Raw genomic sequence first — 115,343 nt, forward strand, 5'->3', positions numbered from 1 at the left:
GAAGAAAAGAGAAGCTGGATAAGCAGGTGAAATTTGAAGGTCTTCGTTTGGAGATTTATGCTGTTTGTTTTTATCAATTGCAATAAAATTATGTATTACTATTTTCTAAACCAAAATCCTTTAATCTGTTTGTAAATTGAAAAATAAGGGTAAAAACAGTATATATCAAAAATTGTGATTTACAATTTCTCCTCTTTGTAATAAGAGGTTCACTCTATGCAAAGGAGCGAATAGAAATGACAAACAGTAGAATCAAATTAAAGAAAAAGGAATTAGTTGCAAAAGATACAATGGCTTTTTTCTGGGAAATGCCAGAAGGGTTTGAATTTAAAGCTGGCCAGCTGACTCATATCAAATTGATTGATCCGAGTGAGACAGATGAGGAAGGAACGAAAAGAGCATTGTCATTCGTTTATGCGCCAAGTGAAAATGAATTAGTTACGACGACACGTCTGAGAGATTCTGCTTTTAAACGAGAATTGAAGGATCTTCCAGAAGGCAGTGAAGTCGAATTTGACGGAGCAAACGGAAGCTTCACTCTGCATAAAACGGAGTCAACCCCAGCTGTATTTATTATTGGCGGGATTGGTATTACGCCAATTCGAAGCATGATTGCAGAGGCAACAAATCAGAAAACGGATCACGAGCTTACACTTCTGTATTCGAATAAAACACCGGATGATGCGCCATTTTTATCCGATTTTGAGGATATGGAAAAAAGAAATCATCATTTTACCTTTGTCCCTGTGATGACAAGATCGGATGCTGAGGAATGGAACGGAGAAAGAGGACATATCGATGCAGATTTGCTTAAACGGTATGTTCCTGATATTAATAAGCCAATCTATTATTTATCAGGTCCCGGCCATATGGTAGAGGCCATGCAAAAAATGCTTGTGGAAGCCGGAGTGAATGAGGATAATATTCGGTCTGAAGAGTTTGCAGGTTATTAAAAAGTAATATTCTGCAATCCCACGAATTGAAAAAAATGTATCGATTCTTTGTAGAAATTTCTTTGCAATAAAAAAGAAATAGAAGGACCCCTGAAAAAGATTATAAATCTTATTTCAGGGGTATTTCATGTTATTTTGCAAGTAACGATCGTATGAAGAAAGGTTTGACTCATTAACTATTTGACTAATTGATTAGAAAAACCTATTGTCAGCTAACACAAAGTCTGTATATGATAATAACAACTTTTCTCTATAAAAATAAATAAAGGAGCAGATGATGATTACAGACGAAATTCTTTCTACTCTATTTGTTGTTGGCGGCTTTATTGGTCTTCTTCTTATTATCTATGTTTTTAGCAAAATTCCCGGTTCAGGTCTTATCTTTCGCTTTATTCGCAGACTTTTCCTGATCCTGTGGAGTATTGTTGTTTTAGGTCTTACTTTCTTTATGTTCTTCATGGTCGGCTATATGGTAATTGTGTTTTTTACGTTTAATGGAAGTGAAGAGGGAATCATATTTCAAGGAGAGCCGATAAACTTTTTGATTGGTGATAATGCGAAAGATGCGGCGTTTTTTACAATGCTTTACGCTGGATTCTGTCTTGTATCCGTATATCTTATTTCGTTTATTTTGGCGATGGCGCAGAAGGTTACACGTGTCAGCAGAAGATTCCATGCTGAAATCATTTTAGTTGTTATGATTGGCTTGGTATTTACTGTATTTCCTGTTGTGGTTGAAGCGGTTTTACCAGACTTTGAAGTGGGACGTCATGGAAGGTATGCACTTGGTGTCTTGCCGCTGATGATGTATATTCAGGCACAAATTAAAAGATCCAGAGAGCGTCGGGGGAGTGGGCGCTATCTTTCCCGGAAGGAACGATTCTACCGGAATTTGGATGAGAAACAGGTCAATAGAGCCAGGAAATAAAAAGTTATTTTTATACAACTTCTAAAAATATGTTGGGAAAAAAAGCCACATTTATAAAGGTTATTGCAATGATAATCATTTATAAATGTGGCTTTTACTCGTTCCTGATCCGTCTCATTTTCTATTTTTTACTAACAATGAAAGTGACAAAGTAATGGTTTTAATTTTACTGCTAGATGGATTTTATAATTCCTCTTGTTATTTCTGTTTTTCTCCTTTTTCTTTCGTATTTACTTTATCGCTGCTCAATCAAAAATATGGCCACCTTTTATTATATTTCCAATAAACATAAAAGAGCCCCTCCTACCTGTGAACATAACAGCATATTCAGAATAAAATCTGTCACCATTTCTACAAACCATTCAAAGAAAAGTATGGTATAATATTTATAATAATTATAATTTGATATTAGTTATAAATAAATTAAAATGATAATCAGTATCAGGGTTTGTTTATTATGTCAAAGGGGGAAGTATCACATGGTGGAAACACAGACAAATTGGTATGATTCTTTCTTATCTTTTCTCAAAATACATGGAGAAATCATTGCCGCAGCAATAAGCGGAATACTTATTTTATTGGCATGGATATTATCGGGATATATTAGCCATGCTTTATGGATTACATTATTGATTGCGGCTTTTTTAATCGGCGGTTTTGCGAAAGCGAAGGAAGGGATTACTGAGACATATCAGACTAAAAAACTGAATGTAGAGCTGCTGATGATTATTGCTGCTGTCGGAGCAGCCTCTATCGGCTACTGGGCGGAAGGCGCTATTTTAATTTTTATCTTTTCCTTATCCGGCGCTTTGGAAAGCTACACGGAAAATAAAAATAAGAATGAACTGCAAAGCTTGATGAAACTGCAGCCGGAAACAGCCACTTTGCTAAACGGGGAAGTGGTAAATATTCATCAGCTAAAGCCGGGAAATCATATAGCTGTTAAATCAGGAGAGAGAATTCCGGCTGACGGTGTAATTCTCAAAGGGGATACGACAGTAGACGAGAGTGCGTTATCCGGCGAATCGATTCCTGTTATGAAAACAATAAGCGATAAGGTTTATGCTGGAACCGTGAATCTTGGCAGCAGTCTGCAAATTGAAATAAATACCCTGCCGACAGAGACCATGTTTCAAAAAATTATCGGTTTAGTTCAAAATGCACATGAAGAACGTTCCCCCTCCCAGCAATTTATCGAGAAATTTGAAGGAGTATATGTCAATGTTGTATTGATTACAGTTGCTGTGATGATGTTTCTGCCGCATTTTTTATTTGCGTGGTCCTGGACAGATACCATCTACCGCGCCATGATTCTGCTGGTTGTCGCTTCACCCTGCGCATTAGTTGCGTCCATTATGCCAGCGATTTTATCCGCCATTTCTAACGGAGCACGCCAGGGAATTCTGTTTAAGGGCGGCGTGTATGTAGAAGCTTTAGCAAAACTAGATACGATTGCTTTTGATAAAACAGGAACGCTGACCAAAGGGGAACCGGAAGTGATTGATTATTACATTGCTCCTGACCAGGATATAGAATATGTGGCAAATATTATTTATGCTGCAGAAAGCGAGTCGATTCATCCACTGGCTCTTGCTATGCAGAAATGGGCTGCACCAAAACGGAGAGAACAACCTGATGTAGCTGCAACGGTAGACCATCACAATGGCAGGGGACTGTCTGCACAAGCTGGAGATATGACCTGGATGATCGGAAACGCAGAGATGGTAGGAAAACAGGATGCTGAACAAATTCTTGAGGCTATGAATACACAGGAAAAAGCAACAACAAATATCTTTGTGAAAAAGGGTAAGACAGTTATTGCAGTCTTTTTATTGAAGGATACGCTGCGGCTGGATGCGGTGGAAGCAATTCGGAACCTTCAAAGCTTTGGACTGCAAACGGTTATGTTAACGGGAGATAATCAGGGTACAGCTGAAAATATTGCCAAGGAAGCGGGAATCGATGAATTTCATGCGAATTGTTTACCTGAAGATAAGGTGAATTACCTGAAAGAACTGCGGGATCAAGGTCGGCAGACAGCAATGATTGGAGACGGGGTAAATGATGCGCCGGCTTTAGCAACTGCAAACATCGGTGTTGCGATGGGCGCAGGAAGTGATATTGCTTTAGATACAGCTAATGTTGTATTGATGAAAAATAATTTAGGAAAAATGGTTCATGCCATTCGTGTTTCTAAAAAAATGAATACGATCGTGAAGCAAAATATTATCTTCTCCCTGGCGGTTATCGGTATTCTGATTGCCAGCAATTTTCTGCAGGTCATTAATATGCCGCTTGGCGTGATCGGTCATGAAGGCAGTACGATTCTTGTTATTCTTAATGGGCTTCGGGTGTTAAAAGTGTATGAAGGGGAATAGTCAACTAAAGGAGAGAGATGAAGTTGATAAAAAATAAAGAACGTATTATCCGCAAGCAAAATGAATTGCACGATGTAGCTGAGGAATCAACGAATGGCGTATTTGCCTGTACTCCTGAAGAAATGGAAAAAGTGCGTAAAAAAAATCATTCCCTGGCAGATGATTTTATCACGGAGAAGCGTCCATAAAACTCCCGCCTCAAAATAAAGCGTAAAAATAAATTTATTTAGGCGGGAGATAACGGACGCTAACTCCCTGAATCACTCAACTAACACTCAGTGGGAGAAGAACAAAAACTCCCACTAAGTGAAGTTTCGTTTTATAAATAAAAGAAAAAATATAATAAATAATCACAAGAGCCGTTTCCTTATTGAGAGGAATCGATCTTTTATTGCACCTAAGAATAAGCATATAAACCGTTCTGTTTCAGGATGAAATAATGACTTTTCAGCCCAAATAAACAATCATTTATTTGTTCAGCTATTTCAACCGTATAGAACATACCACTAGCGAAGGCGAACCGTTTTGACTCCTGTGGGATCAGCACCATCTGAAGATCCACTTTTGCCAAGCGCTCTTCTTGGCAAAAGTTAGTGAAGAGCGTGCCCCTAGGCAGGCTAAGGTCGCAACGTCCTGGGGTTGGGGCTGCGATTACTCGCCCCATCAAAACCGTTGTACGTCGAAAGCAAAATGGTCCGCCGCAGTGGTGCTTTACACTACACCTTCCAGTCTTTGTCAAGGAAGTTATCGAAGGAGCAATCAACACCTATTCCTATGGTAAGGAAGTTACTATTTAAAGTGCGTAAGTTGTGTATTCAAGCTTAAGAAATTCCAATTTTTATTCTTTTTCACCATTAAATATATCAATCAGCACCTTCTCAAAGCCAATTTCAGCCATTTCGTTAAACATTTTATTCAGTTCTTCCTCAGGCATATCTTCATTATTCTCACTCCAAAGCAGCCAGGTATGAATCATTCCGGAAATTAAAAATTCAATAATATATACCAGTTTATTTTGATTTTTTTCATCTAAATCCTTGACTTGGTTCAGTATTTTTTCCCGGGCCATTTTTTTGTATTCGTATAGAAAATCCGGGTCGCCATTCGGACCGAGCAGTACCATGATTTTTTCATTCATCTCTTGATCCTGGGATTTTTCTATCTCGTAACGGGCTTGTTCTCTTTCTGCTTTCAGATTTTGCAAATCATTATCTTGAAAGCTCTGCAGAATAGAAGAGAGCAGCTCTTCAGAAGGAACAAGCCCCTGCTTAATTTCATCCAGAATATCGTAGACGTCATTGTAATAATTATAGAAGGTGCCCCTGTTATATCCTGCTGTATCTGTAATTTCTTTAATGGATATCTTATTAATCGGTTTTTCTTTATAAATAGACCAGAATGCTTCTTTCAAATTTGTTTTTGTCTGTTCTTTGACCCCCATGAAAAGAACCTCCTTTTTTTCAACAGATATACTTTAATTGTTCATTGTCTGTTGGACATATTCTCCTTATAATAAATGATACAACACGTTGTTCAATTTTAAAATACCCAATAAAAAAGGTCTATGCCAAAATTTATATAGAAGGAGTTTTGTAAGTGAAGAATTTATCGAATTTCTCGATTAAGAGACCAAAATTCACGATCGTTGTGATGTTGGTCCTTTTAATTCTGGGTGGGGTTTCATTAACCAGGCTGCCGATTCAAATGATGCCTGATATTAACCCGCCTGTTGCTGTTGTGGCAACAAGTTATCCAGGTGCGGGACCAGAAGAAGTGCTGGATAATGTGACGGAGCCTCTTGAGGAGGATCTTTCTACGGTTACAGGGTTACAGAATATTTCTTCCCAATCTCAGGAAGCATCCTCGATGGTCTTTTTAGAATTTGATTATGATATGACCATCGATGAAGTAGAAAATGAAATAACCCGGACGATTGATTCTGCCGATTTACCAGAGCAGGCGGAAGATCCGAGTTTTATCGAATTTGATATTTCCATGATGCCAAGTATTCAAATGGCAGCTACTTCGACCAATGGAGATACGGTGGAATTTGAAAATCAAGTCAATGATTTAGCAAATGAACTGGAATCCATTCAAGGTGTTGCTTCTATTAACATTAATGGGTTGATGGAGAGAGAAGTAGCTGTGGAATTAGATACAGATGCTCTGAGCGACTACAATCTATCACAGTCAGATATTGCCGGAATGATAGAGGCGAATAATATCTCTATGCCTATCAATACGATTGAGGATACAGAGCAGGGATACAATATTTCTACACGGACAACGAATGAATTGGAAGGCTTGGATGAACTGCGTGATCTGGTGTTGCTTGATATGGGTGATGAAGAAGTGACGCTGGATGATGTCGCAGATGTGTCTATCTCGGAAGATAACGGCGGGGTGATTACCCGTTATAATGAGGAAGATGCTGTTCAGCTTGAGATGATGTTGGCAGATGGTGCGAATGCTTCTTCTGTAAATGCGGAGTTTAATGAAGAACTGGATGCTTTACTGGAAGATGATGATTATGAACAGCTCTCTGTCAGCACGCTTTATGACGAAGGGGAGTATATAGATCTGGCGATTAACAGTATCTATGTTTCCCTTATCAGCGGTGCCGTATTGGCGATGTTTGTGCTGTTTGCATTTTTAAGAAACTTGAAAGCGCCGTTGATTATCGGTCTGTCTATTCCGTTTTCAGTTATTACTACTTTTGCGTTATTGTTTTTCACAAATATCAGCATCAACATGATGACATTAGGCGGTTTAGCACTTGGAATCGGAATGCTCTTGGATAACTCGATCGTTGTGATTGAAAATATCTACAGGCATCTATCCATGGGTAAGGATCCTAAACGGGCAGCGCGGGAAGGAACGAGGGAAGTGTTTACAGCAATACTTGCTTCTACCTTAACGACAGCTTCTGTTTTCCTACCGGTTGTGTTTGTTACCGGCTTAGTGGGACAATTATTTACCCCATTAGCGATAACCGTGGTGTTCAGCCTGCTGGCATCCCTGTTCGTAGCAGTGACTGTTGTGCCAATGCTGGCAAGCCGTATTTTGACAGAGCCGAAAAATATGGATGAAACAAAACGGAAGCAAAAAGGCTATATGAAACGACTAAGAAGAGCCTCGGCATGGACGCTCAGACATAGAGCTTCTGTCCTGGTTACAGCGGTTGTCTTATTTGCTGCTGGAGCTGTCGGCTTAGCTGTGCAGGGAATGGAATTCATGCCGGAACAAGATGAAGGCTTTCTGACAGTAGAGGTTGAAAAAGAACAAGGAACCCTGCTGGAAGACACACAAGAGACTGTGGAAAATATTGAAGCTGAACTGGATAATCATGATGAAGTGGATGCTTATCTAAGTACAACCGGTTCATCCGGTATGATGTCCTTTACAGATGAAAGTAATACGGCAACGATAAGCGTCCAATTAACGGATGCCGGTGACCGGAATATAACGACTTCCGAGTTTATTAATGAAGTGGAAGATGACATTCAGGATACAGATGCATCTGCAGAGATTAACGTTGTTCCGATGTCACAGGCAAGTGCAGGAGAGCCAAATACGGTTGTACTGAATCTTTCAGACGATGATGAAGAACGTCTTGGCGAAGCAGAAACTGATGTGATCGATGCATTGGAAGAGGAGGAGGACATCAATAGTGTAACCTCCAGCAATGAAGGAACTGTGGAAGAATTACAGGTAGTTGTTGACCGTGCAGAAGCACGGGATAATGGATTGCAGCCGGCACAGGTTGGAGAAGCTTTATATGAAGCAACAAATGGTGTCGAAGCTTCTACAATTGAAGAAACGGGCGGCTTTACTACCATTAATGTGAAATATCCTGCTGATGTTTTGGAAAGTGAAGCAGCGTTTGAAAATATCTCTATTCCAAATGATGAAGGCGAGTATGTGGATTTAGGAGATGTTGCTTCCCTGGAAGAAGGGGAATCACCTACGCTTATTAATAGAGATGAGATGGAAGATACAAGAGAATTAACCATTTCCTTCAGCGACAATCTTTCACTGAATGAAGCCAGTCAGCTGATTGAAAATGAGATTGATGATCTTGACCTGCATGAAAACACAGAACATTCTATGGGCGGAGATATGGAAATGCTTAATGATGCAATCCCGCAATTAATGTTAGCCATTGCGCTTGGAATTGTATTTATCTACCTTGTCATGGTTGCTCAATTTGAATCATTTAAAGCACCGTTTGCAGTTATCATGACGATTCCATTAGCATTTATTGGTGTTGCTCTGTCTCTGTTAATCACAAATAATCCGCTGAGTGTGATAGCCATGGTAGGTCTCATTCTCCTTATCGGAATTGTTGTAAACAATGCGATCTTGATTGTGGATTATATCCAACAGCAGAAAGAAAAAGGAATGTCCGCTTACGAGGCAATTGAAGTCAGTGTGCAGGACAGATTCAGACCAATCCTTATTACAGCTATTACCACGATTCTCGGTATGCTTCCACTGACCCTGGAACTGGGAGAAGGCATGGAAGGCATTGCGCCAATGGGAATTGTCGTTATCGGCGGTTTGACTGCAAGCACATTCTTAACCTTGTTTGTCATTCCGATTATCTATAGCTTTATTGATCCGGAAACAAGAAAGATGAATAAGAAATATATGACGCCGGATGGAGAAATTATTACACAGCGTCAGGTTGATGAGAGAAAGAAACAGGAAGCAGCTGCATCCTATGAGCAAGATGAACAGAAAGCGCATGACTCTCCTGAAGAAGATCCAGACCAAAAATGATAACCAATATCATGTGGTAAAGAGATGTAGAAAGAGTAATCCAAACTTATTCTTCAAAATAAGTTTGGATTTTCTTTTTATACGATAAAGAAGCAATAGATGTCCCTTTATCACGGAGAAGCGTCCGTAAAACTCCCGCCTCAAAATAAAGCGTGAAAATAAATTTATTTAGGCGGGAGATCAGGTGAGCTAACTCCCTGAATCACTCAACTAACACGCAGTGGGAGAAGAACAAAAACTCCCACTGCGTGAAGTTTCGTTTTATTTATTTTGTTGACGATGAATTTCCTAATCCCCTTGACATGATGACTGAATCCATTCTTATTGTAGGTGGAACAGGTAAAGTAGGTAGACGTGTGGATGATAAACTAATAGAACTTGGCAAACAAACAACGATTGCTTCCAGAAAAATACATCCTTATTTTGATTGGAGTGATTCAACAACATGGAGAGAAACGTTAAAAGGGCATAAACAAGCATTTGTCACGTATTTTCCGGATCTGTTTGTAGAACAATCAGCGCAAGATATTCAACTTTTTTGTGATATGGCGAAAGAGGTTGGGTTAAAACATATTGTTCTATTATCAGGTCGTAGGGAGAGCGGTGCCGAACGAGCAGAAAATATTTTAAGACAATCCGGATTAACATGGAATATTTTAAGATGCAGCTGGTTTAATCAAAATTTTAGCGAGAATTTCCTTTACGACGGTGTTACAGCAGGTGAGATCGTACTTCCAATTTCTGATGTGAAAGAACCATTTATTGATGTGAACGATATAGCAGAGGTTGCTGTAAAAGTTTTAGCAGATCCAAAATATGAAAATGAACTATTCGAACTAACTGGTCCAGAGCTTCTTTCATTTCATGATCTAGCAGAAAAATTTTCGGAAAAATTAAATAAAGAGGTCCGTTTTACGTCTGTAAGTTTAGATGACTATCGTGCAATTTTACAAAAGGAAGGTGTTTCTTCCATTTTTGTAACTATGTTGATGACGTTATTTAAAGAAGTATTTGATGGTAGAAATGAAATGACCACAAATGAATTAGAAAAAATGCTGGATGATCAACCAACTACTTTTGATGCATTTATTACACAGTCTATTACACAAGGTGTCTGGCAATGATGGATTGGCTATTCATTATGTATACAGTTAGTATAGCCATTCAAGCTGGTTTGTTCTTTATCTTTTCAAATACGATCATGAATGTATTAAAAGGATATAAAATGCATGAAGGAAGAGAAGTGATGTACGTATTAACAAAGAGATACAAAACCCATTATTCTTAGCAAAATTTTTTAGCCCATTGATCATCATTATTGTGAGTATTATTTTTCATCCATCTATTTTTGATAGATGGGTAATCATCAGTTTTATAACTTACTTTATTGGATCATTACTTGTGACAATATTTTTTAATGTTCCAATGAATCGTCGTTTAGATGTAAATAAAAACATGGAAAACTGGAATAATTATGTAAGGCAATGGACATTATGGAATCATGTAAGAACGATTTCATCCGTTTTAGCGCTAATAGCCATTATGATCAGAGAAACCCCGTTGATATAAAAGTCAATGGGGTTTCTCTGATAAGTGTGCTCAACTTAGAAAGAAATATCATAATTATTGCAGATTAAAAAACATTATTTCCTATCTTATCCTTTTTATGAATATCCTCGGTTCCTGCTTCAAGTGCTGTTTTATAATAATGACATTTATGATTAATAAGATCCATTGTTTGCTGAAGTTCTTCCATTTGCTTCTCTACAACAGCTTTTTACTCTGTAAATAAATCATATCTTTGCGGAAGGGTGGTATCCACTTCCGCACACCACTCAATAAATATCTTGATATCTTTAATAGCCATTCCGCTGGATTTTAAGCACTGAATGATATTTAGTAATTCGATATCGGATTCTTTAAAAACTCTGGTTCCATTATCCGAACGTTCGATAAATGGAATAAGCCCTTCTCTATCATAATAACGCAAAGTTGGTATAGAAAGATTTAATTTTTTTTGCACCTTCTCCAATCGAATAGGTCATTTCTTTCGCTCCTTTTTATTTTATAAAATAAACCTAAAGTTAACTTAAAGCGTGAAGTCTATCATAGTACTTGGAGGGTGTCAAAATGAATTATCTACAAAAGGTCATAAAATTAGGGGGGAAATAATGGTTGCAGAAAGTTTCGTTTTATTATTTTAAATTTCTTATGAAAAGAGACATATTCAATGAATGGAAAAAGAATAACGTATTCAAAGTGGTTAGGAATTTCCCGGGAAATAGTTTGAATGGCTTATAAAATCCGTTAAGCGATGTGTTTTTAAATCATTGGTAATAAAAATGAATTGCTTTATGGATAATATATACTTTTATGGGATTTAAAGTAATTTAAATTAAGGTTTTATAAAATGATGATATGAGATAGAGGATAATCTATAGCTTATTATATTTTGTATTTAATTAATATCAATATTTTTTAGTGAAGAAGGCTAAAAATATAGAAAATAATGCTTCCGACAATAGGAAGAAAAAAGTACCAAATAAATATAACCAATGCATCTTTATTGCAATTAACTCTACAAATTTAGTCTTTGTTTGCTTTTATGTTCATTGTTCGAAAGTTATGGAAAACTTAATTTTCTCCAGCACTTATTGTCGAATTGTTTTGCCCTTTTTGTCTCACTTTGTAAAATTTTAGATAGATTCTACTTCCGATTATTCAAAACAAAGGTTTCAAAAACGCAAACGTGGGAGGAATATCAATGAACAGTCTTAGGCATTTGTCAGATGAACTCTTAAAAGAGTCTTTGAGAAATGCAATTAAACTAAAGTTGGAGCAGAATTTTTGTGCAACATTAAGAAATGAGGTCAGGAAACGGGCAGAAAGGAGTGAAAAAGGCACTACGAAAGCGATGGAGATGGCAAATACTTTTGAATGGTAATAGCAACAGGACATTTGTAGCAACATCGGCCTGTAGTCAATAATTGCTAAAATCGGGGGTAGGATCTTGACAGCCTTAAGGTCAGGCTGAAAAAGGCAGCGTTTGTACTTTATTGTACACAACGCTGCCTCCTTTAACTATAATAAATTTTCAGTGGATTCTTATCTATGTTCTTTTTTCCATGCCTTTTGATCCTGAAGAACGGAGGAGGCATATGTTTCGGCATCTTCATCTACATTGATCAGCATATATTCATCAGAAACCTGTAATAAAGCTAACTCTGTAGCGTAATCCATTAAATATCCAAACTCATCATGATCAAAATCATTTAAATCGGATATTGTAAATTGTAATTGTAAATGATTATTTGTCTGTTCTACAATTTCTATATCTCCGAATTCATCATCCCATTCGTATTCGAGTTCTTCTACCAGCCAATCAAATTCCTCACTGTATTCACTATAGATATTTATTTCAAAACCGATTAAATCGGCAATAAATAGATTCGATTTGTTTTCATTTTCTAAATAAGCAGATAGGTTATCTGTATCGGTGTTAATATTATCAGCGTCACCATATTTATTATAAAGTGCTTCATTTTTTTCATATGTATCATTGATGTTTGATTTCTCATTATCAATTTGATAAACAAGGGATAAATCCGACACTTCGTTTTCTGCCTTTTCTGAATCGCTCATACCAGAAATTTCTTGCAGGTCTTCAAAATATAGTTCCTCGTAGGGATTTTGTATTTGGATATTAATTTTTCCTTTCTTTGATATATCTACATTAAAGTTTGCTTGATCAGAATCTAAATTCCAATCTCCGGCTATTGATTTTACTGCACTTTTACTACTTCCGCAGCCAGCAATAAAAATGGTGCTTAAGAGTAGAATGATAGCTATTCTTTTTTTCACGATATAATCTCCTTGTTCTAATGAATTTGTCTCTATAATTCTCTTTGATATAAAAAATAAGGTAAGAGCCGAAAAGACTAGAATTATATTACCATGAAAATGTATGGAAATTCAATATATTTTTTGTAATAAAATGAAATAAAAGACCTAATAATTTAGAAGGTTATTTATTAATTAGACCGAAATGCTTGTTTGAGTTTATAACTATATACCTAAAGAACGATGTGATTTTTGAGAATTAAATTAAATATAAAAAGGTATAAAAAATACAGGTATCATTGCTGCTTTAATATTCCGTGTAATCATAAAATAAACAATAAACTTTGTGTTACTTTGAAATAAAGTATATGAAGAAGTGTTTTATCATGAATGATATCGGGAAAAAATAAGTAAATAGCCCGTTCACCTTCAATGTAATCAATGATGCAGCAATAACCTAAAACGATGGAAAGTATAAGTAATTGGAAGATTGACAGTGTTTTGTACTTCGGACAGAAGCGGGTATACAGAGTATGACTCAAAAAGAAAGATTAAAAATCAGGAAGGAGAGAGCAGCATGGAAAAAATGATATTTATTCAGACAGGTACGGGGATAGATTTACACGGACAAAATGTTAATCAGGCGGCAGAGCGTGCTGTGAAGGATGCAATTCATTATAATTCGATGCCGGGGATTGAATATGCCTTGCCTGATCAGGATGTAAAAAATATGAAAGTGAATGTGAAATTAGGTATCCCTAGAGATATGGAGAAACTGGATGAGGAAAAGATTAAAGAAGCCGTACCGTATGGAGAGGTGACGGTGGAAAAGTTAGAAGGCGGATTGGCTGCAACAAACGGTGTCTTTCTAAGAGACCAAGAGGATAAAAATGACTTAATGTATATTGTGAATGCCGTAGTTGAAGTGGGATATTAGTAAGAAAGAGGGAAGGCCATACGAGAGATGGTCCTTCCCTTTTCTTTTAAAAAATGTCAATCCTTCCTCGGCGCAATTCCTTTAATAAGCATTTCCGTCCATTCCTCGGTATAAGGGGCAATTTTCTCATAAATATGGGGCTTGGAGATGCCTTCTACAACGGTCTGGAAATAAAGTATCAGAAATTCATCCGAGTATTTCAAGTCTACTTTCCCCTCTTTCCGGCCACGGTGAAATAAATCCAGCATCATACCGTAATTCACTTCATCAAATTTCTGCATTATCAAAGATAAGCCATCCGCATCCTTCTTTGTGAAAAAATCCATCATTCGCATGTAAAAGGGATGACTAATTTTATCCAACAGACCGATTTTATTTTGACTTAATGCAATCAGTGTTTCTTCAAAAGGTTTATTTTCAGCCATAATATTTTTTGCATCCGTAATCAGCCGGTTAATAAAATCCTGGAAAACTTCGTGAATCAGGTTATCCTTGCTGCCAAAATATTTAAAAAGGGTAGCTTTGCCGACATTTGCATGTTTCGCAATTTCCTCCATGGTTATATTGCCGGCATCTGTATCTCCATTCATCAGTTCAAAAGCTGCTTCTAAAATTTTCTTTTTCTTTTCTTCTGTTCTTTTTTCAAAACCATTCACATATATGACCTGCTTTCTGTTGAACATTCATGAAAAATTTTTGTAAATGAACGTTTCTCTTCCTATTTATTATATCTGTCTAATTATGAACTGGCAAATAAAAAATAGTATATATTATATTGACTTCAAGGATCAAAAGGAATAATATTGAACCATAATATAGATTTATAGTTTTAAACTTTTATTTAATCTATATTTTTGAACTGTAAAGTGACTAGTGGTTTTATCTTGTCTGCTGCATGGTTTAAAGGGCAGAACTGGATAAACCGTGTATGAAAATAAGAAGAGAAGGGGTGTCAGCCTTATGACAAACATTGTGAAATTACAAGGCTTGCAAAAGAAGTTTGGTAAATTTCAAGCGTTAAGTGATGTGAATTTCACGGTAGAGGCAGGGGAAGTGGTCGGTTTTATCGGTCCAAACGGTGCAGGTAAATCAACTACGATTCGCGCTTTATTGGGGATTATTAAGCGAGATGCCGGGCAGGCAGAAATATTTGGAAAGGACGTTTGGAAAGAGAGTCTGGAAATCCATAAACGTATTTCCTATGTGCCAGGAGATGTTGCACTCTGGGGAAGTTTGACTGGTGGAGAAATCATTGACTTGTTTATGAAGCTGCATGGTGGCGGAGATAAGCAAAAACGGGATTATTTAATCAAACGTTTCGAATTGGATCCGAAGAAAAAGGCTAAAGGATACTCCAAAGGAAACAGGCAAAAAGTTGGTTTGATCGCTGCTCTATCTGTGGATTCAGATTTGTATATTTTTGATGAGCCGACTTCCGGGCTGGATCCATTAATGGAAGCCGTTTTTCAGGAAGAGGTAGAAAAAATCAAAGAGGCAGGAAAATCCATTTTGCTGTCTTCGCATATTTTGAGTGAGGTAGAGCGATTAGCGGACAGGGTCGTCATTATTCGCCAAGGGGAGATTGTAGAGTCCGGGACATTGGATGAATTACGCCATTTAACCCGTTCTGCAGTAACTTTATCCACAGAAGCGGATGTTTCGCAAATGGAATTTGTTGAAGGTGTTCATGATTTTACGCAGAAAGACAACCAAGCAACCTTTTCTGCTGACAATAAATACATCAATACGATTCTAGCGGAAGCAACGAAATTGGGCGTGAAGAAATTTGAAGCTGTTCCGCCAACACTGGAAGATTTATTCATGCGGCATTATGAAGGATAAGTGCGGATATAGGAGGTGAAAGAACCATGAAGGAAAAATTTGCGCGTTGGGATACCTTGTTTTGGCAGTATGTGAAACGAGATTGGAAAAAGATGATTTTTTGGATTTTGGGAGTGGGTTTATTTTCTGGGGGCTTTGTACCTGCTTTTGAAGAAATTGCAAAAGGGCAAGGGCTGGCAGGCATGTTTGAAACGCTGCAAAACCCGGCGATGATTTCTATGGTTGGTCCGACACCCATTGAAACTGCAGCGGAATATACATTAGGAGCGATGTATGCGCATGAGATGTTATTATTCTGCGGATTGTTTGCGATGATTATGTCTGTCCTGCATGTTGTTGGACACACCAGAAAGGAAGAAGATCTTGGACTGACAGAGCTTGTACGCTCTTTTCAAATTGGACGGCAGGCAAATTCACTTGCTGCAATGGCAGAAGTGATTGTTATTAATATGTTGTTGGCGCTTTTTATTAGTGGATTGTTAATAAGCTTTGGTGCTGATTCAATTACGATTCAGGGATCCTTTTTATTTGGAGCATCTGTTTGCATAGCTGGTATGATTGGAGCGTCTATTGGACTAGTGATGGCGCAAATCATGCCTGCTTCATCCAGTGCGACAGGTTCAAGCTTAGGTTTGGTTGGATTGCTCTATATTATTCGTGCTGGAACCGATGTATCGAATGTGGATTTATCCATGTTCAATCCGCTCGGCTGGACGTACTTAACTTATCCATTTACAGAGAACAACTGGCTGCCGATTATTTTTGCTTTGATTTTCAGTGCTGTGATGGTAATCATTGCCTTTGCATTGGAAGGCGGGCGTGATATGGGGGCTGGTTACCTGCCTGAAAGAGAAGGAAGAGCGCATGCAAGACGGTCTCTATTATCTGTACAGGGGCTGTTTGCCAAACTGAATAAAGGAGTCACTATAGGCTGGCTGATTGGCTTTGCAGTGATGGGAGCAGCGTACGGTTCCATTTATGGAGATATGCAGTCATTCCTTGAAAGTAACGAGATGATGGCGCAAATGTTTGCACAGTCAGGCGTTTCCATTGAGGAATCCTTCACAGGAACCATCATGATGGTCATGATGGTTTTGGTTTCTATTTTGCCGATTGTCATTGTGAATAAGCTTTTTGCAGAAGAGAGCCGCTTGCATTTAAGTCAGCTACATGCCACAAAAGTCACTCGCGGTCAACTTTACTGGACGACGATCGGGTTAGCAGTTTTAGCAGGTTTGATTGGAACGTTGCTGGCAGCTGGCGGTCTCGGAGGTACGGCTATATCTGTCATGGGCGACAATGCCGCGCTGGATATCAGTGATTTTCTGGCTGCGGGTTATAACTTCTTTCCATCCGTATTATTCTTTACAGGACTTGCAGCTTTAGCGCTTGGCTGGGCACCGAAGTTAGGAAAAGTAGTCTATGCGTATCTGGGCTATTCTTTTATTCTGAATTACTTTGATGGTATTTTGGATTTACCGGAGGGCTTTTTAAAGACAGCTGTACAAAGCTGGATTCCGCAAATGCCGATGGACAGCTTCGATGCACCTGTTTTTATGATTATAACAGGGATCAGTATTGCTTTGATGATTATTGGTTACCTCGGCTATAATAGGCGGGATATGATAGAAGGGGCTTAATAGCAAATTAAAAAAACATTCCATTTTGAAAAGTCAATTTATACCATATGTATATGGGATAGATTGGCTTTTTGCTGTTTTGTAAAGTTTCTGTAAATTTTTTAGATGATGGATTGAACTGGTTAAGCCTTGATGGTAAATTAATAACGAAATCCGATATCAAGCTTCGATATCAATGCTTCAGGGGATGAATCAAATTGGAAGAAAAAATACTAAGAAAGTTATTTTTGGGATTTATTCAAATTCATATTCTGCATCATGCAATGGAACACCCAATTTTTGGTGTATGGATGCTGGATGAATTAAAGGAGCATGGATACAAGATAAGTCCAGGTACCTTATATCCGATTCTTCACTCGATGGAAAAAGACGGGCTATTGAGTATGGAAGAATGTAATGCAGGTGGAAAAATAAGAAAATACTATACCGCTACCGATAAAGGGCGGATTGTGCTGGAGGAAGCTCGGGAGAAAGCATATGAACTGTTTAAAGAAATTAAAGACTGATAGGGAAGGGTGTACTGGGTGAATCATACAACATCAAAAGAGAAATTCAAACTACTATTAGAAATCCTGCTTATTTCTACGCGGTTAGGTCTGACATCTTTTGGCGGGCCGATTGCGCATCTCGGATATTTTCACGAAGAATATGTTCGAAAAAGAAAATGGATGGATGAAAGAAATTATAGTGATTTAGTCGCTCTGTGCCAGTTTTTACCGGGACCGGCAAGTAGTCAAGTTGGTATCGGTATTGGTGTTATGCGCGGAGGAATACTTGGGGGAATTGTTTCTTTTATCGGCTTTACGCTTCCTTCTGTGATCGCACTAATTATTTTTGCGTTGGTTTTGCAAGGAACATCTTTTGAGGAAGCAGGATGGATTCAAGGATTAAAAATCGTTGCCGTAGTTGTTGTTGCTCATGCAATTTTGGGAATGGCCCAAAAGTTAACACCAGACCGTGGACGTAAAGCTATTGCACTATTTGCTTTAGTATTTACTTTATTATGGCAAACAGCCTTTACACAGGTTGGCGTTATTTTATTAGCAGGTCTAATCGGCTATGCAGTATATAAGAATCATGCGGAGACAGAGGAATCGCAATTTGTTTTTCCGATTTCCCGAAAGCTGGGGAGTTTTTGTCTATCGCTCTTTTTCGGACTACTTATTTTGCTTCCGATTTTAAAAGAAGTGACAGCGCTGAATTGGATCGATATGTTTGATCGTTTTTACCGTTCTGGTTCACTTGTTTTCGGTGGTGGACATGTGGTATTGCCGTTGCTGGAGCATGAATTTGTGTTGACAGGCTGGATGGATGAAACTTCCTTTTTAGCTGGTTATGGAGCTGCGCAGGCTGTCCCGGGACCATTATTTACTTTTGCGGCATATATCGGTGCTGTTATTAGTGGATGGTCAGGTGGATTGTTGGCAATCGTAGCTATATTTTTGCCGGCATTTCTGCTTATTCTTGGTACATTGCCATTTTGGAATCAAATCCGTCAAAATCAAAATATGAAGGGAGCGCTGATGGGAGTAAATGCTGCTGTCGTAGGGATTTTAATTTCTGCTTTTTATCATCCTATTTGGACAAGCGCTATCCTGGGTCCGGTTGATTTTGCGTTTGCGGCTGTATTATTCAGTATGCTGGTGTATTGGAAGCTGCCGCCTTGGTTAATTGTTGTGGCTGGAGCTGCTGGAGGCACACTTATATCACATCTATAATGTCGGCGGGGATATTTTTTAATCCGTACTATATAAATTTGAAAAAGAAAAAACACATCAAGCATGTTAGCTCGATGTGTTTTGATGTTTGCCCTGGCCCCACCAGCCTGCTTTCTTGTAAATCACAATAACAACAGCCGTGCCAAGCAAGAGGACGATTGGAATCAGCCAAGTGAGCCCAAGTGCGAAAAGAATCGGAGCAAAGGTAACAATAATAATATCAACAGGTGCTACACCTACATAACCCAGCGCATAGTCTTCTGGTGTCCGGCTTTTCAGTTCCGGGTCAACAATTCGTAAAAGTGCTAGCCCCATAGCAACAGTACCGGTGCTCCAGCCCCAGCCAAAAATAGATTTCTCTAACCAAAAATCTCTGAATATATTTGGACCGACGAAACGAAATAGAATATATGCCCACAGAATACCAAAGGCAAATAATAGCACGAGCGGCAATGCATAATCCATCACTACCGTAATATTGATCGAAGCAATACCAAAAGCAACCAGGAAATCAGTAGCGGTTCCGCCGATACGCTCCATAACCCGCCCGTCAATATATTTATCAGCCTTTAATTGCCGGCTGATTCCTTGAAAGGCTAAACCTAGTATAAAGGCGACACTGAATAACGGTATGGACACAGCTGGTATCAACTCTGTTAGTATATTTGTCAGCCAATAAGAAATACCGATTAAAAAAGCGATAATTGCTAAGTGCAGAACAAGTGGGTCAATCGAATTGGATGATACCGTTTCTTGCCCCATAGCGGACCGTTTGGATGCCGGCATTAATCCGGATTTTAATTCAGAGGGGAGGTCCTTGAAGCTTGAAATAAATGTGGTATGCCCGTTTTCCGTACTGCGTTTTATAAGAAATAGTCCTCCTAAAACAGCAACCAGAATCCCCACAGTGGCAGAGGTCATGCCAAGGTCCATTGCTTCTTCCCAGCCGGCATGTGCTAATCCTTCTCCAATAGCTGCTGCTGTGCCATGCCCGCCTAAAAATCCCGCCCCTAAAATAAGTCCAAATCCATTTGGCAAGTCCCTGAATATTGGGTTTAAAATAAGTAAAGCGAATAAGACACCTGCTCCCCACATGGATAATGTTAAAATAATAGAGTAAGAGAACATGTCACGGACACGATGGAATACTTCCGATAACCGCACCTTTGCAGCTCCGATCGGAATCGCTCCAAAAATAACTGCAATTAGCAATGTAGGATAACTGCTGAACTGTTCCGAAAAGGGCAGAATACCAACCCCGCTTGGACCAAATGCAAGTCCAAGAAATCCGGCAATCATGCTGGCTGGCAGGAACAAGGATTGAATCCATCTCACTTTTGCCCGCAAGATGGTTCCTGCCAAAAGTAATCCTGAAATAATACTGATATCTATCATTAATGACCAAATTGTAAAGTTTTCCATTTCTTATAAAATTCCTCCTTCATTGATGTATGTTGAATAAATGGGTAGCGTTTTGTGTTACATGTTTGTAAAAGATGATTAAGTTTATTGGGGGAGTAAAATAATGTACAGATTTATTATTGTACCACATCATTACATTTTTCCATAGATAGTAAAGAAGAAACAATATGGATTAAAAGGGAATAAATGGTTTGCATAATATGTAAATGTATCTTTATCACGGAGAACCGCCCGTAAAACTCCCGCCTCAAAATAAAGAGCGAAAATAAATTAATTTAGGCGGGAGATAACGGGCGCTACCTCCCTGAATCACTAAGGCTAATTCAGTGGGAGAAGGGCGAAAACCCCCACTGAATGAAGTTTCGTTTTATAAATTATTATAACCTTCCAGGAAGTTATTCAGAATGTCGTATGTATCAGATTGCTTATTTTTTATCTGGAAAAATGGTGCTGCAATATTTGGCTGGAAAGTTGTTTGACAAGGTTATTATGAAGTTCATGACATAGAAAACATCTTGACATACTCCTCCAACTTTAATGGAAAAGCCTAAATTCGTTTTAGATCAGTGCTATGGGAAAAGTTATTTGTAAAACGTTAATATGAAAAAGGATAAAAAGTCATGTTACACTAAGGATAACTTTCTTTTAAAACTTAAACGTTGGAATGTTTTGAATGCAATAGGATGAAAATTTAGGGAGCGAGATGATTCGTACAGGTAAAGAGATTTCCATCACGGGATAACGCGTTGCTTTATAGAAAGGAATTGCAACCCCGATGATATGAAGGAGGTATTTGACAATTGCCGAAACAAATGAAGCGTTTTGAAAACAAAGTAGCACTGGTAACAGGTGGCCGTTCAGGGATTGGCCGGGCTATCGCTTGCCGGCTGTGTGATGAAGGAGCAACTGTTATCACGGCACAACGTGGTAAGGATGAAGAATTTAATTGGGTGGAGGCTGATTTTTCTAATCCACATACACCGGAGCAAGTTATTGAAGAGGTCATCTCCCGGAATGGAAGACTTGATGTGCTTATTAACAATGCAGGAGTGATGCAAGAGGCTGCAATTGAAGAATTAAGCCTGGAGGATTGGGAACGTAATCTTCATGTGAACTTAACTGCTCCTTTCCTTCTGGTTCGTGCAGCATTGCCTTATCTGCGTAAAACACAGGGCAGTATCGTTAATACTGGTTCGGTAGAGGGATTGGCTGCTAATCCTGGACATGCGGCGTATAGTGCTTCCAAGGCAGGAATCCATGGATTGACTCGTGCGATAGCAGTCGACCACGGTCATGAGGGGATTCGCTGTAATGCTGTAGCCCCAGGATGGATTGATACGGAACTAAACCTGAATTTTATTGAAAAAACAGCTGATGCGGAGGCATTTCGAAACGATATTGGACGCATTCATCCGGTGGCTCGTACAGGTTCTCCTGAAGAAGTAGCAGCACTTGTGGCTTTTCTTGCAGCCGAGGAGGCAGGGTTTATCACCGGGCAAATCTATACAGTAGATGGAGGTAGAACGGCCAAATTGAGTCTTCCTTAAACAAAGGGAGTCTCTTTTAAGCTATCTGCACAGTCAGACAATGATATAAAACGAAACTTCATTCAGTGGGAGTCTTACGGGCGGTTCTCCGTGATAAACAGTTAATCAATATTGCTATTTTAAGATGAAAAAGACATTGCAGCAATTGCGGCAATGTCTAATCTGTTTTATTGGGTGTACAATTCATATATCTGGTCCAGTTTGTCTTCTAATTGTTCTAAACGGACGAAGCGGTCTGCCCGGATATATTCTTTGCCTTCTATAATCAACAGCATGATGGGTACAGTAAAAACCGAGAATTTTTCTGCCACTTCTTCTACGTTTGCAGCATCAATATGTCCGAGATGGATAAGAGGATAGTTATCCAACAATTCTCTTAACTTTGGTAATAAGGCATGACATACACTGCAATCTGGTCTGGATACAAAAAGGAAGCTTAACGCATGGTCATTCAAAAAATCTTCGGTCATTTTTATTGTGGTTAGTTCATGTACCTTTTTCATAATGCTCCTCCCTTATAAAGGTATTAACGCTGTATATTCTTGAATATGAATCAATCAGGTTGATCAAACAATAATGTATTCATTGTACAATAAATTACTATCTATGTTCCATTACTGAGCCTGTAATGCTTTTTCATAATGGAAAATAAAAAGGATAGGAAACCAGTTTGAATCTGCATAACCTATCCTTTATCGTACACATGATAATATAATCGCTAATCAGATGCCTTTCATTTTAGAACATCAGATTCCATTAAAAAAATATATAATTTTTTATATTTATCACGGAGAACCGCCCGTAAAACTCCCGCCACAAAATAAAGAGCGAAAATAAATTAATTTAGGCGGGAGATAACGGGCGCTACCTCCCTGAATCACTAAGGCTAATTCAGTGGGAGAATGAAGGAAGCAGACTAAGTTCGCGACGTCCTGGGACTGGGACTGGGACTGCGATTACTCGCCCCACCGAAGAGCTTTTGCGATTACTCGCCCCATCGTAAAGAGTTGTGCGTCGAAAAACTCTCACTGAATGAAGTTTCGTTTTATATAATTCCCATCGCTATTTAAAATAATTCAGACACAGTTTTAAATATAATGTTTCTGGATAGGATAATAAATTTATCAGATTGCTTTTGTATTAATTCTTTCATTGGCTGCGTATATCCTATACAATCAAGAACGACCGTGTTTACATTTGCATTTTCAAATGCTACGATCGCTTTAATCATTGCTTGCTCTTGAAAGTGATATGGTGAACAAGTAGCTGTAATAGCTTGAAAACCAGCTGTTGCCCATTTTGCTTTAATGGAATTGATTTGCTCTGGCAGTGGGACAATAACACCGATATTTTCTTTCACTTTAAATATACCTTGAGATACATAATTAAGTAAATGATCCGGGTAGATTATAGGAATGTTGGAAGAAAAAGTTGGAAAAACACCAGTACACGCCAGTATAATTAAATCTACTTTATGGTGAAGGTCGTCAATGATACTTTGAATCATTGGTATAATTTTTTCTTTTGCCATTTCCACAGGTGTGCCATTATTTTTCCTGGAAATTAATGTCGTTTGTCCGTTTTTTGGGGAGATTTCTGCTAGTTCTATATTGGATAAGTTATCCAAAACGCCTCGTTCTACAAAAGTAATATTAGATGAAAAAAAACGTTTTATTTCTGGAATTAAATCAGTCCTAGGTGATTCTCCGATTGTGATGACTCCAATTTTATGCATTATTTTTCCTCCTTATGAAAAGAAAAGAGAAGTAAGATGCTTTCTCACTTCCCTTGGTCTTTCATTATTCCTCGATAGAAATGTTTATTCCATTTGGACTAACAACTTGAATAGAATTATCTGGAGATAAGTTGAAACCCTTTACTTTTGAACTGATTCCTGTTGTGATTTCAAGGTTATCAAATTCAATCGTTGCATAATCTTCCATGATTTCTGTCACTGCTTCTTGGTAGATAGCAGCACGTTCATCCTGATCAGCTGTTTCTTGAACAGCACGATCTAATAATTCATCGACTGCTTCACTTTCATACGCTTTCCCATTCCCATTTGAACCATGTTGACTTGAGTGGAAACGAGGATTTAAGAAAAAGTACGGATCTGGATACCAAGACCAACCGCCAATACTTAATGGCGCATTATTTTGAGAAATTGTATCTGTTAATGTTCCCCATTCTGATACTTGAATGTTAACATCAATATTTAAATTTTCTTTCATTTGGTTTTGGAAAATCGTAGCATAATTTGAGCGAGTTTCGAGTACATACAGATCAATTGTAAATCCACCTGCATAATCTGTTTCATCTAATATTTCTTTTGCTTCTTCTGGATCATATTCCGCTTGAATATCTTCAAAAGAAGCATCATATCCCCAAGAGCTCTCTGGTAAAGGTCCGTTAGCAGGTGTTCCTCCACCCCACTGATGAACGCCTTGAACAATTTCTTCAATATTTGTTGCTTTTGTAATTGCTTCTCTTACTTGAGGGTCTGCAGTAGGACCCTGCTGGAAGTTCATATCAAGATAGGTGATGGAAAGACCTGGAGTGGATAATAATTCCAAGTTTTCATCTTGTTCAATGACCTCTCTGTTTTGTCCAGTTATATCTGTAGCAATATCAATATCCCCTGTGCGTAGAGCGTTTGTCATCATAGATTGATCAGATATAAATTGATAGACAACACCATCTAAATTTGGTTCCTCACCCCAATAATCCTCATTTTTAACAAGTTCGACGTGCTGGTCTGTTTGCCATTCTTCAAGACTAAAAGGCCCTGTTCCTACTAAGTTTGCACCAAATTGGTCTCCCCAACCTTCCACTTCTTCTTCAGGAATAATAATATTCCCCATATCTGTAAGCATAGCAAGAAGGGCACCATTTGGCTCTTCTAAGTGAACAACTACTTCAAATTCATCTGTAACTTCAACGCTTTCGACACCTTCTAAACGATTTTGAGCAGAATCTTCTGCAGAACGTTCTAAACTAAATTTTACGTCCTCAGCGGTCATTTGTCTTCCGTCCTGATATTCGCCAGGTTGAAAATAGACATCATCTCTTAAAGTAAACGTATAGGACATCATATCGTCTGCTACTTCCCAATTTGTAGCCAGCGATGGTACAAAATCTTCTAATTCCTGGTCATAAACAATAAGTGTATCTGCAATGGAACGCATAATTTGTGATTCATAAGCGCCTGTGTAGAGTGTGGGATCTAATGTTGCAGCATTAGAGGACAAACCGATATTTAAAACGCCCCCGCTGGATGAAGCAGTTTCTCCTGAATCTCCGCCTGTATCATTACCAGAAGAACATGCTGCTAATAATAAAAATGCTATAAGCATCATGCTCGATAAAACTGTTTTCATAGAACATTTCTTCATGAAATATTTCCCCCTTCATATTTGTTTCACATAACGCAACATTAATTCAAATAATGAATATAAATAATAAAGTACCACAGAATAATTTGAATTGTCTATACTTTTTTGAAAAAAATTTGTTTAGAACAGTTCATTTTTAATGTATTTAAGCATTCCTTACGAATAAAAGGATAACTAAGATAGTCACTAAAAGCTTTGTTAATAACCAGGTTTTTTAATAAAGAGAATGAATAGAAAAATTTTAAAAATAAAAAAAATATACAAAATAGTATTTACAACTAATTTAATGGATGGTAACATCATTTTAATTCACATAGTAAAACGTTATTTCATATATTGAATCAAAAGGAGGGTTTTATTTGGGAAGATTTCTTTATAAAAGAATACTTCAACTCATACCAACATTATTTGTTGTTGCTGTCATTGTCTTTTTCATTACACGTATGCTACCAGGAAACCCAGCGGCAGTCATGCTTGGTCCACAAGCAAGTGCGCAGGATATAGCAGAGTATTCCGAACGTCTAGGGTTGAATGATCCGATGATTGTACAATTTTTTGATTATTTAGTCGGCTTAATTACATTTGATTTTGGAAATTCCTTATCTTATGGCCAACCGATTGTTGATTTAATCATTGAAAGGTTCCCAAATACAATTATTCTGGCAATATCTGCTTTAATTTTAGCTGTTCTTATTGGAGTTCCAGCAGGAATCATCGCTGCAAAAAAACAGAATACGGTGATTGATTATTTAGTAACTACATTTTCACTGGTTGGGGTATCAATGCCTATTTTTTGGCTGGGTGTTATGCTGGTTCTTTATTTTAGCGTTAACTTAGGTTGGTTGCCAGCGACTGGAATGGGTTCACTGAATAATGGTTTATGGAGCTTTATTAGTCACTTAATTTTGCCAAGTATTGCTTTGGCAACGATTCCAGCTGCTGAATTTGCTCGGATTATCCGTTCAAGCATGCTGGAAACCATCTCACAAGATTATATTAAAACAGCTCGTTCCAAAGGTATTAGAGAGTTTATCGTTGTAATGAAACACGCATTCAAAAATGCTTTAACCCCTTTGTTGACGGTGATGGGCTTGCAATTTTCCAATCTTTTGGGTGGAGCTGTATTGACAGAAACGATTTTTAGTTGGCCAGGCATGGGGATGTTAATTGTTGATGCGATTGAAAAGAGAGACTTTATAGTTGTTCAGAGTGCAGTAATATTTGTCGCAGTCATTTACGTTGTGATCAATTTGATTGTAGACATTCTCTATAAAGTCGTTAACCCTAAAGTAAATATTGGGTCGCAAAGCGGGGGTGAGAAGTAAATGCAAACGATGGAGGAGATAGAAAAAGAAAGGGATCTTCAATATCAAAAATCGAAAAAGGAGCAGTCTTTTGTAAGAAAGCTGTTTCGGAATCGATTTGCTGCTTTAGGATTTTTAGTCATTTTACTATTAATCGTGACAGCTATTTTGGCTCCTGTATTTGCGACGCATGATCCTTATCAAATGGATGTAACGAAATCGTTAATAGGGCCAGGAGAAGCAGGACATATTTTGGGAACGGATAGCTATGGCAGAGATATTTACAGCAGGATTATCTATGGATCAAGAATATCATTAGTCGTTGGTATTTCCGCTGTTTTATTCGGAGCTGTATTCGGTTCATCATTAGGTCTCATTTCTGGTTATTTTGGTGGAAGAACAGACACAATTATCATGCGAATAATGGACGGAATGATGGCATTTCCTTTTATTTTGCTAGCAATTGTGTTGATGACTGTTTTAGGACAAGGTTTATTTAATGTGATTATTGCTATTGGTGTTTCGAACATTCCTGGATTTGCAAGGGTGGTTAGAGGCCAAGTCTTAAATGTAAAAGAAGCGGAATATATCGAAGTTACCAGATCTCTAGGGGCCAGACATGGTCGAATATTATTTCGACATATTGTACCCAATAGTGTTGCTCCACTAATTGTGTACGCAACGATGGGTGTGGCAGGAGCTATTATTTCTGAAGCTTCTCTTAGCTTTTTAGGATTGGGTGTACAGCCGCCTACTGCTTCATGGGGAAGTATGTTGCAAGAAGGAAAAGACTTTCTTGTACTTAGTCCAGAGCTGGCAACTTTCTCTGGTTTAGCCATTTTGATTACGGTATTAGGTATTAATTTATTTGGGGATGGGTTAAGAGATGCACTTGATCCTAAAATGAGATTGTAAGAAGGAGGATGTCTTGATGTCAGAGCAACTGTTAAGCATAAAAGATCTAGAAGTGCAGTTTAAATCAGGTTCGATTGTCACAACAGCTGTCAATGGAGTTAGTTTTGACTTAAATGAAAATGAAAGCATAGGAATTGTTGGCGAATCTGGATCAGGAAAAAGTGTGACAGCTACTTCTATTTTACGACTGATTCCTAATCCTCCTGGAAAAATAACAGGTGGAGAGATTTATTTTAAAGGAAAAGATTTACTGAAGTATTCTAATAGTCAAATGAGAGATATACGAGGAAATGATATATCAATGATATTTCAAGATCCTTCTACAAGTTTAAATCCAGTTTTTACAGTGGGTAATCAAATTATTGAATCGATTAAAACACATCAAAAAATCTCAAAAAGAGAAGCAAAGAAAAAAGCGATTGAAATGTTGGAATTAGTTGGTATTCCAGCTCCGGAAAAACGAATTAATATGTATCCACATGAATTTTCTGGAGGAATGCGGCAAAGGGTTATGATTGCTATTGCGTTATCTTGTGATCCTACATTATTGATTGCCGATGAACCAACAACCGCATTAGATGTAACGGTACAAGCACAAATTTTAAAATTAATGAAAGACTTACAGCAAAAACTTCATATGTCTGTAATTATGATTACACATGATCTAGGAGTTGTTTGGGAAACCTGCGATAAAATGATTGTGATGTATGCTGGAAGAGTAGTAGAGTCTGGTACGGTCGAAGAAGTATACCAAGATCCGTTACATCCCTATACTTGGGGATTGCTAGATTCTCAAATCACAGAATCTACAGATAGTTATGCACCTCTTTCAGCAGTCCCTGGCAGTCCACCAGATCTTAGCTATGAGGTTAAAGGCTGTCCATTTGCAGATCGTTGTCCATATGCGCAAGCGGTTTGCCGAGAAAAAACTCCTGAATTATTAGAACCTACAAATGGTCATGCTGTAGCATGTCATTTTCAAACAGCCAACCACAAGCTTGAGAGACAGGAGGATGTATATATAGATGGAAACACTATTAGAAGTTAAAGACTTAAAAAAACATTTTCCAGTATCCAATAAAGTACCGTTTAAGAAGTCGAAGCAAAGTGTGAAAGCAGTTGATGGAGTTAACTTTAATGTGTACCAAGGAGAGACATTAGGTGTAGTAGGAGAGTCAGGCTGCGGGAAATCAACGGTGGCAAGGTTAATTAATCAATTAATCAAACCAACGGATGGCGTTGTAAATTTTAACAATGAAAACCTTATAAATATGAATGCTGCTGTTTTAAGAGAAACACGTAAAAAAATTCAAATGGTATTTCAGGATCCTTATGCGTCATTAGACCCACGTGTGAAGATTGGGGAATTAATTGCAGAACCAATGGTTATCCATGGAATTGGAGATGCAAAAAGTAGACAAAAGCGGGTAGCAGAGCTGCTAGAAACAGTAGGTCTTAATAAACGCTATGCAGATCGTTACCCCCATGAATTTTCTGGAGGACAGCGCCAGCGTATTAACATCGCAAGGGCATTAACTCTAAATCCAGAACTGGTTATTTGTGATGAACCGGTTTCGGCTTTGGACGTATCCGTACAGGCACAAGTGATTAACTTGTTGAAAGCTTTACAAAAAGAATTTCAATTAACATATATCTTTATTTCTCATGATCTCAACGTTGTAAGGTATATGTGTGACCGAATTGCCGTAATGTATTTAGGTAAGATCGTGGAAGTGGGAACATTTGAGGAGATCTATTCCCAACCACAGCATCCATATACAAAAGCTTTGTTCTCAGCTATTCCCAAAGAGAGTCCATTTGAAACGAAAGAACAAATTATTTTAAAGGGATCTGTACCTAGCCCATTAAATCCACCATCAGGATGCAGTTTTCATGAAAGATGTCCCGTTGCAATGGAGATTTGTAAACAGAAGGAACCCAATATAATAACACAAGAAAATAAACATCAAGCATCATGCCACTTAGTAAATTAAATAGGAGGAACAAATATGTCTTTAAAATACGTGATGGAAATATATGAGTTAATGGATGATATCCAAGTAACAGGAGAAAAAGTAAAGCAATACCTTGAAAAAATTAGTTCGAATGGCGACATTGAAGTGCATACAATTGAGGGAGAAAAAGGAAAAACGGATTTTATCAGCGTCAAGATACCTGGAAAATCAGGAGCTTTCTCAGGCGGGGAAGCTCCAACACTTGGTATCATTGGACGTCTAGGTGGAATAGGTGCTCGACCAGAAATGATTGGTTTTGTTTCCGATGGAGATGGGGCATTAGCAAGTATGTCCATAGCTGCAAAATTACTGGATATGAGTAATAAGGGAGATCAGCTGGATGGAGATGTTATTTTGACGACCCATATTTGTCCAGACGCTCCTACACAACCTCATGATCCTGTTCCGTTTATGGGATCCCCGGTAGGAATTCAGACAATGAATCAGTATGAGGTTACCGAAGAAATGGATGGAATCCTTTCTATAGATACAACGAAAGGGAATCAAATTATTAATCATCGAGGATTTGCGATTACGCCAACCATCAAAGAAGGGTATATTTTAAAGGTAAGTGATGACTTACTACATATTTATACGCAATCAGTTGGTAAACTACCTGTTACAATGCCTGTTACTACACAAGATATTACGCCTTATGGAAATAATGTGTATCATATTAATAGTATTCTGCAACCAGCTGTATCTACGGATAAGCCTGTTGTAGGTGTAGCAATTACTACGGAAACAGCAGTGGCTGGATGTGGTACAGGAGCAAGTCGTGTAGTGGAAATTGAAGAGGTTGTACGCTACTGTATTGAAGTAGCTAAATTCTACGGACAATCGAAATGTAATTTCTATGATGAAAAAGAGTTTCAACATTTAGAAACATTATATGGAAAAATGACACAGCTTCAGACATTGGGAGAAGAAAAGGAGGTAACTAGCAAATGACTGACAAACAAGCGTTAAAAGATCGGCTAATTAAAGAAATAGATGACCGTCAGGATGAGCTTATTGAGTTATGTAGTCAATTAATTAAAATTCCAAGTGAAAACCCTCCAGGTGATTCTACAGAAATTACTACATTTATTGATGAATATCTAAAAGATGCTGGAGCAGAAACAGCGTGGTATGAATCTGCTGATAAAATGTTTAATTTAGTATCAACCATTGGGGAAAAAAAAGAGGGTAAGCATTTAATTTATTGTGGCCATTCAGACGTTGTTCCTGCCGGTGATCTGGATAAATGGGACTTTGACCCAAATTCAGGTGCAGTGGAGGATGGTTGGCTGCTAGGACGTGGAGCTAGTGATATGAAAGCAGGGTTAGGCGGCCTTATTTATACCTTTGCACTTCTCAAAAAAATGAATATTGATCTACCTGGACAATTGACGTTAGCGGTAGTTCCTGATGAAGAAACTGGTGGAGAATATGGTGTGCCTTGGCTTTTAGAAAACAAAATTATCCATGGAGATGGTAGTTTAATTGCAGAGCCTTCATCCAGATATAATCCCACGATTGGTCAGAAAGGATCTTATTGGTTTAAGTTAAAAGTATTCGGCGAGCCAGGCCATGGCAGTCTCTCTCCTTTAGCTGGTAACAATGCGATTACTAATATGGTAGATGCTATTCATGAAGTTCGGAAATTATGGGATGTAGATATTAAGATTCCTGAAGAAGTGCAGTCATTAATCGATAAATCCAAAAGGTATATGAGAGAGGTTGAAAAAGATAGAGAACCCTTTCAAGAAGTATTGAATCGTGTTACAGTAAATATTGGAAAGATACAAGGTGGAACAAAAGCAAATATTATACCGGAAAGCTGTGAAGTAGAGGTAGATTGTAGGCTTCCATTCGGAATAGAGCAAGAGGAAGTAACTGCATTTTTAAAGGAAAAATTAGATGCTTTAGGAATGGAGTACGAAATCACTCGTTTTGGTTTTAAAAGTAATGCCAACCATACTTCTGCAGAAGATCCAGTATGTAGAGCAATAATAGATAATATTTCGTATGTAACTGACCATGAAGCATATGGCGTCATGCAATGGGCAAGTAGTGATGCAAGAGTATTTAGAAGTCACCAAATTCCTGTTTTGCAATATGGACCTGCTTATCTTCCTAGTATTCACGGATACAATGAAAAAGTAAAAGTAGAAGATATTATCCGCTGTTGTAAAGTGTATGCAGCGGCGGTTATCGATTACTTACATGAGTAAATAACTGATCGCAGGTTAACTGGTTGCTGCTTCATACGAGTAGCTCTGCAGTGAGAGAGCGACTCCCGATGAATGAAGATTTGTTTTAAGATGGTGCATGTATTGTTTTTAAGATATATGCACCATTTATTTCGGAAAGGAGGTTTTATTATTCATGTTAAAGACGCTTACGGTATCTCTAGAGGTTCTCAGGATGTTTACAAAGGAAAAACCAACTTGGGGAGGAAGGGAGTTAGCCACCAAATTAAATGAAAATCACACAAAAATATACCGGATATTAGAAACATTTGAGAAACACAAATTTCTTTATAAGGATCCAGAAACCAAAAAGTATTCGCTCGGTATAGCTGTGTGGGAGATGGGAAACAATTTAACGGAAAACTTACATATTGATAGTCTTATTCATCCTATATTAGAAAATCTTAGTGAAGTCACAAAGGAATCTGTTTTTTTGACGATTTTAGATGGAGATGAAGGGTTGACTCTCGATGCGATAGAAGCAAGAACAACGGTAAGATTTTCAGTGTCTATTGGCAGTCGCACGCCTTTATATGCAGGAGCTTCTTATCGTGCAATTTTAGCAAATATGCCTGAAGAGTTTATCGAACAGTACTTGCAAAGAGATCTTAAAAAGTATACGGATAAAACTATGACAGATCAAGAAACATTGAAAAAAGAATTATACCGTATCCAACAGAATGGATTTGCTGTTAGTGAAGGAGAATATACAGAGGACGTAGTAGCGGTCGCGATACCTGTATTCAGCAGTCAAAAAATAGTTGGTTCCTTAACAGTTTCGGGACCAAAATACAGAATCAATGACGAAGATATTAATCATTTTGTACAGGAGCTTCGCAAGGCAAAAAAAGAATTACAAAATGTTTTTGAAAAGTATGGATTTCATTTTGGCGTATCATGAAAAATAGTTATATATACGATGATTTATAAAAAAATAAATTGCTATTGTTCAATTATTTATTTTAGTTATTCATAGGTCAGATGAATGACGGACACAAGTATGTAAGTATCGTGTCCGTCATATTTGCTTTGTAGAAAACTTTTACAGTATATGAAGATAGAGTGAACACTGTAAAGAACGTCTTCCATATAATATGAATGTCGATTATTCGATTCTTGGCTAAAAATCTTCTTAATGGACAGAATAAAAAGAAATCAAGCAGGAGGGATTTGGATGCAGGAAAATAAAGATGATGAATTTACAGTTGCAGGAACAAATATTGAAGCTGTTAAAGAGGCAAACAAAAACTCCGGTATGTCCTATAATGAAGTCAAGGAGTTTTTAGCTAAAAGTACAGAAGAGCATGGAACTTCAAGATCCGGTGATACCGATATTCAAAATGGAAGTACACAGGATCAGCCTTCTCAGAAAAAAGGCAAATGAAAGGATACAGCATCTACTTTTGAGTAGGTGCTTTTCTTTATTATATAAAACGAAACTTCATTCAGTGGGAGTTTTCGCCCCAATGTTGTCAGGTTAATCGACCGCTACGGAAAAACACTACGCTTTCCGTGGGCTTGAGCTCAGCCTGATATGAACAAAACTGTCAAGTCCCCGCTCAAAATTGGGTAGAAAACTGGTTTTTTTCCATCTTTAATAAAGAAAATGACTATCCATTTTCTTCCATACACTTTATTGACACCTTGCTTATCAAGAAAATAATTGCTATTTCTTTTGCACACAAAGGTGTTCAGTAAAGTGCACAGCACGAAAGCAAAAAATGTTTTCTCATCGATTAGCATTCTGACATACGTGGATTATCACATTAAATTATTCCGGTACGAGGGGCTGTCCGCTCACTCCTCTCGTGGATTCACTTCCGTAGAAGCTGCCACATTGCTGAGTCGTGAATCACCCTCATCGGATTCATCTTTTTTGCTTCCGCGCTCTACATTCTACCATGTGGTTTCCTTGAATGATTATCTACATCTCGGCATCTTTTTTTGTAAAACGAAATGGTACCTTCCATCATTTAATTGGGTAGTCCAGGTGATTTTATACGGAGTGGCGGGCATGATAACATATATGTGTGAGCCAACATCATTAGATATTGGCTTCTTGGCTCATGAATCGTGCCCGCAGAGGCTCCGTGTCAAATCACCTGCAAATATCTCCCTCTTTACTTCCACATTTATAATTATCATTATTCTTTACGAAACCAGCTCCATTTCCTCCATTTCTATATGCCTCGCTATATCCCATATAAATCCTACCAATTCTCTCGCAACGGCGGCAGTAACTTTTGGATGCGGTTTTCCTTTGTGCATCAGTCTATGGTATTTTTGATGTAGCCTTTTTTGTGCTTTCCATGCAATTGCTTGAATCTCCTTGGGCTGCCCTTCATTTCTTTGTTTCAAAGAACCTTTTAATGCTGGCTGATAGCGATAACTCCAAGCAGCCTCTATTAACAACCTGCGAACCAAGGTATTTCCTGTTCTCGTAATCTCTCCTTTGGACTGTTTTGGTCCACTAGAAGATTCACTTGGTACCAGTCCTAAATAGGACATCAATTGTTGCGGATTATGAAATCGGGAAAAGCACATGATTTCGGAAGCCACACTGACTGCCGTTATTGTATCTACACCACGCAAACATTTTAATGCTTTAATCAGAGAGTTGCGCATACTGTTTTCCTCGATTTCTTTCATTAGCTCTTCATATCGTTTAACGCGTTCTCTGCATACATGCAATGCATGTAATTCTTCCTGGAAAACGGTTTGTGTTAACGATTGGGAGAATTTCACTCCTTCCAGCCATTCCATATATTTTGACTTCCATTTTGTCCCTACTTTTTCTTTCGGATGAAGATCGTATCTTAGTAATAGGGCAGATATACGTGCTTTGACTCGTTTTTCTTCTTTTTTAGCGTCATCTCTTGCCCGCACTAAGTCCCTATAGGATTCATCTTCGTCCGTTGGAATATAAATAGAAGTCAGTTCTCCAGCTCGGTGAAGCTGTGCTAAACGAATCGCATCACGCTTATCCGTTTTTATCTTATCTCGAGCATTAGTCGGAATATGAGTAGGTGCGATAACATCACATTGAACTCCTAATAGAAGTAACCATCGGTAGAGTGTATATCCAGTAGCACCAGCTTCATAACAAGCTTGTAGATTGGATGGATCTCCTAATTTTTTTATAATCTTTCTTAAACTCTCCATCGTATTTGGAAACATTCCTAAATAACGAGGTTTCTCTCTTCCGCTATCTGCCACAGCTACAGCAATTTTTTCCTTGGATACGTCTAAACCTACATATTTTGTGTTATAATCCATGGTAATGGCTCCTTTCGTATTATAGCTCTGTTTTAGTATTTCTCTAACTCAATTATACTAAAATAATCTACGTCGCTACGATACGGGGCCAGTTTTGTTCATAATAACTCCTCGAAAAAAGAAGTTCGTTTTTTTCTGCGGGGTCTTCCCACTGGGACTGCGATTACTCGCCCCACCGAAGACATTTGCGCTTTCCCACAGGAGTCTACGCGTTTTTCCTCCGCTAGATAGTTTTTTTGCCATCTATCTGTAACCAATATAATATTTAAAAAATTTATTAACCTGACAACATTGGTTTTCGCCCTTCTCCCACTGAATTAGCCTTAGTGATTCAGGGAGGTAGCGCCCGTTATCTCCCGCCTAAATAAATTTATTTTCGCTCTTTATTTTGAGGCGGGAGTTTTACGGGCGGTTCTCCGTGATAAATGTTAGAATACTTTCAGTAGGTTTTGTACTTAGTTTCCATTAATATTTAAAGTTTTCAAAATGAGAAAATCCACTTCTTGAGATATATGAGTCGTTGGATGAAATAGAATAGATACAGAAATAATAGCAATTTCTTTATATTCATCTTTCTCATAGTTTTTAATCATTTTGTTTCGTTCATGTTTTATATTTTCACAAAAGGGAAAAGTTTTATTAACTTAAATTCAAAATACGCATCCCTCAAGATTAATATAGTATCAACCAACCTTAAATATGAGATGGATGTATGAAAAATGACAAAATAATAGGGTTTTTTATCACGGGAAATTATTTGTCAATTTTTCTTCCAGGGTTAATGAAAAGGTGGTAAATAATTCCCGTTATGTATTTAGAATTTATTATTTTTTGCGAAAGATGTTATGATTATTTTACGCTAACTTGAACAAGGAGGAAACATCATGACAAAAACAATTGATAAAAATGCCTCATTACGAAATGATGTTAATATGCTTGGAAATATATTAGGAGAAGTATTGATATCACATGGAGGGAAAGAGCTATTTGATCAAGTTGAGTCAATTCGAGAAAAAACGAAAAGTATCCGAAGTGCGTTCGATAAAGATACATACGATACCTTAAAAAGGGAAATAAGCAACTTAAAGCCACCTTTACGTCAGCAAGTAATCCGTGCTTTTTCTATCTACTTTCATTTAATTAATATTGCAGAACAAAACCACCGTATTAGACGTAAACGTCAGTATTTATTAGATGAGAAAGCTAGTCAATCCTTTTCTATTGAAAAAGCGGTCACTAAAGTGAAAGAAGGCAACCTTACAAATGATACGATTCAAGGAGTTCTTAATAATTTGTCCATTGAATTGATTATGACAGCACACCCAACAGAGGCAACGAAGCGGACAGTGTTAGAAATACAGAAACGAATATCGGCACATCTGCGTAATTTGGACAACCCAATGACCACACAAAGAGAAAGAACAGATATAGAGGAAAGTTTGTTTAATGAGGTAACTGCTTTATGGCACACCAATGAACTACGTCAAAGAAAGCCTGGAGTATTGGATGAAGTAAAAAATGGACTCTATTATTTTGATCAGACGTTATTTGAAACATTGCCTGATATCTTTCAAGAGTTGGAAACACAATTACAGGAACAAATACCTGGAGAGAACTGGCAGGTGCCAAACTTCATCCGTTTCGGTTCTTGGATTGGAGGAGATCGGGATGGTAACCCAAACGTAACACCAGAGATTACTTGGAAGACATTGGAAATGCAACGGGATTTGATTTTGAAGAAATACGATGCTTCCATTGTTGAATTAATGAAACGATTCAGTCAATCGAGTGAACGTATATCTATTAATCAACAATTTATTGATAGAATGGAAGAAGAGGAGAACAGGTATTTAAATAACAAAGAAAAATGGCCCATTAAATCGGAAGTATATCGACGCAAATTTGCAGTCATTTTAAAACGTTTGCGTGAAACAGGAAAAGCTTCTCAAGGTTACGACGATGCAGAAGAACTAGTTAATGACCTTAAAGAAATTAGGGAAAGTGCAGAAGCGCATTTGCCTAAAACGAAAAAGTTAAAAGCTATTCGAAAGGTGATCCGACAGGTTGAGTTGTTTGGTTTTCACTTAGCTACACTGGATATAAGAAATCATAGTGGAGAACATGAAACGGCTATTCATGAGATTTTATCAGCTGCACATGTTGCAGACGATTATGCTGCGCTTTCGGAGGAAGATAGGCTGAAAGTATTGTGTGACGTTTTAAATGATCCTAGACCTCTGTTGCTTTTCGATGGTGGTTATTCGAAAGAGACACAAAATATTTTAAAAGTCTTTCGAACAATCAAAAAAGCTCATGAGGAGTTTGGCAAACGGGCGATCGAAGTCTATTTAATTAGTATGACACAATCATCAAGTGATCTTTTAGAGGTCTTAGTACTTGCTAAAGAAACAGGAATTTATCGTCTGTATCCAGATGGAACCGTAGAAAGTGACCTCGATGTTGCACCATTACTGGAAACAATCGATGATTTAATAGCAGGACCAAAAATTATGAAAACATTATTTGAAATGGGAGTATACCATAAGCAATTGAAAGCACGCGGAGAACAGCAGGAAATTATGCTGGGTTATTCGGATGGAAGTAAGGATGGCGGAACATTAAGTGCCAACTGGAAGCTGTTTAAAGCTCAGGAAGAAATCCATAATATGGCGAGGGAGTACGATATACGTTTGAAGTTTTTCCATGGTCGTGGCGGATCACTGGGCCGCGGTGGCGGTTCGTTAAATACCAGCATTCGCTCTCAGCCAACAGAGACGTTGGGAGATGGTGTGAAAATTACAGAACAGGGGGAAGTGCTTTCCTCGAGATACCTGCTTGAAGATATTGCCTATCGAAATTTAGAGCAGGCGGCTTCAGCTTTAGTCACTGGTTGTGCCATGGCTGCTAACACATCGGAACAAATGGAATTACGTAAAAAAGAATGGGAAACGGCAATGGAATCTATTTCCCAAAAATCCTTAAAAAAATATCAGTCATTGGTGTTTGGCGATCCGGACTTTCTATCGTTTTTTAACCAGGCAACGCCATTAACGGAATTAGGTGCTTTAAATATTGGGTCACGTCCTATGAGTAGAAAGAACAGTCAGCAATTTGAAGACTTACGAGCGATTCCTTGGGTATTTGCATGGACACAATCGAGGTATATGTTACCTGCCTGGTATGCTGCGGGAACAGGTCTGCAATCTTTCATTGAGGAGGATGATCGACATTTAGAAATCTTACAAACGATGTATAAAGAATGGCCATTCTTCCAATCAACAATCAACAATTTGCAAATGGCACTAATGAAAGCTGATATGAAAACAGCCGAGGAATATTTGGAATTAGTGGAAGACCCTGATGTGGCAAACCGAATATATGGAGATATTATGGATGAATATAAGCGGACTCAAGAGACACTGCTACAAATCTCTGGTAATGAAGAGCTGCTTAGTCATTCTCCGAATATTCAAGAGTCTGTTCATCTCCGCAATCCATATGTGGACCCACTCAATTTTCTACAAGTGGATTTAATCCATCAATTAAGAGAAACAGAAAATCCTCCTGAAGATTTGGTAACCGAGGTATTACTGACCATCAATGGAGTAGCAGCTGGGCTAGTGAATACAGGCTGATTAAAGAAGGAAGTAACCTCTGAACAATAAAATGAGTTATTTTAAAAGGGCCCTAGAGAGTAGATGCGTGAAAACTACTTTATAGGGCCTTTTTTCTTGTATGTTTAAGCAATCTTTTTACATGCTTCTGCGCACTTAAAGCAAGCGTCAGCACATTTCTGACAATGTTCATGTTCATGCTTTTTACATTCATTTCCGCATGCTTCACAAATGGCAGCACAAACGGAAGCTAATTCTGCTGCAAAAGGAGTATCTCTGCATAGAGCTTGTGCCAAGTAAGAACAAATTTCTGCACATTCCCGATCTAAACGGATACATTCCGTCATCATTTGTACATGTTCCTCTTTCAGACATGCATCGTAGCAATGATTACATGCTACGATGCAATCTTGCAATGCGTCAATAAGTTGCTGATGTTGTTTATGTGACATTTCAAAACCTCCGTAATGTATAATTTTATCTTTTCCGTTATAACATTCCCCATGAAGGTAAATATTAATCTTTTCCTACTTTTGTTTTCAAAAATATAATTAACCTGAAATACATAATGGTTTTAGATAATGGCTAAAAAACTCCAATAGTTTATCATAGAGAACCGCCTGTAAAACTCCCAATGAATAAAGTTTGGTTTTATGCCAGTTGGAAATAGAATTAGAAGATGTTTATTAAAACACCAGTTATATATAAGACAAATTGTTCATATAAATAATTATACCATTACAATTTTACGTAATAGCAATGTATGAGAGAAGCTAACGGAATAGTTAAACATTGTTTTATTTTCAATAGTAGATAATGACCTTAATTTACAGAATTTTGGGAATTTATTGTTTGGATAGTAGCTATTTTTCTAACATCATCTTGAAAGGAGGAATTCAAAAAATATATAGAGCATTTGTGATTGTAAAATAAGGGGGGAGTCACATGACAGAGAATAAGGAGAACCAACAGAAGAATGTAAGTGAAAATCAAGAAGAAATAGATCTATCCAAACGTCATTTTATTAAGACCGCTGGAATGACAACTGGTGGAATTGTTGGTGGTGTTCTTCTAGGGAGTTTTATAAGTAAACCTTTTAAAACGGAAAAATATGAGCCAACTTCCAAAGATGAGCATAGTCACCATGGTTCAGGCAGCAATAATACTTTTACAGAAGCCATGCAATTTTTTACGAGAAGTGAAGACTTAATGACGCTGGCTGCAGCAACAGAAATTATTTTTCCAGAGGATGAGAATGGTCCAGGTGCAATTGGTTTAGGTGTACCTTATTATATTGATAAACAATTAGCCTCTCCATGGGGGAAAAATACAGATGATTATAGGAAACGGCCATTTCGTGCTGGTGAATCTCCTTTAAACCGCGGAGATATCATGCTTTCTGGTTTACGTAAATTAAATGAAGTGAGCCAAGATGCCCACGATGATATTTTTGATAGTTTAGAGGAAAGTGCCCAGATTGAAATTTTACAAAGTTTTGAGGCGGGAGAAGTAGAAATGAATCTGGTTTCTTCAGCCAGCTTTTTTGCTTTATTAAGACAACTGACGCTGGAAGGTTGTTATGCAGACCCATTATATGGCGGCAATAAAGATATGGAAGGCTGGAGAATGAAGGAGTTTCCTGGAGCATATATGTCCTACACGGATGTCGTAGAAGCAGAAGAGTTTGTCAAAAAAGAACCGATGAGTTTAAGCGACCATATGTAGGAACAGAAAAAGGGGGATATTATGGCGAAAAAATTAGATAAAGTAGATGTAGTAACAGTAGGTGTAGGATGGATGGGAGGAATTGTTGCGGCAGAGCTTACAAAAGCCGGTTATCAAGTTGTAGGTTTGGATAAAGGAAAAGAAAAAGATATTAAAGACTATCTTCATACTCATGATGAAGTACGGTACCCGGTAAGAGGAGAAGGGTATGAAAAGTTGACGAATGAATCCTATACAGTGAGAAATACGCTTGATGAAGATGCGCGCCCAATTAGAGATAAATCGACCGCAGTAATTGGTGAAGGGATTGGTGGTGGAGGAAGTCACTGGGGGGCACAAACACATCGATATTACCCATATGATTTTGAGATTTTGTCCAAAACAATTGAAAAATATGGGGACGATAAAATTCCGGAAAAGATGACTTTACAAGACTGGGGGATTACGTACGACGAATTGGAGCCATATTATGATAAGTTTGAAAAAATGGCAGGTATTTCAGGAGAGGCCGATCCAAATTATCCGGAACGTTCGGATGATTATCCGACGCCACCATTAAAAAAGAATCGTCAGATGCGTATTTTTGAAGAGGCTACCACAAAAATGGGATATAAACCGTTTATGATTCCTACAGGTACACTTTCAGAACAATATACAAATCCGGATGGAGAAACATTGAATGCTTGCCAATATTGCGGATTTTGTGGAAGTAATTATTGTGAGTACGGGGCGAAAGCGGATCCAGTTATGACGGTCATCCCAACAGCTCAAAAAACGGGAAAGTTTGACTTAAGGACACATGCGAGAGTAGTTCGAATATTGCACGAAAACGGAAAAGCCACGGGTGTTTTATACGAAGATACCAGAACGGGACAAGAGTTCGAACAACCTGCAGATTTAGTAGTATTAACAAGCTATGTATTTAATAATGTCAGACTGTTATTGTTATCTGAAATTGGTACACCATATAATCCAAAAAATGGAACAGGTGTAATCGGAAAAAATTTCACAGATCATCATGGGGTAACATCAACACACGCCTTGTTTGACCATGAAAAGTTTAATAATTATGTATCTACTGGCGCGTATGGTATGGCAATAACGGACTATACAGGGGATTTAATGGATCATCAAGATTTAGACTTTCTGCATGGCGGTCAAATTGAAGTGCGTATTACAGGAAATGCACCGGTAGAAAATAATCTGGTGCCAGAGGGCACGCCGCAATGGGGAAAAGAATTTAAAGAGAAATCGCTATTTTATGCAAACCGTTTTCTTATGATATTTAGCCAAAAGGCGACCCTTCCTTATCAAGGCTATTACCTTGATTTAGATCCGACCTATACGGACGCGAACGGAGATCCATTAATACGAATCACTTGGGATTATTCAGATAATGATCGAGCCATTCATACATTTATTCAGGAAAAACATATTGAGATTTTAGAAGAGATGGGAGCAACGCATATTTTATCCTATCCGATGCCAGAACATTTTGATGGAGTACTTGCTTTTCAGCATAATAGCGGCGGAGCAATTATGGGGGATGATTCGGAAATCTCGGCTGTAAATAATTATTCACAAATGTGGGATATGGATAATTTATTTGTTTGCGGTGCCAGTACTTTTCCGCATTTTAGCTGTACAAATCCAACCACGACAGCTGCTGCTTTAACCTATCGTGCAACAGAAGGAATGATTGATTTTCTGAAAAATGGGGGACAGCTGGTAGAAGCGAAAAATCAAAAGAAAAAGGTTTAATATAAAAAATCCATTAAGAGCTGGAGGAGATTTTTAATGGGATTAGCAAATATAGGAATTCCTGGATTAATTCTTATTGTTATTCTGGCATTGATCATTTTTGGACCGAAAAAACTACCGGAGATTGGTAAAGCAGCTGGGGAAACATTAAGAGAATTTAAGAGCACAGCGAATGATATTATGGACGATAAAACGGGAGAAGCAGACCCAAAAGATAAAAGTTAATCGCAAACCGAAACTCCAAAGACATTTAAGCTTTGGAGTTTCATTTTTGACAAACACTACATTTTTTAGAAGAAAATCTTGAAAATTAAAATCAGCTTAGTTTACTTTCACACCTTGCAGCCGTTTGCGGGCAGAATTATGTTGTGCTGCAATCGGAATGTGCTTTTTAGCATTTCCCATCCCGAATAATGGCATATTCCGATAGACAGATTCATAACTACCGGCTTTTATTTGGTAGGTTTCATGGTAGAAACCAACAGCATCGTTTTCTCCTACTTTTTTATTGAAATTCTGCCATGCCGTTAGATGTTTTTTTCCTTTTGCATAAGCGAGTAAATCTTCTGTGGAACGCCAATATTGAACCATAATAGTGGTACGCAAACCAAAATAGCTTTCCATGGAAAGAAATCCTAATTCCTCCTGATTTTCATACAATTCTTTAATCATATGAGGCATCGCCATAAAAACAGGTCCCCATTTTTGAACTGCAAATCTTTTATTGATTCGCATTCCAATAATAAAAACAACAACGTCCTGATCATTTTCTGTAGTGTATCTGCCAGTATAAATTTTTTTACCCATGAATGATTTCCCCCTTTAAAAGTTAGAGTTCTTTTATTGTTTCATCGCACCACGCAATAGCGGCCCCGGTTACACGTTTTCCATAATCCAAGGTGAAAAGCCAATATTTTGCATCATTATGATTATTGTTATAACAGGTAATGCCTTCTTCAATTCCTTCATACGTTTGATACAGGTCCTCTAACTTTTGCTTATAATCCTCTAAAAGGAAGAGACTTTGTTCCTCTGTTTGATGCCTGCCAAAAAACAGCTTCAGCAAAACTTCATTTCGTTCAATTGGTAATTGCTTTAACGGTTGTTCTAACCAATCTTTTAAAACTTCTTTTCCTTTCTCTGTCAGAAAGTATTCTTTGCGGTCTGGTTTTCCTTCCCGGGAAGCTGCCTGTATTGTAGCTAACTCTTCCTGCTCCAGTTTCTTTAATGTCGGGTAGATTTGGCCGTAGCTGATTTTCCAAAAGTGGTTAAGGCTATTATCAATAAATTGTTTAATCTCATAGCCTGAGCGGCAATTTGTAGTTAAAATGCCAAGAATGGCATAAGTCGTATCGTTGTATTTTTTCATCTATCTCACCTTATATCTTTTTGATATATATCGTTTAGATATATGATATATGAATGTATTTAGAAAGTAAAGAAGAGAGAGGAAATTAATTTATGAATTTCATATATTCCAGCTAATAGAGAGAAAAGCAAACCAGCAATAGAAAAAGTACCTAAACAGGATTTTCCATTGCTGGTTAATGAATAAATATTATTTTATTAAATGTTTATCACGGAGAACCTCCCGTAAAAACTCCCGCCACAAAATAAAGAGCGAAAATAAATTTATTTAGGCGGGAGATCAGGTGAGCTAACTCCCTGAATCACTTAGGCTAATTCAGTGGGAGAATGAAGGAAGCAGACTAAGTTCGCGACGTCCTGTCGCAACGTCTGTACTAGCACATCCTGTGCGTCGAAAAACTCCCACTGAATGAAGTTTCGTTTTATAACAAAACAGGTTACTTGATTTTAATAACAATTTTGCCTTTTGCTCTGCCTGATTCTGAATATTCCATTGCTTTTTGTGTATCTTCAAAAGGAATGATTTGATCGATTAATGGTTTGATTTTCTCTGCCTCGATAAGTTCTCTAATCTTATTTAATTGTTCGCCGCTAGGCTTCATAAATAAAAAGTTATATTGCACTTGATATTGCTTTTCCAATTTTGTTAATTTCCTTGAAATCAATCTGAAAGCGATCGTTTTCCAAAAAGGATAATTATTTTCTTTTCCGAAGCGGGCGTTAGGAACATCAGAAATCGATACAATTTTTCCACCGGGTTTCAAAATTTTAAAGGACTGGACTAAAGCATCGCCGCCTAAAGTGTCATATACATAATCATAATCCGCTAATTTCTCTTCAAAATTTTCTTCTCGATAATTTATGACTTTATCCGCACCTAATCTTTCTACTAAATCCTTCCCGGCATTGCTGGCTGTTGTTGCGACATAAGCTCCTATTTCTTTTGCAAGCTGGATTGCAAAGGTACCGATGCCTCCAGAGCCTGCTTGGATCAAGATTTTATCCTCTGGCTGAAGATTTAATATATCATGAAAGGCTTGAAAAGTGGTTAAGCCGACTAAAGGTACAGCCGCTGCTTCTTCAAATGTTAAATTTGCTGGTTTTAATGCAATATCATCTTCATGAACAGCAATATATTCCGCAAAGGTTCCGATTCTTGATTTTCTTGGTCTTCCGTAGACTGGATCACCAGCTTTGAATTTGGTTATATTTTTCCCAGCTTTGATAACCGTTCCGGAAAAATCATTTCCAAGAATCAATGGCATTTTATAGTTAATGAGCGGTCTTAATTTTCCATCTCTAATTTTAAAATCTACCGGATTAATACTGGCAGCGTGAATTTCTACTAATACATCATCATTAGATATGTCAGGGATAGAGACATTTTTCATTTCTATATTTTTTTGCCCATATTTATGAATAAGCACTGCTTTCATTTTTTTTTCCATATGAAAAATCTCCTTTTAAATTGTTTGGTTTAAATATTTAAACCTTTGAACTAATAATGTATAATAGATGAATTTTAAACAAAAGTCAACGAATCCATTTAAATGTAACAGCATATCAGATTCTAATTATGTGTAATGAGTCCGTGCTATTGACGTGTTTAAAATTAAATGGTTTAATAATTTGAACGATTGAACTATTCAAATGAAACGAGGATTTATATGAAAACCAATGAAATAGAAAATTTAAAAATTGAATTTGAAGAAGTAAAGGATTTTCTTATAGCTTTAGGGGATGAAAAACGGCAAATTATCATGATTGCTTTATTGAATGACCATGCTTGCAATGGGTGTAATGGGCTGCGAGTGATTGATTTAACGGAAGCAACAAATCTGTCACGACCAGCTGTTTCGCATCATTTAAAGATACTGAAACAAATTGGTCTCGTTGCTATCCGCCGGGAGGGGACAAAAAATTATTACTATCTCAGCAATGCAGTGCCAGAAATGAAAAAGCTGAGGGATTTGCTGGATAATGTTATGTCGACCATGGCAGAAGGGGAAGAGGAAGTGTAAAAATAATTTTTTGTGCTGACCAATTAGCCTGAATATGGGGAAGATATGAAGACAACAAGCTTATGGGAAATGCTGAGCAGCAGTAAAAGCTGGATATAAGGAGGACTATGTGAATTTAAAAGAGGGTCTGTTCTATTGACCCTCGCAGTCTTAAAGCGTACCGGTGAGTCTATGTTTTTATGAGTATGAAGAGGATGGTTTCCCAAATATGCAAGTACTGGCTAATTCTTTGAAGCTCGATGATATTCAAACAGATGATTAGATAGTTATTGGTTTGATTCGTTTATTAATATAACTCTCGTTAGATGCATACAGAAAAAGGAAAGCTGTTAGAATGCTGATGCTTATTTATTTTTTCTACTTCCATCATTATTTTTATTACATAATTTGCTCCCACATTTAAGCTGCTCCCATCCATTAAATAGAGATACTCTTCAAAACTGTCACCGCAAATACGATATCCTGTTTCGTTCAGATAACTTTTTATTTGTTCATATGTTTGATACGTATGCATATAACTTCCTTTATGGTAACCTATAACATATTTTCCGGCTTTTTTCTCAAATGTTTCTGTTAAATGAAGCTGGTTCTCACGCAAATAGAAATTGGAATAATTTAAGTAATCTCCCTCCTTTATTTGTTCTTGGCGAATAAGAGCACCCCAATTATCTACATTGATTTCACCTTGCTTCACATAATTCATAAACGATATAATCATTTTTGTGATCTCTTTATGAGATTGATTTAAAATATTTTCACTTAATACAATTTGTTTCGCTTCCATATCCTCAATAGTAAATCGATCAAGATCTAACTGTGATGCTTCTTCAATTTGTATTTTCTGATTTTTAATGAGGTGCTGGATGCGTTGCATTTTTCGGATTTTTTTATCCACCAGTTTTTCTTTTTCTGCTAATAAATCAGTAATTTTCTTCGTGTTTTTGGATTGTAAAAAATCTTTGATTTCTGCTAGCGACATTCCAATTTCTTTTAACATATCAATGATGCTATAAACCTCAGCTTGTTGAATCGTGTAATAGCGGTATCCATTTTCATTTTTGTATTCTGGTTCTAACAGACCGATCTCATCATAATGAAAAAGTGTCTGCTTTTTCACATCACATAAATCTGCAAATTCACCGGTTGTCATCAGTTTTTTGGAAGAGTTCATTTTATCACCAACTTTTTGCTTGAGTATACGGTAACCATATACTTTATATTGTACTATAGAAAATAAAAGATGTAATGTAAGAAAAAGAGAGGGAAAATGTTATGTTGAATTATTTAGGTTTAGCAGCTACTGCATGGTTTATTGGTTTCTTTCCAATGTTTGAAATATATATTGCGATTCCGGCTACAATGGTGATGGGATTGGACGCTGTTTCTTCAATTATCTGGTCCAGTTTCGGTAATTTCTTTCCTGTTCCTTTGATTGCCTTTTTCTATCAGCTTCTTGCAAAATCGAAACGTATAAAGAAGTGGCTGGATAAATTAGCAAACAGTAAGTATAAGTATCGTATTGAAAAGCAAGGACCATTAGTTGTTGTATTGCTCACACCAATGATTGGTTCCTGGGCTGTTGCCGTTATTGCCAATGGAATCGGAATGAGTAAGATAAGGCTATTCGTATCCGCCGGTGCAAGTATTCTGATATATGGGATTGTTATTGCGGTTTTAACACATTATGGTGTAGCGTTTGTAAGTTGAGTGATTCAGGAGTTAGCTCACCTGATCTCCCGCCTGAATAAATTAATTCAGGCGGGAGTTTTATCTTATTGACACAATCCTGCATATAAGCCAAAACAAATTATGCACTTTTGATACGAGTGCTTATAACACGATCTAACATTGTGTACTTCCTGACTTTCCGGTTTTTTTCTGGAAGTCCATTTTGCATTAGAGTTGTATTTATGTCTGCTTGTTTTTCTGCCAACTTATTTTTGGAATTTAACATAAAAAAAGGCCTCCATTCCGGAATGCCTTTAAAGTATATATGAAATTTTAAAACAGTACTTTTCTTTCTAATTTATCAACACGCCGTTCAAGATCTACCCATTTATTTAATTGGTATTCCTGCTCTTCTTTCATTTTACGATCATTATCCTTCGCAGTTGTCATATCCTCACGCAATGAGATAACCTCTTGATGCGTCAAATCTGTTTTTTCTTTTACTGCTGTTAAATCTATTTCAAATTTGTCAAAACGCTTATCCATCTGTTCGAAGCGTTTATCAACTTGTTCAAAACGCTTATCCATCTGTTCGAAGCGTTTATCAACTTGTTCAAAACGCTCATCCATCTGTTCGAAGCGCTCATCAACCTTTACAAACTGTGTATGAACTTCTTTTTCGAATCTGATTTGTCTAGTGTTTAATTCGCCGAGCAATTTCAATACTTCTTCTTCAAATTTCATTTCATCACTCTCCATTTTTATTTGTTCATTTAAATTGGATATACGATGTTCTTTTGAAAAATGCTATCTGTCAAGCTTGTTTTATTGCTATTATTTTAACACAGACAGCAAATACTCGTCACATGTCGAAAAATGGATTTTGAAGGATAAAATGTATGGATATTTCTTTCAATACACTGTGAAAAATAGAGAATTGCATGCACATGATCTCATCAATTTTAAAAAATATATAAAATTCGCTGATTGGAAATATATTAAGAAAAAATCTTAGCTAAAGCAAGAAACAGAGACCACAGTAAAATACCAGCAAGCGCAAAAATAAGAAAGATTTTTATCGCATCTCCAATAGATCCAACTGCAAACCAGCCACTGAATAGAAGAATAGGGTAGACTGTTACTAGCATGACGCCGAAATGTACAATCGATTGTTTTGTAAAACTCCAAGGCTTTATATTGTAAATCACACTTGCAGCAGCTACAAAGAATACAATGAACCCAGCGATCAAAGTGCTTTTAGCATCGGAATTTTTCCCTTGTACATACAGAATCGCAGCAATGCCTCCCATAATAAACAAGGAAATCCCACCTCTTATTAAAGCCTGTGTAAAAAGCATAGATGTAACCGCCCCTTTATTTTAAACCGTATTTTTAGAAATGTATCAGACCAGATTAAAATTTTAATGTAAATCATGTCAGTTATCGTAAATCTTCTCTTATTTTATATGTCACAGCCAGGAAAGAAAATACCACCAGGAAAATGATTGCTACACTGAATACATGAATAACATCTGCTGTATGATTAAAATCTTTGCTGCTGACAATTGTATTTACTAATAAATAAGAAGAAAAATTCGTATCGCTAACCAGTGCTTCTAGAGCGCTGAGAACCATGCCGATGATATTCAAACCTAAAATCATTCCGGTTACAATACTTGGAATTGCATTTTTGATAAGCATGGTGATATATAATAAAAGAACAGAAAAAGCCCAGTGGAGTACGAACTGTCCCAGCAGTAGTTTTGCAAAGTATCCTAAATCACCAATCGCGGCATTCTGAAAGAAAAGTGATCTTCCAATCAAATCTGCCATAATCATGGTGAAAAACATAAGCATTGTAAATATGCCAAGTATCACTATTTTAGAAATAACAGAATTTCTTCGTGCATTTTTTAAAGCGAAATAATTTTTATGAAAACCGGCATTATATTCACTTATATAAAAATATACAGTGAATACGGCTATATAGATTAAAATCCATGACGGCGTCTGAGAGAGGATCATTTGGATAAATTGACTTTCATTCATATTGCTGACAAGCAGTTCACCTTGTGTACCAGGTTGCTCATATTGTTTATGCATAAAGATACCGAATATTTGAAAAGCCATGAAGACCAGCAGTAACACATACATGGTTTTATTTGTGAAGAAGCGATTTACATCCATCTTAAGAAGATTCATCATGGGTTTCACCGCCATTTCCTGTTCGTGCTAAAAAATATTGTTCCAAGGTTTGTTTATGTTTTGAAATAGAATGGACATAGATATTATTTTCTGCTAGTTTCTTCGTGATTTGCTGACTTTGCACAGATGTATCATAGATATAGATCGTGTGATCGTTGATTACTTTGTATTGATCGATTTCTAAATGATTTTCCAGGACAAGAACTGCCATTTTCGGATCATCTACTTCTATTTCAATCCGGTCTTCGCATTGAAGAAGCAGTTCTTCTTTCGATATATGTTCAATAATCTTTCCCTGATGGAGGATGGCATATTTGGTGGCAACTTTGGAGAGTTCCTCAAGAATATGGCTGGAAATGATGATAGTAATCCCCGTTTTATTTAAATCCAAAATTAACTTTCTCATTTCAGAAATACCCTGTGGGTCTAATCCATTGATAGGCTCATCTAGTATCAAAACATCAGGACTCCCAACGAGTGCTATTGCAATTCCGAGTCTTTGTTTCATTCCCATGGAATAGTTTTTCACTTTGGTTTTATTTGTTTTATCCAACCCTACCAGTTCTAATAATTCGTGGATTTGTTGCTGACGATTTTTAATCCCGTAGGAAATGGCAATCAATTCAAGATTTTTGTAGGCGGAATAATGAGGGTAGACTCCTGTATTTTCAATTAATAGGCCCATTCGTTCAAAATAGGCATGGTTTCCTTGTACTGCATTATTAAATAGATGAATGTCACCTGAGGAAGGATAAATCAATCCTCCAATCATCTTCAACAAAGTGGATTTCCCAGATCCATTTGGACCGATCAACCCAAAGATTTCTCCTTTTCTGATTTTAAAATCAACGTTGTTTACCGCCGTTTTCCATTTGAATTGTTTGGTCAACTGTTTTACTTCAATAATTTCACATGACATCGTGCGCGCCTCCCTTATTCATAAAGGTACAAAAGAAAAGCTAAAATAACGTCAAGAAAAGGTTAAGAAAGTTCAAAGAACACTTATTTGCTTAATTTGAAGCCAATGCCCCACACCGTATCAATGTATTTTTCATGATCCAATTGTTTTATTTTATTACGGATGTTACTGATATGGACTGTAATGGTTTTGTCCTCTCCCATGTATAGATCGTCCCACGCCAGCTCGTATATGTCCTGTCTTGAGAATACACGTGTCGGGTTTTTTAATAAGAGCTCAATGATTTTATATTCCTGCCTTGTCAAATTTAATTCAGAATGATGAAGCTTTACACTCATGGTATTACTGTCTAAACTTAAATTTTTATGCTTATACACTTTTGGAAAACTGCTTGTAGACTTTCTTTTGATATGGACATAAATTCTGGCAAGCAGTTCTTCCACTTCAAAAGGCTTCGTGACATAATCATCGGCGCCTAAATCAAATAAATGTAATTTATGATCCAGCTTTTCTTTGGCAGATAATACAATGACAGGGGTATCACAGCTTAAGTTTGTTCTCAATTCATGCATAAATTCCTCCCCCGATAAACCTGGGAGCATTAGATCCAATATAATCAGATCATAGACTTGCTGGCTCACGTTCATTTTTCCTTCACTTCCGGAAAAACTTTGTGTGCAGAGGAAATTTTCTTTTTGAAGAACGTCGGCTATAATATGGTTGATATGTACATCGTCCTCAATAATAAGAATATGACGTTGTTCCATTTCCTGATTCATAGATTTCCTCCTTTTGATTTTTTGGGAAATAAAATGCTAATCCAAAATTGATTTTCTTTTAGTTCAGCATGGACCTCACCATTCATTTTTTCTACTAGCGATTTAACAATAGATAATCCCAGTCCAGAAGTAGATTTGCTTCGGGAAACATCTTCTTTATAAAAACGGGTGAAAATTTGATTGAAATTGACGAGTTCACTTTCTTTCAGCGAATTAATGAAGTGCAGTTGAGCTTCCAGTGGATTATCTTCATAGCGAATCGTTAATGTACCTTCCCCATGCAGAAAGTAATTTTTAATAATGTTTTCATAAATTCTTTCCAATGCATTTTCATTCCCCAGTATATAAACAGGGGATTCTGGTAGGTTTAAATCTGGTTCTATACCGCTTTGAGCAAAATCATCCATAAAAAAGAAAAGACGTCTGTTTAAAAGATTAATGATATCTACCTGATTAAGCTGTAAATGATAATCTGGATTTTCCAATTTGGTATACAAGAATAGTTCATCCACAAGGGTAATAATTTGTTTGATTCTAGTCTGCGCCATCGTGACATAATGTGTTTTTTCTTCTTTCTTTTCGGAACGCTTGGCCAGCTGCAGGTAACCGTCAAGTGAAGTGAGCGGAGTGCGGATATCATGGGACAAATTGACAATTGTCTCATTGATTTCTTCGCTTTTCTTAACGAATTTCTGGTTTTGCTTTCTTTGATTACGAAGAAGGCTATTGCAAACATCAATTAATTGATATATTTCTTTCGGCTTAATCTGTGTGTGAATAAATTTAAAAGAATCATGTTTTGAAATAAAAGCCAATTGCGTTCCAATATCTTTTATCTGACTCTTATAGTATATCAGGTAAATGGTTTGAATTATCAAAGCTAGGGAAATCAATAGGATGGCAATGAGCATTGCTTCACTTCCTTTCTATGAACACCAATTTATGAGAGCTTTATCTTTCATTAGTAAATATACAATAAGCCTAGCTTTATTATAAAATAATTGGTAAAATAAAAACAATTCAAAGAAAGGAAGTGTTCTATTGTTTACAGCGCCTATGGTACTAGAAGAAAAAGCGGACTACATGAAGCATGACCGGCTGACAAAGAAACTGATCAAAGCGTTTTTTGAGGAATTCGTCGAAGAATTTCCCCCCGATCTGCACTCCTACATTGATTTCTCCAACGTCACATTCCTTGAACAGGAAGTCTACCTGGACTACCTAAAAGGCTCTAAAAAGGAAATTGATGTTCTCGCCGAAGTAAAGCTGCATCATCAAGATAAAATCCTGCATATTCACATCGAACCTCAATCCACCCATGAAGCGGAATTTCCTGAAAGAATGTTTCTCTACTTCAGCTTGTCTAGCTCCAAGCGCCAAAAACTAGGAGCCAACACGAGTCGCACTTATGCCCAGCGGGTGAAAGTCAACATCGGTTCGTTGCCTCACTGTGTTTCCTTTATCTCAGTTGCGCCGCTCCAATCTCTACGTTTTTAAACGGGCGCTTTCCGCTTTTCACATCTTTACGCCAAATACCGCAAACCGATTCAACCCATTGCCGTTTTAAGTTTTAATTAGGAAGCAAGAAGAACCAGCCCAATTCAAAATCGATACACCTACCCAAGAAGTACTTCAATTTAATTATCTAAAATTACAATTAAGAAAGAAAAACTGGAGAGAATATATTGAATCAGACAATCCGGCCGCGGCAGCATTACTTAGTCAGATGGGGTATAAAGAGCATGAGCGGGTTCAGGTAAAACTGGAGTTTCTGCGTATGATTACCCGGTTGAAAATAAATCCGGCGCAAATGATGGAGAAAATGGAGAATCTGCCAGAAGAGGAAAAAGACATGGTGATGCAGTTGCCGAATTCGTATTTTGAGAGAGGGAAAGAGGAAGGCATTGAAAAAGGTAAAGAAAAACGAAATCAAGAAATAGCTTTAGAATTGATAGCAAGGGGAATGCCAATTGACCAAATAACAGAAATCACAAAATTAAAAAAAGAAGTGATTAAAAAACTTGCAGACGAATAAGAAAAAAGAATAGGTTCCTGTAGTAGTAAAAAAGTGAGCAGCTTGGAATAACTGCTCACTTTTCATGCGAAATTAAAAAAACTATGGGTGGATAAAAAATACGTTTGCCATCTTCTTTAAAAAATCCAATTCAATATTTATCCATTTGAAATCAGCTTCGATACATTTCCGCTGTAAATAACAGATAAATGATGCAGTGCTCTTGTACAGCCAACATATAATAATTTCGTGGTTTGCTCTGTCACCGGATAATGTTTTTCATCCACATCGACCATTAAAACAGCATCAAATTCCAGCCCTTTGGATACATACACGGGTAATAAGGAAATGCCGCCTTCGTAGGATTTATCTTCGGTTGTGATCCTATTTAATTCTGGAATCTCTTCTTTTAACCTCGGATAAATCTCGTGACAATCAGCTTCCGACCTTAAAATAATTGCAATGGTATTCATCTCTTTGTCTTTCATCTCATGGACCCAGCTTTTGATTTTCTCTGATTTTTCTTCTCTTTCTACTTGTTGGATCTGTACATCCTCACCGCTGCGGAATACCGGCTCTGCATAGGCGGGACGGTTGGCAAGATGCTGAAGAATGGTGTTGGAAAATGCAATAATTTCATAAGTGGATCGGTAGCTTTTTGTCATTTGAAAGAATTTCGAACGGGATGTACCAAAAAGATCGATAAAATTTTCCCATTCATCAATGCCTTCATTGCTGTGAATGCCTTGTGCTAAATCTCCTAGTATCGTAAATGATACCGTTTTGGTGCGCGCATGTAATACAGCTACTTGATAAGGTGAGAAGTCTTGGGCTTCATCAATCACCACATGATCAAAACGTTCATCTTTATCTATCCCATACCAATAATCATGAATATCAAGCAGGGGAGCCAGGTCATCTAACGTTATTTTATCCTTTGGCGGTAAAAGATCTGTTCTTTTCATTCTTTTTAAGATTTGTGCGTACAGTTCATAAGGTTTTCTTTTTTTCCACTTTCTTAAATAGCTTCTTAATTCCTTTTTACCATCTTTACGGGCTTGCTCCTGTTCTTTTTTCTCCTCATACATCTTTGCTTCTATTTCAATCCAGCGTGTTAATTTTGCTTTGAGTCGATCATATTTCTTGGTCACCGGATTGTCTTTAAAATCTGTTTCTATCCAGTTTTTGATTTTTTCCAGTGGAACACCTTGTTTATTTTCCCAAGGGATAAAATCTTCTTCAGGCAGCCAATCTTTTTCTAAATGCGATAATTGCTCCCGGACTTGCTGCTGGAAGTCTAAAGAACCTTTCCAATTATTCTGCTCAACTGTATCCGATTCAAAAAATGCTTTCCTTCTTTCACTGAGAGATTCCAGCTTACATTTCGGATCATCGATAATGGAGGTCATAACCCAATTTGGAAAGGTTGTCTGGACAATATCTCCGACGCCCAATTCTGGCAGTACTTGTGAAATATAATCAAGAAAGATGGTATTCGGTGCAAAAATAATCATGCGATGTGCGGTTAATTGTTTCCGATATTCGTATAACAGATAGGCTAAGCGGTGCAGTGCTACGGTTGTTTTGCCGCACCCGGCAACACCTTGGATAATAACAGCTTTGTTTAAGGGATAGCGGATAATCTCATTTTGTTCTCCTTGGATGGTCGCTACAATGTCACGAAGTCTATTATCTTTTTGATCTTCCAGCTTATATAATAGAAATTCATCTCCTCCTGAAGCTTCCTGTTCTCCACGGATATAACGGTCTACTACTCTTTGCAACTCCTGGTCATAGGTGACGATATTTCTTTTTAAATAAATTTCTCCTTCTACGATGCCATCTGGAGATTGATAATATACATCATCCTCACTCCCACTGAAACCATAGAACAGGCTGGCAATCGGAGCACGCCAATCTGTAATTAGAACGTCGCCTGTATGCTCATCAAAAACTCCGGCTTTTCCGATATAAGTGGCTTTCACTTCCTGATTTTCTTCTTCTTTAAAATCAAGACGGGCGAAATAGGGTTCTTGTTTAGCAATTGCCAGTGATTCTCTTACGCGCTCTCTGCTGCCTTCCAATACATTTTCCGTAAAATCATCGCCGATATATTCCGGTATCCCAGCTAATCGTTCGTATTGCTTGTCGATAATAGCTAATGTTTCATGTAATACCTTTTTTTCTTCCTCAAATCCCACTGCAAATCCCTCCTAACTGAATGTCTTGTTTATTTTAGCAATGAAATGAAGAAAAAAATAGACTTATATATTCCGTTGATGTATACTATTAAATACGGTAGTGCCAAAAAATAATATTACATATAATGGAAAATACTTGAGAAATGTAATGATTTTTCAGGTGTTTTTTTGTGGGATAAAGTAAAAGTGGATTCAGATGGAATAATTTTGAAAGTAACAGTCAACTGCTTCAAGTATTTAAATTAAAATACAGATTCATAGGATGTTAATGAAGTAGTCTTCTAGCTTGATAAAGCGTATGGGTTCTTATATAGTAAATGCATCATTACGAAATTTCATCCTGTAGTAAGAGGAGGAAACCATTATGTTGTATGATTGTGCAGTTATTGGGGGAGGGCCTGCCGGATTAAATGCAGCGCTTATTTTAGGCAGGGGAAGAAAGGAAGTTATTCTATTTGATGATGATACACCTCGTAATGCGGTTACAAGGGAATCTCATAATTTTATTACGAGAGATGGGATTCATCCAGCTGAATTTAAAAAGGCGGCCTATGAAGATTTAAATAAATACCCAACGATTTCTGTTCAAAGAAATCAAGTGGTTGATATTGTGCAGACTGCCTCTTATTTTCAGATTCAAACAGAAATCGGGCAAGTTTTTGAAGCGCAAAGAATTGTATTAGCAACAGGATTAAAAGATATTCTTCCTGAGATAGAAGGCATTCATCAATTTTATGGAAAAAGTCTTTTTGGATGTCCGTATTGTGATGGATGGGAGTTAAAAGATCTTCCATTGGTCTATATTGCCGCATATCCGCATGCTTTTAACAGTGTGAAAATGGTTTCTAATTGGAGTAAGGATATTGTAGTATGCACAAATGGGCAGGCGAGCATTTCTCCTCAGGCAAAAACTATCTTATCACAAAAGAATATTCCGGTTGTAGAAGACGAGATTTTGCGGCTGCAAGGGGAAGATGGACAATTAAAAAGCATTCAATTTAAGAATGGGAAGGAACTCAGTCGTGAAGCCGGATTTATTTCACATAAATTACAGCAGGCTTCTCCCTTTGCCGGGCGTCTGGAGTTAGAATCAAATGGCATGGGAGGAATTAGAATAGATCCTTACGGCCGTACAAGCAGGAAGGGTGTGTACGCTGCAGGAGACTGTGCCGGCGGAATGCCTCAGCAAATTGTTGCTGCCGCTGAAGGAAGCAAAGCTGCCGTAAGTGTACTCAGTGATTATGTAGCAGAGAACTTTTAAATAATTCATTGTTTACATACACCCTTTTATTATCAAAAGAGGGTGTATTTTTGAGGAAGGAAATGATAAAATAACTTTCTTATCCTTAGAGAATATTGAAGGAGTTTATTAGATGGAAGGGAATAAATTATTATCATCATTATGTTATTTCAGTATCTTTTTTGCGCCATTTTTATTTCCGATTTTGGTATGGATTCTTGGAGATGAGGAAACAAAAGAACACGCGAAGAAAGCCTTGTGGACCCATCTTATTCCAATTATCGCAACGATTATTGCAGGAATCATCATCTTTTCAATTGGGATTGGACAAGTTTGGTCGGGGGAAGTAAGCGGTGGATTATTTACCACAACAATAATTGCAATAGTGATTTGCTTTATCATTGATATTTATTATTTTATTTGGAATATCGTTAAAGGGATTAAGGTGCTGAGCTCTTAATATCCAATTTTGAAATTATAATAATAGAAATAAGAAAGACCTATAAAAGATGAGAAAGATATCTAAATATAGGTTCTTTTTTCTGTCAAATTACTATAATAGAGATTGTGATTTCAAATAGAATATCGTTGAAAAACTTTCTTTTAGTTAAAAAAATAAAATAAAGATGGATCTTCTTTCTTGGTGAATCGTAATCATTACGATATTTTTGATAAAAATTACGCAAAATAGAGTACGCGTAAGAATGGAAGAGAGCTGCATAAAGAAGCAGGTTTTGTATCTTATAAAATGGAACAGGCCGCTCCTTTTGCTGAACAATTAGGTTTAGAACAGAATGAGATGGGTAGAATAAAAACAGATTTACAAGGCCGGACAAGTGTGAAAGAGATTTATGCTGGAAGAGATAATGCAGCTGGACCGCAGCAGCTGGTTATTGCTGCGAGTGAAGGGAGTAAAGCTGCAATAGGGGTGATTAGTGATTTTGTGGAAGATACATTTTAGGTTATCTATTGATAAAGTGGAACCTCATTCGGTGGGAATTTTTTAACTCTCACTGAATGAGGTTTCCCTTTATTCTTAGCTATTTTAATTTAAATGTTATTTTCTTTTAAAGTTATTTCTATCGCCTAGTTTTCAGCTTTTTTACCTCTTTTTGCAAAACATACTCAACCGTTTCTTTATCAGAATTTGCAGGCAAAGTAAAATCCAAGCTGTAACGTTCATCTCCTTTACCAGTGATAATTACCCAGTCATTTTCTTCTGCCGTTTCAATAGCATGCTTTATAGCTAATGTGCGATCTGAGATAACCAGTCCTTCGTTTAATTTTTTCAGCTCCTGCAGCATAGCAGCAGAAGGGACCCCATTTAAATCATCAAATGTAAGAATGGTTTCATCCGCCAATTTCTTAGAAATGGTTATCATTTTATTCCTTTTACTTGAATCTCTGTCTCCTCTAAAACCAAAAACATGAAAGACTTTTTCTGCTCCTTGGGTTTTAGCTGTGGTTAAACAATTTGAAAAAGCTTCTGCAGTATGCGCATAATCTACAACGACAGTCGTCCCGTTTGAACGCCTGAATATTTCAAACCTGCCGGGGACACCAGAGAATGTGCGTAATGATTTCAAAATTTGCTGGGTAGGGACGCCTATTCGTGAAGCTGTCAGGAATGCTATTGCTGCATTATACGTATTATGCTGCCCCAAGATGGCTAATTGAAGGGAAAGGCTCCATCCTTTATAGGAAATTTCTGAAAATCCAGGAGTTATTTTATTTATTGTCAGCTCATCGTTTTCCCTATTTCCTAAAGTAATTAATGAAAAAGGACGGGATTGGAGCATGCTGCTAAGCTTTTCTCCCCACACATTATAATTATTGATAATCGCATATCCATCATTTTTTAGTACTTCAAACATTTTTGCTTTGGTTAAGAAATAACCTTCCATGTCACCATGATAATCAAGATGGTCATGATCTAAATTGGTAAACAGGCCAAAATCAAATGTAATCCCATGTATTCTGTCTTGTGCTATTCCATGCGAAGATACTTCCATAATAATAAATTCATCATTACTTATGGCAAGATGCTTTTGCAAGTTCAGCGCATCAGGTGTCGTATTTAGGGAAGGGTACGTATCCCCATTAATTATCGTGTTTACGGAACCAAACATGGAACACGTATGACCGTAATCCTCTAAAATATGTTTTATCATATACGCTGTTGTGGTTTTCCCATTTGTACCGGTGATACCAATTATTTTCTTATCTTTTGCCGGATTCCCGTAAAATTCAGAAGCTAGTTCAGCTAAAGCTAAACGACTGTTGGAAACTCTGATATATGGTACGGGTAACCCTCGGATGTCTTCTTCCCCTACAATACATACTGCTCCAGCTTCGATTGCTTGGTTAATAAAATCATGACCATTCAAACTGTATCCCTTTATGGCAATGAACAAATCATTTTTATCTACGTATTGGGAATTTGTTGTTATTTTATGGATCATAATATCAGGTATGCTTATCTGTTTACTGATATTTTTCAATAGTTTCTTTAAATTCATGTGTTTTCACCTCTTAAACATAGCAAATGATATAGGAGAATGTTATATCACTTTAGGTTTTACTATCTGAAGATAATTTATCACGGAGAACCGCCCGTAAAACTCCCGCCACAAAATAAAGAGCGAAAATAAATTTATTTAAGCGGGAGATAACGGGCGCTACCTCCCTGAATCACTCAGGCTAATTCAGTGGGAGAATGAAGGAAGCAGACTAAGTTCGCGACGTCCTGGGACTGGGGCTGCGATTACTCGTCCCATCGTAAAGAGTTGTGCGTCGAAAAACTCCCACTGAATGAAGTTTCGTTTTATTATCAAGATGCATTAAAAATCTAATTTAATGAGTAGTTATTGCCGTTAAAAAGAAATAAATCAGCAATGTGAGAAACCCGATAGAAGGGAGGATGTAAAAATTCCAAAGCATATGTTTTAACATATGGAGATCTTTTGGTCAGACAAGCATTACCGTGAAGATGCTTTAATATCTTGTTATTATCATATGTAGGAAGAGAAGAACAAGATATAAACGTTCTTGGATATATTCCTTCTCTTCCAGATTCAATGGAAATATACACTTTAACTAGCTATATGGGCTTTAGTATAACCATTGATCATTTAAAAAATTCTCTGTAAAAAATGGCTGGTTATCATCATTAAAATCGACTCCAACTCCTAATTCGGCAAAGCTGTCCTGCAATATATTCTCCCGGTGCCCTTCAGAATTCATTAATCCCTGATGGGCGAAAATACTGCTGAATTGCCCATAAGCCAGGTTCTCGCCGGCTGTAGTAAAGGAAATATCATCCTCCTCCATGCGATCAAATGGAGATTGGCCTTGTAAATTGGTGTGGTCGAAATATTGATTTTCTGCCATATCGGTGCTGTGTTCTCTGGCTGTTTCTCTTACTTCTTCGTTCCATTCCAAAACTGGAAGATCGTGATTGACCCGATCCGCATTAGTCAAGTCAAATAATTGATATTCGAATCCGTCCCGTAATGTTTCACTGCCGGAAGTATAAACAGCATCTTTCTCATTTTCCAGGTTCTCATCAATGAGCTGGATAGCTGTAACCTCATCATTCTCATGGATGTCGTAAAAAATGGTTGCATAGCTTCCATCTATTTGGTAAATATCATATTCCCCTTCACTGTTGATTTGGTAATTAAACCAGCCGTTGCGGATGCCCTCTTCCGGCTCTCCTAATGTTTCGTTTACGGCAGCTTTTGTATCTCCTAAGTCTAAATCAAACGATGAAGAAAGCAAATCCTGATTGGTGTATAGCCCGCGGACCATATCCTGGTCATCATAAGCTACCATCATAAAATTCTGATAGTTTTCATGATAAGTGGACCAATGGACACCATATTCATTTTCACTTTCTCGCTCCGGCTCTCCATACATGTCTTCCACATCCGCTCTTGTATCTCCTAATTCTACGTTGCCAATCGAAAAGGATTGATCTTCCGGGGTTGTTAATTCTAGAGGTGTCGCCTCTTCCTGTTCCGTTACTTGTGCAGAATCCGAATCGACAATAGAAGAATAAAAAGAAGCAGCTTGATCTCTTACGGTGTCAAAATCAAAGTTACTATCCTCTATCGTTTGGGTCGTAAAGTCTCTTGTGGAATGAAAGGTTTCCGTAACTTGATCTGGAATCACTTCCCGAACGGAGTCTTCCCAATAGGGCCTTGTCCAAATAGCGGCTAATATAATTAACAGGAGAAAAAATAATCGTTTCAAAATATTTATCCCAACCTTTTCTTTCAATGAAGTCTTTGTTGAATCAAAAAGGAGTTCTGTTTACATCATCATTCTAGTTGTTATTTTGTCATAGCTGATTCCTCCAATTTTTAATATCTTGTCATTTTACAGCCTAAAGTTAACTTTAAGGCAACTTAGAAGTTCATAAAATATAAAGAAGTTTAAAATATACTGGCTGGCTAATGAAAAACCGGACCTGTTTGAAGTCCTTCATCAGAATTCAAATAGGTCCGGTTTTCGGTTGGGAATGGTTATATAATAATACTGCTGATATGGCGCCAATTGGCTCTTTGGCTTTGGCTAACCCTGATGTTGTAGGACTTTTAAAAAATGGATCTTCACTCAATGAATCTGGTCACGCTACTCTTTACAGCGGTAACGGAAATGGAGACATTGATTATCCATTTTTTAGATAAAAAAACTAACCTTTCTTAGAAATAGGAAATAACACGCATTATGATGTGCAGTTCTCTTCAGAAAAACCTGATCTCCCTGCGTTGGGAAATCAGGTTTTTTAAGTTTGTAACCAGTTAACTTTAATATATTTCATTCGTTTTAATGCTTTTATAGTTGGCATTAGATCAGATGTCATAATCTGCCTTATTCCCCACGTGGTAAAATTCGAACTGTTGCACTTACAGGACCTTTCCCTAGCATTGGCGAAAGATACATACTGTCACCATACTTCTCTTGGTAAGCTTCATCAATTTTTTCAGTTAATGCAGCATCCGTATCTGAAGGTTGAAAAGTAACATTGTATTCCTCACCAGTCAATTTAATCTTACCAGCTTTTTGCTGTACTGCGGATTGATACCACCTCGAATGTTGACCATTATAAGCTCTGACATATAAATCATTATCTACAACAACAGACCAAATCCAAGTTGGAGTTCCGGGAGTTTTGCCGTCACTATAAAACGGTGATATATACATATCATCAGCTTTGGAAAAAGTGGAAATTTGTTCCTGACTCCAGTTGGTTTCCATAACTTTCACCTCCATTTAATTCATTTTTATCGTACCACCTGAAGTTTACTTTAAGTCAAGAAAAACGAATGAAAGGATATGATACTTTATAATTTGAATAGAAGCTAAATTGTTTCTGATTTACGTTTTGTGTTATTAAAAACATACTTTTAGTTGTCAAGGGGATAGTTTAAATGTGCTGTTTGATAAAGGTCATAGATGATCATGGATTCAGTAATATAATAAAACCATGAAAGTAATAAGTATAGATAAACATTTTTGAGATGCTTGTATTGTTAAAGAATGGAGTGATTTTTCAAGCGGGGAGAAAGTAATGCATTTGTACAATACATTACATGAAACGAGTTGAAGATTCCAATTTGAATGTGGGATCTTCAACTCTAATAAACAGGATGAAAGTGTTTCCATATAAAACGCTGTTGACGGGTTACAATTCTTCTATTTTTTCGGAAAGAACAGGGGTGCGCTGCATCATCGTCTGTGCCAAGGTTGAATCAGAAACCGCTTGTTGTAAAGAAACAATCGGAACAAAGGCAACAAGATTTAGAAGCAGAAAGACGGCCAGATATACTTTTACAAAACCAAATGCTCCACCAAGCCAGCGATTTACGAGACTTATCAAAGGTAAATTTGCAAAAAAATTCAGTATCGAACCAAGAATGTTCCATAAGATTTTTGTACCAATAAATAATAACAGGAAAGCAATAGTTTGATGATATATCGTTGCTAAATAACTATCTGCAGCACCGGGATAAGGAATCCAGCTTATATGTGGGGTAATATCATTAAAAAATAGAGAAGCAGCGACCAGTGAAACAATAAAACCAGTTATATTTACAAACTGAAAAACGAATCCTTGTCTTAAACCGATAAAGAAACCGCCAACTAAGATAAGTAAAATAATCAATGTCAGTATCATTTTATACTCTTCCTCTCAAAATGTTTAGATATCTCTTAGGGGTTAAATAAAGAGTCAGCTGCGAGAGAGCTCGTACTTGTTACGTATGGAATTAACCTTTATATATTTTTCCATATTACTTTGTTTGCAATCCAGCTTTTAATGCTTATTTAAAAATTCTCCAATCGTAACGTTAACCATATAATATCATTTGGAGCTAACTTCAAGTCAACGATAAAAGCTAGTTGAAATATTCTATAAAGTTTTAATTTATACCATTTTTGTTAATAAACGCTAACTGGAGATTGATTTAATAGCCAAATTAAGAGTTAAACCAAATGAAATGAATATTAAACATGCTCTTCTATAACTTATTTAATAGAAAAACGATATAGTTGACTTAAAGCTCACTTTAAGGAGTATAGTTTATCAATGAAAGGGAGAAAAAGACCAATATTTCTCTTTAAGTTCATTTCCAGGTATGTTTTGCAAGCTGCGGCAGCTTTTAAAAGTGAATTATTAACAAGGAAAAAGGGTATAGATAGTTCAGAGATAACTTTGATTTCATGGTGATTAGGGTTTTTTATTTAAATTGTGCAGAAAGAAAGGAAATGATACCACATGGAATATGTAAAACTTGGAAATACCGGTTTGGATGTCTCACGGCTTTGCTTAGGCGGGATGAGTTTTGGTGATGCAGAAAAATGGATCCATCCATGGGTCCTTGATGAGGAGCAAAGTCGTCCTATTATCAAAAGAGCTCTTGAGCTTGGAATAAATTTTTTTGATACGGCAAATGTTTACTCCAATGGAATAAGTGAAGAAATTATGGGACGAGCTCTAAAAGACTATGCCAATAGAGATGAAATTGCCATCGCAACAAAGCTCTATTTTCCTACGCATGAAGGGCCGAATGCGGTCGGACTTTCCAGAAAAGCGATTATGAGTGAAATTGATAAAAGTCTGGAGCGTCTTGGGACCGACTACGTAGACCTTTATATCATTCACCGGTGGGATTATAACACGCCGATTGAAGAAACAATGGAAGCGTTGCATGATGTTGTAAAGGCAGGAAAAGCAAGATATATCGGAGCCTCTGCCATGTATGCCTGGCAGTTTCTAAAAGCAAATCATGCAGCAGAGAAAAATGGCTGGACAAAATTTGTTTCTATGCAAAATCATTTAAATCTTTTGTATCGCGAAGAAGAAAGAGAAATGCTTCCCCTTTGCAAAGAAGAAAAAATTGGAGTTACGCCATATAGTCCGCTTGCTTCAGGCAGATTAACACGTGATTGGACTGAAACAACAAAACGCTCTGAAACAGACAAGTCTCAAAAGTCGAAATATGGTGCGACAGAGGATACAGATCGGCTGGTAGTAGAGCGTGTTGCAGAAATTGCAGAAAAGCGTGGTGTTCCGCGTGTTCAAATCGCACTTGCCTGGTTACTTCAGAAAGAAACGGTAACAGCACCGGTTATTGGTGCTACAAAATTGTCTCATATTGAAGATCCGGTAGCTGCTCTCTCCATTCATTTAACACCTGAAGAAGTCGCATATTTGGAAGAGCCTTATGTACCTCATCCGGTAGTTGGTCCGCTTTAAGTGTGTATCATTTGTTCTATAAAATGATTGGTTAGATGTATATGATAAATAATACTTTATTTTGAAAGGAACGGTTAAATGCTTAGAGACAAGCAGCAGGAAGAGATAATTAAGGCTTCTCCGTTTGAAAAAATGATGAAAGGATGATGATAAGAATGAAATACACCGTAATTACAGGGGCGAGTTCAGGAATCGGGTACGCAACGGCCTCAGCTTTTGCAGAACGCGGAAAAAACCTTATCCTTGCTGCCCGCAGAGAAGACAGGTTAGATTCAAGTTCTTCCGGCTGAAGAACCATTATACTCTAAGTAAGTAGAAAAACCTTCCTTATTAAAAGGAGGGTTTTATTTAGATATAAACGGCTGTTCAAGATTACTTTGATTAATTTTTTAACAATAATAGAGACAAATTGTTTGACCTAAAGTTAACTTTATAAGCTAACATTATTCCCAATAAAAGAAGGAGGGATAGAGGGTTTTATTGAAAAAATAGAACTTATGCTACCTGCTAATAAGAACATAAAGAGAGGAGAAATGTGAATGAAGAAATTAATATCAGGGTATCTAATCGGGTTGCTTTTCCTGATCGGGTGCTCCACAAATGACGAACAGCCCCCTTCCGGTAATAATGATAATGCATCTAATAATGAGGGAGAGTCCCAAGAAGAGATGACGATGCCGGTGGAAGGTTTAGAGGTTATTGCAGAGAATTTGGATGTCCCATGGTCCATAGAGATGACAGAGGATACCTTTTATATATCAGAGAGAACAGGAAGCATCGTTAGATTGGAAGATGGGGAAGCAGAACGACAAGAGGTAGAACTGGACCATGAAGTATCCACAGCTTCCGAGGCAGGATTGCTTGGTTTTGTACTGGCTCCTGATTTTGCTGAAACAAATCAAGCGTATGCTTACTATACGTATGAAAGTAATGAAGGACAGTATAATCGTGTCGTAACACTTCAGTTAGAAGACAATACATGGAGTGAAGAAAGCGTACTTCTTGATGAAATTCCAAGTGGTACCTATCACCATGGAGGAAGACTTAAAATAGGTTCGGACGGGTTACTTTATGCAACAGCAGGAGATGCGTCGGAACGTGAAATACCGCAAGATTTGGATTCGTTAGGCGGTAAAATTTTAAGAATGAATTTAGATGGTTCCGTACCAGAGGATAACCCATATTCAGATTCTTATGTTTATAGCTATGGACACCGCAACGCTCAAGGAATTACGTGGTCATCTGACGGTACAATGTATGCCAGTGAGCATGGAGATAATGCCAACGATGAGATTAATTTGATTGAAGCTGGTGAAAACTATGGCTGGCCAATTATTGAAGGAGAAGAAGAACAAGAAGGAATGATTGCTCCTTTATTCACTTCAGGGAATGAAGAAACATGGGCGCCATCTGGAATGGCATATGACGATGATAAATTATATGTTGCTGCATTAAGAGGTTCTGCTGTTTTAGAATTTGACCTTGAATCAGGAGAAAGCCGTGAAGTCATTACCGATCTTGGCAGAATTCGAGATGTGCGGGTTGAGGATAACTATCTCTATTTTGTAAGTAATAATGGAGATGGCAGAGGTGCTCCGGAAGATAGCGATGACAGGCTTTATCGAATTGCACTTTCAGATTTAGAATAACGGTAATTCCAAACGATCAAAATAAAGTAGATTTTTTACCAATATACAAAAATTTCGGAGGGAAGAACAGATGAAAAAAGTGAAAATTGCCGGAAGAGAAGTTTTTCCTATCGGTTTAGGTACGTTGAATATGGGAGATAAATCAAATAAAAAGGATCAGGAAATAAAAGCCATACAAACCGGCCTTGATAATGGGGTTCAAGTCATTGATACAGCGGAAATGTATGGGAGTGGAAATTCCGAACGCTTGGTAGCTAAGGCTATTAAACCTTATCTCTATAATCGGGAAGACTTGTTTCTTATTTCTAAAGTTCTTCCTTCCAAAGCTTCTAAGAAGCAATTACCAATTAGTCTTGATCAAAGTTTAAAAAGATTAAATGTGAATTATTTGGATCTATACTTGCTTCATTGGCAAGTTAACATCCCGCTCCAAGAAACAGTGGAAGCACTGGAAAAAGCTAAAAATCAAGGCAAGATCAAAGCGTGGGGTGTTTCTAATTTAGATACAGATGATATTGAAAAAATACAGACATTTCCGGAGAGCGGAAATTGTGCAGCAAATCAAGTACGTTATAATTTGGCAGATCGGGGAATCGAATATGACCTGGTCCCGTTAATGGACAAACAAGAAATGCCGGTCATTGCTTATGCACCGGTCGATCGGCATGATAGCTCCGGCACTCGATTGACAGAGCAAAACGTTTTAAAAGAAATTGCAGAAAAGCATCAAGCAGATATTTTTCAAATTTTATTAGCCTGGAGCATCCGAAATGGAAAAACCATTGCTATTCCACAATCCAGTAATCCTGCACATGTATTAAATAATGTAAAGGCGGCTGAAATTCAATTAACACAGCAAGATCTTGAGCAAATAGACAACACCTTCCCGAAACCTGCCTCGAAGCAGCCGCTCGCTCTATGGTGAGCCTGATGCCATTAAGATTGAATTTTAACCAAAGTATCTACTTGTTTGCGAAACAATGAAAAGGAGATTTTGTATGAACAAACCTTATATTATATGCACGATGCATGTTTGTTTAGATGGGAAAATCCATCTATATCTAAGTAAGATTTCTGAAAAAAAGTTAAAACTGGTTTGTCAAGTTAATATATGCTAACGTGAGTTTTGTAAAATAAATGTGGAGTAACCAATAGAGTGCGCTCTTTAGTCTTGCTAATTAAACTGTTTACAAAGAATTTGAAGGAAAGATATCATTTGATAATATACCTGATATAAAATAAGGAGGAGAAAAGTGAAGGACAAAAAGGAGAATAAGAAAAAACGTGCTCTGCTTCCTATTCGTATGAATATCCTCTTCTTTGCCATCTTCCTTTTATTTTCTGCACTCGTACTTCAGTTAGGTGTTGTTCAGATTTTAAATGGAGAATCTTATCAAGAAGAAATTCAAAGGACGAATTTAGATACGACAAGTGTACCAGTTCCCCGTGGAAAAATTTATGATACTAATGGAGAACTTATTGTAGATAATGAAGCGATGTATTCTATCACGTATACACCTGCAAATGATGTTCAAGCAGAAGATCGTCTAGAGGTAGCTGAAACATTAGCGCAATATATTGATATGAGTGATGATCAATATATTGATCGTATAACAGAAAGAGATAGAAGAGAATATTATTTATTGCTTCACCAGGAAGAAATAGAAGAGCGGTTAGAGGCAGTGAACACAGAAGAAATGGAAAATTCCGAAGTATATGATGCCACGCTGGAATTAATTACGGATGAGGAAATTGCCAATTTTACAGACGAAGAATTAGAAATTATTGCGATAAAAAAAGAGTTGGATAGTGCATACGCTCTTACTCCACAGGTTGTAAAAAATGAAGAGGTGACAGCAGAGGAATATGCTGCTGTAGCTGAAAATTTAGATGAATTGCCAGGTGTCAATGCCACCACAGATTGGGACCGTGTTTATCCAAACGGAGATACATTAACTAGTATTCTGGGCAATGTCTCCAGCCAGGAAGAAGGTATTCCTGCAGAAGATATGAGTGCTTACTTAACAAGAGGATACAGCAGGAATGATCGTGTTGGCAGGAGTGGACTGGAAGAGCAATATGAAGACTTTCTGCGCGGACGTAAAGAACAAATTCAATATACGACACGTCAAAATGGATCAATTATTGGTTCAGAGACGATTGTTGATGGAGAACGGGGGAAAGATTTAGTATTAACGACAGATTTAGAGTTTCAGCAAGAGGTTGATGACATTTTATTAGATGAATTTCAATCGATGAAAGCAAGCAGTTCTTATGAGAATCGGTTTGCAACAAGTGCTTATGCAGTAGTAATGAATCCAAAAACTGGGGAACTCTTAGCCATTTCCGGAGTAGAATATGATACCGAGAATGATGAATATAATGATGCCGGTTTTTCGGCTCTAAATAATGCGCATGAGCCGGGATCCAGTATTAAAGGGGCGACGATCCTGACAGGCTATGATTCAGGTGCTATATCCCCGGGAGATACGTTCAGGGACGCGCCGATGAAACTGGCAGAAGCGGAAGCGAAAAGTTCGGTTCAAGATATGGGAACAGTGAATGATTTAACGGCGCTGGAAAGGTCCTCCAATGTTTATATGTTCTATGTTGCCTTGCGTTTGGGTGGTGACTACCGTCATCCGATGCCGCGAAATGCGAATATAGATTTAAATATGGGAGAAACGCTGCAAACTCTGCAAAATTATTTCAATCAATTTGGACTCGGCTCTACAACAGGAGTTGATTATCCGAATGAAAGTACCGGATTAAGAGGACAGACACCGGAGGATCCGGGTACGCTCCTTGACTTTGCTATCGGGCAGTATGATACATACACAGCCTTACAGCTGGCTCAATATGTATCAACCATCGCCAATGACGGCTATCGTGTTCAACCTCATTTCTTAAAGGAAGCCCGTGATCCAGTTGCTTCTATGGATGAACTTGGACCATTGTATTATACAACCAGCCCGACGGTGATGAATCGGATAGAAATGACTGATGATGAAATTAGTCGTGTTCAGGACGGATTTCGTCTTTCCTATCAAGGATCACAAGGAACTGGTAATGATTATTTTGATGATAAATCATATAACCCAGCCGGAAAAACAGGGACGGCGGAATCTGCTGAATTTGTTGATGGCGAACGTTTTGACCTTAATAATTTAACATTAGTTGGTTATGCGCCGTTTGATGATCCAGAGGTGGCCTTTGCTGTTGTTGTCCCGCATGTTGGAATTGGAGAAGGGAATGAAGTTAACTTAAAAGTTGGAGAGCAAATTTTAGATTCCTATTTTGAAGTAAAAGAAGATCATGATGAAGAAGCAGAGGACTCTGATGAGGATAGTGAAGACGAAGAATAAAAAACTTTGACTATAGCTTATATTATATGGATGAAGATAAAAAGACTATATTAGAAATCATAGTAAACCGTGATGTGGTTAATTCACATCACGGTTTATAAATGATTAGGATTATCTTTCCAACCCTTTTCTTGAAGTAATTGTACTAAAGCTAATACAAAATCGCCTCCTGCAGAGTACAGCATAATTACAATATTTTTTGCATCTGTATTGTGTAAAATCTCTTCCTAGGTTGGAAAAATTTTATCGAATGATTTTCGATACTGGTGCTTTCGGATGAATTGGTACGAATATTAAGTAATTTGTGGGAGGAATTTGGAGATAAGAATTATTAAATACTTTTTAACAGTTGCTTTAGAAACAAATATCACGAAAGCTGCCAAAAATTAAAAATTACACAGTCGACATTAACGAGATAACCGTAACAAGCCGCCTGAAGTATTCTTTTCTATAAAAAACAGATTCATAAAATAATCATGGTATTGTTTTTACAGTGCCAGGCATCTCTCAATTTTTTATCGAATAAGGGGTATATTTCTCATTTGCTTGGTTAAATTACATAGAAGAATTATTGAATTAAATAAAATGATAAAAGGGCTGATGAAATTGAGAAATGTTTTTTTTACGATGGGTCTTACGCTTATTTTATACTTCTCAATAGGGTTGCCTAAAGCGGGAGCAGAAATTATCGAGGGAGATACAGCGACGGATGGAATAGAACACAATTGGGAAATATCCAGCACTAATTATGAAATAATCCACATTGACACACATGAATATACTTATTGGAAAAATTTTCTCAGAGAAACACGCACCTGTGATATTTTCCATAAAATAAAAACTGTCGTGTATTATTGTGATATTCATGGCCATACAAAGTCAGAGTCACATTTAGAGGAGGTAATTCACAGTGAGAAACATACATGAATACTCCCACCTACTTAATTTCTATCGGAATTTGAAGTGGGGGTTTCTGGGGTGTCGACTTTCAAGAACATTATATCACACAAACGAAAGTTCGCGAATATAAAAGGCGATTCACCTCCCACCTACTCATTGGGTTTTACCCTGCACATTCCTTGAGGTTTGGAGTCCTCTCGCCTAATCAAGATAGATTACTTCATCTCCTTTTGATTGTAATAACGCTTTCGTTGCTTCTTCGTTAGATACAGGTCTTATTACTGCTATATCTTCAATAATTTCTTTCTCCTTTTCAATATGAGATGCTAGTATTTTTAGCTTTACAAATTGATTTGGATAAAGTTTTCGAACCTCAGACTATTTCATCGCATTATTCACTCCATTCTAAATTATCGCTATTGTATCTTTTGTCTGCAATATATTTATTTTTCACGCGGTGGGAGCAATGATATTTTATTATTGCTGATATACTTCGGGATTGCGACGATGTTTATTTCATATATAACGTAAAATGAATGCATTTTTTGGAAATGGTATAAGGAAAATTAAAACCCCAAAGAAAGGGTGTTGGTAATTCAACAGCCTTTCTTTGGGGTTTTAATTTTAGGAGGGGAAAGTTTGAAAATCAAAGTAGGTAAAACAAAAAACGTAATCATTACTGTTTACATGATTCATGAAATGGTTTATAATAAATTTCATTCGTAATAATTACGATTTAAATTGTTAAGAAATATAAAATAAATAATAACATGGAAGGGAGTAAGATCCAAAAATGGCTAAAAAGTCAAAAGTTGCAAAAGAGAAAAAACGCCAGCAAATGGTTGCACAATATGCAGAATTAAGAAGAGAGTTAAAAGCAAAAGGAGATTATGAAGCACTTCGTAAACTGCCGCGGGATTCTTCCCCAACTCGCTTAAAAAGTCGATGTGAGGTTACAGGCAGACCACGCGGATATATGCGTAAATTCAACATGTCCCGTATTGCTTTTAGAGAATATGCGCATAAAGGACAAGTGCCTGGTGTGAAAAAGGCAAGCTGGTAATTATATCGGTTCGGGGAATCATATTCTATTTGTCTCCTTCGTTATTTGGACGAGCAAGACATGGAGGAAATGAAAAGCTTCTGTCAGTGATTGGCGGAAAGCTATTTTTCTTTCATGTACATGGGACACGATAAGATAAGGAGGAAAGCCATTGGTACAAGACAAAACCATTCCGGTAACTATCTTAACAGGTTTTCTCGGTGCCGGGAAAACAACAATGCTAAATAAATTACTACACGATATGCCAAGTGAGAAAGTGGCTGTGATCATTAATGAGTTTGGTGATACATCGATTGACAGCCAGCTGGTGATACGAACAAAGGAAGAAATTGTTGAAATCAACAGCGGCTGTATTTGCTGTAATGTACGCGGTGATTTGATCAACCTATTAACTGATTTAATGAAGCAGGAAGAAAAAGTGGATCGTGTTGTCATTGAAACAACAGGCATGGCGAATCCGGCTCCAGTAATTCAAACGTTTTTGATGGACGAGCAAATGGCTGATACTTTTGAAATCGACAGCGTAATTACGATGGTCGATGCCAAACATATCGAACAGCATTTGCAGGAAGAAGAGCCGGAGCAGCAGATTGCATTTGCTGATATTTTGCTCGTGAACAAGACCGATTTGATTACAGAAGATGAAAGAAAGCAGCTGGCAGAACAGTTAACGCATATGAATTCAAATGCCCAGCAGTTTTATACGACATATGGAAACGTAGACACGAAAGAATTAATCGGAAAAAAATCGTTTGATTTAGATTATGCCTTAAACATTGATCCTAAGCTGTTAACAGAAACGCATTACCATCATCATAATCATCATGTAACTTCCTTTGTATTTCAAGACGATCGACCGCTTGACTTGGACAAAGTGAATAAATGGTTCGCTTATTTAGTTCGTATTAAAGGGGAGACCCTCTACCGTTACAAGGGAGTTCTTTCTATTAAACAAATGGATCAAAAAGTGGTTTTTCAAGGAGTGCATATGCTCTTTGCAGGTACAGAAGGCGATGTATGGACAAAGGATGAAAAGCGCAAAAGCGAGGTTGTATTGATTGGGAAGCATCTTGACCATCAAGAATTGGAAGAAGGCTTTCAATATTGCCTTGCTTAATTTTTGATAATTAAACCGTAACTATTACGATTAGGAGGGAAAACATATGAAAAAGATTCCTGTTACTGTATTAAGCGGCTATTTAGGTTCTGGAAAAACAACATTATTAAATCATGTCTTACATAATCGGGAAGGGTTAAAGGTGGCGGTTATCGTCAATGACATGAGTGAGGTCAATATTGATAGTGAGCTGGTCCAATCCCAAGGCGGATTTTCACGGACAGAGGAAAAGCTGGTTGAAATGTCTAACGGTTGCATCTGCTGCACGCTGCGGGAGGATTTATTAGTTGAGGTGGAAAAACTCGTAAAACAAGGGGAGTTCGATCACATATTGATTGAGTCTTCCGGGATTAGTGAACCGATTCCAGTAGCCCATACTTTCTCATATATTGATGAAACGATGGATATTGATTTAACAAAGTATTGCCGTTTAGATACCATGGTAACCGTTGTTGATGCGAACCGCTTCTGGCATGATTTCGGTTCCGGTGATTCGCTCCTTGACCGGAAACAGGCAGTGAGTAATGTGGATGAGCGAAATATTGCTGATTTATTAATTGATCAGATTGAATTCTGTAATGTGCTTATTCTCAATAAAACGGATTTAGTCAAAGCAGAAGATTTAGATAAGCTGGAGAAGGTTATTCGTACCTTACAGCCGGAAGCAAAAATCATCCGCACCCAGCATTGTAATGTCGATTTACAGGAAATTGTCAATACGAATTTATTTGATTTTGAGAAGGCCAGTGAGTCAGCTGGCTGGTTACAGGAATTAAATGCAGGCGTGGAAAATCATACGCCGGAAACCGAAGAATACGGGATTAGTTCATTTGTATACCGGTCCAGATTGCCCTTTCATACGGAACGGCTGGTGAGCTGGTATCAGGATTTGCCGAGAGAAATCGTCCGCATGAAAGGCGTCGTCTGGTGTGCAACACATCATGATTTAGCCTTATTACTATCGCAGGCAGGTCCTTCTGTCGAGGTGGAGCCGTTAGCCTATTGGGTTGATTCGCTGCCAAAAGCCCAGCAAAGGGAGATAGTAGAGAATAACCCGGAAGTCAGAGAGCTGTGGGATCCACAATTTGGAGACCGGCATACGAAGCTGGTATTCATCGGCATGGACCTGGATAAGGAGCAGATAACGGAGGATTTAGAACGCTGTCTGCTGAGCGAATCGGAAATGTCTGAGGACTGGTCCGCGTTTAGAAATCCATTTCCATGGCGGTTATCCGAGCGTGTAAGATGATTTTATCTGGACAAACGATAAAAGAATATGTAGAAGATAAGCAATTGTCTGTGACCCCATTTCAGAAATTAAGCGTGCAGCCTGCTTCCATTGATTTACGGTTAGGGAAAGAATTTTTAGTTGTCGATGATATGTCGACACCTTATTTATCGATTGATCAACCAGCAGATTATCAAGAAATAAAGATTGGAGATAAAGGAAAAATCACTATTCCGCCACAAAGTTTTGTATTGGGAACGACCTTGGAACAAATCGGACTTCCTGATTATTTAACAGCTTTTGTGGAAGGAAGGAGCTCCATTGGAAGGCTTGGTGTTTTCATTCAAAATGCGGGCTGGATCGACCCGGGCTTTTCCGGACAAATTACACTGGAATTGTTTAATGCAAACCGAGTGCCTGTCCAACTGCAAGCAGATATGCGTATTTGCCAGCTGGTGATTGCAAAGGTGGATCGGAAAACGGAAGGATACAGTGGCAAGTATTTGTATCAGCAAAGTACAACACCGAGCCGTGTTTATTTGGATCAGGAAAGAATGTGAACTTTTTTACTCACGGAGATGAGTCTTCTTCGTGTAAATAAATATAGACTTTTCAATGGCTGTGATACTGTTATTTCCACTGTATTTGGGAAGGGACGGCGTTACAGCCAGTTCATCTGTAAGAGAGGCGTGAAATAAAATGAGCAAGAAAATACCAGTAACGGTTTTAAGCGGATTTTTAGGTGCAGGAAAAACGACCCTGCTGAATCATCTGCTTCAAAATCAGCAAGGATTGAAAATAGCGGTCATTGTGAATGATATGAGTGAAATAAATGTGGACGCTAAATTGGTAAAAGAAGGCGGTTTTATCCGTACGGAAGAAAACATGGTGGAAATGACCAATGGCTGTATTTGCTGTACATTAAGAGAAGACTTAATTGTGGAGCTGGAAAAATTAGCAGAACTCGATATCGATTATGTATTGATTGAATCAAGTGGTGTGTCGGAACCAATTCCAGTCGCGCAAAGCTTTGTCTATGCGGATGATGAATTGGGAATCGACTTAAATGCCTTTTTCCAGATCGATACGATGGTAACCGTAATTGATGGACATCAGTTTTGGAAGGATTATCAATCAGAGGATTTATTGATGGACCGCGGGATGGAAGTCGCTGCGGATGATGAAAGAGGAATTGTCGATTTACTGGTAGACCAGATTGAATTTGCCAATGTGGTTATTTTAAATAAAACAGATAAGATGACGGATGAAGAGATTACTTCATTAAAGAGCTTACTTTATAAATTAAATCCGGATGCAAATTTTATTACGGCAGCGTTTGGAGAAGTGGACCCGTTACAGGTGCTTCAAACTGGTCAATTTGACTTTGAAGAAGCAAAGCATGGCGCCGGCTGGATTAAGGAATTGAATGAAGAGCATATTCCGGAAACAGAAGAGTATGGGATCAGTTCCTTTGTCTATCGAAGCAGAAAACCGTTTCATCCAGAGCGCTTTCAAGCATGGCTGGAAAATTGGCCGAAGGAAATTCTCCGGGCGAAAGGGTTTTTCTGGTTAGAGACCAGAAATGATGTGGCAGGATTCCTGTCTCAGGCTGGCTCAATGATGACGTTGGAAGGAGCAGGAAGATGGCTGGCAAGCTATTCGGAAGCAGAACAGGAAGCGTTAAAAGTGCAGGACCCATCTTTATTTGAGAACTGGGATGAACAGCCCGGGGATCGGATGACAGAGCTTGTTTTTATTGGCAGTGAGATGGATAAGGAAGGGATTACGGCGTCGTTGGATGCTTGTTTAGTGACAGAGGAGGAAGCAGGGCAGGATGCTTCTGCTTTTGTGGACGCGTTGCCTGTTTTTCCTGTGGTTTAAAGAACATTCTCTGACAGCGCTTATTCCATCTCTGAAATAAGCGCTGTTTCCTTATAATTCTTCCATTTTGTATGCGAAATAACCCTCGTAATAGAAACTGGCGTCGATCCCCGTTCATGAATCGTTCTCTATCATCTGCTTTTGGCGTCAAAGCGTTTTTTAAGATTTGTTTTATCTCAATATCTTCTACTGGACTGCGTTCCATAGCTGGTAAGTAATCTTTTTTATCTACTACGTTCCAGTCAATTACACTGTGTACTGCCGATTTTAGCATTAAATCAAGCCAGATTCTTGTGCTTCTGTCGTTCCCGTCTCGAAAGGGGTGCGCAACATTCATTTCAACATATTTTTCAATAATCTCATCAAAGGAATGCTGAGGCATCCTCTCTATATGTTCCAAAGAATGTTTTAGATACATAACCGGAGCAAATTGAAAGCCATTTTTAGCAATATTTACATCACGTACCTTACCGGCAAATTCATAAATACCTTCAAAAAGATATCTATGAATTTCGCTTAATCCTTTAAACGTCCCTGTTTCAATAGAGTGAATATCGCCCGTATCAAAGAGTTGCTTTGCTTTTTGTTTCGAAATCTTCTCTTCCATGAGGTTGAGTTCAGTTTAGCTGGTAATTCCAAGTTTGTTAGGAAGGATTGCCATATTATCACACCTTCTTCGATTAATTATACAGATATCTTTTGCAGCAGGTATTTCTTCAAAATAAAAATGATTCATTTGGTTATAGTTATAATACACCAGGTAATTTACTTAGAAGTACACTTATTATTTGAAAATTTGAAACAACGCTAGTGATTTTACCACAAATATAATTATCTGTTTATTCAATTTTTAAAAAGTCAGATTACTCCCATGCTAAATGATTAATAGATATTATTAATTTTAAAATGTATGGTCTAACGCCATCTTGATTAACAATGTCCACTTATAGCCAATATCTCAACTGTCCATACTAAGAGATGAGGTGAAAAGTATGGGTGGTTATATAGAGAATAGTCATGCGGTATATAATATAAAATATCATGTTATTTGGCTGACAAAATACCGATATAAAATATTACATGGAGAAATTGCAGTAAAAACAAAAGAATTAATATGGCAAGGTTGTGAAGCAAGAGGGGCGACCATTTTGCAGGGAGTGTAGGAAAAGATTATATTCATTTTCTTCTATCTTGTCCGCCAAATCTAGCTCCGAGTAAAATGATGCAATATTTGAAAGGGAATTCCTCGAGGTTGCTCCAAGATCAATTTCCAGAATTGAAAATGAAATATTGGAATCAGCATCTATGGGAAAGAGGATATTTCTGCTCGACGATAGGAAATGTGGATGAAGAGATAATTAGAAACTATATAACGAATCAACTTACTGAAGAAAAGAATGATAACTTCCGAATAGAAGAATGAGTTTTAGCGGATAGGTCATTTAAAAATTATTTGAACAATATTTTTAATGGAAAGTGACGTATTGCATTATCCTTCCAAGAGAAATGGAAAAAAGCTGCTGGAATTTTCGTTGTTACATCTACAAATTAAAAGACAGATAATCCATCTGTGTAATAAAAAAGCCATCTTATGTTATCCTAAAGAAAACGAACGTTTTAAATAAAGGAGGCGATTCGATGACAGATAAACAGAATCAAGGCTGGAACTTAGAAAATACCTATCAGCAATTGCCTGATCTTTTCTATACGAATGTGGAACCAGCAAAAACAGATGACCCAGAATTCATTATATACAATGAAAACCTCGCAGCAGAATTAGGGTTGGACAGTTCTGCCTTGAAGGACGAAGCGGAAATCTTCGCAGGCAATAAGCTTCCAGATGGAAGTGATCCAATTGCCCAAGCCTATGCAGGGCACCAATTTGGTTCCTTTACGATGCTTGGAGACGGTCGTGCTGTATTATTTGGAGAACAGCTAACTCCAAATGGTAAACGTTATGATATTCAACTAAAAGGTTCCGGCAGAACGCCTTATTCCCGCGGCGGGGATGGACGTGCTGTGCTTGGACCAATGCTGAGAGAATATCTAATCAGTGAAGCAATGCATGGATTGGGAATTCCGACAAGCCGCAGTTTAGCGGTGGCCGCAACGGGAGAAACAGTATTGCGCGAAGCTCCGATGCCTGGGGCTGTGCTGACAAGAGTCGCGAAAAGTCATATTCGTGTGGGAACGTTTCAATATGCAAGACAATGGGGAAGTAAAGAAGATTTACAAGCGTTGGCGGACTACAGCATCAAACGGCATTATCCAGAAATCGAAGCGGATAAGGATCGTTATTTGACATTCTTGTATAAGGTGGCAGACAAGCAGGCCGCACTGATTGCAGACTGGCAGTTAAAAGGCTTTATCCATGGTGTGATGAATACAGATAATGTTGCCATCAGCGGAGAGACGATTGATTATGGTCCATGTGCTTTTATGGACCAATATGACCGGAAAACCGTTTTCAGTTCGATTGATCAGCAAGGACGTTATTCATACGGCAACCAGCCGGGAATTGGAGCTTGGAATATGGCGCGCTTTGCAGAATCTCTGTTAATTCTGATGAATGAGGATGAAGAACAGGCGATTCCAAAGGCGAAAGAGGCTGTAGAAACCTATGTACAGTCTGTAGAAGATTACTGGTTAGAAGGTATGAGACAAAAGCTCGGTATCGTTGATAAAAGCGATAATGATAAAACATTGATTCAAAATTTGCTGGATTTGATGGAGAAATATCGTGCAGATTTTAACAACACCTTCCGTTCCTTAACTCTTCAGCAGCTTGATGCAGATTCTGCTCTTTTCCAATCAAGTGCTTTTAAAGAGTGGCATCAAGCATGGCAGGATAAACTTGAAAAACAATCAGCTTCTTTAGAAGATGCTTATCAGTTAATGAAACAGCATAACCCATCTATTATTCCCCGGAATTATTTGGTGGAAGAAGTGTTGGCAGCTGCGGTGGAAAAGGGAGATTACGAACCTTTCCGAGCTTTGTTAGCAGCATTGAAAGACCCTTATGCGTATACAGAAGAGCAGGAGAAATATGCTGTTAATCCGCCCGAGCAGGATTATCAAACGTTTTGTGGTACATGATATTTGTTCAAATAGGGAAAGAAGATAGGCCTAAAAAAGCCCATGGAATCAAAGTTTAACTTGGTTTTATGGGCTTTTTCTATGTCAAAAGCAGCTTATATAAACCTATATAAAGTGAAACTTTCTTCAGTGAGAGTTTTTCGATGCAAAACTCTTTAAGAGGCGGCGAGTAATCGCAAAAGCTCTTCGATGGGGCGAGTAATCGCAGCCCCAGCCCCAGCCCCAGCCCCAATCAGTTACACTGCAATAAAAACATTCAGATCTATCTTGTAATTTTTCTGAAACGTTATCTTGATTTTGATTATAATTATTAAAGTCAGAATGGAGTTTGAAATGGGAGATATTTCTTCGTTGATTATTAAGAATGGAAATAAGTGAGAAGAATTAATATATGTATCAGCAAATTTGTGTTATACATGCTTATAATATTCAAATCTTTTGTAAAAGATTTAATTTCCACGCTACCCCTTATAATAATAGGCTTTGATAAAATACATCTCGCCTTAAAAAAGCTTTTCTGCTTCAAATTGATTTGACAAATTTAAAGATAGTTATTAAACTGTATTCACGTTATGAACATGTTCATAAAAAAAACATATTCATAGATTTGTGAAGAATAAAGAATTTGAATGGGAATACACGGATCTTAAAGTTTTAAGGAACACTCAATATGTTATAAAAATTAGAAACATTTTTTAGACGAAATCATTTAAACCATTTCAGGGGGGATTATTTTGATCGAATTAAAAAATATTGGAAAGACATATGAAGATGGTTTTCAAGCTTTAAAAGATATTAATTTGGAGTTTGAGGACGGAAAAATAAATGTATTAATTGGACCAAGTGGTTGTGGGAAAACGACCACTATGAAACTATTAAATAGATTAGTTGATTATACAAGTGGAGATATTCTGTTGGACGGTGAGAGTATTAAACAAACGAACCCGATAGAACTTCGTCGTAAAATGGGGTTTGTTATCCAAAATATTGGCTTATTTCCACATATGAACATTTATAATAATGTCGCCACTGTCCCAAAATTACTCAAGTGGGATAAAGATAAAATTCACCAACGGGTTATGAAACTATTAGACATGGTAAATCTTGAACCAGATACATATATGAATCGCTACCCATCTGAATTGAGTGGTGGACAACAGCAACGTATTGGTGTGATCCGGGCACTTGCTGCTGAACCAGGAATCATCTTAATGGACGAACCATTCAGTGCACTGGACCCGATTAGCCGCGAACAATTGCAAGATGAACTTATCCGTCTGCAATCGGAAATTAATAAAACAATTATATTTGTTACGCATGATATGGATGAGGCGATTAAAATTGCTGATCAAATTATTTTAATGAAAGATGGAAGCATTGTGCAGCAAGCGAGTCCAGAAGAGATTCTGAAAAATCCTGCGAATGATTTTGTGAAAGGATTCATAGGAGCAAATCGTCTGGAAGAAAGAAAAGCGCTTCCACCACTTGCAACATTTATTCAAAAAGATTTTCTTTCTGTTTCAACGGGTCATTCAATAGATTTCATTATCAACCAAATGGTGCAAGAAGAGATAAACACAATCCCAGTTGTTAATGAAAATGACACTTATCAAGGGCTTGTTCATCTATATGAACTATTAGGTCATAAAAACAAATCTTTACAAAACCTTCTAACCGATACAGACAGATTTATTCATGAGAAAGATTCAATAGACAATGTCTTGAATACACTTCAGGAAATCCAAGGAACCATTCCAATTATCGATTCAAAAAATAAAATGGTTGGAATTTTAGATGCCAATAAATTATTCAAAGCAATGACGGAAAACAAGTGTGGTGTGGCATAATGCAATTTTTCTCAGAATATATAAATTTCTGGATTGAAAGATATCCATCGATTTTTGATTATACAAAGGAACACATCATTATTTCCTTTATTGTTATCTCCTGTGCTGTATTGTTCACAGTACCGTTAGCGATTTTTATGTCTAAAATGAAAGGCAATAAAATCAAGATTATTATTTTTAATATTGCTAATATATTCCAAACAATACCTACTATTGCCTTGCTGGCAATTATGATTCCGCTTTTTGGAATAGGTTTTACCCCCGCAGTTGTAGCGTTATTTTTGTATGCGTTACTTCCGCTGCTTAGAAATACATACGCAGGCATGGAATCCGTTGATCCGGAAATTGTTGAAGCGGCAAAAGGAATGGGATTTAGTACAATGGGACGTCTTTTTAAAATTGAACTTCCTACAGCACTTCCTTATGTTATGTCTGGCATACGGGTAACCTCCGTTTATATTATTAGTTGGACAACACTTGCTGCTTTAATTGGTGCAGGTGGTTTGGGAGACCTAGTCCTTGCCGGGATTGGTTACAATGACACGAATATGATTCTGACTGGTACGATTTTGGCAATTATTATTGCTGTGTTACTCGATATTATTATTGGTACGATCGAAAAGAAATTTAAAACGGTTTAAGAAATCATAGAAGATTGACTGCATTTAAAACCAGACGAAAGAAGGAGAGAATTAGATGAAATTGAAATATTTATTAGTGGGCAGCATCTTATTACTTTTATTGATTACAGCGGGGTGTGGAAATAAATCAGCTGCTGGTGGAGAAGTTTTTACAGCTGCATCTGCAAAAAATACAGACTCTAAAATCAACGTACGTATGGTGAAGCTTTTAGTGGAGGATCAAACAGATCATGAAGTAGAAATTACGGAAGATTTACCGGCAAGTCCACAAATATTTGCTGGTTTGGAACGAGATGAATTCGATTTTGCAGGCTTATTTTCCGGCGAAGTGTATAACAATTATTTTGATGAAGTAGAATATTCAACTGACCCAGAAGAAACATTAGAACAGGCTCAAACGTATTTTGGTGAAGAATATGATATTAAATGGTATGATCCACTTGGATTTGTTAACAACTATAGTATTGCCATCCCAAAAGAAGTAGCAGAGGATAACAATATTGAAACGGTATCTGAATTGGGTGAATATGCAGATGTTATGGATCTGGGAACAGACAATGCTTGGATCGAACGTGACAATGATGGGTACCAAGAATTTCAAGAAACATACGGATATAAATTTAAAGATGCACGAGGAATGGATGCATCACTGATGTATAAAGGAATTGAAAATGGTGACCTGGATGTGGTAACGGCATATACAGTAGATCCACAATTAAAAGAATACGATTTAAAGGTACTTGAAGATGATAAACAATTCTTTCCGCCTTACGAAGCATCTATCATTGCAACAAACAGTGTTCTTGAAGAGTATCCAGAAGTAGATGAAGTTGTGGAATCCCTTGTTAATGTTGTATCTACAGAAGAAATGACTGACTTAATCTATCAAGTTGATATAGAAGGAAAAAATATTAATGAAGTAACAAAACAATTTTTAGAAGAAAAAGATATGATAGACTGATAAGAAAAGGTGAAAATAATGGAATTTATCACAAAATTAGTGACGTATATGATTGACAATAGCGGTCATTTACTTGCTTTATCCATCGAACATTTACTAATGGTCGGTTATGGTATTGGACTTGCTCTTATTGTTGGGATCCCGCTTGGAATTATTGCAGCCAAGTTTGAAAAATTAGCACCTATTATTATTGCGCTATCAAATGTTTTACAACTTATTCCAAGTTTAGCCATGCTTGCTATTCTTATGTTGTACTTTGGTTTTGGTTTTAACACCATCGTGATTGGCTTATTTCTCTATTCCCTACTACCAATCGTGAAAAATACGTATGTTGGGATTAAGGAAGTGGATGAAAGTATTATTGAATCAGGTATAGGGAGCGGCATGACGACGATGCAACTTTTACGGAAAATACAATTTCCTTTGTCCATCCCGTTTCTTCTTGCTGGGATCCGACTTGCAGCAGTGATAGCAATATCGGTTGCGGCAATCGGTCCCTATATTGGTGCTGGAGGACTCGGAAGTGAAATTGTATCTGGAATTAGTCTGCAAAATGATGTGATGATTTATGCAGGAGCCATTCCGGCAACACTAATAGCAATTGTTGCTGATTTTATACTAGGTAAAATAGAGAATAAAACGAAAAAAAGACTTATCTAAGAAACTAGAGAGATATGGATGATGAGGTGTTCATGTTATGGAAACCCATTCCATTTAGTTTTATGAAATAATTGGAGGTGTATTACAAGTGAATTCAACACGAAAAGAAATTCAAACCGCAAGAATGTGGCGTTACTTCCTGGATGCAGCATCTGATTTAATCGAAGAAAAAGGACTCCATCAAATTACAGTACGCCAGATTGCTGATCGCGCAGGTTATACGAGTTCAACAGTTTACAATTATTTTCGCGATTTATCACATTTAAAATTTTTTGCAGTTATGCGATATACGAATAGCTATTTTAAAGATTTGCCATTGTATATGGATAAAGGTATAAATACCATTGATAAATGGCTATATGCTTGGGAATGTTTTTGCAGGCATTCCTTTCAACATCCGGAAATATATTCTTTATTATATATCGAAAATCTAGGGAACATACCCGAAGAACTTGTAAAGAATTATTATCAAGTGTATGCAAATGAACTGATTGATTTATCAGATAGCGTTCAATCGATTATTTCTCAGCATGATATTGCGACACGAAGCTCTCTTTACATTCAAAATGCAAAAGAAGAGGGATTTTTGGAAGAGAATGATATTGAATACATTGCCGATACGACAATGTTAATTTGGACAGGAATGCTTACCAATGTCTTAAATTTACGGAGAGAGATATCTAATGAAGAGGCAGCAAAGCAAACGATGCATTATATCCAAAGAAGTATTTTGCAAACAGTCCTTCCCGAGAAAAGAAATGAACTAACCTATCAATACGGCGCAATTATATAGTGAAAGTTTATTCAATGAAGAAATATTTCCTATTAATCTGCGATAAGATAACGTTTTTAAAATAATAATAACACAATATATTGGTTGCAAAATAAAATCATAGCGTGATACATATTTTGCGATTTAAGAAATCTAACAGCTTAGAGGAGTTGACGAAGTGGTATTTAATGTAAGTGATTCTGATACACGTAAAACAATAACTGATTTTCCATATGAAATTACGAAAATGGAACATGTATGGATTCCGATGTCTGATGGAAAGCGTTTAGCAGCAACCATTTGGTTACCAAAAAATGCAAATACTTATCCTGTCCCAGCTATCTTAGAATATTTACCATATCGAAAAGAAGATTTCACCGCGATTCGGGATTCGATTCGCCACCCATATTTTGCTGGGAATGGCTATGCAAGTATTCGCGTTGACATTCGGGGCACAGGTAATTCAGATGGATATCTGCCTGATGAATATTTACAGCAGGAACAAGATGATGCTCTTGAAATATTTGATTGGATTGAGAAACAACCATGGGCAACTGGAAAAGTTGGCATGATTGGTAAGTCATGGGGCGGTTTTAATGGTTTGCAAATAGCTGCTAGACAACACCACGCCTTACAAGCGATTATCACCTTATGCTCCACAGATGATCGGTATCGTGATGATGTACATTATCGAGGAGGGAATATACTCGCATCTGACATGCTATGGTGGGCATCAACCATGTTTGCGTATAGTGCTCGTCCTCAAGATCCAAAAGTCGTAGGAGATAGTTGGAAAGAAAACTGGATCGAACGATTGAACACCAACCCTTACGTACATGAATGGGTTAGTCATCAAACAAGAGATGATTATTGGAAACACGGATCCATTTGTGAAGATTATGAAGCAGTTGATATTCCTGTATTTGCTGTCAGTGGCTGGCAGGATGGTTATACAGATGCTGTATTTCAATTAATTGAAAATCTGCCTTATTCAAAAGGGCTTATTGGGCCATGGTATCATGAGTATCCGGAAGTAGCAGGACCGGAACCTGCCATTGGATTCTTACAGGAATGCCTCCGGTGGTGGGACCAATGGTTAAAAGGAATAGAAACAGGTGTGAAGGATGATCCGAAACTCATCTCATGGATACAAGATAGCTTACCGCCGCAAGTAAACTATGAGGAACGACCAGGAAAATGGGTAGCAGATACAAATTGGCCATCAGTCAACATTCAGGATAAACAACTATGGCTTCATAACTCCAAATTAACGGATACATATACAAAAACAGACAGTGTCATTGTTCCAAGTGTACAGGAACATGGCTATTATAACGGTGTATTTTGTCCATTTGGTGAATCTGGTGACTTACCATCAGATCAGCGACTGGAAAATGGCAAAGCTATCATCTTTACAACGGACCCTTTTACGGAAAATATCGAAATGTTAGGTAATCCAATTTTTGATATGGAATTCAAGTCGAACCAGGAAAATGCCTTAGTAGCTGTTCGTCTTTGTGATAAGGCTCCTACTGGTGAATCAACATTAATTAGCTGGGGGATGCTCAATTTAAATCATTTAATGAGTCATGAAAATCCGGAAAGTTTAATAACTAATAAAAAATATCAAGCACAAATTCAACTCAATTGCGTTGGACAATCTGTACCTAAAGGGCATAGATTAGAACTAGCAATTGCACCAACTTATTGGCCACAAGCTTGGCCATCACCAAAACCGGTGACATTAGAAGTTTTAACAAATAAAAATACAAAGTTAACATTACCTGTTCGGACACCACAACCAGAGACAGATGCTGCTGTTTCTTTTGAAGCACCTGAAACAGCACAAGTTATTGATCGGGAAATATTACGTGAAGAAAAACGAACAAGAGAAATAACGCATAATATGTTAACAGATACATGGAAGCTTGATGATTACTCTGATGAGGGGGAACGTTTTCTGCCGCATAACGGCTTAAAGCACGGGAGTAAAAATAAAAATATTTATTCCATTCAATCAGGGGATCCTTTATCTGCCAAAGCGGAATGTTATTGGGAACTAACTATTGGACGTGAAGACTGGGATATTAAAATCCTCACTGATAGCGAAATGACAAGTGATAAGCAAAACTTCTATTTAAAAAATAAATTAACTGCTTTTCATAATGAGAAACAATGCTTTCAAAGAACCTGGGAAGAAACAATTCCTCGTAATTATCAATAAAAAATATTTTTTAGTCAGTGCTATAATGTTCACCTGAAAGTTATCCTATACATTGGTGTGCGTTTTAATTGTACTGACTTTTTTATGAGGAATATTTTTTTGCATTTTTGATGAATAGTTAACAAAATCAAACAACTTAAGAAACTATTGTCTGATAAGAATTATAGCCTTTTATTTAGTTATTTGTTATCATTCTGTAGATACTTTTGGTTCATTTTAGTGTCTTTTTTATTTGTCCGTTTTACGACTAGAAACTATTTATGTGCCATGCTATCATTGACACAGATCAACGTAAAAAAAGTAAGAGAGAATCTTGTAATCCTTATTATTGATTCTCGAATCGTAGCTTAAGAGGAAGTGATAAAAATGGTAGAAACACATACAAAAGCCTATGCTGCAAAACTAGATACCGCTGATGAATTGAAAGCCTTCCGAAATGAATTTTACCTTAAAAATGAATGCGTTTACATGGATGGGAATTCATTAGGTTTGATGAGCAAAAGAGCAGAGCAGTCTGTCTATGATTTAATGGCATCATGGAAAGAACATGCTATTGACGGATGGACAGATGGGAACCAGCCTTGGTACTACTTATCGGAATCACTTGGCGAAAAAATGTCCGGGCTCGTTGGTGCAAAAAAAGAGGAAGTTATCGTAACTGGTTCAACAACCGTAAATCTGCATCAGCTTGTATCCACATTTTATAAGCCAGAAGGAAAGAGAACAAAAATACTGGCAGACTCTTTAAACTTTCCAAGCGATATCTATGCATTAAAAACCCAGTTAAAATTACAAGGATATGATGATTCGCATCTTATCCAAGTCGATAGTGAAGATGGGCACATGTTGGATGAAGAAGCAATTATCAATGCAATGACAGAGGATATTGCGTTAATCGTCTTGCCAAGCGTTCTATACCGGAGTGGTCAAATCTTAGATATGGAAAAACTGACAAGGGCAGCGCATGAATGCGGTATAAAAATTGGTTTTGATTTATGTCATTCGATCGGAGCTATTCCGCATCAATTGCATGATTGGGAAGTTGATTTTGCATTTTGGTGCACCTATAAACATCTAAATGGCGGGCCTGGCAGTGTGGCGGCACTTTATGTGAATGACAAGCATTTCGGTACTGCTCCTGGACTTGCAGGCTGGTTCAGCTCAAATAAAGAACAGCAGTTTGATATGGAGCATACATTGACGCCTGCAGAGCATACCGGAGCTTTCCAAATCGGAACACCTCATGTGTTAAGCGCTGCTCCGCTAATTGGAGCATTGGAGCTGTTTCATGAGGCAGGTATTGAAAAGATACGTAGTAAATCCCTGCAGCTAACAGCATATATGATGGAGTTAATTGAACATGAATTAAAGGATTTTGGTTTTGTTATTTGTAATCCAGTAAATGAAAAGCAGCGTGGCGGTCATATTTATTTGGAGCATCCGGAGGCAGCACGAATTTGTAAAGCGTTAAAGAAAAAACAGATCATCCCTGATTTTAGAAAGCCATCAGGTATTCGACTTGCACCAGTGGCTTTATATAATTCTTTTGAAGATGTTTATGAATGTGTGCAAAGACTAAAACAGATTATGGAAGATAAAGTGTATGAGCAATTTTCCAATGAAAGAGAGGTCGTTTCTTAATGTCCCAATGGATTGATATTTCTCAAGTTTTGAATAATAATCTGGCGCACTGGCCGGAGGATGAGCCGTTTCATTATAATACTGCTGTAACGAAAGAGATGTCGGGTTCTGTTAATATTGGCAAAATTACAACGAGCGCACATATAGGCACACACGTTGATGCTCCATTTCATTTTATAAATGATGGCAAGCGGATATTGGACTTAGATATTGAGCGCTATATTGGTCCTTGCAGGGTGATTGATTTAAGTGATTTTGATGAAATAAGTGAAAAAGCTTTAAAAACAAAAGGAATCTCGCATGCAGAACGTTTATTGATCAAAACAGCACTTCCAAATAAACCGGATCGTTTTCCGGCAGAAGTGTCTCCGGTAACAGCTGATGGAGCAGCTTATATGAAAGAGCTTGGTGTAAGGCTCGTTGGAGTGGATACACCATCTGTGGATTCTATTTCAAGTAAAGACTTGACTGGGCATCATGCATTATATAACCATGATATTTATATTCTGGAAAATGTGATGCTGGACCAAATTGAAGAAGGTGATTATGAACTGATTGCCTTACCATTAGCATTGGAAGAAGGAGATGGAAGTCCTGTTCGTGCTGTTATAAAACCAATAGAGGAGTGTTGAAAATGAAATCGATTAATCAACACCAAGCTTTTGAAAATGAAAAAAGTATCCAAACGGATTTTAAAGAGAAGATGACATATAGTGATTATTTAAGTTTAGATACGTTATTATCCAGTCAGCATCGTTTAAGTGACCATCATGATGAAATGTTATTTATCATTGTTCATCATGTGAGCGAGCTTTGGATGAAACAGATCTTGCATGAAATCTATTCAGCTACTCGGGATATACAGACAGATAATTTAAGATCCTCCTTTAAAAAGCTTGCGCGTGTATCTCAAATACAAGAGCAGCTGAAAAGCGTATGGGACGTTCTTTCTACGTTGACCCCAAGTGAGTATATTGAGTTTAGAGATAAGCTAGGAAACGCTTCCGGATTTCAGTCCTATCAAAATAGATTAGTAGAATTTGCCTTGGGGTATAAAACAGAATATGTCCTGAAAATATATGAAAAAGAGACCGAGCTTCATCAAATTTTACAAGAAGCGCACGAAGCACCGAGCCTTTATGATGTTTCGATCCAAGCACTTGCCAGAGCCGGTTTTTCCATCGATAAAGAAGTACTGGAAAGAGATGTTAGTATAACGCATAAAACGAATGAAAGTGTAAAAAGAGCCTGGATGATTGTATATAAAAATGTAGATCAGTATTGGGAGTTGTATGAACTTGCTGAAAAGCTGGTAGATATAGAAGGTTTATTTCAGCAGTGGCGTTTCAGGCATATGAAAACGGTAGAACGAATTATTGGTTTTAAAAAGGGTACAGGCGGTTCAGGAGGAGTGAGTTATTTGAAAAAAGTACTGGATCAATATTTCTTTCCGGAGCTTTGGGAGTTGCGGACGGATTTATAGTTTAGCGTTAATGCATTTTATCACGGGCGCTAACTCCTTGAATCACTCAGGATAATTCAGTGGGAGAGAAGCAGCAGACTAAGTTCGCGACGTCCTAGGGCGGGGACTGGGACTGCGATTACTCGCCCCATCGTAAAGAGTTGTGCGTCGAAAACTCCCACTGAATAAAGATTCGTTTTATAGAAAGAGCAGTTCCTTCAGAATGAAGAAGAACTGCTCTTTCTCAGTTTAATCAACAAGTTTAAAATAGTTCTCTCCAAGAATGGATTCCATCTGATATGAATCTTGAGAGAGTTCTTTTTCTACAAAAGCAGGGATATCTTCCTGCTGGATATCATACATTTCTTCAATTTCCTTGGAAAATAAAAGCTTTTCTGTATTTAATAAATGGGAAAGTGCAGGCTGCGGTTTCGATTTCATATTTTCTTTATCTACTACCTGTTTTAATCCCTTTACATAGTATTCAAATGGACGGCCGCCAACAATTTTTACACCTTTATTATCATTGTTTACCATAACAATCGTTGGAAAATCACGAACTCCTAAGCTTGCCACCTGTTGGAAATCTTCCTCAAGTAATTGTTGTCCAATGGGCTGTTCAGATTCTTCCACAGCTGGTTTATAGAAGCCGTTTGCCGGATCAATGGGGCCGTCAAGCATTTTTCCAATAAACCGCCCATCAGTGGGTGAAAATGAAAGTAATCTCCGTATTGCTCCGTAAAACGGCGTAAAACAGATTCAATTGCCAACAATGGGAGCAGATAGGATCTGTTACGTAATAGAGCGTAATTTTTTTTGGTTTATTAAAGTCAATCATTTCCAGTTCATCTGAATCAGAAACACCACATATACCTTTTTTCACATCACAAACCATGGAATGGTTCTTTTTATCTGTCATTTGAATGCACTCATTTCTTTATTATTTAAGATTTATTAAAAATTAAAATACAGGAGAGTCACATTATTTTGCCTATTAAATAGTGAGTGTTTAAATGGAGTTTATTTTAAAAGGCTCATAAGATATACTGCAAAAAATGTATTGACTTATAAGAAAATTGAATTATAATTGATTTAATTGATAACGATTATCATTATCAATTAAAAATGTGCAAAAAGGATGGGATACGAATTGTTTAAAAATAAAGAAGAAATATATGACATTACTATTATTGGAGGGGGGCCAGCAGGTTTATTCACCGCCTTTTATGCTGGTTTGCGGGAAATGAAAACAAAGATTATCGAAGCTGATAATAAGCTTGGCGGGAAAGTGCACGTTTATCCTCAAAAAATGGTCTGGGACGTAGGCGGAATTCCTCCTGTAACAGGAAGAGAGCTAATCGACCAATCGATCAAACAAGGACTGACATTTGATCCAGCTGTGGTACTGGGGCAAATTGTAACTGACATAGAAAGAAAGGAAGACGACACCTTTATGCTGACAACCAGTGCAGGAGAAATACATTATTCGAAAACGATCGTTGTTGCTACTGGAATGGGTGGTGTTATTAGTCCATTTAAATTGGAAGTGCCACGGGCGAAGGAATTTGAAAGTAAGAACCTTTATTATAAAGTACTCGATGTGAATGAATTCCGAGGAAAATCGCTGCTTATATCAGGAGGCGGTCCATCCTCGATTGATTGGGGCAATGATTTATCACCAATAGCTAAAGACATTACATTAATTTACCGAGGAGAGGATTTAAGGGGATTAGAATCAACCAAAACAAAACTTATAAACAATGGAGTGAACATCCTATTTAGTACAGAGATTGACAAGCTTATAGGTGAAGAAGAACTTTCAGAGGTGGTTCTGTACAATAACAAAACAAATGAAAAGTTTACGATGCCAATTGATGTACTACTGGTAAACCACGGATATAACAAAGACAATTATCTTTTTAATAATGAAGAAAATAAAACAGGGTTGGAATTAGGGGATTATTTACAGGTGATGAGCGATGCGTTTGGAAATACAAACCTGCCTGGAATATATGGAGCTGGAGACTGTGTCTATTATGAAGGAAAATTAAAACTGATTGCAGGTGCTTATCAGGATGCAGCTAATGCAGTAAATAGTGCCAAATTATATATGGAACCAGATGCACATAAAACGGCAATTGTTTCGTCCCATAATGATATTTTGGATGAAAAAAATAAAGTATATTTGTACGGTTAAAAATCTTAGATCAAAAAGAGGAGAAAAACATCATGAAAAAAAGCTTATTCTTTTTAATCAGTGCACTGTTTCTAATTTTTCTGACAGCCTGTAATGATAATGGGCAGGAAGATGATGACGCGGAAGCAAATGGTGAAGAAAGTAATGAAGGAAGTGAGGCGGAAACTAAAACGTTTACGACAGATAGTGGAGAGAAAGTGGAGATCCCGACTGATCCCGAAAGAATTGTTGTACTTCATCCAACATATATAGGTGCCTTATTGAAATTTGGACATGAACCAGTTGGAGTAAGCTTTTATGTTGATCAGGATGAGGTTCTGAATGAAGCAACAGAAGGGATTGAACGAATAGATCCGGAAGATGTAGAGAGCATCATTAATCTAGAGCCGGATTTAATTGTTGCCACAGCGACAGATGCTAATTTAAATAAACTAGAGCAAATTGCTCCAACTGTAACGTTTGATTCAATGATAAGCACATATATAGATAATACGAGATTATTAGGAGAGCTTGTCGGAGAAGAGGAAGAGGCACAAGCTTGGCTGGATGAATGGGAAGAAAAAATGAGCGAGGATGCAGTGGAGTATGAAGATCTAATCGGGAATAGTACACTTTCTATTTTCCAATCAACACCGAAAGGGCTGATCTCATTTAATACGGATTACGGTCGCGGTGGAGAAATTTTATATGATGGCTACGGATTTGTACAGCCGGATACGCTGGCAGAGGTTACGAAGGATCAATTTAATGTAGAGCTTTCCACAGAAGAGCTTCCTGAGTATGCAGGTGATTTTATTGTGTTAGCTACGGAAGGAGAAGAAGCTCCTATAACAGAATCAGCAGTTTGGGAAAATATCGAGGGTGTTCAAGAGGACAGAGTGATTGAATTAAATTTAGCAGTGACACGATATAATGATCCCATTTCATTAGAAGCGCAAAGAAACATGATTAAGGAACAATTGGATGCAATGAAGTAAAATACGAGATCTTAAGATTAATTTAACTATAAAGAGGGAGCACTATGAATCGTCTTACTGGAAGAGATTTAACGATTGCTTACGGGAGTAAGGTTATCATTGAAAATTTAAATATGGAGATACCAGATAAGAAAATAACCTCCATTATCGGTCCGAATGGCTGTGGGAAATCAACTTTGCTGAAAGCATTATGCCGGCTTCTTCCAATAAAAAAAGGAAAAATAGCTTTAGACGGAGCAGATATCAATAAATCGGCTTCCAAGGAGATTGCTAAGAAAATAGCTATTTTGCCTCAATCTCCAGAGGTTGCCAATGGGGTAACTGTCGGGGAGCTCGTATCTTATGGAAGATATCCTTATCAAAAAGGCTTCGGACGTTTGGCTCCAGAAGATGTAGAAGTAATAGAGTGGGCTTTGCAAGCTACTGACATAACCGAGTTTAAACATAGCGTAATCAATGATTTGAGCGGCGGTCAAAAACAACGGGTATGGATTGCTATGGCGCTGGCTCAGAAAACGGATATTATTTTTCTGGATGAACCGACCACATTTCTTGATATAGCACATCAGCTTGAAATTTTAGAATTGATCAAGGAGCTTAACCAGAAACAGCATACAACGATTGTGATGGTGCTTCATGATATTAATCAGGCCATTCGTTTTTCGGACTACATGATAACGATGAAGGATGGGGAAATAATTACACAAGGCAATCTACCAGAGGTTTTATCAAGTCAATTACTTGCTAAAGTTTTCCATATTGATGCGGAGCTGATGGAGGATAAGCTAACCGGAAAACCGATGATAGCAAATTACCAATTAGTTAATAGGAAGTATTCAAAAGTTGAAATTAAGTGAAGAAATGAGTCAGCAGTTATGAAATCAAAGAACAAAAATTCTATTCATTTTAGTGTTATTTTTCCAATTGCCTGTATCATTCTGGCAGTAACATTTTGGATATCTATTATAATTGGTAATGCCGTGATAGATACCTCAGTGATTTTTGATGCGATTTTTAATTATGACCCAATGGATATGAATCACAATATTATTATCGATGTCCGTATCCCCAGAGATATTGGAGCTTTATTGGTTGGCGTTGCTCTGGCTGTTTCTGGTGCAGGAATTCAGAGCGTTACAAGAAACAGCCTTGCTGATCCGAGCTTAATTGGTTTGAATTCGGGAGCTGCACTGATGCTGGCATTGACCTACGCTGTTTCACCTGTTATATCGTTCCCAATATTGATTTTAGCTGGATTTATTGGTGCAATGCTTGGCGGAGCCATGGTATTGATGATTGGACGTTCCAGAAAAGACGGGTTTAATCCGGTCCGTCTTATTTTGGCGGGTGCTGCGATCAGTGCGTTGCTTAGTGCCCTAAGTCAGGCGGTTGCACTCTTTTTTAGATTAAATCAATCTTTAATATTTTGGAGTTCTGGTGGAGTTTCCGGGACTAGCTGGGAACAATTATATATTGGTATTCCTGTGGTTACTGTTATCGTGGTTATCTTTATTCTTTTAAGCGGACAATTATCGATCTTGAATTTAGGTGAATCTGTTGCAAAAGGGTTAGGACAAAATGTGAAGTTAATCCGAACAGTGACGATGCTTTTAAGCATGCTTCTTGCTGGAATCTCTGTAGCAATAGTCGGGCAGATAGCGTTTGTAGGATTAATGATTCCGCATATTGCAAGGTTTTTAGTTGGCACTGACTATAAAAAAGTAATCCCATTGACTGCTATTTTAGGAGGTTGTCTGGTTGTCGGTGCAGATACGATTGCCAGGTTAATGGGGGAAGCACCTGTCAGTGCAATCATATCCTTTGTAGGTGTCCCTTATTTCTTATATTTAATTAAAAAAGGGGGACGTACAATATGATTGATCCCAGGTTGAAAAGAAAGCAGGTAATCGTATGTCTCATTTTAGCAGTTCTCCTTTTTCTGGCAGTCACTTGGAGCATTACTTCTGGGGAATATAAAATGGATTTATCCGCTTATTTGAAAACATTGATTGGACAAGGTGAATTCAAGGACAATTTAATATTAATCGAATTTAGAATACCAAGGACGTTAATTACCTTACTTGCAGGAATGGCATTAAGTATGAGTGGAGCCATTATTCAAAGCATCACCAAAAATCCATTAGCAGAGCCGGGAATCCTTGGTATCAATGCAGGTGGAGGATTTGCAATTGCTATTTTTATTGTTATCGGACAAGTAAACCCCGATACATTTATTTATGTTCTGCCCTTAGTGAGTGCAACGGGAGGAGTATTAACAGCACTGCTAATTTTTCTGTTCAGTTATCATAAAGGAAAAGGAATTAGTCCTGCCAATATAGTGTTGATTGGAGTTGGGTTATCTACAGCACTATCAGGTGGTTCTATAACGCTTATGCGAAAATTCAATGAAGACCAGGCTGAATTTATTGCTACTTGGATAGCAGGGAATATTTGGGGAGATGAATGGTCATTTGTTTTTGCTTTATTGCCATGGATATTGATGATTATTCCATTTTTATTTATTAAATCCAGCAGTCTAAATATTATCAATACCAACGACGAAACAGCAAAGAGTTTAGGAATAAATCTGGATAAAGAAAGGTTTATTTTGCTTATTACTTCTGTTATTTTGTCTTCTGTTACCGTTGCAGTGGTAGGTTCCATTGGTTTTATTGGTTTGATGGGACCTCATATAGCGAAGTCTTTTGTTGGGCCAAGACATCAGCTGTTTTTGCCAATTGCATTATTGACTGGTGCATTTTTACTTGTAATTGCAGATACGATTGGTCAGACTGTATTAGCAGTGGGGTCTATGCCAGCTGGGATTGTTGTGGCGATTATTGGTGCTCCATATTTCTTATATTTGATGTATAAAACGAATTCGATTTAAAAAAGAATGCTTGTTGAATTTTTAATTTTATTGAATGAATTTCATAATTGCTCTTTTTAAAAATACAAAGACGAACCGAATTTTCGAAAGTGTATTTTTAAAAACAAAAATTATGCAGCTGGTTGTTGTTGAATAAGCTCTGCTTGAATACGATCCGCAGCTAATTTGGAAGCATTATAAATCAAAGCGACCATGTCAAAATGAACTTTCGCACGTTTCCCAGTATGACAGCGAACATTGTTGAGCTGATAGAACTCTTTTAAATAAGCGTTGACACGTTCTACTGCCGTGCGTTGTTTGAAGATGTTTTTCCAAGCTTTTGATCCGCGTGCGGGCGCAGTATAACGTCTTAAATCGGTGGTTATTTTGACTTTATACACTTTTTGACAGATACCTTCGTTCGCAAGCGGACAGTCGCTGCATTCTTTTGGTCTCGTATACTTCAACGTTTCGTATTTCGGATCAATGCTGTCATATCGATAGGAGTGTTCCCGAAAACAGGTTGGGGCAAAATGGTTATCGTATCCGATAACTTCTCCTTCATTTCGCTTATTATAGGCAATGACAGACTATTGACCCATGCGGTGAATCTGTTCATAAATCGGCTCGAAATCGTAACCAGCGTCCATCGCTTCATAATCAACAGTGGTCAAAGGGAGACGTTGATCCATTCCCTTTAATAAGGCAATAGCGGGTTTCCGTCATTTAGGTTATCAGAAGAAAACACAGACTGCAGAATATATTGGCTCGATGTACCAACTGCGAGGTGCCCTTTGTAGCCAAACCAAAATTCATTTTTACCATCTGCATTCTTTTTCACACCCCATTTGGGGGCTAGTGGTACTTCTGCACGCAATATGTCCAACGGAACGTCTAACTGTGCTTCGATTTTCTTTTCATACAATGGCAGGTTTGCTTCCTTTTCCATTTATTCTTTAAGGTACTGTTCACGTTCTTCTTTGGATTTACGCCCGCGCTTTTTTGGCGCAGTTTCTGATTTTTCTTCTTTTTTGGCAGAAGCCTTATCTCGTGCTTCAAAATGGGTTGCATCAATGCCAATGACTTCATCGACAATAAACTCTTCTGTGATAGCTGCCAGCGTTACGCTTTCAAAGGATTTCTCTAAAATATCCGACTCACTAAGTTTCGTTATCAGAAGGGAATAGGCAGCTTCTGAAGGAAAACAGAAAGCCGCAGTTCAATTTAAAGATAAAGTCATCATTTAGACGCTTGATTAAATCTTTGATGGTTGGGATACGCTCAATATAGCGAATAAAAAAGGAAATAATCATCCCTGCATAGTTGAGTTCAACAGGCGCTCCCAGCCGGGATTTCTTATTCATTGCATGATAAAAACGATCCAGGTCAATCGCTGAAATAATTGCTTCATATTTTTGGTAGGTTCCATGTCATATAATTCTTGGATGCCAAATAGGCTTGGTTGGCGTATAATGGTCATAAGAAGTACTCCTCCAGTCTTTTTATGGTTTTCTAGTCAACTACCATTATACAAGATTTGGGAAGGTACTTCTTTTTTTTATGTTTCAAAAAGCTTGGGACACAAGGACTTTGAATTATGAAATTCATTCTATTAATTAAAGATATAAGAGAAAACTCAGGAGTATATGAAGTAAATGTACGATTATTTCATTGATAAAATGTATAAATGAAAAGTAATAAGAAATGAATAACAAAGATGCTAATTCTTTGAAGAGCATAGAGATATCCTAGTTGCAAAATAAGGATATCTCTTTTTTATACGATAGAAAAAGTATAAGAAAACTACCGATTTAAGAAACTTTGCCTAAGTTCCCTACATCCCAGGAATGGGACTGCGCTTACTCGCCCCATCGAGAACATTTGTGGATAAAAAGTGAAACTTAGTTATTTTTATTGAAAAGATAAATAACTTTATTATATAATAACAATATAGAACAAAAAAGAACATTTTCGAACATTAGGAGGTGAACAAACTGAAGGAGATAAGACAAAGTAAAATCCTTCAATTATTAGATGAAAAAGGATTTATAAATGTAAATGACACAGCAGAATTGCTGAACGTAACTAAAATGACAATTAGAAGAGATTTATTAGAGCTCGAAAAACAAGGTGAAATCACGAGAGTCCATGGTGGCGCAAAAAAAATAACAAAAGAAAAATTTATTGAACTTTCCCATTTAGAAAAAAAGACCTTAAACGTTGAAGAAAAAAAATATGCTGCTAAGAAAGCAGCAGAATTAATAGAAGAAAATGATACTGTTTTTATCGGACCAGGGACGACTACTGAATTTATTAGTGAGTTCATTAGTGTTGATTCAGCAACGATTATTACGAATTCCATATCTATCTTCAATACGTTTCAAAATAAGGAAATGTTTGATGTTGTTCTAGTTGGAGGAAGGTTAAGAGAACGCACTAAAACGTTCGTAGGTTATTTTACTAGTAATTGGATTAAAGATATTAAAGTTCAAAAATCGTTTATTGGAACAAATGGTATTTTTGGAAACAATATAACAACTGCGGATGAAGAAGAAGGAGCGTTACAACGAACAATTATAGGAAATTCACATCAAAATTATATTGTAAGTGATAGTAGTAAATTCGGCGTCGAAGCACTTCAGGTTATCTGCCCAGTAAATGATGTGACAGGAATCATTACGGATAAAAATATTTCAAAAGAAATTGATGAATATTATAAAGGTAAAATAATTAATTAAACAGGAATGGAGGAGATCCTTTCATGAGAGTTTCTATAGGTAGTGATGTAAAGGGAACTGTTTTAAAAAATCACTTGAAAACCCATTTAGAAAGCTTGGGTTATGATGTGACAGATGTAACCCAAGATAAGGAGTTAGATTTTTTTGACGGAGCAACCAACGTTTCACAATCAATTTTAAATAAGGAAGCAGATCGTGGAATTATTATCGATGAATACGGTGTAGGTTCATCTATCGTTGTCAATAAATATAAAGGCATTATTTGCGCAAATGTTGCTGATGAGCATTCTGCTGAAATGACGGTACACCATAATAATTCATCAATTATAACGCTTGGATCCGGAATTGTTGGAAGAAAGTTGGCAGAAAAAATATGTGAGGCTTTTGTTAGTGCAGATTATGATGGTGGACGCCATCAAATTAGAGTAGATATGGTAAATAAAATGTGCTAGGGAGTGATAATAATGAAAATTTCAATTGGTTGTGATCACATTGTTACAGAAATCAAAGATCATTTAGTCAATTATATAACGGAAAAAGGACACGAAGTCATTGACAATGGCACATACGATAAAGAACGCACACATTATCCTATTTACGGTAAAAAAACAGCCGAGAAAATTTCCTTTGGTGAAGCAGATTTAGGAATTGTTGTTTGTGGTACCGGAGTTGGAATTTCGGTAAGCGCTAATAAAGTAAAAGGTATCAGAGCTGCATTAGTGAGAGATATCGAAACAGCCAGATATGCTAAAAAACATTTGAATGCAAATATTTTGGCAATAGGAGGGCGCATTGCAGGATTAGGAGTAATTGAACAAGCAATTGATACCTTCTTAGAGACCGAATATGAAGAAACAAAAGAGAGTAAAGAAATCATTGAAAAAATCGAATCGATTCCAATGAATGAGGATTTAATTGGTGATGAGCATTACTTTGATGAATTTGTGGAGAAATGGAACGATAGTGGTTATTAGTAATTAAAATATAGATTTAAGCTGAGTAAAAGGAGGAATTTACTTGGATTCAATTAAATCATTATTTGATAGAGAGCTAATTTTTATAGAAGATGCACAGGATCAGGAAGAGGTATTTAATCGTATTGGGAAAATTCTATATGAGAAAGAGATTGTTCATGCTGATTTTATAGAGGGTCTCATTGAACGCGAATGTGAACATCCTACAGGACTGGATTTAAGTCCTGTAGCTGATGATATTTCTAATGTGGCAATACCTCATACAGAAATAGAATATTGTAGGAGTAAAAATATTGTGTTTGTCAAGTTAAACAAGCCTATCATGTTTTATAACATGATTGTTCCAGAACAGAAAATTGCAGTGAAGTACCTGTTTTTTATTATTAATAATGAAAAATCAAATCAGACAAACGTTCTTTCAGAATTAATGGGATTCTTAACTGTGCCTGAAAATATAAAACACTTAGAAACACTTAAAACGAATGATGACATTTATCAATTTTTAACTAAACAAATGATTAAAAATTAAGGGAGTGCTTAAAATGATTAAAATTCTAGCAGCATGTGGAGCAGGTATTAATTCAAGCCATCAAATTAAATCAGCAATTGAAGAGGAAATGAAAAAACGCGGGTATAATGTACATGTTGATGCAGTTGTGGTGAAAGATATTAATGAAGATATGATGAATCAATATGACATATTTGCACCTATTTCGAAGACGAAATTTAGTTTTGAAGTTAAATTACCTATGATTGAGGCAGGACCAATTCTTTATCGTATACCGGCTATGGCAGACCCTGTTTTTGATGAAATAGAAAGCGCTATCAAAAGTATGAATAAATAGATTCATAGAAACCTACAAAGGGAAGTGATCTTTTATGTTAGATGCTGTAATAGAATTTGCAAACGCTATTTTCCAGCCCATCATAGATTTAGGAGCAGCTCCAATGATGTTCATTCTGTTGTCTTTATTGGCAATATTAATGAGGGTCAAAATTAGTAAAGCACTTGAAGGTGGTCTGAAATTAGCGATTGCTCTAACTGGTATAGGGGCAGTCATTGATATTCTAACAGGAAATTTTGCACCTGCGTTACAAGATTTTGTTAAGTCAACAGGTATTGAGTTAACCATTACAGATGTTGGTTGGGCACCACTAGCTACGATAACTTGGGGATCAGCATATACATTATTTTTCTTGCTAATTCTCGTCATCGTCAATTTGGTCTTACTTGGAATGAATAAAACAAATACGTTAGATGTAGATATATTTAATTTCTGGCATCTTTCCATTATAGGGTTACTGGTTATATATTATTCCAATAATCTATTGGTGGCAACGTTACTAGTCATCGTTCTAGGAGTTATGAAATTTATTAACGCAGATCTGATGAAACCGACGTTTAATGATTTATTAGAAATGCCTGCATCAAATCCGACAACAACAACTCACTTGAACTTTATGCTTAATCCATTAATTATGGTTTTCGATAAGTTATTTGATAAATTTCTTCCTTTTCTCGATAAATATGATTTTGATGCGGCTTGGTTAAATGAAAAAATCGGATTTTGGGGAAGTAAGTTTGCAATTGGTATTTATTTAGGCGCATTCGTTGGATTGTTAGGTCAACAACCGATAGCAACAGTATTCACGCTTGCGTTTATTGGTGGTGTGTCACTTGAGCTCTTTTCTATTGTCGGGACATGGTTTATTTCAGCAATGGAACCGATTTCAAAGGGGATCACGGACTTTATGAGTAAAAGATTGAAAGGCAGAACTTTCAATATTGGAATTGATTGGCCGTTTTTAGCAGCGCGTCCTGAAATGTGGGCAGCTGCAAATGTAATCGCTCCAATTATGCTTTTTATCGCATTAGTTTTACCTGGCAACGGTATTCTTCCTTTGGGTGGTATTATTGCAATCGGTTTAACTCCGGCTTTATTAGTAGTATGCCGAGGGAAAATTTTACGAATGATATTGATTGGGACAATTATGGTACCTGTATTTCTGTGGTCTGGAAGTGCTATAGCACCATTTGTTACTGAGATAGCTTCCTCAGTAGGGGCAACGCCAGCAGGTGTAGAGGGCGGCTCTCTCATCACGCATTCTACCTTGGAAGGACCGATTGAAAAATTCATAGGTATTTTAGTAGGGAAAGCAAGTGCAGGCTTTAATCTCACTTCCATCGCGGCGGCTCTAGGTGCAATAGCAGGATATATACTTTTGTTTGTATGGTATTACAGACAAATGAAAAAAAGAAACAAGCAATATGAAACAGAACAAGAAGAAAACTAATTTACTAAATAATTTTAAAAGGGTGAGCCTCTCACCCTTTTAGGATGTAAAGCAGGGTTAAAAGAATATGGACTTCGCTGACATATTGACATATGGATCAAATCGCTTGCAGAGGATGGAAAAGGTCATAATATGAATGGCTTCAAAAGCTGGCTTGATTTAAATAAAGTGAGAAAAGATGATGAAGGATTCAACATCTCCATGGACAACATTTATTGATTGAGTAGCAAAGTAATCTTCATCGAGACAAATTTAATATTCAACCATATTAAATAGAAAGGAAGGATGATATGAACTTAATCTCTATTGATATGGATGGCACTCTATTATCGGATGACGATACCATAAGCCTAGAAAATAAAAAAGCAATTTATGAAGCTCAAGAAAAAAATAATATAATTGTAATTTCGTCAGGTCGATCACTTCATGATATGCAATATGTTTTAAAGCAGGAGAAAATTAAATGTCCATTTATAGCCGGGAATGGGGCAACGACATTTTATACTGGAAACATACTTCAACAATTTATTTTACCTTCAACAGTTCTTAAAAAAATAATAAATACGATTGAAAAAAATAATATGTTTTACAAAATTTATACGAATCAAGGCGTATACATCATGGAAGAAAAAAAGAAACTGCTTTATCAAGAAATTGCCCAATTTGAACAGGATTTTACTAAAGATCTTTATTTACGCAAAACCGATGAACAGTATACGCAACAAGGACTTGTAAATGTACCCAACTTTCATACAATTGATTTTTCTATAATGAGCCCGTATAAAGTATTTGTTTTATCATTTAATCGTAAAAAATTAGAAAAACTTTACACAGAGTTAGCGAAATTAGGAAATATATCAATGACTTCGGCAGGAAGAGAAAAGCTTGAAATTGCGCATGGACAGGTTAGTAAAGGAAATGCATTAAAGTTTATTGCGGAATATTTTCGTGTTCCATTGGAGAATACATTTGCTATTGGAGATAATCTGAATGATATTTCGATGTTTAAAGCAGCAGGGAAAGGAATTGCTATGAAAAACGCGGAACAAGAAGTTATGGAATATGCATCTTTTGTTACGAAAAACTATAATGATAATGGTGTAGCATACGCATTAAGGAATTATATACTAGTATGAAATGAAACATTTATGAAGTACAATAAATAATTTACAACTGAGTCAGTTTTATCACGGAGAACCGCCCGTAAAACTCCGGCCTCAAAATAAAGAGCGAAAATAAATTAATTTAGGCGGGAGATAACGTGCGCTACCTCCCTGAATCACTAAGGCTAATTCAGTGGGAGAATGAAGGGAGCAGACTAAGTTCGCGACGTCCTGGGGTTGGGACTGCGTTTACCAATGTTGTTAGGTTAATCGACCGCTACGGAAAAACACTACGCTTTCCGCGGGCTTGAGCTCAGCCTCCTCGAAAAAAGAAGTTCGCTTTTTTTCTGCGGGGTCTTCCCACTGGGACTGCGATTACTCGCCCCACCGAAGACATTTGCGCTTTCCCACAGGAGTCTCCGTGTTTTTCCTCTGGGACTGCGATTACTCGTCCCATCAAAACCGTCGCTAGATAGATTTTTTGCTATCTGTATTAAATTTAAGAAAGTTCATTAACCTGACAACATTGCTGCGATTACTCGCCCCATCGTAAAGAGTTGTGCGTCGAAAAACTCCCACTGAATGAGGTTTCGTTTTATAATTGCTCTTTTTAATTGGATAGACTCTATATCGTAAAGTTCTTGGACAAAAGATAAACTTTATTGTCGTATAGCAGTCATGAGAAGTACTCCTACAATCTTTTAATAGTTTTGTAGTTAACTACTATTATACAAGATTCAGAGAGTGCTTCTTTTTTATGCTTTAAAACGTTTGGAGCACAAGAGCTTCTAGTGATGAAATTCATTTTACTATATTTGAATGAGTTAATAATGCATTTTTAAGTCAAAAGCTGGCTTCAGAGATGCTTTTTTTATATATTCAATCCTTGTTTTAAACTAGATATATTTACATTACCCATCCTTTTCTTTACAAAACTTAAACTATTATTAACATATTTTTCATGGTACCAAGTTACATTGGAATTGTGCGATAAAAGAAATATAAGGAGGAGTTGGAAATGAACAGAGCTTGGGCAAAAGCTACAAGAAGTTTATGGGTGTTGGTATTAATTAGTGTAATTTCGGTTTTATCGGCTTGTGGAAATGAAGCAAGTAGTGCAGATGAAGTTGATGAGAGAGGCTGGCCAAAGAAGATAAGTTATGGTGTATTGCCAGGAGAAGAAGAAGAGCTTACACGTGCACAAAACATTTTTGTCGAAGATTTGTCAGAAGCATTAGGAATAGAAGTGGAGTTGTATGAAGGAGAAGATTACAACGCCGTCATTGAAGCAATGCGTACAAAAAACTTAGATTTAGCAAGTTTTGGACCATTTTCTTATATTATCGCACAAGAAAGAAGTAATGCAGTTCCGTTTGCAGTACGTGCTGCAAGTGAAGAAGAAGCTACCTATAACAGTTGGATTGTCGTACCAGACGAATCAGAAATACAAAGTCTGGAAGAGTTAGAAGGGAAAAATATATTATTTGCTGACCCTGCCTCTACTTCTGGTCACTTATTTCCGAGGGGAATCTTTATTGATGAGTTAGGGATAACAAATGATGAAGTGGAAAGTTATTTTTCTAATGTATCTTTCTCGGGAAGTCATGATAATTCTATTATGGCGATTGCTGCCGGAGATGTAGATGCTGCTGGAGTATGTTCAAGTTGTGTAGAGCGGGCAATTGAAGGTGGAATGGTCTCGGAATCTGACTTTCGAATCATTGCTGAGTCTGAACCAATTCCGGATAGCCCGCTTAGTTACAGGTCAGATTTACCAGAAAGTTTAGTCGAAGAAATACAAGAATTTGTATACAACTATGATAATGAAGAATTTTTTGAGAAAGCTGGAGATGCAGAAGCACGTTATGTACCTGTTGATGATAGTAATTATGAAATTATTCGTGATACTGCTGAACTATTAAATATGAGCCCGGAAGATTTATTAAGTCAATAAATGTATTAAAAAGGAGCGTTTAACCGATGAATCCAATATTAAAAATAGAAGATGTAACAAAGGTATATTCTGATGGAACAGTCGCTTTAAGTAACGTCAATTTTAATGTATATCCTGGTGAATTCGTTGTAGTAATTGGTTCAAGTGGAGCAGGAAAGAGTACATTGCTTCGTTGTATTAATCGTCTAGTTGAACTTTCTAAAGGGAATGTCATCTTTAAAGGAGAAAAAATCAATAAATCAAAACCGAGACATATAAAGCAGATACGCAGAGAGATTGGTATGGTATTTCAAAATTTTAATTTAATTGATCGTTTAAGTGTACTTAATAATGTATTACATGGACGTCTGGGCTATACAGGAACCATCAAAGGATCACTTGGTATTTTTAGTAAAAAAGATATCGCAGAGGCAGAAATGATTTTAGATAGGATTGGTTTAAACCAACAAAAATATAAACGTGCTGATGAGCTCAGTGGTGGACAGATGCAGCGTGTTGGTATTTCGCGGGCTTTGGCACAAAAACCACGACTTATTTTAGCTGACGAACCGATAGCTAGCCTCGATCCTGCTTCATCTAAAAATATAATGGATCATTTTTATAACATTTGTCAAGAAGACCAGCTGACAGCAATTGTTAATTTGCATCAAGTTGATGTGGCTTTGAAATATGCTACGAGAATTATTGGAATGCAGCATGGTCAGGTTATTTTTGATGGTCATCCTTCACAATTGACTGATAAGGTAATTGATGAAATTTATAATACGAGAAAGCCGCCATTAGTAAATGCTCAATAAGGAAAGGTGATCCATCATGGGGAAAATAAAGCATATAAGAAGGACAAAACGTCTACAAACTATTGTCATTTTCGTTTTTATTTGTGTATTGACAGTGTGGTCAGCTATTGGAACAAACTTTTCCTTTTATGAAGTTTTTTCTGGTGTTGGGTTAATTAGTAACTTTATATTTCTTGATCTGCTGCCACCTGATATAACAGCATCTACTAGTTTATTAGCAGCTATTCTGGAAACTTTTTATATGGGGTTTGTTGGAATGGTCATAGGAGCAGGAATTGCACTAGTTTTATCTTTTCTTGCTGCAAGTACTACTTCACCACATCCTGTGATCCAAGTAGGGGTAAGAGCATTCACTTCGATTATCCGAAATATACCTGGTTTAATTTGGGCATTAATCTTAGTAGCCTCCTATGGTATTGGTGTAACGGTTGGAACGTTATCATTAATTCTAGGTTCTGTCGGATTTTTAACGAGGGTATTCGCTGATAGTTTAGAAGAAATCGATACCGGAAAAATGGAAGCTCTTCATGCAACAGGTTCAAATTATTTTCAAATATTAGCTCAAGGAGTGTTCCCGCAATTCTTTCCAGGATTTATAGCGTGGTCACTTTATAACTTAGAGCTAAATATTCGTGCTTCAACCATTATTGGAATGGTCGGCGGTGGTGGAATCGGCTTTGCTATCCAGAGAGGAATCAAGCTTTTTCAATATAAGGAAGTGAGTATGGCGATTGTTTTGGTGCTGATATTGATTCTATCTACTGAATTTTTAACAAGTAAGATAAGGGAGCGAATTATATGAGTCAGCAATCGGAACAAGACAAGCATAATATTTATCCTATGATGCCAGGTGAAAAAGAGGATAAGATAATAAAACCGAAAAGAGATACCTTTTTAAAAGTTAGTGTCATATGTAGTGTATTCCTTTTTGCAATCAGCCTTTATCAATTGAACATAGATTATAGCAATCTATGGGTAGGCACTGTAGAGTTTTTTATTATGCTAGGTAGGATGTTTCCGCCTGATTTTAGTGAATGGCAATATATAATACCAGCTGCCATTGAATCTCTACAAGTTGCTATTTTAGGAACAGTCATTGCAGTTGTTATTTCTTTAGCGCTAGCTTTTCTGGCAGCTGAAAATTTAAATAATAATAAATTGGTTCCAAGGGTAGTAAAAGGGTTTGCAACCTTGATGCGAGTCATTCCAACAATTATTTGGGCATTGATTTTTATTGTTGCAGTAGGGTTAGGGCCATTGCCAGGAGTTCTGGCTATTGCTGTGCATAGTCTAGGCATGTTGATTAAAGTATTTGCTCAATCCGTTGAGGAAATGGACGATGGGAAAATAGAAGCGTTAAAGGCATCTGGCGCTAACTGGATTCAAATTATTATGCAAGGAGTTATTCCAACTGTCTTTACGGCACTGTTATCCTGGACGATTTTACGTTTAGAGATAGATATTGGTGAATCTACTATTCTTGGTTTAGTAGGTGCTGGGGGGATTGGCTGGGAATTAACACGTGCGATGCGATCGTATGATTTTAATAGTGCTTTGTTTATCACGATGTTGATATTTATCATGATTTTTTCTGTTGAGATGATCAGTAACCGGTTAAAGCTTAGAGTGTAAAATGTGAAAAAGAGAATAGTCTAAAAAGAAAGGTTTCAAATTTTAAATAGGGAGAAAGAAGAAAAAACAGGAGGTAATGGTTAGTGTCAGCAGATATTGAAATGAAAATAACGGATGACCTTATGCAAAGAATTATTGCTAAGAAGTTTAAGGTTGGAGAGAAATTGCCTTCTGAAAATGTGTTGGCGGATCGATATAATGTTCCGAGGACTACGGTTCGCCGGACCTTGGCTAAACTAGAAGAACGTGGTTTTATTTATTCCCAGAGAGGTATTGGCAGATATGTGAAAAATGAATCCTTTCAAGTGGAATTAAATTTAAACGGAAGAACAAGCTTTACTGATAAAATGAATCAGTTAGGTTATCAGCTGGTTACCAAGAATCTAGGCTGTGAACGGATTGAATTTAATAAATTAATTTATGAGCGTTTAGGGGCAACCCTAGAAGATATTGTCTATAAAATTAGCAGATTACGATTAATTCAGGAGGAACCGATTGCTATTCATACCTCTTATGTTAATCAACGTTTGTTTTCAAATATTGGACAGGACGGTTCGACCATTCAATCGATGTATTCTTATTATAGAAAATTTAACTACACGGAGCTTATCAATCGTAATAGCCTGCTTAGTGTCACTTTTCCAACATTGTTAGAGCAAGAATTGCTTTCCAGTAAAAGTATGGAACCATTGATTGTGATAGAAAGCGATTGTTTTGATCTTTATTCTGACAATGTCTTAGAGCATACAAAAGTTCTGTATCGAAGTAATAAATTTAAATATCATATTAGTAGAGAACCTTGATATAAAGTCATTTACAAAATCTTAATAATAATAGTAAGGACAGTAGCTTGGTAACAAGATATGCTGAATGCGTAAGGAGGATTCAAGGAGATGAAAAGAAAACAACGAACGGAAATATTGATCCAAGAAGGTGGTACTTTAGCGAAAGAGTTAGCGGAGATAGTTACGGGAAATTACAAATATCTCGAAATTAAAGCACCTCATTATGGATTGACAATGATTAAAATGAGAGAAACAGCTAAAAAGTCTTTATTTTATCTTGGGGAAGTGTTAGTAACCGAAGCAAAAGTAGAAATCAATAGAACGATAGGTTTAGGAATTGTCATCGGGATGGAGGAGGAGCTTGCTAAGCACTTAGCAATTATTGATGCAGCATACCGAGCGGATCTGCCAGAAACAGTCGCATGGAAAGAAAAATTGAAAGCAGCAGCAGAGAGAAACAATCAACAAAAAGTAAAAGAGCAGGTTGATATTTTAAAAACGAAAGTTAATTTTGAAACGATGGAAGTTTAATATAGTTGCTTGGGGTGATAGGAATGATTATCGACCAAATTCATGATCTACAGCAGGTTTATCGGAAAGTTTTGCACAGTATGTCCAGACCGGGAAACATTTCACAGCTGAATAACATTACAGAGAAAATGGATGAAGAATTACCATGTAATAATGCCTTCTTTTTATGTACATTAACTTTATTAGATGCGGAAGTGACATTTCATGTGGTGGCAAATGAAGAGGATAAAGCAAGGCTAACAGAAATCATTTCTTCTTATACGATGTCACAAACAGCACCCATGGATAAAGCAGATTTTATTTTATTATTGCAAGATACACCAGAATACCATGTAGAGCAAGTTTTAAGAGAATGTAAGATTGGTAGCCTTCTTGATCCACAGCAATCAGCAACATGGATTATGGAGAGTGTTCATTTATCTAATAGTCCTGCCCTTTCCTTAAGTGGTCCAGGAATAAATGGCGTGCAACCATTACAGACAGGAAGCGATGGAGAGTTTTGGAAGAGAAGGAACGAGAGAGTAAAGGAATATCCATTAGGTATTGATGTCATATTAGCTGATTTCTCTAATCAGATTGCCTGTATACCTAGAACAACATCCGTAACAATGATGGAGGTGATTTAATGGGATATGTTGCTGTAAAAGGTGGTACAGAAGCTATTGAAGCATCTTTGGAAAGGTTGAAATATGATCGTTTTAAAGGAGAAGAAGTAGTTGAAATTAAAACTATTTTAGCAACAATGAACCCATTAATAGATCAGATTATGTCCGAAGCAAGTTTATATTCTCCTTTTTTAGCAGCGCTTGCTATCAAGCAGGCAGGAGGGAATATGGAGGAGGCTGTTTTCTTATTACGGGCTCATCGTTCTACCCTTCCGCGCCATTATTATAGTGAAGTTGTTGATACAGAGGATATGTTTGTTGAAAGAAGAGTTTCCGCCAGTTTTAAGGATATTCCAGGAGGACAATTACTAGGTTCTACCAATGATTACACACATCGTTTACTGGATTTTAATTTAGTAAATGAAAACAAAGAAGCTAATCGAGATTGGAAACGGAAATATCGTGAACAAATGAATGCGTCAAATTCGAGTCAGGATCTTCAGTTTTTTCCAAAGGTTGTTGATTATCTACGTGCGGAAGGGTTGTTTGAAACATATTCATTAGATAATACCCCGCCAAAGGATATTACGAAAGAAAGTATTCAATTTCCAACTGAAAGAAGTGAAAGAATGCAAGCTTTAACGAGAGGGCAGACTGGTGCAGTTACTTCCTTAGGCTATGCCTCTTTACGTGGTTATGGGCAGGTCCATCCAACAATTGGTGAAGTAAGAGTAGGCTTGGTCCCGATTCATATTAAGCATCCTTACGAGGAAGAAAGTGAACCAGATGATTTATTTTATATTGGTGATGTCAAATTAACGGAAGTGGAGTCTTTTGTACCAGTATCTGTGAAGAAAGATAATCAAAAAGAAGAATTAGAATTTGAAATTGGTTATGGGATCAGCTTTGGTCAAAATGAAACGAAAGCAATTGCAATGAGTATACTGGATCAATGTTTAGAGAATCCACATGGTGAATTTCCAACACATGATGAAGAATTTGTGCTGTTACATGTTGATTCTGTTGAATCAACTGGTTTTATTTCTCACTTGAAGCTGCCGCATTATGTTACTTTTCAATCTAAATTAGATAGTGCGCGACAGGTGAAGAATGGAGGGAAAACAAATGATGATTGAGCCACATTTTGCCTTTTTTGATGAAGAATCCAAAAAAGAAATAAGGAGAGCAACATTAAAAGCTGTAGCAATACCTGGTTACCAGGTTCCATTTGCATCTAGAGAAATGCCGATAGCAAGAGGGTGGGGAACAGGAGGTCTTCAACTAACGTTTTCTCTCATTGGAAGAAGTGATGTACTAAAAGTTATTGACCAAGGCGCAGACGAATCTGTAAATGCCGTCAGTATTAAGAAGTTAGTGAAACATACAACAAATGTTTCTGTTACGGAAAAGACAGAAGAGGCGGATATTATTCAATCGCGTCATCGAATTCCTGAAAAAGAATTAAGAGAAGATCAAATTCTCGTATTACAAGTACCAAATCCAGAACCTCTACGAAAAGTAGATGCTAGGGAATACATGACGAAAAGAATGCATGCTGAAGATGATTATAGTGGTGCTTGGCTCATCCTATTTGAACAAATTATAAAATATGGCCGGATATCTACTGGAGCATCTCATCCAGTTTACGTAAATGGCAGGTATGTAATGACTCCCAGTCCTATACCGAGATTCGATAATCCGAAAATGCATCAATCCAAAGCATTAATTTTACTAGGAGCCGGCAGAGAAAAGAAAATTTTTGCTGTTCCTCCTTATACAGATGTCGAATCACTAGCATTCGATGATTATCCTTTTACAGTTGAATCCTTTGCAGGCAAAGCATGTGAGCTTTGCGGATCAACGGATGTATTTTTAGATGAAATAATTGATCCAGATACAGGGGAGAGGAGCTATCGATGTAATGATACGAGTTATTGTATAGAACAGTTGGATAGTAAGGAGAAGGAAAAGGTGGGGAGTGAATATGTATGAAAAACCTATATTACAAGTGAAACATTTGCAAAAGCGATTTGGTGCAGGGTGTCCTTACTGCCTAGATAAAGAAAGTCCTTATCTTGAGAAGAATTATTGTACGGTTTGTGGAACGGTGCATGCAGTAAGAGATGTCTCTTTTGATTTGTACCCTGGAGAAGTGCTGGGAATCGTAGGAGAGAGTGGAAGTGGGAAGTCAACCATGCTTCAAGGGCTATATTTTGATAGTGAAATGAGTTCTGGAGAAGTGTATATAAATCAATCGGAATTAGCTGGTCAAAACGTATTGACTCTTTCTTCGCAACAAAAGAGATATATTCGTAACTATATTTATGGGATGGTTTATCAAAATCCGGTACAAGGGCTGAAAATGAAATTCTCTTCTATTGGTAATATTGCTGAAAAAATGATTGCAGCAGGAAATCGTAATGTGCATAATATCCAAAAGCGCAGTGAAGAATTGCTGGAAAATGTATATATTCCTTTAAGGAGAATGAAAGAAGAACCGCAAAATTTTTCTGGTGGTATGCAACAACGTGTTCAGATTGCTAAAGCACTTTCCAATAATCCGCCTATTTTATTTTTAGATGAAGTGACGACCGGTTTGGATTTATCTGTTCAAGCTAGTGTATTGGATTTAATTAAACAAATACAGCGTGAACTGCATATCAGTATGGTCGTTGTTTCACACGATCTTGCAGTAATACGTATGCTGGCAGATCGTTCCATTGTTATGTTAAATGGAGGGATTATTGAGAACGGTCTAACCGATCAAATATTGGAAGATCCGCAACATGAGTATACGCAGCAACTAGTTTATTCATTATTATAGGAGGCCGAAATCATTGTACATTATTCATAATGGAAAGGTAGTAACGGAAAGTACCATACTAGAGAATCATGCCGTGGTCATAAAAGATGATCTTATTCACTCAATTATTCCTGAAGAAAAAGTAAGCCATTTTAAAGAAGCGGAATCTATCGATGCTGATGGGGGATATATTTCGCCTGGATTTATTGATATTCATTCAGATTATATTGAGACTGTAGTATCTCCCAGACCATCGAGTGTAATGGATTTCCAACTCAGTTTAAGAGAGGCAGAGAAGATTTTAATCAGCCATGGTATCACTACAATGTTTCATTCGCTTTCATTTTATCGTAAAGAGATGATGACACATAAACAAATTCGCCACCCTGAAAACATGCAGCAAATGGTAGATACGATCCATCGGTCACAAAATCAATTGCACATGATTCGTCATCGATTACATGCACGATTTGAGTTGGATAATATAGAAGGTATTAATCAGCTAGTAGAAAACATTCATGATGATAAAGTTCATTTATTGTCATTTATGGATCATACACCTGGTCAAGGACAATATCGTAATTTAGAAATTTATCGGGAGAATACGAAGGTCCATCGTAATCTTTCTGATGAAGAGGTGAGTGTATTAATTGCAGAGCGAAAAAGCACCGAATTGTTAACAATGGAGAAAATAACAGAAGTTGCAGCATTAGCACAAAAGAAAGGTATAGCAATTGCTTCTCATGATGACGACAATGTCCAAAAGCTGGATCTGGTAAAAGCCTATGGAACGACTATCAGTGAATTTCCAATTACGCTTGAAATTGCAAGAGAAGCAAAGAAACACGGTCTTCAAACCATTGTAGGCGCTCCAAATATACTATTAGGCGGTTCTCACTCTGGCAATCTATCTGCGAAAGAAGCGATTGAGTGTCGGTGTGCAGATATTTTATGCAGTGATTATTATCCAGCAGCATTGCTTCATGCTATTTTTCAACTACATGACAGGGGAGAGGATTTACATCAAATGTTTATGATGGTGACTTTAAATCCGGCTCAGGCTGTCGCGATGGACAATGAGATTGGTTCCATTAAACAAGGAAAAAAAGCAGACCTGCTTGTCATCAAACGTATGCAGGATGGTTACCCAATGCTTACGAATACAATGGTAAATGGAGAGTTGATGACAACGACGAATTATCGTATGAGTTAAAAGGAGGTCGTGGCATGACAATATTAGAGGTTAATGGATTTGGAAAAGCTTTTACGATTCACCATTTGAATAAAAGGATTCCAGCTGTTGGTCAAGTTCAATTTACACTTCATACTGGTGAATTTATTGGAATTATAGGGAAGAGTGGGAGTGGCAAGTCCACTATTTTAAAAAGTATTTATCGGACTTATCTGCCGGATAGAGGTGAGATTTTATACAATTCGAAACAGTTTGGCAAAATAGATTTAGCTCGAGCAACAGAGCGTGAAATAATTTTCTTGCGTAAGAATGAGATTGGTTATGTATCACAGTTTTTAAATGTTATGCCGAGAACAACTTGCCGGGAGCTAGTGCAAAATGCATTGTTAGAAATGGGTGAAATTAAAGAAAATGCTCAGGTAGAAGCTGAAAAGGTACTAACACACTTTGAAATGGATGCAGAGTTATGGGATAGCTATCCGAAAACATTTTCTGGCGGTGAGAAATTACGGCTGAATATAGCAATAGCTACAGTGAAAAAGCCAAGGTTATTACTGCTTGATGAGCCGACAGCAAGTTTGGACCAAAAATCAAAAATAAAAGTTCGTGAAATGATTGAAAAATTAAAGCACCAAGGAACAACATTAATTGGTATCTTCCATGATATTGAATTTATGGAAGGGTTATGCGATAAAGTATTTGAGATGAAATCCAATAAAGTGTCAGTGGCGTCAGATGGTGTGTTGCATGAAGGCTGATTTACATGTACATAGTCATTATTCTGATGGTTCAGACTCTATTGAAGCATTGATGAAACAAGCAAAAAAAGCGAATATCACACATATGAGTATTGTAGATCATGATACAGTTATTGGGTGGCAAGAAATTAAAAAAGTAGCTACATTATATGGTATTCATGTTATTCCAGGAATTGAAATTTCCGCTTATGATTATAAACGTGGTCGAAAGGTGCACATTTTAGGTTATCATTATCGCACTGATGCACCTCATATTAAGGAAATATGTGATGTATTATTAAAACGGAGACATGAGAACTCGTTATGGCAAATTGATCAAATTAATTCCTTGGATTATCGTCTTGAACGAGATAAAATCATGGAAATTGCCAGTCCATCGAACACTATTTATAAGCAACATATCATGCGTCATATCACAAATAAACCGTATAATTCAAATGACTATCAACAAATATATCGATCATTATTTAAAGGGGAGGGAGTTGCAAAAAAGGATATCGAATATGTCGATGCTTTTGATGCAGTCAAAGCAATTGTTTCAGATGGCGGTATCGCAGTTATTGCTCATCCAGGCCAATTGGATTCTTATGATATTATTCCGGATTTGGCTGAAATAGGTTTAGGGGGGATTGAGTTAGAGCACCCTGATCATAAAGAAGCAGATCGATGGCGAGTAAAAGAACTAGCCGATCAATATAACCTTTTAATGACCGGGGGAACAGACTATCATGGGGTTTTTGGAATAGAAATCGATGTAGGAGCATTAACAAGCCCTACCATTCCGGCACTTGATGATAGAAAGAATGTTTGAGTAGGGTAGACAATTATTTATTTGAACTGAAAAGTTTTCTTTTTTCCGCAACAAAAAAATTATAATGTATAACAAAATGATTATTTATTGATTTGACTATCTCCCAAACATATGTATAATATAAACTAAATAAATAAGTTGAATGTTTTCTAGGGTTCCGCAACAAATAGTTGGTCTGGACCGAGAGAAAACTCGCAGCTTAGCTGTGCCACGGAGGGACAAAAGCCCGGGAGAACTGTTTAACAGTTATCTCTCGGGTTTTTGTCTCTTTTTTGTTTTCTCATCATTTAAATTGGAGGTTCGAGTGGAATGAATATGAATTGGTTACAAGTGATTATTGCTGCAGTGATTGAAGTGTTTTGGGTAATTGGTTTAAAACATGCTTATGATTTTTGGACTTGGACTGGGACAGTAATCGCAATCATTGTTAGCTTCTATTTAATGATTATGGCAGGGAAAAAGCTCCCTGTTGGAACGGTTTATGCCGTTTTTGTTGGGCTGGGCACTACAGGAACAACTTTTGCAGATATTGTATTCTTCGGTGAGCCGTTTCAGTTAGTAAAAATCCTTTTAATTGCCATTTTATTGACGGGGGTCATTGGTTTGAAATTAGTAACAAAAGATAATGTTAAAGAAGGGGCTGAATCGTGATGGCTTGGACTTCATTAGTTATAGCAGGTTTGTTTGAAGTATTTGGTGTTACCATGATAAATAAATTACACAAAGATCGTAGCTGGCAGGCATTAGCCCTGTTAGTTCTTGGTTTTGGAGCCAGCTTTTATTTCTTGGCATATGCAATGGAAACCTTACCTATGGGAACTGCTTATGCTGTTTGGACAGGTATTGGTGCTTCTGGAGGCGCAATCGCTGGGATGGTTTTTTATAACGAACCAAAAGAATGGAAGAGAATTGTATTTATCGCGATGGTATTAGGTGCAGCTGTTGGTTTAAAGCTGTTCTCTTAAAACATTTTTGATAAAAGCATCACCGTTTATTTTCAATGAAACAAACGGTGATGCTTTTATCTGAATGATATCTTCTGTTACTATTTTAAGAAGATTAAATAACCTCATACTATGGTTTATAATGAGCAACAGCTTCCTTAGCCATTTTAAAAATTTCCAAATGGAGTTCTTTTGGTTCAATTATTTTCATTTGATCTGTGAATCCGAGAATATATCTCTTTGCTTCTTCTTTCGTATCAAAAGTTAATTTAACAGGTCTCCAACCTTTTTCAATGTTAGACTTGGTTTCCATTATTCGTACAAAATAATTTGAAAAGGATAGTCTCGGGAAAATTTCCTCAGAGACTTTCACCCAAACTTCATAGGATGGCAATGTATTGATAAAAGCTTTTTTAGATGATTTCCAATACGTTGCAATGTCAAAGCTATCGTGTCTTTCAAATGTTTCCT

108 protein-coding genes, 6 pseudogenes and 1 riboswitch (2 of these 115 running past the window's edge) are annotated in these 115,343 nt (G+C 37.2%); of the genes and pseudogenes, 85 read left to right on the top strand and 29 right to left on the bottom strand.

Annotation, left to right across the window (positions count from 1 at the left end; genetic code table 11):
* From BN986_RS21675 to BN986_RS27200, 5 genes are all read left to right on the top strand, one after another.
* Positions 1–22, top strand: partial view of an MFS transporter gene (locus tag BN986_RS21675; RefSeq protein WP_040984118.1) — the 3' end only. Its footprint begins 1,229 nt before the window's first position; the window shows 22 of its 1,251 coding nt (coding positions 1,230–1,251); its start codon lies beyond the left edge, outside the window; the stop codon is at positions 20–22.
* 214 nt (positions 23–236) lie between these two features.
* The gene (locus BN986_RS21680; RefSeq protein WP_040984120.1) at positions 237–953 is read left to right on the top strand and encodes an FAD-dependent oxidoreductase; all 717 of its coding nucleotides are present in this window, start codon (positions 237–239) and stop codon (positions 951–953) included.
* A gap of 277 nt (positions 954–1,230) precedes the next feature.
* On the top strand, positions 1,231–1,881 hold the full coding sequence (locus BN986_RS21685; RefSeq protein ID WP_040984122.1) for a hypothetical protein: 651 nt from the start codon (positions 1,231–1,233) through the stop codon (positions 1,879–1,881).
* Between the two features lie 479 nt (positions 1,882–2,360).
* On the top strand, positions 2,361–4,259 hold the full coding sequence (locus BN986_RS21690) for a heavy metal translocating P-type ATPase (protein WP_040984124.1): 1,899 nt from the start codon (positions 2,361–2,363) through the stop codon (positions 4,257–4,259).
* 23 nt (positions 4,260–4,282) lie between these two features.
* Positions 4,283–4,447, top strand: a complete 165-nt coding sequence (locus BN986_RS27200) for a hypothetical protein (protein ID WP_157037100.1) — start codon at positions 4,283–4,285, stop codon at positions 4,445–4,447.
* Between the two features lie 650 nt (positions 4,448–5,097).
* Here the strand turns inward: BN986_RS27200 and BN986_RS25905 are convergent.
* On the bottom strand, positions 5,098–5,700 hold the full coding sequence (locus BN986_RS25905; RefSeq protein ID WP_052401046.1) for a TetR/AcrR family transcriptional regulator: 603 nt from the start codon (positions 5,698–5,700) through the stop codon (positions 5,098–5,100).
* A 155-nt stretch (positions 5,701–5,855) separates the two neighbouring features.
* Here BN986_RS25905 and BN986_RS21700 point away from each other — a divergent pair, with 155 nt between their 5' ends.
* The 4 genes from BN986_RS21700 (at position 5,856) to BN986_RS26410 (ending at position 10,610) form a co-directional block, all read left to right on the top strand.
* Positions 5,856–9,041 (top strand): efflux RND transporter permease subunit, encoded by a 3,186-nt coding sequence (locus tag BN986_RS21700; RefSeq protein WP_052401048.1) that lies wholly within the window; start codon positions 5,856–5,858, stop codon positions 9,039–9,041.
* A 248-nt stretch (positions 9,042–9,289) separates the two neighbouring features.
* Entirely contained in the window at positions 9,290–10,165 is an 876-nt protein-coding gene (locus BN986_RS21705; protein ID WP_052401050.1) for an NmrA family NAD(P)-binding protein, read from the top strand.
* A complete protein-coding gene (locus tag BN986_RS27205; RefSeq protein WP_157037101.1) occupies positions 10,162–10,329 on the top strand; it encodes a hypothetical protein in 168 nt (55 codons plus the stop codon). Before BN986_RS21705 ends, BN986_RS27205 begins: the two co-directional genes overlap by 4 nt.
* Before the next feature lie 17 nt (positions 10,330–10,346).
* The gene (locus BN986_RS26410) at positions 10,347–10,610 is read left to right on the top strand and encodes an anthrone oxygenase family protein (protein WP_074435732.1); all 264 of its coding nucleotides are present in this window, start codon (positions 10,347–10,349) and stop codon (positions 10,608–10,610) included.
* A 64-nt stretch (positions 10,611–10,674) separates the two neighbouring features.
* Here the strand turns inward: BN986_RS26410 and BN986_RS28145 are convergent.
* Positions 10,675–11,086: pseudogene (locus tag BN986_RS28145) on the bottom strand (MerR family transcriptional regulator).
* A gap of 719 nt (positions 11,087–11,805) precedes the next feature.
* On the opposite strand from BN986_RS28145, the gene sda reads away from it, so the two are divergent.
* Entirely contained in the window at positions 11,806–11,985 is a 180-nt protein-coding gene (gene sda, locus BN986_RS21715; protein WP_040984126.1) for a sporulation histidine kinase inhibitor Sda, read from the top strand.
* Positions 11,986–12,146: 161 nt separating this feature from the next.
* On the opposite strand, the gene BN986_RS21720 is transcribed toward sda, so the two are convergent.
* The gene (locus BN986_RS21720; protein ID WP_040984128.1) at positions 12,147–12,902 is read right to left on the bottom strand and encodes a hypothetical protein; all 756 of its coding nucleotides are present in this window, start codon (positions 12,900–12,902) and stop codon (positions 12,147–12,149) included.
* A gap of 556 nt (positions 12,903–13,458) precedes the next feature.
* Between BN986_RS21720 and BN986_RS21725 the strand changes: the two genes are divergently transcribed.
* Positions 13,459–13,818 (top strand): Lin0512 family protein, encoded by a 360-nt coding sequence (locus BN986_RS21725; RefSeq protein ID WP_040984130.1) that lies wholly within the window; start codon positions 13,459–13,461, stop codon positions 13,816–13,818.
* Between the two features lie 56 nt (positions 13,819–13,874).
* Here the strand turns inward: BN986_RS21725 and BN986_RS21730 are convergent, their stop codons facing one another.
* Positions 13,875–14,501 carry a TetR/AcrR family transcriptional regulator gene (locus tag BN986_RS21730; protein ID WP_244445065.1) on the bottom strand — a complete coding sequence of 209 codons (627 nt, stop codon included), beginning with the start codon at positions 14,499–14,501 and terminating at the stop codon, positions 13,875–13,877.
* Positions 14,502–14,778: 277 nt separating this feature from the next.
* Between BN986_RS21730 and BN986_RS21735 the strand changes: the two genes are divergently transcribed.
* The 4 genes from BN986_RS21735 to BN986_RS21750 all read left to right on the top strand — a co-directional run bounded on the left by BN986_RS21735 (position 14,779) and on the right by BN986_RS21750 (position 19,018).
* A complete protein-coding gene (locus tag BN986_RS21735; RefSeq protein WP_040984133.1) occupies positions 14,779–15,660 on the top strand; it encodes an ABC transporter ATP-binding protein in 882 nt (293 codons plus the stop codon).
* Positions 15,661–15,686: 26 nt separating this feature from the next.
* Positions 15,687–17,300, top strand: coding sequence for an ABC transporter permease (locus BN986_RS21740; protein ID WP_040984135.1), 1,614 nt, complete (start codon positions 15,687–15,689; stop codon positions 17,298–17,300).
* Between the two features lie 197 nt (positions 17,301–17,497).
* Positions 17,498–17,806: a PadR family transcriptional regulator gene (locus BN986_RS21745; protein ID WP_040984136.1), complete on the top strand. Its 309-nt coding sequence runs from the start codon at positions 17,498–17,500 to the stop codon at positions 17,804–17,806.
* Positions 17,807–17,824: 18 nt separating this feature from the next.
* A complete protein-coding gene (locus BN986_RS21750) occupies positions 17,825–19,018 on the top strand; it encodes a chromate transporter (protein ID WP_040984139.1) in 1,194 nt (397 codons plus the stop codon).
* A 66-nt stretch (positions 19,019–19,084) separates the two neighbouring features.
* On the opposite strand, the gene BN986_RS21755 is transcribed toward BN986_RS21750, so the two are convergent.
* Complete coding sequence (locus BN986_RS21755) at positions 19,085–20,440, bottom strand: sodium/glutamate symporter (RefSeq protein WP_040984141.1); 1,356 nt, start codon at positions 20,438–20,440, stop codon at positions 19,085–19,087.
* A gap of 354 nt (positions 20,441–20,794) precedes the next feature.
* On the opposite strand from BN986_RS21755, the gene BN986_RS27210 reads away from it, so the two are divergent.
* Positions 20,795–20,947, top strand: a complete 153-nt coding sequence (locus tag BN986_RS27210; protein ID WP_157037102.1) for a hypothetical protein — start codon at positions 20,795–20,797, stop codon at positions 20,945–20,947.
* Positions 20,948–21,240: 293 nt separating this feature from the next.
* Complete coding sequence (locus tag BN986_RS21760; protein WP_244445066.1) at positions 21,241–21,987, top strand: SDR family NAD(P)-dependent oxidoreductase; 747 nt, start codon at positions 21,241–21,243, stop codon at positions 21,985–21,987.
* A 167-nt stretch (positions 21,988–22,154) separates the two neighbouring features.
* On the opposite strand, the gene BN986_RS21765 is transcribed toward BN986_RS21760, so the two are convergent.
* The 3 genes from BN986_RS21765 to BN986_RS21775 all read right to left on the bottom strand — a co-directional run bounded on the left by BN986_RS21765 (position 22,155) and on the right by BN986_RS21775 (position 25,379).
* Complete coding sequence (locus tag BN986_RS21765; protein ID WP_040984143.1) at positions 22,155–22,490, bottom strand: thioredoxin family protein; 336 nt, start codon at positions 22,488–22,490, stop codon at positions 22,155–22,157.
* Positions 22,491–23,053: 563 nt separating this feature from the next.
* Positions 23,054–23,722, bottom strand: coding sequence for an AroM family protein (locus BN986_RS21770; protein ID WP_040984145.1), 669 nt, complete (start codon positions 23,720–23,722; stop codon positions 23,054–23,056).
* Positions 23,723–23,786: 64 nt separating this feature from the next.
* Entirely contained in the window at positions 23,787–25,379 is a 1,593-nt protein-coding gene (locus tag BN986_RS21775) for an ABC transporter substrate-binding protein (protein WP_040984147.1), read from the bottom strand.
* A 359-nt stretch (positions 25,380–25,738) separates the two neighbouring features.
* On the opposite strand from BN986_RS21775, the gene BN986_RS21780 reads away from it, so the two are divergent.
* The 8 genes from BN986_RS21780 to BN986_RS21815 all read left to right on the top strand — a co-directional run bounded on the left by BN986_RS21780 (position 25,739) and on the right by BN986_RS21815 (position 33,231).
* Entirely contained in the window at positions 25,739–26,704 is a 966-nt protein-coding gene (locus BN986_RS21780) for an ABC transporter permease (protein ID WP_040984149.1), read from the top strand.
* Entirely contained in the window at positions 26,705–27,598 is an 894-nt protein-coding gene (locus tag BN986_RS21785; RefSeq protein ID WP_052401052.1) for an ABC transporter permease, read from the top strand.
* A 16-nt stretch (positions 27,599–27,614) separates the two neighbouring features.
* Positions 27,615–28,646, top strand: coding sequence for an ABC transporter ATP-binding protein (locus BN986_RS21790; protein ID WP_040984151.1), 1,032 nt, complete (start codon positions 27,615–27,617; stop codon positions 28,644–28,646).
* On the top strand, positions 28,624–29,592 hold the full coding sequence (locus BN986_RS21795; RefSeq protein ID WP_040984153.1) for an ABC transporter ATP-binding protein: 969 nt from the start codon (positions 28,624–28,626) through the stop codon (positions 29,590–29,592). Before BN986_RS21790 ends, BN986_RS21795 begins: the two co-directional genes overlap by 23 nt.
* 15 nt (positions 29,593–29,607) lie before the next feature.
* Positions 29,608–30,564 (top strand): DUF1177 domain-containing protein, encoded by a 957-nt coding sequence (locus BN986_RS21800; protein WP_040984155.1) that lies wholly within the window; start codon positions 29,608–29,610, stop codon positions 30,562–30,564.
* Positions 30,561–31,829, top strand: coding sequence for a M20 family metallopeptidase (locus BN986_RS21805; RefSeq protein ID WP_040984158.1), 1,269 nt, complete (start codon positions 30,561–30,563; stop codon positions 31,827–31,829). Before BN986_RS21800 ends, BN986_RS21805 begins: the two co-directional genes overlap by 4 nt.
* A gap of 154 nt (positions 31,830–31,983) precedes the next feature.
* On the top strand, positions 31,984–32,748 hold the full coding sequence (locus BN986_RS21810) for an IclR family transcriptional regulator (protein WP_040984159.1): 765 nt from the start codon (positions 31,984–31,986) through the stop codon (positions 32,746–32,748).
* A gap of 273 nt (positions 32,749–33,021) precedes the next feature.
* On the top strand, positions 33,022–33,231 hold the full coding sequence (locus BN986_RS21815; protein ID WP_040984161.1) for a hypothetical protein: 210 nt from the start codon (positions 33,022–33,024) through the stop codon (positions 33,229–33,231).
* 767 nt (positions 33,232–33,998) lie between these two features.
* Here BN986_RS21815 and BN986_RS21820 read toward each other — a convergent pair.
* Positions 33,999–35,123 (bottom strand): IS110 family RNA-guided transposase, encoded by a 1,125-nt coding sequence (locus BN986_RS21820; protein WP_040983304.1) that lies wholly within the window; start codon positions 35,121–35,123, stop codon positions 33,999–34,001.
* An 884-nt stretch (positions 35,124–36,007) separates the two neighbouring features.
* Between BN986_RS21820 and ppc the strand changes: the two genes are divergently transcribed.
* A complete protein-coding gene (gene ppc / locus BN986_RS21825) occupies positions 36,008–38,758 on the top strand; it encodes a phosphoenolpyruvate carboxylase (RefSeq protein WP_040984163.1) in 2,751 nt (916 codons plus the stop codon).
* A gap of 104 nt (positions 38,759–38,862) precedes the next feature.
* Here ppc and BN986_RS21830 read toward each other — a convergent pair whose 3' ends face one another.
* On the bottom strand, positions 38,863–39,189 hold the full coding sequence (locus BN986_RS21830) for a four-helix bundle copper-binding protein (protein WP_040984165.1): 327 nt from the start codon (positions 39,187–39,189) through the stop codon (positions 38,863–38,865).
* 493 nt (positions 39,190–39,682) lie between these two features.
* Here BN986_RS21830 and BN986_RS21835 point away from each other — a divergent pair, with 493 nt between their 5' ends.
* Genes BN986_RS21835 through tatA form a run of 3 tightly spaced genes read left to right on the top strand, consistent with a single transcriptional unit; the run spans position 39,683 to position 42,448 of the window.
* Positions 39,683–40,462, top strand: a complete 780-nt coding sequence (locus BN986_RS21835) for a gluconate 2-dehydrogenase subunit 3 family protein (protein ID WP_040984167.1) — start codon at positions 39,683–39,685, stop codon at positions 40,460–40,462.
* Positions 40,463–40,483: 21 nt separating this feature from the next.
* A complete protein-coding gene (locus BN986_RS21840; protein WP_040984169.1) occupies positions 40,484–42,223 on the top strand; it encodes a GMC family oxidoreductase in 1,740 nt (579 codons plus the stop codon).
* Between the two features lie 36 nt (positions 42,224–42,259).
* Complete coding sequence (gene tatA, locus BN986_RS21845) at positions 42,260–42,448, top strand: twin-arginine translocase TatA/TatE family subunit (protein WP_040984170.1); 189 nt, start codon at positions 42,260–42,262, stop codon at positions 42,446–42,448.
* A gap of 96 nt (positions 42,449–42,544) precedes the next feature.
* Here tatA and BN986_RS21850 read toward each other — a convergent pair whose 3' ends face one another.
* From BN986_RS21850 to BN986_RS21860, 3 genes are all read right to left on the bottom strand, one after another.
* Positions 42,545–43,030: a DUF4188 domain-containing protein gene (locus tag BN986_RS21850; RefSeq protein ID WP_040984172.1), complete on the bottom strand. Its 486-nt coding sequence runs from the start codon at positions 43,028–43,030 to the stop codon at positions 42,545–42,547.
* A 22-nt stretch (positions 43,031–43,052) separates the two neighbouring features.
* The gene (locus BN986_RS21855; RefSeq protein WP_040984174.1) at positions 43,053–43,592 is read right to left on the bottom strand and encodes a PadR family transcriptional regulator; all 540 of its coding nucleotides are present in this window, start codon (positions 43,590–43,592) and stop codon (positions 43,053–43,055) included.
* A 436-nt stretch (positions 43,593–44,028) separates the two neighbouring features.
* Positions 44,029–45,027, bottom strand: coding sequence for an NADP-dependent oxidoreductase (locus tag BN986_RS21860; protein WP_040984529.1), 999 nt, complete (start codon positions 45,025–45,027; stop codon positions 44,029–44,031).
* A 231-nt stretch (positions 45,028–45,258) separates the two neighbouring features.
* On the opposite strand from BN986_RS21860, the gene BN986_RS21865 reads away from it, so the two are divergent.
* Positions 45,259–45,612: an ArsR/SmtB family transcription factor gene (locus BN986_RS21865; RefSeq protein ID WP_040984177.1), complete on the top strand. Its 354-nt coding sequence runs from the start codon at positions 45,259–45,261 to the stop codon at positions 45,610–45,612.
* 301 nt (positions 45,613–45,913) lie between these two features.
* On the opposite strand, the gene BN986_RS21870 is transcribed toward BN986_RS21865, so the two are convergent.
* Complete coding sequence (locus BN986_RS21870; RefSeq protein WP_040984179.1) at positions 45,914–46,783, bottom strand: MerR family transcriptional regulator; 870 nt, start codon at positions 46,781–46,783, stop codon at positions 45,914–45,916.
* A 101-nt stretch (positions 46,784–46,884) separates the two neighbouring features.
* Here BN986_RS21870 and BN986_RS21875 point away from each other — a divergent pair, with 101 nt between their 5' ends.
* Positions 46,885–47,319 carry a small multi-drug export protein gene (locus BN986_RS21875; RefSeq protein WP_040984181.1) on the top strand — a complete coding sequence of 145 codons (435 nt, stop codon included), beginning with the start codon at positions 46,885–46,887 and terminating at the stop codon, positions 47,317–47,319.
* A 294-nt stretch (positions 47,320–47,613) separates the two neighbouring features.
* On the opposite strand, the gene BN986_RS25910 is transcribed toward BN986_RS21875, so the two are convergent.
* The 6 genes from BN986_RS25910 to BN986_RS21905 form a co-directional block, all read right to left on the bottom strand.
* Entirely contained in the window at positions 47,614–48,024 is a 411-nt protein-coding gene (locus tag BN986_RS25910) for a hypothetical protein (RefSeq protein WP_052401054.1), read from the bottom strand.
* A gap of 254 nt (positions 48,025–48,278) precedes the next feature.
* Positions 48,279–48,590 carry a DUF3021 family protein gene (locus BN986_RS21885; protein ID WP_052401095.1) on the bottom strand — a complete coding sequence of 104 codons (312 nt, stop codon included), beginning with the start codon at positions 48,588–48,590 and terminating at the stop codon, positions 48,279–48,281.
* A gap of 130 nt (positions 48,591–48,720) precedes the next feature.
* A complete protein-coding gene (locus BN986_RS21890) occupies positions 48,721–49,485 on the bottom strand; it encodes an ABC-2 family transporter permease (RefSeq protein WP_040984185.1) in 765 nt (254 codons plus the stop codon).
* Positions 49,469–50,404, bottom strand: coding sequence for an ABC transporter ATP-binding protein (locus BN986_RS21895; protein WP_040984187.1), 936 nt, complete (start codon positions 50,402–50,404; stop codon positions 49,469–49,471). Before BN986_RS21895 ends, BN986_RS21890 begins: the two co-directional genes overlap by 17 nt.
* 83 nt (positions 50,405–50,487) lie before the next feature.
* A complete protein-coding gene (locus BN986_RS21900) occupies positions 50,488–51,183 on the bottom strand; it encodes a response regulator transcription factor (RefSeq protein ID WP_244445067.1) in 696 nt (231 codons plus the stop codon).
* Positions 51,180–52,094 (bottom strand): sensor histidine kinase, encoded by a 915-nt coding sequence (locus tag BN986_RS21905; protein ID WP_040984188.1) that lies wholly within the window; start codon positions 52,092–52,094, stop codon positions 51,180–51,182. Before BN986_RS21905 ends, BN986_RS21900 begins: the two co-directional genes overlap by 4 nt.
* A 145-nt stretch (positions 52,095–52,239) precedes the next feature.
* Between BN986_RS21905 and BN986_RS21910 the strand changes: the two genes are divergently transcribed.
* The gene (locus BN986_RS21910) at positions 52,240–52,680 is read left to right on the top strand and encodes an RpnC/YadD family protein (protein WP_211198906.1); all 441 of its coding nucleotides are present in this window, start codon (positions 52,240–52,242) and stop codon (positions 52,678–52,680) included.
* A 229-nt stretch (positions 52,681–52,909) separates the two neighbouring features.
* Complete coding sequence (locus tag BN986_RS25915) at positions 52,910–53,218, top strand: RpnC/YadD family protein (RefSeq protein ID WP_148417192.1); 309 nt, start codon at positions 52,910–52,912, stop codon at positions 53,216–53,218.
* 137 nt (positions 53,219–53,355) lie between these two features.
* Here BN986_RS25915 and BN986_RS21920 read toward each other — a convergent pair whose 3' ends face one another.
* Positions 53,356–55,398, bottom strand: a complete 2,043-nt coding sequence (locus BN986_RS21920) for a HelD family protein (RefSeq protein ID WP_040984190.1) — start codon at positions 55,396–55,398, stop codon at positions 53,356–53,358.
* Positions 55,399–55,762: 364 nt separating this feature from the next.
* Between BN986_RS21920 and BN986_RS21925 the strand changes: the two genes are divergently transcribed.
* From BN986_RS21925 to BN986_RS21935, 3 genes are all read left to right on the top strand, one after another.
* The gene (locus BN986_RS21925) at positions 55,763–56,659 is read left to right on the top strand and encodes an NAD(P)/FAD-dependent oxidoreductase (RefSeq protein WP_040984192.1); all 897 of its coding nucleotides are present in this window, start codon (positions 55,763–55,765) and stop codon (positions 56,657–56,659) included.
* Positions 56,660–56,771: 112 nt separating this feature from the next.
* Complete coding sequence (locus tag BN986_RS21930) at positions 56,772–57,098, top strand: magnetosome magnetite crystal formation protein family (RefSeq protein ID WP_040984194.1); 327 nt, start codon at positions 56,772–56,774, stop codon at positions 57,096–57,098.
* Positions 57,099–57,386: 288 nt separating this feature from the next.
* Positions 57,387–57,599 carry an FAD-dependent oxidoreductase gene (locus BN986_RS21935; protein ID WP_040984196.1) on the top strand — a complete coding sequence of 71 codons (213 nt, stop codon included), beginning with the start codon at positions 57,387–57,389 and terminating at the stop codon, positions 57,597–57,599.
* 118 nt (positions 57,600–57,717) lie between these two features.
* Here BN986_RS21935 and BN986_RS21940 read toward each other — a convergent pair whose 3' ends face one another.
* Together BN986_RS21940 and BN986_RS21945 are read right to left on the bottom strand one after the other, a co-directional pair.
* Entirely contained in the window at positions 57,718–59,157 is a 1,440-nt protein-coding gene (locus BN986_RS21940; RefSeq protein ID WP_040984198.1) for a UDP-N-acetylmuramoyl-L-alanyl-D-glutamate--2,6-diaminopimelate ligase, read from the bottom strand.
* Positions 59,158–59,749: 592 nt separating this feature from the next.
* On the bottom strand, positions 59,750–60,892 hold the full coding sequence (locus tag BN986_RS21945; protein ID WP_081922303.1) for a CAP domain-containing protein: 1,143 nt from the start codon (positions 60,890–60,892) through the stop codon (positions 59,750–59,752).
* A gap of 203 nt (positions 60,893–61,095) precedes the next feature.
* Between BN986_RS21945 and BN986_RS27490 the strand changes: the two genes are divergently transcribed.
* Positions 61,096–61,329: a hypothetical protein gene (locus BN986_RS27490; protein WP_040984201.1), complete on the top strand. Its 234-nt coding sequence runs from the start codon at positions 61,096–61,098 to the stop codon at positions 61,327–61,329.
* 184 nt (positions 61,330–61,513) lie between these two features.
* On the opposite strand, the gene BN986_RS21955 is transcribed toward BN986_RS27490, so the two are convergent.
* Together BN986_RS21955 and BN986_RS21960 are read right to left on the bottom strand one after the other, a co-directional pair.
* Entirely contained in the window at positions 61,514–61,900 is a 387-nt protein-coding gene (locus BN986_RS21955; RefSeq protein ID WP_040984203.1) for a DUF2255 family protein, read from the bottom strand.
* Positions 61,901–62,327: 427 nt separating this feature from the next.
* Entirely contained in the window at positions 62,328–62,819 is a 492-nt protein-coding gene (locus tag BN986_RS21960) for a CvpA family protein (RefSeq protein WP_040984205.1), read from the bottom strand.
* A 600-nt stretch (positions 62,820–63,419) separates the two neighbouring features.
* On the opposite strand from BN986_RS21960, the gene BN986_RS21965 reads away from it, so the two are divergent.
* The 10 genes and pseudogenes from BN986_RS21965 (at position 63,420) to BN986_RS22010 (ending at position 75,603) form a co-directional block, all read left to right on the top strand.
* The gene (locus tag BN986_RS21965; RefSeq protein ID WP_040984207.1) at positions 63,420–64,400 is read left to right on the top strand and encodes an aldo/keto reductase; all 981 of its coding nucleotides are present in this window, start codon (positions 63,420–63,422) and stop codon (positions 64,398–64,400) included.
* 155 nt (positions 64,401–64,555) lie between these two features.
* Positions 64,556–64,672 (top strand): annotated as a pseudogene (locus BN986_RS26415) (SDR family NAD(P)-dependent oxidoreductase); the annotation flags it as partial.
* Between the two features lie 267 nt (positions 64,673–64,939).
* Positions 64,940–66,049: a PQQ-dependent sugar dehydrogenase gene (locus tag BN986_RS21970; RefSeq protein WP_040984209.1), complete on the top strand. Its 1,110-nt coding sequence runs from the start codon at positions 64,940–64,942 to the stop codon at positions 66,047–66,049.
* A 70-nt stretch (positions 66,050–66,119) separates the two neighbouring features.
* Positions 66,120–66,974: an aldo/keto reductase gene (locus BN986_RS21975; RefSeq protein WP_040984211.1), complete on the top strand. Its 855-nt coding sequence runs from the start codon at positions 66,120–66,122 to the stop codon at positions 66,972–66,974.
* Positions 66,975–67,302: 328 nt separating this feature from the next.
* Positions 67,303–69,414, top strand: a complete 2,112-nt coding sequence (locus BN986_RS21980; RefSeq protein ID WP_040984212.1) for a peptidoglycan D,D-transpeptidase FtsI family protein — start codon at positions 67,303–67,305, stop codon at positions 69,412–69,414.
* Between the two features lie 1,693 nt (positions 69,415–71,107).
* Positions 71,108–71,377, top strand: a complete 270-nt coding sequence (rpsN, locus tag BN986_RS21990) for a 30S ribosomal protein S14 (RefSeq protein WP_040984215.1) — start codon at positions 71,108–71,110, stop codon at positions 71,375–71,377.
* A gap of 151 nt (positions 71,378–71,528) precedes the next feature.
* The gene (locus BN986_RS21995; protein ID WP_040984217.1) at positions 71,529–72,494 is read left to right on the top strand and encodes a CobW family GTP-binding protein; all 966 of its coding nucleotides are present in this window, start codon (positions 71,529–71,531) and stop codon (positions 72,492–72,494) included.
* A 46-nt stretch (positions 72,495–72,540) separates the two neighbouring features.
* The gene (locus BN986_RS22000) at positions 72,541–73,743 is read left to right on the top strand and encodes a GTP-binding protein (protein WP_040984219.1); all 1,203 of its coding nucleotides are present in this window, start codon (positions 72,541–72,543) and stop codon (positions 73,741–73,743) included.
* Complete coding sequence (dcd, locus tag BN986_RS22005) at positions 73,740–74,282, top strand: dCTP deaminase (protein WP_040984220.1); 543 nt, start codon at positions 73,740–73,742, stop codon at positions 74,280–74,282. The genes BN986_RS22000 and dcd overlap by 4 nt, the downstream gene beginning before the upstream one ends.
* A gap of 139 nt (positions 74,283–74,421) precedes the next feature.
* On the top strand, positions 74,422–75,603 hold the full coding sequence (locus BN986_RS22010; protein WP_040984223.1) for a GTP-binding protein: 1,182 nt from the start codon (positions 74,422–74,424) through the stop codon (positions 75,601–75,603).
* A 51-nt stretch (positions 75,604–75,654) separates the two neighbouring features.
* Here the strand turns inward: BN986_RS22010 and fic are convergent.
* Positions 75,655–76,210, bottom strand: a pseudogene (gene fic, locus BN986_RS26425) (protein adenylyltransferase Fic).
* Positions 76,211–76,595: 385 nt separating this feature from the next.
* Between fic and tnpA the strand changes: the two are divergent.
* From tnpA to kynA, 11 genes and pseudogenes are all read left to right on the top strand, one after another.
* Positions 76,596–77,026 (top strand): annotated as a pseudogene (gene tnpA / locus BN986_RS28150) (IS200/IS605 family transposase).
* Between the two features lie 215 nt (positions 77,027–77,241).
* Complete coding sequence (locus tag BN986_RS22020) at positions 77,242–78,699, top strand: protein adenylyltransferase SelO (protein WP_040984225.1); 1,458 nt, start codon at positions 77,242–77,244, stop codon at positions 78,697–78,699.
* 734 nt (positions 78,700–79,433) lie between these two features.
* A complete protein-coding gene (locus BN986_RS22025) occupies positions 79,434–80,546 on the top strand; it encodes a betaine/proline/choline family ABC transporter ATP-binding protein (RefSeq protein WP_040984227.1) in 1,113 nt (370 codons plus the stop codon).
* Entirely contained in the window at positions 80,546–81,187 is a 642-nt protein-coding gene (locus BN986_RS22030; protein WP_040984230.1) for an ABC transporter permease, read from the top strand. The genes BN986_RS22025 and BN986_RS22030 overlap by 1 nt, the downstream gene beginning before the upstream one ends.
* Before the next feature lie 55 nt (positions 81,188–81,242).
* Positions 81,243–82,148, top strand: a complete 906-nt coding sequence (locus BN986_RS22035; RefSeq protein WP_244445068.1) for a glycine betaine ABC transporter substrate-binding protein — start codon at positions 81,243–81,245, stop codon at positions 82,146–82,148.
* 18 nt (positions 82,149–82,166) lie between these two features.
* The gene (locus tag BN986_RS22040) at positions 82,167–82,808 is read left to right on the top strand and encodes an ABC transporter permease (protein WP_040984232.1); all 642 of its coding nucleotides are present in this window, start codon (positions 82,167–82,169) and stop codon (positions 82,806–82,808) included.
* A gap of 88 nt (positions 82,809–82,896) precedes the next feature.
* Positions 82,897–83,601, top strand: coding sequence for a TetR/AcrR family transcriptional regulator (locus tag BN986_RS22045; RefSeq protein ID WP_040984234.1), 705 nt, complete (start codon positions 82,897–82,899; stop codon positions 83,599–83,601).
* Between the two features lie 157 nt (positions 83,602–83,758).
* Positions 83,759–85,804 carry a CocE/NonD family hydrolase gene (locus tag BN986_RS22050; RefSeq protein WP_040984236.1) on the top strand — a complete coding sequence of 682 codons (2,046 nt, stop codon included), beginning with the start codon at positions 83,759–83,761 and terminating at the stop codon, positions 85,802–85,804.
* Between the two features lie 366 nt (positions 85,805–86,170).
* Entirely contained in the window at positions 86,171–87,445 is a 1,275-nt protein-coding gene (gene kynU, locus BN986_RS22055) for a kynureninase (RefSeq protein WP_040984238.1), read from the top strand.
* Positions 87,445–88,077 (top strand): arylformamidase, encoded by a 633-nt coding sequence (kynB, locus tag BN986_RS22060; RefSeq protein WP_040984241.1) that lies wholly within the window; start codon positions 87,445–87,447, stop codon positions 88,075–88,077. Before kynU ends, kynB begins: the two co-directional genes overlap by 1 nt.
* A gap of 2 nt (positions 88,078–88,079) precedes the next feature.
* Positions 88,080–88,928, top strand: a complete 849-nt coding sequence (gene kynA / locus BN986_RS22065; RefSeq protein ID WP_040984243.1) for a tryptophan 2,3-dioxygenase — start codon at positions 88,080–88,082, stop codon at positions 88,926–88,928.
* Positions 88,929–89,156: 228 nt separating this feature from the next.
* On the opposite strand, the pseudogene BN986_RS26430 reads toward kynA, so the two are convergent.
* Positions 89,157–89,826 (bottom strand): annotated as a pseudogene (locus BN986_RS26430) (thioredoxin domain-containing protein).
* A 231-nt stretch (positions 89,827–90,057) separates the two neighbouring features.
* On the opposite strand from BN986_RS26430, the gene BN986_RS22075 reads away from it, so the two are divergent.
* Genes BN986_RS22075 through BN986_RS22095 form a run of 5 tightly spaced genes read left to right on the top strand, consistent with a single transcriptional unit; the run spans position 90,058 to position 94,971 of the window.
* Complete coding sequence (locus BN986_RS22075; protein WP_244445069.1) at positions 90,058–91,104, top strand: NAD(P)/FAD-dependent oxidoreductase; 1,047 nt, start codon at positions 90,058–90,060, stop codon at positions 91,102–91,104.
* Between the two features lie 32 nt (positions 91,105–91,136).
* Positions 91,137–92,081 carry an ABC transporter substrate-binding protein gene (locus BN986_RS22080; protein WP_040984246.1) on the top strand — a complete coding sequence of 315 codons (945 nt, stop codon included), beginning with the start codon at positions 91,137–91,139 and terminating at the stop codon, positions 92,079–92,081.
* 44 nt (positions 92,082–92,125) lie between these two features.
* Positions 92,126–92,938, top strand: a complete 813-nt coding sequence (locus tag BN986_RS22085) for an ABC transporter ATP-binding protein (RefSeq protein ID WP_040984248.1) — start codon at positions 92,126–92,128, stop codon at positions 92,936–92,938.
* Between the two features lie 18 nt (positions 92,939–92,956).
* On the top strand, positions 92,957–93,958 hold the full coding sequence (locus tag BN986_RS22090; RefSeq protein ID WP_040984250.1) for a FecCD family ABC transporter permease: 1,002 nt from the start codon (positions 92,957–92,959) through the stop codon (positions 93,956–93,958).
* The gene (locus tag BN986_RS22095) at positions 93,955–94,971 is read left to right on the top strand and encodes a FecCD family ABC transporter permease (RefSeq protein ID WP_040984252.1); all 1,017 of its coding nucleotides are present in this window, start codon (positions 93,955–93,957) and stop codon (positions 94,969–94,971) included. The genes BN986_RS22090 and BN986_RS22095 overlap by 4 nt, the downstream gene beginning before the upstream one ends.
* A 110-nt stretch (positions 94,972–95,081) precedes the next feature.
* On the opposite strand, the pseudogene BN986_RS22100 reads toward BN986_RS22095, so the two are convergent.
* Positions 95,082–96,430, bottom strand: a pseudogene (locus BN986_RS22100) (transposase).
* Between the two features lie 505 nt (positions 96,431–96,935).
* Here BN986_RS22100 and BN986_RS22105 point away from each other — a divergent pair.
* The 22 genes from BN986_RS22105 to BN986_RS22210 all read left to right on the top strand — a co-directional run bounded on the left by BN986_RS22105 (position 96,936) and on the right by BN986_RS22210 (position 114,893).
* The gene (locus tag BN986_RS22105) at positions 96,936–97,688 is read left to right on the top strand and encodes a DeoR/GlpR family DNA-binding transcription regulator (RefSeq protein ID WP_244445070.1); all 753 of its coding nucleotides are present in this window, start codon (positions 96,936–96,938) and stop codon (positions 97,686–97,688) included.
* Positions 97,689–97,711: 23 nt separating this feature from the next.
* On the top strand, positions 97,712–98,140 hold the full coding sequence (gene lacA, locus BN986_RS22110) for a galactose-6-phosphate isomerase subunit LacA (RefSeq protein ID WP_040984254.1): 429 nt from the start codon (positions 97,712–97,714) through the stop codon (positions 98,138–98,140).
* Between the two features lie 12 nt (positions 98,141–98,152).
* Complete coding sequence (gene lacB, locus BN986_RS22115; protein ID WP_040984256.1) at positions 98,153–98,662, top strand: galactose-6-phosphate isomerase subunit LacB; 510 nt, start codon at positions 98,153–98,155, stop codon at positions 98,660–98,662.
* A 43-nt stretch (positions 98,663–98,705) separates the two neighbouring features.
* The gene (locus BN986_RS22120; RefSeq protein WP_040984257.1) at positions 98,706–99,191 is read left to right on the top strand and encodes a PTS sugar transporter subunit IIA; all 486 of its coding nucleotides are present in this window, start codon (positions 98,706–98,708) and stop codon (positions 99,189–99,191) included.
* Between the two features lie 13 nt (positions 99,192–99,204).
* Positions 99,205–99,507: a PTS sugar transporter subunit IIB gene (locus BN986_RS22125; RefSeq protein ID WP_040984259.1), complete on the top strand. Its 303-nt coding sequence runs from the start codon at positions 99,205–99,207 to the stop codon at positions 99,505–99,507.
* Between the two features lie 34 nt (positions 99,508–99,541).
* Entirely contained in the window at positions 99,542–100,957 is a 1,416-nt protein-coding gene (locus tag BN986_RS22130; RefSeq protein ID WP_040984262.1) for a PTS galactitol transporter subunit IIC, read from the top strand.
* A 290-nt stretch (positions 100,958–101,247) separates the two neighbouring features.
* Positions 101,248–102,093 carry a Cof-type HAD-IIB family hydrolase gene (locus BN986_RS22135; RefSeq protein ID WP_040984263.1) on the top strand — a complete coding sequence of 282 codons (846 nt, stop codon included), beginning with the start codon at positions 101,248–101,250 and terminating at the stop codon, positions 102,091–102,093.
* A gap of 985 nt (positions 102,094–103,078) precedes the next feature.
* Positions 103,079–104,014, top strand: a complete 936-nt coding sequence (gene phnD, locus BN986_RS22140) for a phosphate/phosphite/phosphonate ABC transporter substrate-binding protein (RefSeq protein ID WP_052401063.1) — start codon at positions 103,079–103,081, stop codon at positions 104,012–104,014.
* A gap of 26 nt (positions 104,015–104,040) precedes the next feature.
* A complete protein-coding gene (phnC, locus tag BN986_RS22145; protein ID WP_040984265.1) occupies positions 104,041–104,811 on the top strand; it encodes a phosphonate ABC transporter ATP-binding protein in 771 nt (256 codons plus the stop codon).
* Positions 104,812–104,827: 16 nt separating this feature from the next.
* Entirely contained in the window at positions 104,828–105,613 is a 786-nt protein-coding gene (gene phnE / locus BN986_RS22150; RefSeq protein WP_040984267.1) for a phosphonate ABC transporter, permease protein PhnE, read from the top strand.
* Positions 105,610–106,443: a phosphonate ABC transporter, permease protein PhnE gene (gene phnE / locus BN986_RS22155; protein WP_040984269.1), complete on the top strand. Its 834-nt coding sequence runs from the start codon at positions 105,610–105,612 to the stop codon at positions 106,441–106,443. The genes phnE (BN986_RS22150) and phnE (BN986_RS22155) overlap by 4 nt, the downstream gene beginning before the upstream one ends.
* Before the next feature lie 83 nt (positions 106,444–106,526).
* Entirely contained in the window at positions 106,527–107,246 is a 720-nt protein-coding gene (locus tag BN986_RS22160) for a GntR family transcriptional regulator (RefSeq protein ID WP_040984271.1), read from the top strand.
* Positions 107,247–107,336: 90 nt separating this feature from the next.
* On the top strand, positions 107,337–107,759 hold the full coding sequence (phnG, locus tag BN986_RS22165; protein ID WP_040984273.1) for a phosphonate C-P lyase system protein PhnG: 423 nt from the start codon (positions 107,337–107,339) through the stop codon (positions 107,757–107,759).
* Between the two features lie 23 nt (positions 107,760–107,782).
* Positions 107,783–108,385: a phosphonate C-P lyase system protein PhnH gene (phnH, locus tag BN986_RS22170; RefSeq protein WP_040984275.1), complete on the top strand. Its 603-nt coding sequence runs from the start codon at positions 107,783–107,785 to the stop codon at positions 108,383–108,385.
* A complete protein-coding gene (locus tag BN986_RS22175) occupies positions 108,385–109,500 on the top strand; it encodes a carbon-phosphorus lyase complex subunit PhnI (protein ID WP_040984277.1) in 1,116 nt (371 codons plus the stop codon). Before phnH ends, BN986_RS22175 begins: the two co-directional genes overlap by 1 nt.
* The gene (locus BN986_RS22180; RefSeq protein WP_040984279.1) at positions 109,490–110,356 is read left to right on the top strand and encodes an alpha-D-ribose 1-methylphosphonate 5-phosphate C-P-lyase PhnJ; all 867 of its coding nucleotides are present in this window, start codon (positions 109,490–109,492) and stop codon (positions 110,354–110,356) included. The genes BN986_RS22175 and BN986_RS22180 overlap by 11 nt, the downstream gene beginning before the upstream one ends.
* Positions 110,349–111,188: an ATP-binding cassette domain-containing protein gene (locus tag BN986_RS22185; protein ID WP_040984281.1), complete on the top strand. Its 840-nt coding sequence runs from the start codon at positions 110,349–110,351 to the stop codon at positions 111,186–111,188. Before BN986_RS22180 ends, BN986_RS22185 begins: the two co-directional genes overlap by 8 nt.
* Positions 111,189–111,201: 13 nt before the next feature.
* Positions 111,202–112,380: a phosphonate metabolism protein PhnM gene (gene phnM, locus BN986_RS22190; RefSeq protein WP_040984282.1), complete on the top strand. Its 1,179-nt coding sequence runs from the start codon at positions 111,202–111,204 to the stop codon at positions 112,378–112,380.
* 14 nt (positions 112,381–112,394) lie between these two features.
* On the top strand, positions 112,395–113,117 hold the full coding sequence (phnL, locus tag BN986_RS22195) for a phosphonate C-P lyase system protein PhnL (protein ID WP_040984284.1): 723 nt from the start codon (positions 112,395–112,397) through the stop codon (positions 113,115–113,117).
* Complete coding sequence (locus tag BN986_RS22200) at positions 113,107–113,928, top strand: PHP domain-containing protein (protein ID WP_040984286.1); 822 nt, start codon at positions 113,107–113,109, stop codon at positions 113,926–113,928. The genes phnL and BN986_RS22200 overlap by 11 nt, the downstream gene beginning before the upstream one ends.
* Before the next feature lie 138 nt (positions 113,929–114,066).
* Positions 114,067–114,163, top strand: a riboswitch (guanidine-I (ykkC/yxkD leader).
* Between the two features lie 74 nt (positions 114,164–114,237).
* Positions 114,238–114,579 carry a DMT family transporter gene (locus BN986_RS22205; RefSeq protein WP_040984288.1) on the top strand — a complete coding sequence of 114 codons (342 nt, stop codon included), beginning with the start codon at positions 114,238–114,240 and terminating at the stop codon, positions 114,577–114,579.
* Positions 114,579–114,893, top strand: a complete 315-nt coding sequence (locus tag BN986_RS22210; RefSeq protein ID WP_040984289.1) for a DMT family transporter — start codon at positions 114,579–114,581, stop codon at positions 114,891–114,893. The genes BN986_RS22205 and BN986_RS22210 overlap by 1 nt, the downstream gene beginning before the upstream one ends.
* A gap of 109 nt (positions 114,894–115,002) precedes the next feature.
* Here the strand turns inward: BN986_RS22210 and BN986_RS22215 are convergent, their stop codons facing one another.
* Positions 115,003–115,343, bottom strand: the end of a protein-coding gene (locus BN986_RS22215) for a helix-turn-helix transcriptional regulator (protein ID WP_455565972.1). The gene runs 607 nt beyond the window's last position; only the last 341 of its 948 coding nucleotides appear in the window; its start codon lies off the right edge, out of view; the stop codon is at positions 115,003–115,005.

The organism is Oceanobacillus jeddahensis (assembly GCF_000750635.1).
Taxonomy (GTDB): Bacteria; Bacillota; Bacilli; order Bacillales; family Amphibacillaceae; genus Oceanobacillus; species Oceanobacillus jeddahense.

Excerpts from the sequence above, each read along its gene's own strand:
- BN986_RS21680 (WP_040984120.1), top strand. The coding sequence starts at position 237 with ATGACAAACAGTAGAATCAAATTAAAGAAAAAGGAATTAGTTGCAAAA.
- BN986_RS21685 (WP_040984122.1), top strand. The coding sequence starts at position 1,231 with ATGATTACAGACGAAATTCTTTCTACTCTATTTGTTGTTGGCGGCTTT.
- BN986_RS21690 (WP_040984124.1), top strand. The coding sequence starts at position 2,361 with ATGGTGGAAACACAGACAAATTGGTATGATTCTTTCTTATCTTTTCTC.
- BN986_RS25905 (WP_052401046.1), bottom strand. The coding sequence starts at position 5,700 with ATGGGGGTCAAAGAACAGACAAAAACAAATTTGAAAGAAGCATTCTGG.
- BN986_RS27205 (WP_157037101.1), top strand. The coding sequence starts at position 10,162 with ATGATGGATTGGCTATTCATTATGTATACAGTTAGTATAGCCATTCAA.
- sda (WP_040984126.1), top strand. The coding sequence starts at position 11,806 with ATGAACAGTCTTAGGCATTTGTCAGATGAACTCTTAAAAGAGTCTTTG.
- BN986_RS21725 (WP_040984130.1), top strand. The coding sequence starts at position 13,459 with ATGGAAAAAATGATATTTATTCAGACAGGTACGGGGATAGATTTACAC.
- BN986_RS21730 (WP_244445065.1), bottom strand. The coding sequence starts at position 14,501 with ATGTTCAACAGAAAGCAGGTCATATATGTGAATGGTTTTGAAAAAAGA.
- BN986_RS21735 (WP_040984133.1), top strand. The coding sequence starts at position 14,779 with ATGACAAACATTGTGAAATTACAAGGCTTGCAAAAGAAGTTTGGTAAA.
- BN986_RS21740 (WP_040984135.1), top strand. The coding sequence starts at position 15,687 with ATGAAGGAAAAATTTGCGCGTTGGGATACCTTGTTTTGGCAGTATGTG.
- BN986_RS21755 (WP_040984141.1), bottom strand. The coding sequence starts at position 20,440 with ATGGAAAACTTTACAATTTGGTCATTAATGATAGATATCAGTATTATT.
- BN986_RS27210 (WP_157037102.1), top strand. The coding sequence starts at position 20,795 with ATGAAGTTTCGTTTTATAAATTATTATAACCTTCCAGGAAGTTATTCA.
- BN986_RS21765 (WP_040984143.1), bottom strand. The coding sequence starts at position 22,490 with ATGAAAAAGGTACATGAACTAACCACAATAAAAATGACCGAAGATTTT.
- BN986_RS21770 (WP_040984145.1), bottom strand. The coding sequence starts at position 23,722 with ATGCATAAAATTGGAGTCATCACAATCGGAGAATCACCTAGGACTGAT.
- BN986_RS21775 (WP_040984147.1), bottom strand. The coding sequence starts at position 25,379 with ATGAAGAAATGTTCTATGAAAACAGTTTTATCGAGCATGATGCTTATA.
- BN986_RS21785 (WP_052401052.1), top strand. The coding sequence starts at position 26,705 with ATGCAAACGATGGAGGAGATAGAAAAAGAAAGGGATCTTCAATATCAA.
- BN986_RS21790 (WP_040984151.1), top strand. The coding sequence starts at position 27,615 with ATGTCAGAGCAACTGTTAAGCATAAAAGATCTAGAAGTGCAGTTTAAA.
- BN986_RS21795 (WP_040984153.1), top strand. The coding sequence starts at position 28,624 with ATGGAAACACTATTAGAAGTTAAAGACTTAAAAAAACATTTTCCAGTA.
- BN986_RS21800 (WP_040984155.1), top strand. The coding sequence starts at position 29,608 with ATGTCTTTAAAATACGTGATGGAAATATATGAGTTAATGGATGATATC.
- BN986_RS21805 (WP_040984158.1), top strand. The coding sequence starts at position 30,561 with ATGACTGACAAACAAGCGTTAAAAGATCGGCTAATTAAAGAAATAGAT.
- BN986_RS21810 (WP_040984159.1), top strand. The coding sequence starts at position 31,984 with ATGTTAAAGACGCTTACGGTATCTCTAGAGGTTCTCAGGATGTTTACA.
- BN986_RS21815 (WP_040984161.1), top strand. The coding sequence starts at position 33,022 with ATGCAGGAAAATAAAGATGATGAATTTACAGTTGCAGGAACAAATATT.
- BN986_RS21820 (WP_040983304.1), bottom strand. The coding sequence starts at position 35,123 with ATGGATTATAACACAAAATATGTAGGTTTAGACGTATCCAAGGAAAAA.
- ppc (WP_040984163.1), top strand. The coding sequence starts at position 36,008 with ATGACAAAAACAATTGATAAAAATGCCTCATTACGAAATGATGTTAAT.
- BN986_RS21830 (WP_040984165.1), bottom strand. The coding sequence starts at position 39,189 with ATGTCACATAAACAACATCAGCAACTTATTGACGCATTGCAAGATTGC.
- BN986_RS21835 (WP_040984167.1), top strand. The coding sequence starts at position 39,683 with ATGACAGAGAATAAGGAGAACCAACAGAAGAATGTAAGTGAAAATCAA.
- BN986_RS21840 (WP_040984169.1), top strand. The coding sequence starts at position 40,484 with ATGGCGAAAAAATTAGATAAAGTAGATGTAGTAACAGTAGGTGTAGGA.
- tatA (WP_040984170.1), top strand. The coding sequence starts at position 42,260 with ATGGGATTAGCAAATATAGGAATTCCTGGATTAATTCTTATTGTTATT.
- BN986_RS21850 (WP_040984172.1), bottom strand. The coding sequence starts at position 43,030 with ATGGGTAAAAAAATTTATACTGGCAGATACACTACAGAAAATGATCAG.
- BN986_RS21855 (WP_040984174.1), bottom strand. The coding sequence starts at position 43,592 with ATGAAAAAATACAACGATACGACTTATGCCATTCTTGGCATTTTAACT.
- BN986_RS21860 (WP_040984529.1), bottom strand. The coding sequence starts at position 45,027 with ATGAAAGCAGTGCTTATTCATAAATATGGGCAAAAAAATATAGAAATG.
- BN986_RS21865 (WP_040984177.1), top strand. The coding sequence starts at position 45,259 with ATGAAAACCAATGAAATAGAAAATTTAAAAATTGAATTTGAAGAAGTA.
- BN986_RS21870 (WP_040984179.1), bottom strand. The coding sequence starts at position 46,783 with ATGAACTCTTCCAAAAAACTGATGACAACCGGTGAATTTGCAGATTTA.
- BN986_RS21875 (WP_040984181.1), top strand. The coding sequence starts at position 46,885 with ATGTTGAATTATTTAGGTTTAGCAGCTACTGCATGGTTTATTGGTTTC.
- BN986_RS25910 (WP_052401054.1), bottom strand. The coding sequence starts at position 48,024 with ATGAAATTTGAAGAAGAAGTATTGAAATTGCTCGGCGAATTAAACACT.
- BN986_RS21885 (WP_052401095.1), bottom strand. The coding sequence starts at position 48,590 with ATGGGAGGCATTGCTGCGATTCTGTATGTACAAGGGAAAAATTCCGAT.
- BN986_RS21890 (WP_040984185.1), bottom strand. The coding sequence starts at position 49,485 with ATGATGAATCTTCTTAAGATGGATGTAAATCGCTTCTTCACAAATAAA.
- BN986_RS21895 (WP_040984187.1), bottom strand. The coding sequence starts at position 50,404 with ATGTCATGTGAAATTATTGAAGTAAAACAGTTGACCAAACAATTCAAA.
- BN986_RS21900 (WP_244445067.1), bottom strand. The coding sequence starts at position 51,183 with ATGAATCAGGAAATGGAACAACGTCATATTCTTATTATTGAGGACGAT.
- BN986_RS21905 (WP_040984188.1), bottom strand. The coding sequence starts at position 52,094 with ATGCTCATTGCCATCCTATTGATTTCCCTAGCTTTGATAATTCAAACC.
- BN986_RS21910 (WP_211198906.1), top strand. The coding sequence starts at position 52,240 with ATGGTACTAGAAGAAAAAGCGGACTACATGAAGCATGACCGGCTGACA.
- BN986_RS25915 (WP_148417192.1), top strand. The coding sequence starts at position 52,910 with ATGGGGTATAAAGAGCATGAGCGGGTTCAGGTAAAACTGGAGTTTCTG.
- BN986_RS21925 (WP_040984192.1), top strand. The coding sequence starts at position 55,763 with ATGTTGTATGATTGTGCAGTTATTGGGGGAGGGCCTGCCGGATTAAAT.
- BN986_RS21930 (WP_040984194.1), top strand. The coding sequence starts at position 56,772 with ATGGAAGGGAATAAATTATTATCATCATTATGTTATTTCAGTATCTTT.
- BN986_RS21935 (WP_040984196.1), top strand. The coding sequence starts at position 57,387 with ATGGAACAGGCCGCTCCTTTTGCTGAACAATTAGGTTTAGAACAGAAT.
- BN986_RS21940 (WP_040984198.1), bottom strand. The coding sequence starts at position 59,157 with ATGAATTTAAAGAAACTATTGAAAAATATCAGTAAACAGATAAGCATA.
- BN986_RS27490 (WP_040984201.1), top strand. The coding sequence starts at position 61,096 with ATGAAAAACCGGACCTGTTTGAAGTCCTTCATCAGAATTCAAATAGGT.
- BN986_RS21955 (WP_040984203.1), bottom strand. The coding sequence starts at position 61,900 with ATGGAAACCAACTGGAGTCAGGAACAAATTTCCACTTTTTCCAAAGCT.
- BN986_RS21960 (WP_040984205.1), bottom strand. The coding sequence starts at position 62,819 with ATGATACTGACATTGATTATTTTACTTATCTTAGTTGGCGGTTTCTTT.
- BN986_RS21965 (WP_040984207.1), top strand. The coding sequence starts at position 63,420 with ATGGAATATGTAAAACTTGGAAATACCGGTTTGGATGTCTCACGGCTT.
- BN986_RS21970 (WP_040984209.1), top strand. The coding sequence starts at position 64,940 with ATGAAGAAATTAATATCAGGGTATCTAATCGGGTTGCTTTTCCTGATC.
- BN986_RS21975 (WP_040984211.1), top strand. The coding sequence starts at position 66,120 with ATGAAAAAAGTGAAAATTGCCGGAAGAGAAGTTTTTCCTATCGGTTTA.
- rpsN (WP_040984215.1), top strand. The coding sequence starts at position 71,108 with ATGGCTAAAAAGTCAAAAGTTGCAAAAGAGAAAAAACGCCAGCAAATG.
- BN986_RS22000 (WP_040984219.1), top strand. The coding sequence starts at position 72,541 with ATGAAAAAGATTCCTGTTACTGTATTAAGCGGCTATTTAGGTTCTGGA.
- dcd (WP_040984220.1), top strand. The coding sequence starts at position 73,740 with ATGATTTTATCTGGACAAACGATAAAAGAATATGTAGAAGATAAGCAA.
- BN986_RS22010 (WP_040984223.1), top strand. The coding sequence starts at position 74,422 with ATGAGCAAGAAAATACCAGTAACGGTTTTAAGCGGATTTTTAGGTGCA.
- BN986_RS22020 (WP_040984225.1), top strand. The coding sequence starts at position 77,242 with ATGACAGATAAACAGAATCAAGGCTGGAACTTAGAAAATACCTATCAG.
- BN986_RS22030 (WP_040984230.1), top strand. The coding sequence starts at position 80,546 with ATGCAATTTTTCTCAGAATATATAAATTTCTGGATTGAAAGATATCCA.
- BN986_RS22035 (WP_244445068.1), top strand. The coding sequence starts at position 81,243 with ATGAAATTGAAATATTTATTAGTGGGCAGCATCTTATTACTTTTATTG.
- BN986_RS22040 (WP_040984232.1), top strand. The coding sequence starts at position 82,167 with ATGGAATTTATCACAAAATTAGTGACGTATATGATTGACAATAGCGGT.
- kynU (WP_040984238.1), top strand. The coding sequence starts at position 86,171 with ATGGTAGAAACACATACAAAAGCCTATGCTGCAAAACTAGATACCGCT.
- kynB (WP_040984241.1), top strand. The coding sequence starts at position 87,445 with ATGTCCCAATGGATTGATATTTCTCAAGTTTTGAATAATAATCTGGCG.
- kynA (WP_040984243.1), top strand. The coding sequence starts at position 88,080 with ATGAAATCGATTAATCAACACCAAGCTTTTGAAAATGAAAAAAGTATC.
- BN986_RS22080 (WP_040984246.1), top strand. The coding sequence starts at position 91,137 with ATGAAAAAAAGCTTATTCTTTTTAATCAGTGCACTGTTTCTAATTTTT.
- BN986_RS22085 (WP_040984248.1), top strand. The coding sequence starts at position 92,126 with ATGAATCGTCTTACTGGAAGAGATTTAACGATTGCTTACGGGAGTAAG.
- BN986_RS22090 (WP_040984250.1), top strand. The coding sequence starts at position 92,957 with ATGAAATCAAAGAACAAAAATTCTATTCATTTTAGTGTTATTTTTCCA.
- BN986_RS22095 (WP_040984252.1), top strand. The coding sequence starts at position 93,955 with ATGATTGATCCCAGGTTGAAAAGAAAGCAGGTAATCGTATGTCTCATT.
- lacA (WP_040984254.1), top strand. The coding sequence starts at position 97,712 with ATGAGAGTTTCTATAGGTAGTGATGTAAAGGGAACTGTTTTAAAAAAT.
- lacB (WP_040984256.1), top strand. The coding sequence starts at position 98,153 with ATGAAAATTTCAATTGGTTGTGATCACATTGTTACAGAAATCAAAGAT.
- BN986_RS22125 (WP_040984259.1), top strand. The coding sequence starts at position 99,205 with ATGATTAAAATTCTAGCAGCATGTGGAGCAGGTATTAATTCAAGCCAT.
- BN986_RS22130 (WP_040984262.1), top strand. The coding sequence starts at position 99,542 with ATGTTAGATGCTGTAATAGAATTTGCAAACGCTATTTTCCAGCCCATC.
- BN986_RS22135 (WP_040984263.1), top strand. The coding sequence starts at position 101,248 with ATGAACTTAATCTCTATTGATATGGATGGCACTCTATTATCGGATGAC.
- phnD (WP_052401063.1), top strand. The coding sequence starts at position 103,079 with ATGAACAGAGCTTGGGCAAAAGCTACAAGAAGTTTATGGGTGTTGGTA.
- phnC (WP_040984265.1), top strand. The coding sequence starts at position 104,041 with ATGAATCCAATATTAAAAATAGAAGATGTAACAAAGGTATATTCTGAT.
- phnE (WP_040984267.1), top strand. The coding sequence starts at position 104,828 with ATGGGGAAAATAAAGCATATAAGAAGGACAAAACGTCTACAAACTATT.
- phnE (WP_040984269.1), top strand. The coding sequence starts at position 105,610 with ATGAGTCAGCAATCGGAACAAGACAAGCATAATATTTATCCTATGATG.
- phnG (WP_040984273.1), top strand. The coding sequence starts at position 107,337 with ATGAAAAGAAAACAACGAACGGAAATATTGATCCAAGAAGGTGGTACT.
- phnH (WP_040984275.1), top strand. The coding sequence starts at position 107,783 with ATGATTATCGACCAAATTCATGATCTACAGCAGGTTTATCGGAAAGTT.
- BN986_RS22175 (WP_040984277.1), top strand. The coding sequence starts at position 108,385 with ATGGGATATGTTGCTGTAAAAGGTGGTACAGAAGCTATTGAAGCATCT.
- BN986_RS22180 (WP_040984279.1), top strand. The coding sequence starts at position 109,490 with ATGATGATTGAGCCACATTTTGCCTTTTTTGATGAAGAATCCAAAAAA.
- BN986_RS22185 (WP_040984281.1), top strand. The coding sequence starts at position 110,349 with ATGTATGAAAAACCTATATTACAAGTGAAACATTTGCAAAAGCGATTT.
- phnL (WP_040984284.1), top strand. The coding sequence starts at position 112,395 with ATGACAATATTAGAGGTTAATGGATTTGGAAAAGCTTTTACGATTCAC.
- BN986_RS22200 (WP_040984286.1), top strand. The coding sequence starts at position 113,107 with ATGAAGGCTGATTTACATGTACATAGTCATTATTCTGATGGTTCAGAC.
- BN986_RS22205 (WP_040984288.1), top strand. The coding sequence starts at position 114,238 with ATGAATATGAATTGGTTACAAGTGATTATTGCTGCAGTGATTGAAGTG.
- BN986_RS22210 (WP_040984289.1), top strand. The coding sequence starts at position 114,579 with ATGGCTTGGACTTCATTAGTTATAGCAGGTTTGTTTGAAGTATTTGGT.